The organism is Clostridium sp. ZBS15 (genome assembly GCF_023845705.1).
Lineage (GTDB): Bacteria > Bacillota > Clostridia > Clostridiales > Clostridiaceae > Clostridium > Clostridium aquiflavi.
In genome coordinates this window covers 49,851-165,193 of sequence record NZ_JAMQHY010000003.1, presented here as the reverse complement: position 1 = coordinate 165,193, position 115,343 = coordinate 49,851, and the positions used below count along the sequence as shown (strand labels likewise).

Genomic DNA, 115,343 nt, shown 5'->3' with positions numbered 1-115,343 from the left:
TATAGGAAAGTCATTGCTTATAGTAGATTTTATTATTACGTTTGCAGCAGCTTTAGTATTTGGAATAGATATAGGTCTATATTCAATGCTTAGTGTAATAATATTAGGAATTCTTGTAGATAACTTTATAGAAGGATTCAATATATGTAAACAAGTAATAATTATTAGTCAAAAAAATGATGAAATTAGCAAATATATAATGGATGTATTAGGTAGAGGCTGTACTTTTTTAAAAGGAATAGGCGGTTTTACTGGAGATAATTCAACAGTTTTGTATGCTGTATTAAGTAGAAATCAGTTTATAAAATTAAAAAGATTTATACAGGAGACAGATTCAAAGGCATTTATAGCAGTTGGAGAAGTGCATGAAGTCTTGGGAGAAGGCTTTAAAGATATACAAATGGATTAAATATAATAGAATTTTTATATTTAAGAAATTTGTATAACATTAAAAACTCTTCTATGATATAATTATTTTGTAAGTTTTACAGAGAAATTGTATAATTTCATCCAAAGGAGAGTTAATATGATTGAGTTTAAAAATATATCGAAAATTTATGATAATAATGTAAAAGCGTTAAGTGATGTAAATATAGAAATAAATTCAGGCGAATTCGTTTTCTTGGTAGGACCAAGTGGATCAGGAAAGTCAACATTTATTAAAATGATATTAAAAGAAGTAGAACCAACTAATGGAAAAATAACAATAGGAAATAAGGATTTATCAGCTATAACTAGAAAGCAAATACCTTATTATAGAAGAAAAATAGGTATGGTGTTTCAAGATTTTAGACTTATACCTAATTTAAATGTATATGAAAATGTTGCATTTGCTATGAGAGTAGTAGAAGCATCACCAAGAGAAATAAGAAGAAGAGTACCTATGGTATTATCATTAGTAGGTTTATCTCATAAATATAAAATGTTTCCTAATGAATTATCTGGTGGAGAGCAACAAAGAGTTTCACTTGCAAGAGCATTAGTAAATAATCCATCTGTTTTAATAGCTGATGAACCAACAGGTAACTTAGATCCAGAAACAGCTAGAGAAATAATGGAATTATTAGATGATATAAATAAATCAGGAACAACTGTCTTAATGGCAACACATGCAAAGGATATCGTTGATTATATGAAAAAGAGAGTTATAGCAATTGATAGAGGAGAAATAGTAAGAGACGAAAAGAGAGGTAAGTACGAAGATGAGAATTAATACAATTACATATTTTATAAAAGATGCATTTACTAGTTTAAAAAGAAATAGAACTATAAGTTTTGCCTCAATACTTACAGTACTTATAACTTTCTTTGTTTTAGGAATATTTATATTATTAGCAGGTAATGTAAACCAAGCTATTAGTAGCGTTAAAGATAAAGTTGATCTTGAAATATTTCTTAAAGATGATATAAAACTTATTGATCAAAGAGAAATAGAATTAAAATTAAGAGAAGTAGATGGCGTAAAAGATGTTATATATCAATCAAAAGAAGAAGCATATAAGAAAGTTCAAAAAACAACAAGTGAAAATGAAGGATTATTACAAGGATATACTTTAGAACATAATCCATTTCCAGCATCATTTACCGTAAAATTAGAATCACCAGAAGATGCAGAAAATATAAGCCAAGCTTTAGATGGATTTACAGGAATTGAAAAAATAGATAATCAAAAAAAGGTTGTTGACGGAATTGTAAAATTGGTAAAAGGTATAAATGTAGTTGGTGGAGCATTATTTATAGTTCTAGTTGGAGTATCTATTTTCTTAATAATGAATACAACTAAATTAACAGTTTATTCAAGAAGAAGAGAAGTTGGAATAATGAAATTTGTAGGAGCCACTGATTGGTTTATAAGATGGCCTTTTATAATAGAAGGTATGGTAATTGGAGTTTTAGGTTCTACATTATCATGTATAGTGTTATTCTTTGCTTATAAGGGAGTGTTTAGTTGGATAGCATCAATGATGATGTTTGTCGCTCTTGTTCCTCCTATATATGTTTTAAAAGTAATGTTATTGGAATTTGTAATTGGTGGAATTTTAGTTGGTGGAATAGCTAGTGCATCAGCTTTAAGAAAATTCTTAATAGTATAATTTCTTATAAATAAGAATAAAATTAACTTATAAATAAAAATAATGGACCAAATATTCTTTAAATATTTTTAATTATTAGAATAAATAGAGTATTAATACTTTGTTTATTCTAATAATATAAATAAGTAAAATAATTAAAGAGTAATGGTTTATTATTTTTTTTAAATGTTTTATATTATATCTATAAGCCAAAATAACTATATAAACAATTAAATAGGTATTGATTTAATATATTGTGGTTGTACATTATTGGATAACGATTTCTAAGTTTTAGATAGTAGTTAAAATTAAAATTTAACAACCTTTAAGAATAAAAAAACAAAATACATATAAATATTAGAAATATTTTTATAACACAGAATACGAAAGGAAGTCTAGAACTGTGAGTGATTTAAGAAGAGACGAAGAAAAGTCTAGAATAAGTAAGACGTGGCGAATAATCATAAGTACTGCTATGTTACTAGTGATTGGAACTGGATGCATATTTGTAGGAAATTATTTAGCAACTAAAGGTATATTATTAACTACAGCTTCACAAAAGGTTTCAAGTGAATTAAAACAAATGAAAGATGTAGATAAATATTCAGCGCTATTTCAAGTAAGGGAAGCTTTAATATCAAAATTTGATGGTGAGATAGATGATAATACATTGCTAGAGGGTGCTATTAAAGGTATGACAGCATCGTTAGAAGATCCATATACAGTATTTATGAATAAAGAAGAGTTTAGTAAGTTTATGGAACAAACTACTGGCAGTTTTATGGGAATAGGAGTTCAAGTTGGAGTAAAGAATGATCAAATAACAATAATATCTCCTATTGAAGGCTCACCAGCAGCTTCAGCAGGATTACAATCTGGTGATGTAATACAAAAAGTAAATGATGTTGAATTAGATGGAACAGATCTTGATAAAGCAATATCTATGATTAGTGGAAAAGAAAAAGCAGAAGTAAAATTAACTATTGCTAGAGGTCAAAATAGTCCATTTGATGTAAATGTAACAAGGGATGTTATAAAAGTTGAATCAATAAAAGGAGAAATGATTGATTCATCTATTGGTTATATACAATTAACATCTTTCATGGATGAAAATATTACTGACGATTTTAAAAACAAGATAAATGAATTAAAGAATTCTGGGATGAAAGGTTTAATATTAGACTTAAGAGGAAATCCAGGTGGATTGCTTTCACAAGCTGTTGGAGTAGCATCTCAATTTATACCAGAGGGAAAAATAATAACATATACTATTGATAAATATAATAATAAAGCTGAATCACCATCTATTGGAGGAATAGCAGAAGGATTTCCATTAGTATTACTTGTTGATGGAGGAAGTGCTAGTGCTTCAGAGGTTGTTACAGGAGCGTTAAGAGATTATAAAGTAGCAACAATTGTTGGAACAACTACATTTGGAAAAGGGATAGTTCAACAACCTATTAGATTTTCAAATGATATAGGTGGACTTAAAGTAACAGTTTCAAAATATTATACCCCTAATGGAGAAAATATTCATAAAAAAGGCATAGCGCCTGATTATGATGTGGAGATACCTAAAGATTTATTTAAAGAAAAATATTCTAGAGATATAGATCCACAATTTAATAAAGCTTTACAGCTTATAACTGAGAAGCTTAATTAGGGGGATTAATATGGAATTAACATTTTATACATTAAGAGGGGTCGCTGGTGCAATAGTAAATCCAGGATTAATGATTGTACTAATCTTTTTAGGGATAATATTATATTTTAAAAATAGAAATTTGGTTATGATGCAAAGATTAATTCTAGGGGACAATATAAACACTCCTCTAGAACTAACTTTATCACAAATTGTATTAGGAATAATAGCAGGTGCAATAGGCAGTGTTATACTTAGCATATTAGGAATAAGATTTTGGGAAAACTCAGGTATAATATATTTATTTATGATTTCAATAATTTTAATGTTTGTAAAACCAAGATTTATATGTTTTTCTTATTCTGGAGCTATATTAGGAATTATAAGTATAGCAATTAGTCTATTATCAAATGTATTTCCGTCATTAAAGAGTACTACAATTTTCAATATTGATATAATATATCTTATGACATTTATAGGTGTATTACATATTGTTGAAGGTTTTTTAGTAATGATAGATGGAGATAGAGGTTCTATTCCTATTTTTAGTAACAAAAATGGAAAGATAATAGGTGGATTTTCTCTTAATAGATATTGGGTTTTATCTATAGCAATATTAATATTAGCGTTGTCTAATAATGATACAAGCAATTACATAACAACAACTATATCAACACCTAAAGGATGGCCATTTATAAGTGGAAATTTAACAAATAAATTATTAGAATTAAGCACAATATCAATAATGCCATTTTATGCTGTAATAGGTTATTCATCAATTACATTTACAAAAAGTAAAAAAGAAAAAGCTGTTCACTCAGGACTTTCTATATTATTTTATGGAATATGTTTAACTTTAATAGCTCAAATTGCAAGATTTGGACTTGGTTTTGAAATAGTAGCAATAATATTTGCTCCACTTGCACATGAAGTGATGTTAAAAATCCAAAGAGATAACGAAAATAAACAAGAGCCTAAATTCATTAGCGATGAAGAAGGACTAGTTGTATTGGAAGTTGTTCCTAGAGGTATAGCATATAATTTAGGAATAAAGCCAGGAAATAAGTTAATCTCAGTGAATAATAGTGTTGTAAATTCTGAAGCAGATGTACTTATTATTTTAAAAGAAAATTTTTACAATGTTACTTTTAAAATTAAAGACTTAAGTGGAATAATAAAAGAAATACCAGTTAAAACTAGTAAAGGTAAGAGACTTGGTATGCTTTTAGTTCCAAGAACAATAAAAGAACAAGATAAAATATGTATAAAAGAAAATAAGTTTTCTAAAATATTAAAAAATGTAAAAGAAAAACACTAGTAGTTTTATTTTATAAGTTGAAAAACAGTTGATATTTTAGTGTAATTTCAATGCTAGATCGCAATTATATTAAAATATCAACATTAATGTAAAACAGCAACTATATAATATAAAGCCAGTAATTCTTATTGAATTTACTGGCTTTTTTCTTTAATAATTGGCTGTATTTAAAACATAGCCTAATAATTTATAAAATCTTTGAAAATTGAAAAAACTAATAATTTAGAATACTTTAATTTAGAATTAAAAATCAAGTATTAGAAGTAGAGAATTAACTTTGTTGATGAATTATTGAATGAGTTTATGTTGACTTAGGTTATAATGAAAAGTAAAATATAATAAAATGCATACGAATGTTTGTTCGCAAAAAAGAGGTGTTAATTATGGGAGAATTTAAAATACATTCAAAATTTAAACCTATGGGGGATCAGCCACAAGCTATTGATACTATATTAAAGTCAATAAAACAAGGTAATGAGTTTCAAACTTTATTAGGAGTAACTGGATCTGGTAAGACATTTACTATGGCCAATATAATAGAAAATTTACAAAGACCAACTCTAATTTTGGCTCATAATAAGACTCTTGCAGCTCAATTATGTTCTGAATTTAAAGAGTTTTTTCCAGAAAACATAGTTGAGTACTTTGTATCTTATTATGACTACTATCAACCAGAAGCATATGTACCACAAACTGATACTTTCATTGAAAAAGATGCATCTATAAATGATGAGATAGATAAGCTTAGGCATTCAGCTACATCAGCACTTTTTGAAAGAAGAGATGTAATTATAGTGGCATCAGTTTCTTGTATATATGGACTTGGTAATCCTGATGAATATAAAAAATTAACTATAAGTTTAAGAAAAGGAATGCAAAAAGAGAGAGATGAGATAATAAAAAAACTCATAGAGATTCAATATGAAAGAAATGATATAGATTTTTCAAGAGGAACATTTAGGGTAAGAGGAGACTTATTGGATATCATTCCATCATCAACTTCTAGTAAAGGTATAAGAATAGAATTTTTTGGTGATGAAATTGATAGGATAAGAGAATTTGATGTGTTAACGGGAACAATAATAGGGGAAAGAAATCATGTTTCGATTTTCCCAGCATCTCACTTTGCAACTTCAAAAGAAACTGTAGAGAGATCATTAGGTGAAATAGAGAATGAATTAGAAAATAGACTTAGAGAATTGAATTCACAAGAAAAGTTATTAGAAGCTCAAAGATTAAGACAAAGAACAAACTTTGATATAGAAATGATAAGAGAAATGGGTTATTGTAGCGGAATAGAAAATTATTCTAGAATTTTAGATGGAAGAGCACCAGGTACACCGCCAAAGACATTAATAGATTATTTTCCAGAAGATTTTTTATTATTTATAGATGAAAGTCATGTTACATTACCTCAGGTAAGAGCAATGTATGCTGGAGATAGGTCAAGAAAAAATACGTTAGTTGATTATGGATTTAGATTACCATGTGCTTATGATAATAGACCACTAAAGTTTGAAGAATTTGAAAAAAAGATAAATCAAGTCATGTTTGTTAGTGCAACACCAGCACAATATGAATTAGATCATTCACAGTCTATAGCGGAGCAAGTTATAAGACCAACTGGATTGTTAGATCCTGAAATTGTTATAAAACCAGTAAAAGGTCAAATTGATGATTTATATACAGAAATTCAGGAAACAATATCAAGAGGATATAGAATATTAATTACAACATTAACTAAAAGAATGGCAGAAGATTTAACTAAATATATGATTGAACTAGGTGTAAAAGCCACTTATATGCATTCTGATATTGACACTATCGAAAGAATGAAAATTATTAGAGACTTAAGACTTGGTGAATACGATGTTTTAGTTGGAATAAATCTTTTAAGAGAAGGATTAGATATACCAGAAGTTGCACTAGTTGCAATTTTAGATGCCGATAAAGAAGGATTTTTAAGATCTGAAACTTCTTTAATTCAAACAATAGGAAGAGCCGCTAGAAACTCAGAAAGTAAAGTAATAATGTATGCAGACAATATTACAAAATCAATGAAAAAGGCCATTAGTGAAACTGAAAGAAGAAGAAAAATACAAACACAGTATAATGAAGAGCACGGAATAATACCACAAACAATTAATAAAGAGGTTAGAGATGTAATAGAGGCTACTAAAGTAGCAGAAGAATCAACAGAATATGGCGTTGAAGAAACAAAATCTTTAACTAAGAAAGAAATAAAGAAACTTATAAAAGAATATACAGACGAAATGAAGCTTGCAGCTAAAAATCTTCAATTTGAAAGAGCAGCACAGTTAAGAGATAAGATAGAAGAATTAAAAAGAAAAGAGGGATAAGATGAATGATAAGATAATAATTAAAGGTGCAAAAGTTAATAATTTAAAAAATGTGAGTTTAGAGATACCAAGAGATAAATTAATAGTATTTACAGGATTATCAGGCTCTGGGAAATCCTCTTTAGCTTTTGATACATTATATGCAGAAGGGCAAAGAAGGTATGTTGAATCACTATCTTCTTATGCTAGGCAATTTTTAGGACAGATGGATAAGCCAGATGTTGAATATATAGAAGGATTATCTCCAGCTATATCAATAGATCAAAAAACTACAAGTAAAAATCCAAGATCTACTGTTGGAACTATAACAGAAATATATGACTATTTAAGATTACTATATGCAAGAGTAGGCATTCCGCATTGTCCTAAGTGTGGTAAGGAAATTTCTAAACAATCTGTGGATCAAATAGTGGATAAAATAATATCTTATGGGGATAAAACTAAAATTCAAATTTTAGCTCCAATAGTTCGTGGAAGAAAAGGAACTCATGAAAAGATATTAGAAAATATTAAAAAGAATGGTTTTATAAGAGCTAGAATTGATGGAGAAATGTATGATTTAACTGAAGAAGAGGTTAAACTAGATAAAAATAAAAAACATAATATTGAAGCTATTATAGATAGAATAGTAATAAAGGAAGATATTGAAAAAAGAATTACTGATTCTATAGAAATGGCATTAAAGCTTGCTGATGGTTTAGTTATAGCTAATGTAGTTGGTAAAGAGGATATATTATTTAGTGAAAATTTTGCTTGTCCAGATTGTAGTATTAGTATAGATGAATTAGCACCAAGACTATTTTCTTTTAACTCACCTTTTGGAAAATGTGATTGTTGTGATGGTTTAGGAACTTTATTTGAATTTGATGAAGATTTAGTTATACCTAATAAAGAGTTAAGTATTATGGATGGCGCAGTAGCAAGTTGGGGTGCAGGTAGACTAAAAGAAGAATCGTGGACATTTGCTATATTAAAGGCATTAGAAAGAGAATATGATTTACGACTTAATGTACCAATAAAAGATTTAAGTAAAGAAGAATTGAATTTATTATTGTATGGTACAGATGGAAAGAGAATCAAAGTTGATTATGTAAAAGAAGGTGTAAAGGCTACTTATAATTATTCTTATGATGGAGAGATAAATTCTTTAAAAAGAAGATATAGAGAGACTAACTCAGATTACATAAAGAATGAAATAGAACAATACATGAGTGATAGTTATTGTCCTAAATGTAAGGGAGCAAGGTTGAAGAAAGAAGCCTTATCTGTTAAGGTAGGTGAAAAAAATATATATGAATTTACTACAATGCCAATAAATGAAGAGTTGGAATTTTTAAATAGTTTAGAATTTTCACCTAAAAATAAGATAATAAGTGAACAAGTCGTAAAAGAAATTAGAAATAGACTTCAGTTTTTACTTGATGTAGGATTAGATTATTTAAATTTATCAAGAAAAGCTGGTACTTTATCAGGCGGAGAATCTCAAAGAATAAGATTAGCAACACAAATTGGATCATCACTTATGGGCGTTTTATATATATTAGATGAACCAAGTATCGGTTTGCATCAAAGAGACAATGATAGACTTATAAGTACCTTGAAAAATTTAAGAGATGTAGGAAATACAGTTATTGTAGTTGAACATGATGAAGATACAATAATGGAAGCTGATTGTATTGTTGATATTGGACCAAGAGCAGGAGAACATGGTGGAGAAGTCGTTGCAGTAGGAACTGTAGATGAAATTAAATCATGTAAAGAATCAATAACAGGTCAATATTTAAGAGGTGAAAAGTATGTTGAAATTCCTAAGGAAAGAAGAAAAGGAAATGGAAAAGAAATAAAGGTAATAGGTGCAAAGGAAAATAATTTAAAGAATATAACTGCATCAATTCCTTTAGAAACTTTAACAATAGTAACTGGAGTTTCAGGGTCAGGAAAAAGTACATTTGTTAATGAAATCTTATATAAAGGATTAAACAGATTAATAAATAAAAGCAAAAATCCAATAGGAAACCACAAAGAGATATTAGGTTATGAAAATATAGATAAAATCATAGATATAGATCAAAGCCCAATAGGGAGAACTCCAAGATCAAATCCTGCAACTTATACAGGAACTTTTGATGTAATAAGAGAATTATTTTCTCAAACTAATGAAGCTAAAATGAGAGGTTATAAGCAAGGAAGATTTAGTTTTAATGTTAAAGGTGGAAGATGTGAAGCTTGTTCTGGTGATGGAATAATAAAAATTGAAATGCAATTTTTATCAGATGTTTATGTACCTTGTGAAGTATGTAAAGGAAAAAGATATAATAGAGAAACTTTAGAGGTAAAATACAAAGGTAAAAATATAGATGACGTTTTAAATATGACTGTAGAAGAAGCATTAGAGTTCTTTGAAAATATACCGAGAATAAAGAATAAATTAAAAACATTAAATGATGTTGGATTAGGATATATTAGATTAGGTCAACCGTCTACTCAATTATCAGGTGGAGAAGCTCAAAGAATTAAACTTGCATCAGAACTTTCAAAAAGAAGCACAGGAAAAACATTATATATTCTAGATGAACCAACAACTGGTTTACATATAGATGATGTTAATAGACTTATAGAAATATTACAAAGATTAGTTGATGCGGGTAATACAGTTGTTGTTATTGAACATAATATAGATATGATAAAATGTGCTGATTATCTAATAGATTTAGGTCCAGAGGGCGGAGATAAAGGAGGAACTATTGTAAAAACAGGAACTCCAGAGCAAATAAGTAAATGTGATAAATCATATACTGGTAAGTATTTAAAGAAATTATTGTAATTTGGTTTTAAGTTATTAATTTTTTATTAAGATATCATCTATGAGCGTTTATAATATAGACATTTGTATACGATAAATTTTACAATATAAATATGATATTAAATATAATGTGAAAATAAATTGATAATTATAGAAAACATAGGAATATTATAAAATAGTACGTTTTACTGATAAAAACAAAATGATATGTTTATAATGTCATAATTACTCTTTTTGTTGTATAATCATTATTATGATGTAGTAAATATGTATTGAGGTGAAGTTATGGATTTTTCAAAAATATCCGCAGGAATATTTGCAGCAATTTTCATTGTGGTTTTATATTTTATAATTTATTATGCATTAAAAATAATGTATAAAGATATAAAAGGTGGAGGAAGAAGAAGAAGACCGACTAATTCTAGAGGTAATTTTGGTTTAGAGGTATTAAAACCGGGCGAGTCTACTGATTTAAAAGAAGGTTCGGTAATTCCAATAAGAAACGATTTAACTGTTGGAAGAAAAGAAGAAAATTCTATTTCCCTTTCGGATCAGCACGTTTCAGGTAATCATGCGAGAGTATTTGTAAGAAATACTGGATTGTTTATTGAAGATTTAAATAGTACAAATGGGACTTATGTTAATGGAAATAAAATAAAAGGTAAACAAAAGTTATCTAACAAAGATGAAATAAGAATAGGTACTTCTACATTTAAAGTTCTAAGCTAGAGATTTAGCGGATGAGGTGAGATAGTGAGACGAAAAGGTGATACTAAGTTAATGATATTAACTTATATATTGTGCATGGCTCTTTTTGTGAATTTAGCAATTTTAAAAGATCCTATAGATAAGGGTGCCATATATATGGGTGCAATAATATGTGTGTTAATAACAGTAGCTAAGATTTTAATGAATAAGTTTTATCCTAATGGAGATAAATTTTTATTTATATTTTCATGTATATTGTCAGTTATAGGTATAGCTGTATTATATAGATTAGATGTTACAGTAGCTATAAAACAATTAATATGGGTTATAGCAGGGATTGTAATATATATGTTTATAGTACTTTCAATACCTGATATACGGGAGTTTGTAAAATATAAAAATGTATTCTTAATTATAACATTAATGTTAATGCCATTAGCATTAATGTTTGGTTCGAAAATATATGGAGCTACTAACTGGGTATTTATTGGAGGAATGGGCTTTCAACCGTCGGAATTTGGAAAGGTAGCATTTGTACTGTATCTTGCTGCAGCACTTCAAAACTATGAAGATAAAAATAATATAAAAGAGGATTTTAAACAACTTTGGGAACCGGCTTTGGTAGTTATGTTTTCATTAGGGTGTATGGTTCTTCAAAAAGATTTAGGATCAGCTTTAATATTCTTTGGAATAGCAATTACAATGCTTTATGTTGGAACAGGAAAAAAGAAATATGTAATAATAAGTTTAATTCTATTTTTAGTAGGTGCTTTTATTGCTTATAAGTTATTTGGTCATGTGAGACAAAGAGTAGAAATTTGGAGAGATCCTTGGAGTGATACAACTGGTCAAGGATATCAGATAGTTGAAGGAATGTATGCTATAGCATCAGGAGGATTATTTGGCAGTGGTCTTGGTCAAGGATATCCAGGATTTGTTCCAGTTAATACTTCGGATTTTATATTTGCAGTAATTTGTGAAGAACTTGGAATAATAATAGGTCTTGGAGTTATGATTATATATTTCTTAATGTTCTATAGAGGAATGAGAAGTGCTGTTTTTATAAAAGATAGATTTTCTCAATTAACTGCAGTTGGTTTTAGTGCCATGATAGCTTGTCAAGTATTAGTTATCATAGGTGGGGTTTTTGCGGTAATACCATTAACAGGTATAACCTTACCCCTTGTTAGTTATGGTGGTTCCTCAGTTATAACCATGTTTTTTGCGCTTTCAATACTGCAAAAAATATCAGAGGAGGACTAACTATGAAGGATATTTCAGATAGTGTAAAAAAAGTGATGATAGTTTTTCTATTTTGTTTCGTAGCTCTTATTTCTTATATAGCATATTTTCAAGTTTTTAATGCTCCGAAAATAGCAGAGCAACAAGGAAATAAAAGATTAAGTGCAAGAAGAAATGAAGTACTTAGAGGAACTATATATGATAGAAATGACAATGCTTTAACTAAAAGTGAAAAGAATAATGCTCTTACTCAGAAAAGAGAATATATATATGGTGATTTATATACTCATGCTTTAGGATACGTAGATCCAATATATAGAGCTACAGGCCTAGAAGCAGCATATGATAAAGAATTATCAGAGTATAGCTCTATTGGTAATACATTTTTAAACTTAACTAAAGATTTTTCAATGGATAATTTAAAGGATGCTTTTAAGCAGAGAAAAAAAGAAGAAAATAAAATAGGTAATAGTATAATAACTACTTTAAATACCAATATTCAGAAGGTAGCTTATGATGCTCTTGGAAAGAATAAAGGTGCAGTAGTTGCATTAGACCCTAAAACAGGGGAAGTTCTTGCAATGGTATCAAAGCCAACATATGATCCAAATAATTTAGAGGCAGCAATGAAAGCAGCTAATGAAGGAAGTGCGGATGATAGTCCACTTATAAATAGAGCGACTGGGGGATTATATCCACCAGGCTCAACATTTAAAACAGTTACTCTTACAAGTGCTTTAGAAAATATAGCAGGAATAACTAATAGACAATTCCAAGATGATGGTAAGCTTGTATTCAATGATAGTCATTCATTAAGCAATGCAGGTGGAGCAGCTTATGGAAGCTTGGATTTAAAAAATGCATTTAGAGTGTCAAGTAACGTTGTCTTTGGTGGTTTAGCAATGGAATTAGGCAATGATAAATTGAAATCTACAGCAGAAAAATTTGGATTTAATAATTCTATAGAAGCTGATGGATTTACAATACAAAAAAGTCAATTTCCAACACTAAAAAGTTATGAAGTTGGAAGTATAGCACAAACAGGAATAGGTCAAAGTAGTATATTATCTACGCCTATGCAAATGGCTTTAGTATCTAGCACAATAGCTAATGATGGAGCTATGATGAAACCTAAATTAGTTAATAAAGTTATTGATAAGGATGGAAATACAGTAAAAACAGTAAATCCTGAAAAATTAAAACAAGTTATGGATGCAAATGAAGCTGCTATAATAACAGATTATATGAAAAATTTAGTTGATTCTAAATTAAATAGTAGTTGGAGTATATTTAGAGGTACAGAAACTTGTGGTAAAACAGGAACAGCAGATTATCAATTACCAAATGGCCAAGATGCTAAACCACATTCATGGTTCATAGGTTTTGCACCAGAGAATAATCCTAAAGTTGCAATAGCTGTTATTGTTGAAAATGGTGGATATGGATCAGGAGTCGCAGCCCAAGTTGCAGGTGAAGTTATACAATCTGCATTATCAAATCAAAAATAAAAGAATAAGTTCTGTTTTAAATTTATGTTTATATATGAATAAGTATAGTCCAATTTTATCTATTACATAATTAACACATATTTAAAACAAAGCTAAAATTAAATATATTTAACTAACGCTATGTCTAGATGGTGTGTATAATGTAACACTATCTAGACATAGCGTTAACTAAATGTTGATATTGTAATATCGATAGTATATTATAATATCAACATTATTAGAATACAGAAAAATATAATTTGCGGAGGTGATGATAATATTTGACTTTAAAAATCAACTTAAAATTTTACCAGATAAGCCTGGGGTATATTTAATGAAGAATTCTCTTGGTGAAGTTATTTATGTTGGAAAAGCAAAAATACTTAAAAATAGAGTAAGACAATACTTTCAAAATTCAAAAAATCATTCTGAAAAAGTAAAAGCTATGGTAAAGAATATTGCAGAATTTGAATATATAATCACTGACTCAGAAATGGAAGCATTAATATTAGAATGTAATCTAATAAAAAAATATAGTCCAAGATATAACATACTTTTAAAGGATGATAAGTTTTACCCGTTTATAAAAGTTACTATAAACGAAGAATTTCCTAAAATTTTTATTACTAGAAAATATGCAAAAGATGGTAATAAATATTTTGGACCATACACTAATATAGCTTCTGTTTATGAAACTATGAACTTAATAAAAAAAATATTTCCAATAAGAACATGTAAGAAAGCTATAACAGAAGGTGGTAATCCAACTAGACCATGTTTAAATTATCATATAAAAAAATGCAATGCACCTTGTGCAGGATACATATCTAAAGAAGAATATAGAAATATGATAAGTGAAGTAATGGAACTTTTAAGTGGAAAGAATAAAGATTTAGTAAATAAACTTCAAAAAGATATGGAGAATGCTTCACAAAACTTGGAATTTGAAAAGGCAGCTTCATTGAGGGATAAAATAATAGCTATAGATAATATAGTAGAAAAACAAAAGATCTTTAAATCTCAAGAAGGAGACGAAGATTTTATTAATTTGTATAAAGATGAAAAAGATTGTTGTGTTCAAGTATTCTTTCTTAGAGGTGGAAAAGTTACTGGCAGAGAACATTTTATATTGGAAAATAGTACATATCAAGAGGAAAGTAGTATTCTATCTCAGTTTATGATTTCTTTTTATGGGGGAACGCCTAAAGTACCTAAACATATTTATATCCCTAAAGAACAAGATACTGAAATTTTAGAAGAATTTTTAAAAATAAAAAGAGGTTCTAAAGTTAATGTTAAAGTGCCTAAAAAGGGAAGTAAAAAAGAAATGTTAGAATTAGTAAAAAATAATGCAAAGCTTACTTTAGAACAATTTAAAGAAAAGTTATTAATGGACAAGGAAATAAATAGAGGGTGTTTAGAAGAACTGAAGGAACTTTTGAATTTAGATGATATACCAAATAGAATAGAGTCTTTTGATATATCTAATATACAAGGAGTAGATTCAGTTGGTTCTATGATAGTCTTTGAAAATGGAAAAGCCAAGAATAGTGATTATAGAAGGTTTAGTATAAAATATGTTAAAAATGGTAATGAATATGATAGCATGAGAGAAATTTTAGAAAGAAGATTTACTCATGGATTAAAAGAAGTAAAAGAAATACAAGAGAGAAATCTTAAGTTTTCAAATGGAAAGTTCTCTAATTTTCCAGATCTAATTATGATGGATGGTGGAAAAGGTCAAGTTAATGTAGCTAAAGAGGTATTAAATAAGTTGGATATAAAGATACCTGTATGCGGATTAGTTAAAGATGATCACCATTCAACTAGAGGGATTATTTATAATAACGAAGAGATTATTATAAATAGAAGCTCAAATCTTATGCAATTTATAAGAAGAGTACAAGATGAAGTTCATAGATTCGCAATAACATATCATAGAAGTTTGAGAGATAAGAGAACACTACATTCAATATTAGAAGATATACCTAATATTGGTGCAAAAAGAAGAAGAGCGTTACTTATGAAATTTGGAAGTGTTGAGAATATAAAAAATGCTAAATTAGAAGAATTATTATCTACAGAATCAATAGATAATAAGGCTGCAGATAGTATTATATCTTATTTTAAAAAACATGAACATAATTCATAATTTATGCTATAATAATACGGAAATAATAATATTTACTTAAAAAATCAATATAAGTATTTGAGGAGTTTTATCATGAATCAAAATAAAAACTATAGAGTTTTATTTAGCAATTTATACAAAGATACACAAATGCAAGAAAATGCAAAAATGAGTGAGCATATAAATTTTAGAGTTGGGGGACCAGTAGATATACTTTTAACTCCAAATACTAAAGAACAAATAGTAGAAACAATAAAGATATGTAAAGAAAATAAGATACCTTTTTATGTTCTAGGAAATGGATCTAATGTTTTAGTTAAAGATTCTGGAATAAGAGGAGTTGTTATAAAGTTATCTGAATTTAATAATATAGTTAGAGATGGAAATATAATAAAAGCAGAAAGTGGTGCGTTATTAAAAGATGTATCAGCTGAAGCTTTGAAAGCATCATTAACTGGATTTGAATTTGCATGTGGAATCCCAGGTAGTGTAGGTGGAGCTGTGTTTATGAATGCAGGTGCTTACGATGGAGAGGTTTCTTTTGTAATTAAAGAAGCAGAAGTTATGGATGAAGAGGGAAATATAATAACTCTGTCAAAAGAGGAATTAAAATTAGGCTATAGAACATCAATAATAATGAAAAAAAATTATATAATAATAAGTGCGACTTTCTGTTTTGAATCTGGAGAGAAAGATAAAATCGAAGGAAGAGTTTCGGAATTAACTAATAAGAGAGAAGAAAAGCAACCTTTAGAATTCCCATCTGCAGGTAGTACATTCAAAAGACCAGAAGGTCATTTTGCTGGTAAGTTAATTCAAGATGCAGGATTAAAAGGTTTTACTTTAGGTGGAGCTGCTGTATCAGGCAAACATTGTGGTTTTATAATAAACAAAGGGAATGCTACAGCTAAGGATATTCTAGATTTAATAGAATATGTTCAAAAAGAAGTAAAGAAGCAATTTGATGTAGATTTATATCCAGAAGTTAGAATAATAGGTGAAGATTAATCATATAATATTTAAAAAAATAAAGAACTCAAAAGCGTTAATGCTTTTGAGTTCTTTATTTTTAAAAAAGGCTATGTTTTAGCAGCATGTTGATATATGCCACTTTACCTATTGCATATATCAACATGCATTTAAAACAGAGCCTAAAAAACTCTATATTGGAATTTTTAAAGTATTATTTAGTAGAAAATGTAGAATTTTTAAAGATTGAAAGGCTGATGAAATTTAAGGTTATGGATATATTTTTCAATTGACAATGAACAATTGACAATTTAGGATGAAATCACAATATGATTTCTAAATATATATTTTTTAAGAAAGCCGGTGGCTTTCAACCACAATTGTCCACTGTCAATTGTAAATTGTTCATTGAAGGGTGGTGTAGCCACTTTTGTTCATGTATAGGAAATTATAGAATTTTTGAAGCTTGAAAGGCTGATGAAATCTAAGGTTATGAATATATGTTTGAATTGACAATGAACAATTGACAATTTAGGATGAAATCACAATGTGATTTCTAAATATATATTTTTTAAGAAAGCCAGCGGCTTTCAACCACAATTGTCCATTGTCAATTGTAAATTGTTCATTGAAGGGTGGCGTAGCCACTTTTGTTCTTATAATATTGATAAAACATTTAATTAAAAACAGTCATAGAACTTTTTTTATTACAATGTATACTCTATAATATGTTATAATTTTAAGATGATAGTTATTAAATAAGTTATCGTTTATAGATAAGGAGGTCTTATTAGATGAGATTTGTGATAGTTACAGGATTATCAGGTGCAGGTAAAACACAAGCAACTAGAAGTTTAGAAGACTTAGGATATTTTTGTGTTGATAATTTGCCACCTAAATTAATAAATAAATTTGCAGAGTTATGTTCTCAAAGCGATGGGAAAATTGATAAAGTTGCATTAGTAATTGATATAAGAGGAGGAGTCTTCTTTGATGATTTATTTGAAACTTTAAATTACTTAAAGGAAAATGAATTTAAATATGAAATATTATTTTTAGATGCCTCAGATGAAGTTCTTATAAAGAGGTTTAAAGAATCAAGAAGAAGTCATCCATTATCACCAGATGGTAGAGTTTTAAATGGAATAATTCAAGAAAGAAGCAAATTAAGAGAAATTAAAGACAGAGCAGATATAATAATTGATACATCAAAATATGCTATAAGAGATTTAAGAGAAAAGATGAATGAACATTATGGGGATAATATTGAATCAGAAAAGCAATTATCAATTACTGTATTAAGCTTTGGATTCAAATATGGTATACCAGTGGATTCAGATTTAGTATTTGATGTAAGGTTTATACCAAATCCATTTTATATACCTGAACTTAAACAATATTCAGGTAATGATAAATCAGTAAAAGATTATGTACTAAAGCAAGAAGAAACTATTACTTTTGTAGAAAAGTTACAGGATATGCTTGAATATTTAGTACCTAATTATATAAAAGAGGGAAAAAGACAACTTATAATTTCTATAGGATGCACAGGGGGAAGACATCGTTCTGTAGCAATTGCTAATGAGATTCATGAAAGATTAAATAAAGGAAATTACAAAGCAAAGATAGAGCATAGAGATGTTGGTGAAGATCTTCATAGAGGAGAAAAGAAACTATGAGGATAAAGGAATTAATTAAACCGGGAATCAAAGTTAAGAGGTGGCTCTTCTTTGGTATATTTGGGATATTATTAATTGCATTCGGATTTACAGAATTAGTAACTCATAGAGTATATGATTTATATTATAAAATATTTTATGTATTTTTAAATATTACAGGAATTTTTGTTTTGTATATTTCGGTAACTGAAAGTATGAAATCAATAATAGCATTAGTAAATAGAGGATATATAAAAGTATCTTTTGACAGTAAAAAGATAGAAAGTTTTATAGAGGAAAAGAGATTATTAATAAAGGGACCTAAGATAGTAGTTATAGGAGGCGGAACAGGCCTCTCTACTATGCTTAGGGGACTTAAGTACTATACATCTAATATAACTGCAATAGTAACAGTTGCTGATGATGGTGGTGGATCTGGAGACTTAAGAGAAGACTTAGGAATGCTTCCACCAGGAGATATAAGAAACTGTATATTAGCTTTAGCAGATACAGAGCCTATAATGGAGAATTTACTTCAATATAGATTTAAAGAAGGAAAACTGAAGAACCAAAGTTTTGGTAATTTATTTTTAGCAGCAATGGATGGCATTTCTGATAATTTTGAAGAAGCGGTACAAAAAATGAGTTCTGTATTAGCAGTTACAGGAAAAGTTGTTCCAGTAACTTTAGATAATATGGAACTTGAAGCAACCCTTAAAAATGGAAAAGTGATTAGGGGAGAATCTCAAATACCGGAAGAAGCTATAAAACAAAATTCAAAAATAAGAAATTTTAGAATTATACCTGAAAATGCAAAGCCATTAAAAGAAGCTATAGAAGCTATAAGAGAAGCTGATGCCATCGTTATGGGACCAGGAAGCCTTTATACAAGTATAATACCTAATTTATTAGTAAAAGATATAGCAAAAGAAGTAAGAAAAAGCGAGGCATTAAAGTTTTATATATCTAATATAATGACACAGCCAGGTGAAACTACAAAGTTTAAAGTATCAGATCACTTAAAGGTATTACAAAAATATGGTGGTAAAGATATAGTGAATTATGTTATTGCTAATGTTGGTGAAGTGGAAAATGAATTAAAAGAAAAGTATAAATTAGAAGATGCTGAATTAGTTAAACTAGATAGTGAAGCTGTAGATAACTTAGGAATAAAAATAATTGGTGACAATTTAGTTAAAATAAGTAAGGGATTTATAAAGCATGATGCTGATAAATTAGCTCAAGTTTTAGTTGATACTATTATGGAAAAGAAATTGCTATATGATAAGAAAAAGATAATAGAATATATGTATTTATCTCAGCGTATTAAAGAAAGAGTAAAAGAAGAGAAAACTAAATCAATTCTAAAAAAATTATAGATAAGGGGAAATAGGATGTCATTTTCATCTAAAGTTAAAGGCGAAATATGTAGATATGTGGATATGTGTAAAGAAGATGCATTAGCAGAAATATCTGCAATAATGAAAGTGAGTGGAACCATAGCTTTTAGTGGAAGTGGTTTAAGCTTCAAAATGACCACAGAAAATCCAGCAAGTGCAAGACTAATATTTACTATATTAAAAGAACATTTTAATATACACTCAAAGCTTATGGTTAAAAAAAGTAATTCTCTAAAAAAGAATAATATTTATATGGTTGTTATTTCAGAAGATATGGGTGTTAGAGAGCTATTATACGAGACTGGAATACTGCAAGATATTGATGGCATAATGAACTTAAATTACCGAATTAATAAGAGTATGATTGAAACAGAAGAGAACAGAAGAGCCTATATAAGAGGTGCTTTTATTGGTGGTGGAAGTATAAGTAATCCAGAAAGAACATATCATTTAGAATTTGTTACTCATAGTGAAGAATATGCTATAGATTTAAAGGATATTATAAATACTTTTGGATTGAATTCTAAAGTTATCCAAAGAAAAAGTAGTCATATAATTTATATTAAAGAAGGAGAACAAATTGTAGACTTACTTAATATAATTGGTGCTCATGCATCTCTATTAGAACTTGAAAATATACGTATAATGAAGGAAATGAGAAATAATGTAAATAGACTCGTTAATTGTGAAACTGCTAATTTATCTAAAACAGTTAACGCTGCAGTTAGACAAGTTGAAAGTATTAGATTAATTCAAAATAAAATAGGATTACAAAGATTACCACAAAATCTTAGAGAAGTAGCAGAATTAAGATTAAATTATCCGGATGAGTCATTAAAAGAATTAGGACAAATGCTTGATCCGCAAGTTGGAAAGTCTGGAATAAATCATAGACTAAGAAAAATTGAGAAAATAGCAGAAGAATTAAGAACGGGAAACTAAGGCACATTCAAAAAAATAATTAGACTATAAAAAGGGAGGATAAATTTATGTTTACACACGTAGTATTTTTTAAATTAAAGGACCCAACTAGGGAAAATATAAAGTTTGTTGAGGAAGCTTTATTAAGTATGAACGGAAATATTGAAGAACTTAAGGAATTAGAAGTTGGTGTTGATGTTATAAGAAGTGAAAGAAGCTTTGATATTGGAATTATAACCAGATTCGACTCTAAGGAAGACTGTTTAGCTTATGATATTAATGAATATCATGTGGAAAAAGTTAAAAAGGTTGTTGGACCTTATGTGGAATGTAGTAAGTCATTAGATTTTTAGAATGAATTTAATAAAAGCTACGTTAGATGCTTTGTATCTAACGTAGCTTTCTCCATCTTAGTATTGTAGTTTTTTTCATTTATAATTAATTTTACGGTAGGAATTTCGTTAGGAAATCTATCAATCTTGTTATAATTGATATATGAAATTAGTAGTATGGCTATAATACTAATAGGAATTAATTTACGCATATTTAACACCTCTTAAATTAATTATACAATACACTTATTTTACGCATATTGTATTATAAAAGAATTTTACTAAAGTTAGTGTTTTGGTTTAAGAATTAATATTGTTAGTCTATAATTATATATAGGTGGTGATTACTTTTTGGAAAAAGTTGAATTTTTAAATAAGCTTAGAGAATTTAATAGTATTGTATGTATAGCTCAATTTGGTAGTTACGGAACTGAATATTGGATAAGGGATAGAAGTGATATTGACTTAGCTGTGATTGTAAAATCAAACATTAGTTTTCTTGATACATTAGATATTGAAGAGGAACTTGTAGAATTAGCAATGGAATACTATAATTATGATAAAATTCATCTTACATTTATATTATTTAAGGAATTCGAAAGCAAGTATGCAAGGATTGCAGTAGATAGTAATAATAAATATATAGTTGATGAAGAAGCATGGTATGATTTTCAACACTATGTTTTAAAATTTGTTAGAAATAATGAACGATTGGAGAAGATTTTAAAGATAGATGAACAGTATAGTTATTTTGGAGGTGTGATAGATGAGTCCTTACTATAAGTATAAAAAAGAAAAGTTTTTAGAAAAATATAAGGCTGCTTATAATAATTTAAGTGATTTAAAGGAATCTATTAATCAATATAAAAACACTAATAGTAAAATAATTAGAAGAGCTATGTTTGCATTTTTTCAAGATTTTTGTGAATATATTATTGATATGTGCGAAAGTTATATAATCATTAATGATGGAAGAGTGAATAGTACGACAACTTCATTAAAATTAATAGAACAAGCTTTTAATGAGGGCTTTTTTGATAAAAATCTAAAGAACTGTTTATCTATGGCAGTGAAGTTAAGAAATAGATACACTCATGATTATTATCAGAGAGAGTCTAGTGAAAAGCAAATTGAAGATTTTTGCTTTCAAAAATTAGCTTACTTAGAAATATTTTTAGAGGAAAGTAAAGAGCATGTGATATTAAAATATAAGGATAATAGTAAAAATAATTAGATATATTTAATTTTTATGGAAAGGAGGTACATTACTGAGATGATGTCAACTAAAAATGAGAAAGAAATAAGGGTAGCTGATAAGGAAAGAAAAGACTTTGTTCATCTTCATCTTCACACTGGATATAGTTTATTAGATGGATCGGGAAAAATAAAAGAGATTATGGCAAAAACAAAAGAACTTGGAATGGATAGTATAGCTATAACTGATCATGGAGTTTTATATGGACTTGTAGATTTTTATAAAGCAGCCCTTGAATATGGGATTAAACCAATACTTGGATGTGAAGTATATGTTGCAGGAAAATCTATGAAAATAAAGCAACCTGATAAAGATAATTCAACATATCATTTAGTTTTGTTAGTAAAAAATGAGATTGGCTATAGAAATTTAATGAAAATAGTATCTACAGCATCAATAGAAGGGTTCTATTATAAGCCTAGAGTGGATCATGAGTATTTAAAGGCACATAGTGAAGGGCTAATAGCTCTTAGCGCTTGTTTAGGCGGAGAAGTGCAATCTTATGAGTTAAAAGGTAACTATGAAAAGGCTAAAGAAACAGCACTTTTATATAAAGAAATATTTAAAGAGGATTTCTATTTAGAAATTCAAAATCATGGCATGGATGAACAAAGAAAAGTAAATGAAGAAAATATAAAGTTATCTAAAGAATTAGGAATACCATTAGTAGCAACTAATGATGTTCATTACATAAAAAAAGATGGTTATAAATCACATGACATATTAATGTGTATTCAAACAGGAAAAACTGTGGATGATGTTAATAGAAGAAGATATCCTTCAGATCAGTTCTATTTAAAATCTCCTGAAGAAATGTGGGAAATGTTTTCTTACATACCTGAAGCATTAGAGAATACTGTGAAAATTTCTAAGCAGTGTAATTATGAATATAAATTCCATGAATCTAAGTTACCTAAATTTCCATTACCAGAAGGTGAAGAACCATATAACTATTTGAAGAATACTTGTTATATGGGATTAATAGAGAGGTATGAGGAATTTAAAGAGTTTAGGGGGAAGGATCTAGATTATGCTAAATTAGATGACTTAAAATCTAAAAATGATTCTGCAAAAGATCTTATAGATAGGCTTGAATATGAGCTTCAGATAATAAAACAAATGGGATATATTGATTATTTCCTAATTGTTTGGGATTTTATTAAATTTGCCAATGATAATGGAATACCAACAGGACCTGGCCGTGGTAGCGCCGCAGGCTCAATAATTGCATATACATTAGGAATAACCAAGATAGATCCAATAAAGTATAGTCTAATATTTGAAAGATTCTTAAATCCTGAAAGAGTATCTATGCCCGATATTGATAGCGATTTTTGCTATGAGAGAAGACAGGAAGTAATAGATTATGTAGTAGAAAAGTATGGAGAAGATAATGTATCTCAAATTATAACCTTTGGAACAATGGCAGCTAGAGCATGTATTAGGGATGTAGGTAGAGCTATGAATTATAGCTATAGTGAAGTTGATAAGATATGTAAAATGATACCTACAATGCTTGGTATAACTATAGAAAAGGCACTTGATTTTAATCCTGAACTTAAAGAGATATATGATAAAGACGAAAGAGTTAAGTCATTAATAGATATGTCAAAGGACTTAGAAGGACTTCCAAGACATTCATCAACTCATGCAGCTGGTGTAGTTATTGCATCAACGCCATTAGTTCAATACGTACCTTTACAAAAAAATGATGAAATGATAGTAACTCAATTTGGAATGACTACGTTAGAAGAACTAGGATTATTGAAAATGGATTTCTTAGGTCTTAGAACGTTAACTGTAATGAATGAGGCACTTAAAATTATAAAAGAAAATAGAAATATAGATATAGATTTAGATAAAATCGATTTTGACGATAAAGAAGTTTATAAGATGATAGGGGAAGGGAAGACTGCTGGAGTATTCCAATTAGAATCTCCTGGAATGGTATCCTTTATGAAAGAATTAAAGCCTGATTCTTTAGAAGATATAATTGCCGGAATTTCATTATATAGACCAGGTCCAATGGCTGAAATACCAAGATATATAGAATGTAAGAGAAATCCTGAGAAAGTTAAATATGATGCACCAGAACTAGAAGAAATACTAGATGTAACGTATGGAGTAATGGTATATCAAGAGCAAGTTATGGAGATAGTTAGAAAGCTAGCAGGATATTCTATGGGACGAAGTGATATGGTTAGAAGAGCCATGTCAAAGAAGAAGCATAAAGTCATGGAAGAAGAAAGAAAGAATTTCATTCATGGAATTATAGAAAATGATGAAGTGGTAGTTCCAGGATGTATTAGAAATGGAATTAGTGAAGAAGCAGCAAATAAGATCTTTGATAATATGATGGATTTTGCTTCGTATGCATTTAATAAATCCCATGCAGCAGCATATGCAGTAGTTGGATATCAAACTGCATATTTAATGAAATATTATCCTGTAGAAATGATAGCAGCCATGTTAAATTCATTTATGGGAAGTAGTGAAAAAGTAGTATATTATATTTCGAAAGCTGAAGAATTGGGTATACAAGTACTTCCACCAGATATAAATGAAAGTTTTGCTAAATTTACTGTTAAAGGAGAAACTATCAGATTCGGTTTGGCAGCTATAAAAAATGTTGGTATGAATTTAATAAATAGTGTTGTGAAAACAAGAGAGAATAAAGGTAAATTTGATTCATTATTTGATTTCATTAGTAAGATAGATTTATCTGCTATAAACAAAAGAACTATTGAAAGTTTAATAAAATCAGGAACATTTGATAGCTTTAAGATATATAGATCAAAATTATTGGCTGTATATGAAAAAATGGTTGATAGTATTTCAAGTGATAGAAAAAGAAATATAGATGGACAAATAAGTTTGTTTGCATCAGATGATATTTATGTACCAGAAATAGAATATCCAAATATAAATGAATTTGATAAACGTTCATTATTAACAATGGAAAAAGAGATGACGGGATTATATATATCAGGTCATCCATTAGATGATTATGTACAAAGTTTAAAATTTCAAACTTCAAATGAAATAGGAAAAATATTTTCACATCATGAGTTATTAGATGATACTTTAGAAATTCCAATGCTAGATGATGTTATTATTAATAATGAATCTGGAATTAATGATAATGATAGAGTAATTCTTGGTGGAATATTAACACAAGTGAATAAAAAAGTTACAAGAAATAACACAATTATGGCATTTTTACAATTAGAAGATTTAACTGGAACCATAGAAGTTATAGTTTTTCCAAAAGTATTAGATAGAGTTAGAGAACTATGCAATGAGGACGATCTAGTAATAATTAAAGGTAGAATAAGTCTAAAAACAGATGAGTTGCCTAAATTAATATGTGAAAGTATAGAACCTTTGGAAAAAATAAATGCTTCTAAAATATATTTAAGAGTACAAAATACTATTAAAGCAAAAGAATTAAGTTTAAATTTAAAGGACTTAATAAAAAATTATAAAGGTGATACACCTATTTATATTTTTGCAGCAGAGCAAAGACAGAAGTTTAGAGTTCCAAGAGATAGATGGATAGATATGAATGAAGAATCTTTAGATTTACTAAGAAAATTTGTTGGAGATGAAAATGTAAAAGTGATAGAATTATAGTTATTAAGGGTATAATATCTAATAGTGTAAAATAAAAAATAATCATAATAGTATATGATTTTAATTTTACTTGGTTATAATATAAGTTGAGTGTTATTTAAAAATATATAAAATTAGTATATAATCTAATATGTTAACACTATTTTATTTAATAATTATCATGATAAATAAAGAATTATATATAATATTGTCTAAAAAATCACTAAATATGTTATGGATTTTTTAGATAAAAATATATTAATATCAAAACTTATCTAAATATGATTGATAAATATTACATTTTTATGTACAATTGTTAGTGGTTAATAAGATATGCATAAACTATGCGCAGGTAGGACTTTGGGTGTCCTAGTTGTTTTTTAAGGAGGAATATATTATGAAGAAAATAGCTATTTTAACAAGTGGTGGAGATGCCCCAGGAATGAATGCCGCTATAAGAGCAGTAGTAAGAACAGCCATTGATAAAGGACTTGAAGTTATGGGAGTTCAAAGAGGCTACAGTGGATTACTTAATGGTGAGCTATTTGCAATGAATAGAACATCAGTATCTGATATTATTCAAAGAGGTGGAACAATCCTAAGAACTGCTAGATGCCCAGAGTTCAAAGATGAAGAGGTAAGAAAAAGAGCAGTTAAAATACTAAATGCTTATGGTGTAGATGCTTTAGTTGTTATTGGTGGAGATGGATCTTTCATGGGAGCCAAGTTACTATCAAAACTAGGAATCAAAACTATAGGATTACCAGGAACAATAGATAATGATTTAGCTTATACTGATTTCACAATAGGATTTGATACAGCATTAAATACTATTGTTGATGCAATAAATAAAATAAGAGATACATCAACTTCTCATGAAAGAGTTTCAATAATTGAAGTTATGGGAAGAGATTGTGGAGATTTAGCTCTTCATGCTGGTATATCAAGTGGAGCAGAAGCTATAATAGTTCCAGAAATGGGTGACTTCGATAGAGATGCTCTTTGCAGAACTATATTAGAAGGTAAAAACCATGGAAAAACTCATAGTATAGTTATTCTTGCAGAAGGAATTGGTGGAGCAGAAGAACTATCAAAATATGTTCAAGAATTAACAGGAATAGAAGCAAGAGCTACAATTTTAGGTCATATTCAAAGAGGTGGAGCACCATCAGCTTCCGATAGAGTTTTAGCTTCAAGATTAGGAGCTAGAGCAGTAGATGTTCTTCTACAAGGAGAAACTTCAAGAGTAATAGGAATTAGAGATAATCAAATTATAGACCAAGATATAGATGAAGCATTAGCTATGGAAAGCAAATTCGATATAGATCTATATAATGTAGCAGAAGTATTATCACGCTAATAAATTTTTATTTATATAAATTTTTATAAACTAATTAGAATAAAGAGGAGTGTACTTACATGAGAAAGACTAAAATGATTTGTACTATTGGACCAGCAAGTGAAGACAGAGAAATATTAGAACAAGTAATGTTAGCAGGAATGAATGCTTCAAGACATAACTTTTCACATGGTGATCACGAAGAACATAGAGGAAGAATAGAAAAAGTTAAAGAATTATCAAAGAAACTTGATAAAGAAATAGCTATCATTCTTGATACAAAAGGACCAGAAATAAGAACTGGAAAATTCGAACCAAACAAAGTTGAATTAGTTAAGGGTACAGAATTTACAGTATATGCAGGAGACATGTCAGTAGTTGGAGACACTACAAAATGTGCAGTTACTTATGAAGGATTAGCTAATGATGTTAAGCCAGGAAACACAATCTTAATAGATGACGGTTTAGTAGGATTAACTGTTAAATCAGTAAAAGGAAACGCAGTTATCTGTGAAGTTCAAAATACTGGATTAGTTGGAACTCATAAAGGTGTAAATGTACCAGGAGTTTCAATTCAATTACCAGCTCTTACAGAAAAAGATAAATCAGATTTAATATTTGGTTGTGAAATGGGAGTTACTATGATAGCAGCTTCATTCGTAAGAAAAGCAGCTGACGTAGTAGCTATAAGAAAAGTTCTTGATGAAAATGGTGGAAAGAACATCTTAATCTGCCCTAAAATCGAAAACCAAGAAGGTGTTGATAACATCGATTCAATCTTAGAAATCTCTGATGCTGTAATGGTAGCTAGAGGAGATCTTGGTGTTGAAATTCCAATAGAACAAGTACCAGCAGTTCAAAAAATGATCATCCAAAAATGTAATGCAGCTGGAAAGCCAGTTGTTACTGCAACTCAAATGTTAGATTCTATGATCAGAAATCCAAGACCAACAAGAGCTGAAGTTTCAGACGTAGCTAATGCTATCTTAGATGGTACTGATGCTATAATGTTATCAGGAGAAAGTGCTAACGGAACTTACCCAGTAGAAGCTGTTAGAACTATGGCTAAAATTGCTGAAGAAACTGAAAAACAATTAGCTCATAAAGTTGCTTACTCTAACAACAAATCTTCTATGTCAGAAGTAATTTCAAGAGCAGCATGTAATGCAGCTAATGAATTAGAAGCAACTGCTATAATTTCTTCAACTCAAACAGGAGCTACTGCTAAGAGAATATCTAAATCTAGACCAGATTGTACAATCATAGCTGTTACTCCAGATGAAGTAGTAGCAAAACAATTAGCATTCTCATGGGGAGTTTATCCAATAGTTGCTGATAAAATGTCTTCAACTGACGAAATGATGGTAAAATCAGTTGAAATAGCAAAAGAACATAACTATGTTAAAAATGGTGATACAGTAGTTTTAGCTGCTGGAGTTCCAGTTGATAAAACAGGAACAACTAACCTATTAAAAGTTAGCGTAGTAGGCGAATAATAAATTTATAATAAAAAAGCTTTCGATTTTATTCGAGAGCTTTTTTATTCTTTTTATTAATTATTTTACAAATAATTTTAGTTAAATAATTAAATGTAAAAATTATTTACAAATAATTTACAAAATAATTATATTATGTTATGATAGAATGTATATTATTTATTGTATTAGACAATAATTATAATAAGGAATTAATTGGCAACTGATTCTCTATTTGCACCCTTAGGGGTGCCTTTTTTTATTCTTTAGGAATTTATATTATTAAAGAATTTGTGGATAACTTTTAGAATACCGTATTTTAAAGGTATGATGAGTACCCCTAAAGAATAAAAAATAATCATATGCCGCACCATTATTCCTGCACTGCGTTTGGAAAGGGTGCATGGCTAAAAAAATCGACGGCTCTAAAGTCGCCTTAGCGATTTTGTTCTGATTTTTTAGTGTGTTGATATGTGAATAAGCAAAGTGGACTGAGTAAAGAATAAGTTTTATTATAATGGAGCAAAATAAGTCATAAGGAAAATATAAGAAAGAGTGATAATTATGACTATGTTAAATTGTGCAGCCATGAGTTGCGTACATAATGAAGCAGGAATGTGTCAAGCAGGATATATATTAATTGAAGGAAATGATTCAACAACGACTTTAGAAACAAAATGTTCCAGTTATAAGCCAAATAAATTCATTAACCAAGTAAAGGCACTTGCTAATACTAATTATGTTGGAGAAGTAATGCAATTATTTTCTTCTATGGATGAAGTAAAGATGAATCCTCAAATTAATTGTCAGGCAGTAAATTGTTTTTTTAATTCTTCAGGAAAATGTGAATCAAGAAATGTAGCTATTTCTGTTGATAAAAATGATCAGTTTAAGGCTATGTGTGAAACTTTTGTAAAATAATATTTTTTTATAAAGTTTTTTCTAGCATATATATGATTATATATAAATCTACTAATTCATATTAGCCTTAGAGATTTTTCTACTAATGAATATTTGTTTACTATGGATGAATAATTAAATATATAATTAGTAAGGAAATATAAAACTCAAAGGTTTGTTAATTAAGCTATTATATAAAACTTATAATGTGATATAATTTATAGAAGTTATAATTAAATAAAGGTGGATTTTAAGTTGATAGAAAAAAATAAAGAATACATTTTAGATATATTATCACAAGGATATGAAGGCGAAGGAGTAGCTAAAATAGAGGGGTATCCTGTATTTATTCAAGGAGCCTTACAAGGTGAAAAAGTTAAAACAAAAATTATAAAAGTTAAGAAAAATTATGCATATGGTAAGATAGAAAAAATACTTAATTCATCAGAAGATAGAGAAGAACCTAAATGTTCAAATTATAAAAGATGTGGTGGATGTTCAATTCAACATATGACTTATAAAAAACAATTAGATTTTAAATGGGAAAGAGTAAAAGACTGTATAGAGAAGATTGGTGGATTATCTAAAGATTTAGTTAAGTATCCTATTGGAATGGAAGCTGATCCGTATAGATATAGAAATAAAGTTCAACTTCCAATTGGAAAAGTAAATGGTGAAGTTGTAATTGGATTTTATGCTCCAAGAAGTCATAACATAATAGATTTAGATTATTGTTTAATTCAAGATAAAGTTGCAGATGAAGTGGCAAAGATTACTAAAGAATGGATTAAAAGAAATAACATTGAACCTTCAACAATTGATGGTGAATTTAATCCTAACGGAATTTTAAAACATTTAATGATAAGAAGAGGATTTAAAACAGATGAAGTAATGGTTGTTCTTGTTGCTACTACTTCAAACATTCCTAAATTAGATGAATTTAAAAATATAATATTAGAAAATATAAAAGGAATAAAAAGTATAATATTAAGTATAAACTCTAAAAATACAAATGTTATTTTAGGTGAAGAATGTATAACATTATATGGCGAAGATACTATTAAAGATTACATAGGAGAATTTAAATTTAATATATCTCCATTATCATTTTTTCAGGTTAACCCAATTCAAACTGAGATATTGTATAATAAAGCATTAGAATATGCAAGGTTAACAGGTAATGAAACTGTTTTTGATGCATATTGTGGAACTGGAACAATAACTTTATTTTTATCTAAAAAAGCAAAAAAAGTGTACGGTGTTGAGATAATAGAACCTGCAATTATTAACGCTAAAGAAAATGCTAAACTTAATAATGTGGATAATGCAGAATTTTTTGTGGGTAAATCTGAGGAAGTAATTCCAAATCTTATAAATGAAGGAATAAAAGCTGATGTAATAGTTGTAGATCCACCAAGAAAGGGTTGTGACATTAAATTATTAGAGGCAATTGGAGAAGTTAAACCAGAAAGAGTGGTTTATGTTTCATGTGATCCAAGTACATTATCTAGAGATTTAAAAATCTTAGATGAAAAAGGATACAAGGTTGTTGAAGTTCAGCCGGTAGATATGTTCCCACAAACTAGTCATGTGGAGTGCTGTGTGTTGTTACAACGAGCAGATACGTAGAAATCCTTTGTTTTAGGAACTTTTTCAAATATATTATTTTCACTGGTGATGGGGATAAAATCAGAAATAAGGTCATTAAGAACTATATCAATGTTTCTGTGGTAGTTGAGATATAGAGTGTAGGGATACAATAAAATAAGGATGAAGAATCAAAGGGGTACCGTTAAAATGATACCTATTCTTCTCTTGTTTAGATGTTCAGAAATGAGCGTCTTTTTTCTTGCTATTTTTATACCTCGGTTTGTATATTTCCGTCGAAAGAAATATAATAAAATTATAGAGGTGTTATGCGTGGATTATATAACGACAAAAGAAGCAGCGAAAAATTGGGGAATCACAGCCAGAATGCTAGTGTACCATTGTTCTGCTGGACGTATTAATGGAGATAAAAAAATAGGAAATACATGGCTTGTTCCCATTGACACTGAAAAACCGGCTGACGGACGATACAAGAGCAGTAAAGTAAAGGATGGTGAAAATAAATGAAACGGATATTTTTAGTTGAGGATGATAAGGCAATTGCCAGAAACCTTGTGCTTCTGCTCCAATCGGAGGGATTTACAGTCACTCACGACACTACGAGGAGTGAAGCTATTACAACGCTTGCTGGGAATAAATTTGACTTGGCGTTGATTGATATTTCTTTACCTGATGGAAATGGCTTTACGGTTTGTACGGAAATCAAAGAAAAGCAAGATATCCCAGTCATCTTTTTGACAGCTTCCGGCGATGAATCAAGTGTTGTTACTGGGCTGAACATTGGAGCAGACGACTATATCACTAAGCCTTTTCGTCCGCGTGAACTGATTGCACGAATAAGAACAGCTTTGCGAAAAAGCGGACGTTCTCCATCGGCTTTTGAAATCTGCGGGCTTCATGTTGATATGGCAAGTGGAGTTGTGAAAAAGGATGGCAGTGAAGTTTTTCTTTCAGCCTTAGAATATCGTTTGTTGTTGATATTTATTAGTAACCCTAAAAGTATTATCACGAGGGTCAGGCTGCTTGACGAATTGTGGGACGCAGCGGGCGAGTTTGTCAATGACAATACATTGACAGTATACATCAAACGCTTGCGGGAGAAGATAGAGAATGATCCAGCAAGCCCGCAAATCATTATAACAGTTCGTGGGACAGGATATAGATTGGGGGACGGGTATGCTTCGGAATAGGGAGTTTAGGCAGCTTGCCATTTTGTTCTTCTTAATAGTTGTTGCCACTGTAACGCTGGGATTTGCAATTAATAGGTTGGCTGGAATCCTTGCCATTGCTTCTTCAGTTACCTTTGGAACAGTATTTTTTGCTTTTACCAAAGCTAGATATAAAAGTATTGCGCAGATTTCAGATCAAATTGATCTTGTGCTTCATAACGCTGATCATCTGTATATTGGTGAATCAGACGAGGGTGAACTTTCAATTCTGCAAAGCGAGATAACAAAAATGATGTTGCGTATTCGGGAACAAAATGACGCATTGAAAAAAGAAAAAGAACATCTTGCCGATTCGCTGGCTGACATAGCCCACCAACTCCGCACCCCTCTTACATCCGTAAGCCTTATTCTGTCATTGTTAGAGAATAACTCTGACGAAAATGAACGAAAAGCATTGATACGGGAAACAAAGGAATTGTTTGTACAGATGGATTGGCTGCTTACTTCATTGTTGAAATTATCCCGCCTGGATGCTGGCATTGTGGTGTTCCAAAGTGAGCAGATAGATGTAAATAACTTGATATGCGCTGCACTTCGTCCGTTTCTAATCCGAATGGAGTTGCACGATATTGTTGTGCAAATAGATGTGCCGAAAAAGATAATTATTCAGGGTGATTCTGCTTGGTTTTCGGAAGCAATTCAAAACATTCTAAAAAATTGCATGGAAAGCGCAGGAGAGAATGGGAAGATTGAGATTGTCTGCACGGACAATTCATTGTTTACCGAGATTGCCATCCACGACAGCGGTGCGGGTTTTGAAAAAGAAGATTTACCATTCCTGTTTGACAGATTTTATCGAGGGAAAGTACCAAATGCTACAGGATATGGGATTGGATTGGCTCTTTGTAAGATGATTATAACACAGCAGGGGGGGACGATTACCACAAAAAATCACCCGCATGGTGGTGCGATATTTTCCATTCGTTTTCCAAAGTGACGAATCTCTCACCTGAAAGTCACACAGATGTAAGTTGAAGGTTATATTATATAGATAAACCATAAGAAAGGAGACTCACATAATGGAATTTTTAAAAGTTGAAAATCTATGTAAGGTCTACGGCAATGGCGAAAACCAAGTTACTGCCCTTGATCATGTTTCGCTTACAATCGAAAAGGGTGAATTTACCGCAATTATCGGTTCCTCTGGTTCTGGTAAATCAACTTTGCTGCACGCCATAGCTGGTGTGGATGTACCGACAAGCGGAAAGATATACTTAGAGGGTCAGGATGTATATGCCCAGAGTAATGAAAAGCTTGCTATTTTTCGTAGACGTCAGGTAGGACTGATTTATCAGTTTCACAACCTTATTCCTACTCTGAATGTGGTGGAAAACATCACATTACCTATACTGATGGACAAGCGGAAGGTCAACAAGGAGAGACTGAATGACCTGTTGGAGCTGCTTGGATTAAAAGAACGAAAAATACATTTGCCGAATCAGCTTTCGGGTGGCCAGCAGCAACGTGTTGCAATCGGTCGCGCATTGATGAATGCACCAGCGGTCATGCTTGCAGACGAACCAACTGGTAGTTTAGATAGCCGTAATGGACATGAGATTATTCAGCTACTGAAAGAAAGTCATAACAAATATCACCAGACTCTTATAATAGTTACACATGATGAAAACATAGCCTTGCAAGCAGACCGCATTATCTGTATTGCAGACGGAAAAGTAGTTCGGGATGAGAGGGTGAGAACATGAATATTTTAAATAAAGTTGCCTTGCAAGGAATGAAAAAAAGCCGCACCAGAACAATTGTAACGGTTATCGGAGTTATTCTGTCCGCCGCCATGATTACGGCAGTCGCTACCTTTGGCGTTTCCCTGCTGAACTATTTGGCAAACGGAGCGGCCAAGAAATACGGCGGTTGGCACGTCGAGTTTTTGAACGTTGATTCCTCTTTCGCACAGGAACGAACTCTCGACAATCGAGTTGCAAACACTGTAACATTTGAAAATATCGGCTACGCAAAACTTGACGGAGGGAAAAACCCCAACAAGCCATATCTTTCTATAGCCGGATTTAGCAAGGAGGCTTTTGGTACCTTGCCCATAACCCTGGTTTCAGGTAGATTGCCGAAAAACAGTGGGGAGATTCTTGTTTCGATGAGCGTTGAAGCAAACGGTGGTGTTAAATTCGCGGAGGGTGACAAGCTTTCACTTGCTGTCGGAAGCCGCATGAATGGCAACAAGAGTCTTGGTCAACACGACCCGTACACTTCTGGGGGCGAAACTCTTGTGCCACAAGACGAGAGAACTTACACGGTTGTTGGTATCTGCCAAAGACCCAGCTTTGAGGAACATTCCGCGCCGGGATATACATTGATAACGAAAGCAGATGCACAAGACAAAGCGGACAGCTTAAACCTATTTGTCACGCTTAAAAATCCGCGACAAGTACATGCTTACGCAAGCAGCATAGCCGGAAGCCATAGCTATGTCTTTAACGATAATGTGTTGCGCTTCATGGGTCTTTCGGACGATAATGTGTTCAACGTGTTTCTGTACTCGGTTGGTGGCATTTTGGTTGCCGTTATTATGATAGGCTCGATTTTTCTGATTTATAATTCGTTCAACATATCACTGAACGAACGCACACACCAGTTCGGGATTCTTTCATCTGTGGGAGCCACAGCAAAGCAACTGCGAAATTCAGTGCTGTTTGAGGGCCTTTGTATAGGTGCGGTCGGCATACCGATTGGCGTTATCGTTGGCATAGGCAGCATCGAACTTGTGATTTCCGTTGTCGCCAGGAATTTCGGGAACGTTATGTATAGCAACGTACCTTTAACCTTGACAGTGTCTATCCCCGTAATTGTCGTTGCGGCAGCGGTCAGCATGGTTACGATTTTGATTTCGGCCTATATCCCGGCAAGAAAGGCTGCAAACACGCCAGTGATGGAGTGTATCCGCCAGACTAACGAGGTCAAGGTTGAATCCAAAGCCGTAAAAATGTCAAAACTGGCACAGCGCATTTACGGTTTGGAGGGAACTCTTGCACTAAAGAATTTTAAAAGAAACAAGAAACGCTATCGCAGCATTGTGCTATCCCTTGTTTTAAGCGTTGTGCTGTTTATATCGACCAGTGCTTTTGTAACGCATTTTAAGCAGGTGTCGGAGCGGGCAGTAGTGGTTACTAACTTTGACATCGTTTTGGCCACGCAGGACATGGACGATAGCAAAATGTTGCAGCTTTACGACAAACTAAAAACCGCCGACGGTGTTTACGAAGGCTCGTATCAAGCGCTTATGAAGTATTCATGCGCTGCCAAAGCAAGCGATCTTTCAGACTATTACTGGGAAGACGCAGGTTTACATTCACCGGATGAAACGGTTAATCTGCCAATGGAAATCCAGTTTCTTGATGACAGCGCCTATCTTAATATTATCAAAGGCTTGGGCTTGCCCGCAGAGGAATATACCGGGCAAAATGCGAAAATGATCGCCGTTGCCAAAATGACAAACCACATGAAAGATAATCGGGAGGAAGAGGTTGAGAATATTAGTGATCTGTTCAAGAGTTCTTCCATGAATTTTACCATCGCTCCCGAAACAAATGGCAATCCGAAGATGGAACAGGGGCGAAACGTAAGCATTAAGTTTGTCAATACCGTGCCGCCTGATGGACCCCCGATCCCAGAAAACTCCGGGTCGAAGAATCCGTTCTTTTTTAGGGTGATGGTCCCCTATTCGCTCAAAGAGAAGTTTGAAACCTCCGATACCAATGTGGCTATTAAGGGCTTGACATTTCGGTCAAAGAATCCCACACAGTCGGCGGCTAAAATGGAAGCGATGATTAAGGGTGCGGAAATTAAATCCAAGTATACCCTGTACAATTTTCATAAAATGCTTGATGAGAGCCGCAATTACGTATTCATTGCCAACGTGTTCGCTTATACTTTTATCATCATGATTTCGCTAATTGCAGTTGCCAATGTGTTCAATACAATTTCCACGAATATCAAACTACGTAGACGGGAGCTTGCCATGCTTCGCTCTGTGGGGATGTCTGACCGCGATTTCCAAAAGATGATGAATTTCGAGTGTGCCTTTTATGGCATGAGGGCGTTGCTCTTCGGGCTTCCCATAGCGGCAATCTCTTCTTGGCTGATTTACAAATGGATGGTCGGCGGGACGGACAATATCGATTTTGTGTTCCCGTGGGGCAGTATGGCAATCAGCGTGTTCAGTGTGTTCTTTATCGTGTTCATTACAATGCTGTATGCCATTAGCAAGATAAAAAAAGAAAATATTATTGACGCGCTTCGGGATGATATGACTTGATTTAAAACAGCCATTTCCATTTTTCAAAATTAGAAATTTGGAGGTGGCATTAAAGTCTTCCTTTTTAAGGATATGATGGTATGAAAAAAGAACATTAGTTAATATAAATTGCACTTTAAAGACATAAATGCTATACTAAAGAAACTACTTTTATAAAGTATAGAGGTGTGTGATGATTAAAAAACAAGTTAATAATATGGAAGTAAAAAAGAATAATAGAAATCGTATCTTCCGATATCTTTGTAAATGTGATAAGACTTCAAATTCTGAAATTGCTTATGAACTTAAGATGAGTTTGCCTACAGTAGCACAGAATACTAAAGAGTTAATGGAGCGTGGCTTGATTGAAGAAATAGGAGAGTTTCAGTCTACTGGAGGAAGAAGAGCAAAAGCATTTTCTGTTATTTCTGATTCTAGATTAGCAGTTGGGCTAGATATTACAAAAAATCATTTTGGGTTGTTGTTGACAAATCTTAAAGGGGAAATTTTGAAATATGATCGTTTCGATTATCAATATAGCAATGAAGAATTCTATTATTGTGAGATAGACAAAAAGATAGAAGAGTTTTTAGGAAAGAATCTTAGAGATAGGGAAACAATTCTTGGAATTGGAATTTCTTTTCCTGGGATTGTAAACTTAGAGAAAGAGATTATTTCATATTCCCATATGTTAGGGTTACAAGCATTATCATTCACAGAAGTAAGCCAATTCTTTTCTTATCCATGCTGTTTTCTTAATGATGCTAACGCAGGAGCATATGCGGAAGGGATTAATAAGGAATTTCAAAAAAGATTTTTTTATTTATCATTAAGCAACACAGTAGGAGGAGCTATTTTTAATTGTGATGAACCAATCCAAGGGGAAAATTTCCGATGTGGAGAGGTTGGACATATGACAGTTATTCCAGATGGAGTACCATGCTATTGTGGAAAATTAGGTTGTTTAGATGTATATTGCTCAGCAAAAAATCTATCTGATGTTACAGATGGTAAATTGTCACTTTTCTTTACAGCATTGGAACGAGAAGAAAAAGAAATTCTTAATATATGGGATAAGTATACCACCTATCTATCAGTAGCTATTAATAATATTCATATGGTTTTAGATTGTGATATTATTCTTGGAGGATACGTAGGAAGTTATTTAGAAAATCATATTAATGACATAAGACAGAAAGTGTTACAAAGAAATACATTTTCGGAAGATGGTATGTTTGTGAAAACGTGTAATTATAAGGTTGGTGCAGCAGCTTTTGGGGCTGCGTTGAAAGTAATAGAAGCATTTATTAAACAAGTATAATGTTAAAATGTGCTCAAAGAGAGGTCTCGTAACAGAGAACTCTTTTTTTTATATAGAATTTCTTTTCACTAAGAATAAGTTATATTGCAAAGTTGAGTTTTTATTTTTTAGAATAAATTTTAATAGTTTATTAATTGTCTGTATGTAAGGTGACATAATATAAAAAATCTGTGATTCTATATATTGACAAATATGTGTGCATATAATAAAATATAAACACATAATAAAAGTATTTTAAAAAGTATTTTTAAAAGTAAAAAAAGGGGGAAATGTTATGGAAGGAAAAATGAAAGTTGCAGTTATGACTGGAATTGGTCAGATGAAATTTGAGGAACGTGAAATTCCTAAAGCAAAAGATAATGAGGTTCTAGTAAAACTTGAATATGTAGGTATTTGTGGAAGTGACTTGCATTATTATGAAACTGGTGCTATTGGTGATTATGTGGTTAAACCACCATTTGTTCTTGGACATGAGCCAGGTGGAACTGTGATAGAGATTGGAAAGAATGTAAAGGATTTAAAGGTTGGAGATAGGGTAGCGTTGGAACCAGGAAAAACATGTGGACATTGTGAATTCTGTAAAACAGGACGATATAATCTTTGTCCAGACGTGGAATTCTTTGCTACTCCACCAATAGATGGTGTTTTTCAAGAATATGTTGCTCATGATGCTAGTCTTTGTTTTAAGTTACCTGATAATGTAAGTACAATGGAAGGTGCATTGATAGAACCTTTGGCAGTAGGATTCCATGCCGCTATGCAAGGAAATGCTAAAGCAGGACAGATAGCGGTAGTTATGGGAGCTGGATGTATAGGTTTAGTTACAATGATGGCATTAAAGGCAATGGGAGTTTCAAAGGTATATGTTGTGGATATCATGGAAAAACGTCTTCAGAAAGCATTAGAATTAGGAGCAGATGCTATTATTAATGGAAGTGAAAAGGATACTGTTGAAGAAATCATGAAACTTACTAATGGAAAAGGTTGTGATTTGGCAATTGAAACAGCAGGAACACAAACTACAACAATACAGACTATACACATGACTAAGAAAGATGCGACTATTGTACTTGTAGGTTATAGTAAGACAGGAGAAATGACATTGCCAATGAGTCTGGCATTAGATAAGGAACTGACATTTAAAACTGTATTCCGTTATCGTCATATTTATCCAATGGCAATTGACGCAGTTGCAGCCGGAAAGGTAAATTTAAAAGGAATTGTGACAAATATATTCACATTGGATGAAGCAAAAAAAGCAATGGATTATAGTGTAAATAACAAAGCTGATATTGTAAAGGCAGTTATTCGTATTTCTGAAGCAGAGTAGGAATAATATTTTATTTTTTAAGAACACCTTTGGAATGACTTTGTGAGAATTTCAGAGGTGCTTCTTGAAAAGGATTACCATAAACTAAAAGTAAATTAATTTGTGATAATAATAGAATTATAATATAAATTAAAGAAATATAAAGTTTATATTAATTGGTAAATATGATTGTTACATTAAGATTTGGAGTGAAATTTTACAGAGAAAGACGGAAATCGGTTAAGAATAATTTAGTGAAATTATATTCTAAATCCCTGGTTTCTTATTTTTGGAGGTATTATATGTTATATATTGGAGTTGATCTTGGTACATCAGCTGTGAAATTATTATTAATGGATGAAACAGGGAAAATACATAATGTTGTTTCTAAGAAATATCCGTTGTATTTCCCACATACAGGTTGGTCAGAGCAGAATCCAGAGGATTGGTATGTACAGACTTTGGCAGGAATTAAAGAGTTAATTTTGAATTGTAAAAAGGAAGAAATTGCTGGTATCAGCTTTGGAGGGCAAATGCATGGTTTAGTTGTTTTAGATGTGCATGATAAGGTGATTCGTCCAGCAATTTTATGGAATGACGGAAGAAGTCAAACCGAGACAGAATATTTGAATAAAGTTATAGGAAAGGAGAAACTTTCTGAATATACGGCAAATATTGCATTTGCAGGATTTACTGCTCCAAAAATTCTTTGGATGAAGAAACATGAGCCAGAAAATTTTGAACGAATATCAAAAATTATGCTTCCAAAAGATTATCTAGCATATAGCCTAAGTGGTGTTCATTGTACAGATTATTCAGATGCTTCTGGAATGTTATTGCTTGATGTGAAGAATAAATGTTGGTCAAAAGAAATGATGAAAATATGTGGTGTGACAGAAAATCAGTTGCCTAAGTTATATGAGAGCTATGAGGTTGTGGGACAATTAAAGCATAATATTGCAGAAAAGTTTGGGCTTTCATCAAATGTAAAAATTATTGCAGGAGCTGGAGATAATGCAGCAGCTGCTGTTGGAACTGGAACAGTAGGTGATGGCATGTGTAATGTTTCATTAGGAACTTCAGGAACAATTTTTATTTCTAGTAAAACTTTTAGTGTGGATAATAATAATGCACTACATTCATTTGTTAATGCTGATGGGTATTATCATTTAATGGGATGTATGTTGAGTGCTGCTTCTTGTAATAAATGGTGGATGGATGAAATTCTTAATACTAAGGAATATGAAGAAGAACAGAAAAGAATTTTAAAACTTGGTGAAAATAAGGTATTTTATTTACCGTATCTGATGGGAGAGCGTTCACCGCATAATGATTCAAATGCAAGGGCAACTTTTGTTGGAATGACAATGGATACTAATAGAGAGGAAATGACACAAGCAGTATTAGAAGGTGTTGCATTTGGGTTACGAGATTCGTTAGAAGTGGCAAGAAGTCTTGGGATTAAAATTGAAAGTACAAAAATTTGTGGTGGTGGAGCAAAAAGTCCACTATGGAAAAAGATAATTGCAAATGTGCTTAATTTGACAGTTAATGTGGTCAAAAGCGAGGAAGGTCCCGGTTATGGTGGCGCTATTCTTGCAGCAGTGGGATGTGGTGAATTTTCTTCAGTAGAAGAGGCAACAGGTAAACTGGTAAAGATAGTTGATACTGTAAGACCTGAACCAACATTAGTAAAAAAATATGATGAACGTTATCAGAAATTCCGTCAGATTTATCCTGCAATGAAAGAACTGTTTCAGTCATTGGCAGAATAGCATATAAGAGCTAATAAATGAAAGGAGAAAATTTATGAATAAGCTTGAACTTCAGAAAACTGCTGTTGAAGTCCGCAAGGGAATTGTATCTTCAGTACACAGTGCAAAAGCTGGACATCCAGGTGGATCTCTTTCAGCAGCAGATATTTTTACTTATTTATATTTTGAAGAAATGAATATTGATCCACAAAAACCAAAATATGAAAATAGAGATCGTTTTGTATTATCGAAAGGTCATACAGCACCAGCACTCTATGCGACTTTAGCACTGAGAGGATATTTTCCAGTAGAAGATCTTTTGACTTTGCGTCATATTGGTTCTTATTTACAAGGACATCCAGATATGAAACACATACCAGGAGTGGATATGTCTTCTGGTTCATTAGGACAAGGACTTTCAGCTACAGTTGGAATGGCATTAGCGGGCAAGATGAAAAAGAAAGATTACCGTGTTTATTGTTTGTGTGGAGATGGTGAAATTCAAGAAGGACAGATTTGGGAAGCAGCAATGTTTGCAGGATATCGAAAACTGGATAATTTATGTGTTATTGTAGATAATAATGGGCTTCAAATTGATGGTAAAGTAGAGGAGATTTGTTCTCCATACCCAATCGATCAAAAGTTTGAAGCATTTAATTTTCATGTAATTAATATTAACGGTAATGATTTTAATGAAATTAAAAAGGCATTTGATGAAGCAAAAGAAACTAAAGGAAAACCAACTGCAATTATTGCTCATACTGTAAAAGGCTGTGGAATATCTTTTATGGAAAATAATGTAGGATGGCATGGAAAAGCACCAAATGATGAAGAATATAAAATGGCAATGAAAGAACTAAAAAAGGTGGGTGAAGCATTGTGGCAGAAGTAAGGAAAATAGCAACAAGAGAAAGTTATGCAAATTCTCTTGTTGAACTTGGAAAAGAACATGATGACTTAGTTGTTTTAGATGCAGATTTGGCAGCAGCGACAAAGACTTGTGTTTTTAAGAAGGCTTTTCCACAAAGACATATTGACTGTGGAATTGCAGAGGCAAATATGGCAGGAATTGCAGCTGGAATGTCTACTTGTGGATATGTTCCTTTTATTAGTACATTTGCAATGTTTGCAGCTGGACGTTCTTATGAACAGGTGCGTAACTCTATTTGTTATCCACATCTAAATGTTAAAATTGGAGCAACACATGCAGGTATTTCTGTTGGAGAAGATGGAGCAACCCACCAGTGTAATGAAGATCTAGCATTGATGCGTGTGATTCCTAATATGACAGTTATCAGTCCTTCCGATGATATAGAAGCAAGAGCGGCAGTAAAAGCAGCATACGAACTTGATGGACCTGTTTATTTAAGATTTGGACGGCTTGCTACACCTATAATTAATGATCGTGTAGATTATCAATTTGAAATTGGGAAAGGTATTATTTTAAGAGATGGAAAAGATCTTACAATAATTGCTACAGGACTTTGTGTAGTCGAGGCATTAGAAGCAGCTAACAAATTGGAAGCAGATGGAATTGATGCAAGAGTTATTAATATTCATACAATTAAACCAATTGATGTAGATTTAATTGTAAAAGCAGCAGAAGAAACAGAAAAGATTGTTACTGTAGAGGAACATTCAGTAATTGGTGGACTTGGTGGGGCAGTTGCAGAAGTGTTAGTTGAAAAATGCCAGATAAAAATGCTTAGGATTGGTATAAATGATGTATTTGGTGAATCAGGTCCGGCAGACTTATTGATTAAAAAATATGGATTAGATGCACAAGGGATATATGAAAAAATAAAAAAGTTTGTAGATTAATAAAGAGAATTAGTTTTTAAATTTTTTTATAAAATCAAAACTAGTAAATTATCCGATAGGTATGGAATTTAACCTGTATAGATATAGAAATAAAGTTCAACTTCCTATAGGTAAAGATCTGACTTACGGACAGTTATTATTAATATTATTCAATAAATTCCACAATATTTCATATTTTGAATTATTGTGGAATTTAATTTTGAAATAGATTGATTTTTATTGAATTTAAGTATAAATAAGTAGATTTAGGATTCTATTTTTACTATAGTTAATTTTTCAATGCTTTTATCATATTATCCTTTTAATTGGTTATTAACTGTCCGTAGGTCAGCACTGAGGGTACGATTTTAAAAAGAACTTCAAAATAATTTCGTTTGAATTTTATTCATTTTCTAGATTTATGTCATTGACCAATAATACTGGTAGCCAAAACTAAGTGCCTAAATCCTTATTTTGGGTGAAAATAATATAATAATAAAACATTAAAATGATATAAAAATAAATATATACATAAATACAAAAAAGGATAGTAAAACTAATTTACTATCCTTTTTGTATATTGATAAAATTTTAAATAGACTAGATAATTATATTAAAAATTATATTATGTTATTTATGAAATATCACCAAGTTCTTTTTAAGAAGAATTTGATGATATTTTTTTATTGCAATATAATTAACATATATTAACAAATATATTGGGCATTAAAGGGTAAAGGAGAGGTAGATATGGAGAAGATTAGTAAATCAGTGGTTAAAAGAGACCATAGTTCAAAAATTTCAGGAAAAGCTATCTACGTAGGAGATTATGAAGAAGATGATATTTTAATAGGTAAAATGCTAAGGTCAACAAAGGCAAAAGCAAAAATTATTGATGTTAAGGTTCCTAAATTATTAGATGGATATTGTTATGTTGATAAAACAGATGTACCTGGGGATAACAAGGTTAACATAGTTAAAGATGATACACCTGTTTATGCAACAGATACAGTAGAATATATTGGAGAGCCTATAGGGATGGTTTGTGGGCCTAATGAAGAAATTGTAAATAAAATATTATCTGAAATTGAAGTTATATATGAAGAATTAGAACCTGTTATTAATATAAGAGACTTTGATACAGTATTTTTTGATTATAGATTTGGAAAAGGAGATGTTGAGAAAGCATTTTCAGAGGCAGATAAAATATATGAAGAAGAGTTCGAAACAGGTTATCAAGATCAAACTTATTTAGAAACTCAAGGACTCATGGCTGAAATTCTAGAAGATGAAAAGGTTTACGTACATGGATCTATGCAATGTCCATATTATGTTAAAGGTGCAGTTATGAGAGCTATGAATCTTGGCCCAGATAAAGTTAGAATAGCGCAAGATGCTACAGGTGGTGGATTTGGAGGAAAAGAAGCATTCCCATCTATATTATCATGTCAAGTTGCTGTAGCTGCAAAAAAAGCTGGAAAAAAAGTTCGCTGTATCTTTGATAGAAGAGAAGACTTGGAGTTTACATCAAAGCGACATCCTTCATTAAATACTTATAAAGTAGCTGTGAAAAATGGAAGGGTTACAGCTATGGATATAGATGTAAAATTCAACGGAGGAGCTTATACAACTTTATCAGCTGTTGTTCTTCAAAGGGGACTTATATGCGCAAATGGCATTTATGATATTCCAAATCTTAAAGTACATGGAAGAGCTGTAAAAACTAATACAACTCCTAGTGGAGCATATAGGGGATTTGGAGCACCACAAACTTTTTTCTCTGCTGAAGTGATGATGAATCATATTGCAAAGGATTTAGGAAAAGATTCTTTAGAATTTAAGGAAATGCATTTAGTAAAACAAGGAGATAGTACTTCAACTTCTGGTAAATATCATTTTCCAGTACCAATTCCAAATATGATTGAACGCATCGATAAAGCTTGTGACTTTAGAAGAAAACATAAAGAATATTCTAATGATCAAAATGGAAGATATAGAAAAGGAATAGGAATATCTATGTATTTTCATGGAGCTGGTTTTACAGGTTCAGGTGAAAGAGACATTATTAAGGCCGTTGCTAAATTGCATAAATACTCTGATGGAAGAGTTCAAATACTTGCTTCAAATACAGATATAGGACAAGGACTTCGTACAACTTTTCCTAAGATAGTGGCAAAGGAGCTAAATTTACCTTTAGAAAATGTATTTTATGAATATCCAGATACGGATGTAGTACCAGATTCAGGTCCTACAGTTGCTTCACGTAGTTTAATGACTGTTGGGGAACTTTTACGTCGTGCAGCTATAAAACTTCGTGATCAATGGATAGAAGGAGAAGATCAAATTATAGAAGAGCATTATAAAGAACCAGATTTTATGATTCCATTTTATATTGATAAATTCCAAGGTGATGCTTATCCAACTTATTCTTGGGCAGTTAATGCAATAGAAGTTGAAGTTGATACTTACACAGGTCTTGCAAAGATACTAGGAGCATATGGATGCTTTGATATAGGAACGCCTATGGATTACAACATTGCTGTTGGTCAAATGGAGGGTGGATTCTTACAAGGTATAGGATATGCTTCAACAGAATATATGGTGGCAGATGCTAAGGGGCGTATCAGAAACAACTCTTTCTCAGATTATATTATACCAACAGCAGTTGATGTACCTAATCTTAAAGTAGATATGTATGTAGATGAAAAATATCCTTATGGACCTTATGGAGCTAAGGGTGCAGGAGAGTTACCTTTAGTTGGAGCACCAGGGGCTTATGCTGAAGCTATTGAACAGGCACTTGGACATGGAGCAAAAGTTAATCATGCACCATTTACAGCAGAAGATACAATAAAAGTTTTAAGCGAGGAGAGAGAGTAAGATGAGTAATAATATAACATTCAAATTAAATGGTAACGAGGTAGTATATGATGGAAGTGCTACTGATAGATTATTAGATGTGCTTAGAGATTATTATCATTTAAAGGGAGTAAAATGTGGTTGCAAAGAAGGTGAATGTGGAGCATGTTCTATTCTTATGGATGGTGAATTAATTAATTCTTGTATGGTAGCAATGGGAAGATGTGAAGGAAGTGAAATTGTTACTATAGAAGGTTTTAGAGAAACAGAACGTTTTAAAGTAATAGATAAAGCTTATGCCGATGTGTCAGCAGTGCAATGTGGATATTGTATTCCAGGAATGGTCCTAGCCACAGAAGCTATATTATCTAAGACTCCAAATCCTACATTAGAACAAATTAGAGAAGGGATTTCCGGAAATTTATGTCGTTGCACAGGATATAATGCTATTGTAAAGGCAATTAAAATTTCAGCAGAGGAGGGAAAGGGATTATGGTAAATGGTTTTATGCCTAAATATTTAAAAGAAGCTTTAGATATTCGTTCAAATTATGATGTTGTTCCATACGGTGGGGGAACAGATTTAATGATTGAAGGACAAAAAGATATTAATTATTTGTTTTTAAATAAAGTTCCTGAAATGAAATGTATTGTTGAAGATGAAGAGTATATCAGAATAGGAGGATCATGTACTTTTACTGAAGTGTTAGAATCTGATATTGTTCCAGAAATTATGAAACAAGCTGTTTCAAAAATTGCTGCTCCTGCTATAAGAAACTCTGGAACTATGGCAGGTAATATAGGAAATGGTTCAGCAAAAGCAGATTCTGTATTGATTGAATATGTTACAGATGCAAAAATAGTATTAGCATCTGCTTCAAATACTAGAATAGTTAAAATTGATGATTTCTATAAAGGAAGAAAAGAGCTAGATTTAGGGAAAGATGAATTGATTGTAGAAATTTTATTGCCTAAATTTGGTCTGGAGAATTATTACTATAAAAAAATAGGGGCTAGAAATGCATTAGCTATATCTCGTGTTTCATTTGCTGGGATAATAAAAATTGATGATGACAGAATAAAAGATATTGCAATTGCTTTTGGAGCAGTGTCAGGTACAGTATTAAGATTTAAAGAATTAGAGAAAATGATGATAGGTAAAACATTAGTGGAGGCAAGTAAAATAAAAGAAGATTTCATTGATGCATATAAACAAAAAATTATACCTACAAAGGGTAGAGTTTCAGCAGAATATAGAAAAAGGGTATGTATTAATTTAATAAAGGATTTCTTAAATGAGAAAGGTATATAAGAGTTGAGTTAGAACAATAGAAAATTATAATATTAGCATTTATTAATTATAAGATAAGAATAATATTTAATATATTTTTAGGATATATTTTATAAGAGAGCGAGAAAGTATATATTTACTTTAATCGCTCTCTTTTATTATGATATACTTGGATTTTTAATTTAGTAATAAAAATATGTAAAGAAACTTAAAGTTAATTTTAAGAGAGTTTAGAATTAAATACATAAAAATTTAAGTGAAACTTTTTTTAGTAAAATATCAATGGTATTATATTAATATATTTAAATAAAAATTATTTAGCTAAATTATATAATAATTATTTTAAGAGATACGAAAATTTACAAAGGAAGCGAAATTATAAACGTATGAGATTAGATAAATTTTTGGCAGAATCAGCTGTTGGTAGAAGAAAAACTGTTAGAACTTATATTAAAGATGGAATGGTAAAGGTGAATGGTGAAATTATAACTGAACCTTCAACAGATATTAATGAAAAATCTGATGATGTAGAATACCTTGGAAAAAAAGTTATTCATACTGGTAAGGTATATTATATGTTTAATAAACCATCAGGATGTATTACTGCAACAAAAGATAATATTCATAGAACAGTATTTGATTATTTTAACAATCAAAATATGAGTGGAGTATTCCATGTTGGGAGATTGGATAAAGATACTGAAGGATTATTGTTGCTTACTAATGATGGTGAGTTTGAACATAAAGTAATGTATCCAGAAAAACATGTTGAAAAAACTTATTTCTTTTGGGCATTAGGTTCTTTAGATGATGAAGATAAAAAGCAATTACAGGAGGGTCTTTTTATTGGAAATAATGAAGCATTAACAAAGCCTGCAAAAATAGATGTACATAAATCAGGATCATATATAGAATTTAAAGAAGAAATTCCTATTAATAATTTAGAGAATAAAGATCATCAGCCTGTTGTTTCAGGATATCTTACTATTTCAGAGGGGCAAAAACATCAGGTTAAACGAATGTTAAAGGCAGTAGGGTGTTATGTAATATATTTGAAAAGAATATCTATTGGTGGATTAAAGTTAGATGAATCTTTAAAAACGGGTGATTATAGAGAATTAACAAAGAAAGAAATTGAAAATATATTGACAAATTAAAATAATAGGGATATATTATTTATTATAAAGCAGAGTAATCCTATAAGAATAATATGCTTTATAATAAATATTATATTGTTATATGTTAAGAAAAGAAATAGTATCATGAGGAAAACTTTCAGAGAATGGTCTTCTAGGCTGAAAAAGACTTTAGTTATAACTTATGAGAATGCATCTTTGAGCACTGTCCCGAAAAAATACGTTTTTAGTAGGAGGCAGCGTGTACGCACGTTATAGCGTTGAGGTATGTTTGTACCAAAATAAGATATTATATTTTTGTATATAATAATTAGAGTGGAACCGCGGAATAAAAATTCTGCCTCTAAATGAGGTAGGGTTTTTTTTGTTTATATAAAAATATAAAACTGTATAATACGTATTTAATATATAAGTTTATTAAGTAATTCTAGAATTAAAATGAAATTTTTTAAAGTAGTATTAATATTTATCTAAATCTCAGAGAATTTACACAAACAATATAGTATAAGAATTTAAAAATATTTAAGAATGAAGAGTTATAAAATAGGGGGAGATTAATTATGAAGTCATTAAATTACTTTGATTCTATAGCAGATAGCTGGAATGTAATAAGAAGTGAATATTTTGAGGAAAAATTAAAATATAAAGTTTTATCTAAAGCATCAATAGAAAATAAGATTGCAGCAGACTTAGGATGTGGTACTGGTTTTATATCTTTAGCTTTATCAGAAAAAGCAAATTTAATATTTTCTCTAGATCAATCTAATAACATGTTGAAGGAATTAAAAAAAGAAGTTTTTAAAAGAGATATAACAAATATATATCCAATTAAGTCTAATATGGAAAATATTGTATTGTTTGATGAGTCAGTAGATGTTGTATTTATAAATATGGCATTACATCATGTAGCTAATATAGAAAAAGCTATATCAGAAATTTATAGAGTATTAAAAAAAGGTGGAAGTATAGTAATTTCTGATGTTACAGAACATGATGGAGAATGGGCAAAAGAGGAAATGTACGATGAATGGTTAGGATTTTCAAATGATGAAATAACTAATTGGTTAAATAAATATAATTTTAAAAATGTAGAAATAGAGAATACGGATTTATATTGCAAAGGGTATTCAAGTAAAGGCGAATATACAGAAACAAAAATATTTATAGCAAGTGCTAAAAAATTATAAGAGGGGAGAAAAATATTATGAATTTTGAATCAGTTTTAATACACGGAGGAATTGACGGAGATAAGTTTACAGGAGCAGTAAATGTTCCTATATATCAAACATCTACGTATAAACAAGAAGGATTAGGAATTAATAAAGGATATGAATATTCAAGAACTGGTAATCCTACAAGAGAAGCTCTTGAGAAACTTATAGCTGATCTAGAAGAAGGTGTTGGTGGATTTGCATTTTCTTCAGGTATGGCAGCCATAACAGCAATATTTTCTCTTTTTAAGTCAGGAGATAATATAATAATTTCAGATAATTTATATGGTGGAAGTTTTAGAGTATTAGATAAAATTTTTAAGAATTTTAATATAGGATATAAGATAGTAAATACAACAGATTTAAAGCAAATTAAAGAAGCTATTGATGAGACTGTAAAAGCAATATATATAGAAACACCAACAAATCCATTAATGGATATAACAGATATTGAAGAAGTAGCTAAAATAGCTAAAGATAATAATCTATTTACAATAGTGGATAATACTTTTATGACACCATACTTGCAAAAGCCACTAACATTAGGAGCAGATATAGTTATTCATAGTGGTACTAAGTATCTAGGAGGACATAGTGATTTAATTGCTGGATTAATAGTAGTAAATAATGAGGAATTAAAAGAAAAAATTCATTTTATACAAAATTCTACAGGGGGTATACTATCACCATTTGATTCATTCTTACTTATAAGAGGTATAAAAACTCTTGCAGTTAGAATGGATAGACACAATTCAAATGCTAAATTTATAGCAGAATTCTTGAAAAATAGACCAGAAATTAATAAAGTTTATTATCCAGGATTTGAAGAACATCCGGGATATAATATTCAATCAAAACAAGCAAAAGGATATGGTGGAATGATATCTTTTGTATTAAATGATGGATATGATTATAAAAAATTCTTTGAAAAATTAGCATTTATAACTTTTGGAGAAAGTTTAGGAGGAGTGGAATCTTTAGCATGCCACCCAGCAAGTATGACTCATGGAGCAATACCATATGAAATAAGACAAAAGGTAGGTATTGTTGATAATTTGATAAGACTTTCAGTTGGGATAGAAAGTGCACAAGATATTATTGAGGATTTAGAAAAAGCATTAGAATAGGAAAAGCAAAAGAATATATTAAATTAATATTAAAAGAGGGGATTAGTAGTGAGATATATAGATGACATTAGAAGTCATATAGGAAATACACCTATTATGAAACTAAATAATATGGGAATAAAAGCTGGCGTAAATGTATTTGCTAAATTAGAATTTTTAAATCCTGGTGGAAGTGTTAAAGATAGAATAGGTATATACATGATAGAAGATGCTGAGAATAAGGGATTACTTAGAGCGGGCTATACAATAATAGAAGCTACAGCAGGTAACACAGGGCTTGGTATAGCATTAGCAGCCATAAATAAAGGGTATAGAGTAATATTTGTTGTACCAGAAAAATTTTCTGTAGAAAAGCAGACGTTAATGAAGGCCCTTGGGGCAGAAATAGTAAATACTCCTAGAGAAGACGGAATGTTAGGAGCTGTTGAAAAGGCTAATGAACTTTTAAAAACAATAAAGAATTCTATAACTTTAAAACAATTTGAGAATAAATCTAATCCATTAGCTCATTATGAAACTACAGGCCCTGAAATATATAGGGATTTAGATGGAAAAATAGATTACTTCCTTTGTGGTGCAGGTAGTGGGGGAACGTATACTGGTATATTAAATTATTTTAAAGAAAAGAATTCTAATGTAAAAGGAGTTTTAGTAGATCCAGAGGGGTCAACTATGGGAGGCGGAGAAGAAGCTTGTTATGACATAGAAGGGATAGGAAATAACTTTATTCCTAAAACTATGGACATGACTTATGTTGATGATGTTATAAAGGTTAATGATGAAGAAGCATTTCATATTGTAAAACAACTTGCTTTAAAAGAAGGATTAATTGTTGGGACATCTTCTGGAGCAGCAGTAGCAGCAGCTCTTAAACTAGCAAGTAAAATAGATAGTGGTAATATCGTAACGTTATTACCAGATAGAGGGGAAAGATATTTTAGCAAAAATATATATTAATATATTTGGATATTTTAAATAATATATTGCTTATTAGGTGGATTAAGGGAAAAATCTCTTAGTCCTCTTTTAGTTTTTAATATATAATAAATTAAACATTATTATATATTATTCGACAATATAAATAATTAATATAGATATACTTAAAACAAAAATTAAGTTGAATAAATGTGTTAGAGAATTAGTATTTATTATATTTAATTCAATAACGTTTATTTAAATAAACATTTATAAAAGGGGGCTAATTAAAGGTGAAAAGTTTAAAAGGGAAAATTATAAGCATTATTTTAATTTTAGTTATAGCTTCATCATTATCTACAGTTACTATTGGATTAATAAATGGATTTAATGTAACTAAAAAAACTGTTCAAGCACAATTTGAAGATAAATTAACTTCAGCGGAAAATATGCTTGAAATATATCTTAATGAACAGTTTGGAGCATTGAGTATTGATGGTGATGGTAAGATGGTGGATAGTTTTGGAAATCCTATTGAGGAGAGATCTGAGTACATAGATAAGTTATCTAAAGGTATGGATGTTGTTGCAACTGTTTTTGTTAAAAATGGTAGTGATTATACAAGAATACTTACTACAATTAATGAGGAGAAAGGTGAAAGAGTTATTGGCACCAAATTAGATAATAAAGGAAAGGCATATGAAGAAGTAGCAAATGGAAATGTATATTTTGGTGAAGCAAATATTCTTGGAAAACAATACATAACAAAGTATACACCTATGTATGATAAGGATAAAAAAATTATTGGAATTTACTTTGTTGGTAAATCTATTGAATCTGTTGAGTCAATAATTAATGAAGGTATGATGTCTACAATTAAATCTGTAGTTTTACTAGTTATTCTTGTTTTAGTAATAGCTTCAGCAATAAGTTATTTTGTAGGAATGTCAATTGTAAAGCCTATAACAGTAATTACAAAACTTATAAATAAACAAGCAAATTTGGATTTTACTGTTGATAAGAAATCAGAATTAATAAATTATATAACAAGAAAAGATGAAATAGGCAGTATGGCAAATTCTATTAAGATAATGGATGATAATGTGCGTAATTTTATTATAAAAACTTCTGATGTGGCACAGCAAGTAGCAGCTTCATCTGAAGAGTTAACAGCTACATCACATCAAACTGCTACTACTTCAGAAGAAGTTGCAAAGACAATTGAACAAATAGCAAGTGGAGCAAGCGCGCAGGCAAAAGATACTGAAGAAACTGCTGAAAGTATAGAGGAAATGGGAAGAATAATTGAAGAAGATTCAAATTATATTAAAGAATTAAATAAGGCTACAACTAATATAGATATTCAGAAAGAAGAAGGATTTCATATATTAAAAGAGCTAGTAAATAAGACAAATCAAAGTAATGAAGCGACAAAATCAGTATATGAAATTATAGTAGGAAATAATGAAAGTGCAGAAAAAATTGAAGAAGCTAGTATTATGATTCAAAATATAGCTGATCAAACTAATCTTTTAGCACTTAATGCAGCAATAGAAGCAGCAAGAGCAGGAGAAGCAGGTCGAGGATTTGCTGTTGTCGCAGATGAAATCAGGAAACTTGCAGAACAATCAAATAGTTTTACAAATGATATTAAAGTAGTAATTGATGAGTTAAAGTTAAAATCTCAAGATGCAGTTCAAACTATGGAGGATGTAAAAGGTATCGTAGATTCTCAAGCAAGAAGTGTAAAGGATACAGAAAATAAGTTTGATCTTATAGCAATGGCAATAGATTCAGTAAAAGATATTATTAAAAAATTAAATCACTCAGCTGAATTAATGATTAATAACAAAAATAAGATTATAGGAATTACACAAAATTTATCTGCTATTTCAGAAGAAAATGCAGCAGGAACAGAGGAAGTAGCTGCATCAATGGAAGAACAAGCAGCAACAATTCAGGAGATTGCAAATTCAGGTGAAAGTTTAGCTATTATTGCAGAAGAGTTAAGTGAGTTAATTGAAAAATTTAAGGTACAATAAAAAATAATATAAAACCACACTCCATATTAAATAATTTAAAATGAATTTTAAAGACAGTAGATAATTTTGCATTGTACAAAAATTAACTACTGTCCCAAAAGTTTTTAAATTTTTAATATTTTATTATATTATAATTTAAATTTATCAACTAAATTAATTAATTCACATGCTAAGTTAGCTTGTATTTCAGCAGTCTCTGCAACTACATCCATATTATTAACAGTTTCTGTTATATTTTCTAATATAGTTTCTGAACTGCTAGAAGCTTGTGTTGAATTGCTAGACATATTATCAATAGCACTTGCTATTTCACTTGTGGATGAATTTAGATTTCTAGATATAGTATACGTTTCATTAGCTGCATTACTTACCAAATTTAAATTATTATAATAATATTCAGATACTTTTAAGAATTCATCTAATTTTGGAGTAATGTCTTTGTTAAAGAATTCAAGTATATCATTACTATCAGCACATAAACTTTTAAATACTAGTTGAACTTTATTTACAATATCTTCAATAGATTTTACAGCTTCCATAGATTGTTCAGATAATGCTTTTACTTGAGATGCTACAATTGCAAAACCTTTACCAGCTTCTCCAGCATGAGCTGATTCAATTGCTGCATTTAAAGCTAATAAATTAGTTTGATTAGCAATACTTGATATAGTTTCAACCATAACATATATTTCTTCTGTAACCTTACCAGCTTTAATAGCATCTTTAATATTAATTTCTTTTTCATGATATAAATTATTTATATATTTTAAAACTTCATTTGTATGATTTTTTAATTCTAGAGCCTTATCTCTAAAATTAATAAGAGTTTCAGTTTCTTTTTTTGAACTAGTAGATAGAGTATTAGTATTTTTTGCTATGTTTGAAATAGTTAAATTGACATCAAGTGCTACAGTTGTGCTATCCGACATTTTATTTACTATTCCTTCAGTGGATTCATTTATCTCACTTAATTTACAAGAAACTTCTTCTGTAGATGCAGAAAGTTCTTCTGCAGAAGATGATAAATCACTAGATTTCTGAATAATACTATTTATTAAATTTCTTATATTTTCTTGAGCTTTATTTAAAGATATACCAGCTCTACCGAGTTCATTTTTTGATTTAACTTCTATATTATTTGAGAAATCATAATTTGATAAACGTTCAGCTAAGGCTACTATTTTATTTAGAGCTCTTGTAATTGGACGAATAATAAATAATGATAATATTACAGTTATAATTAACAATATGAATAATGCAAATAATAATATATTTCTATTCTGATTAAAATTATTTTTCAATTCTTCTGTTTTCATATTAATTGCTTGGTCTATATCGTCTATGTAGTTTCCTGTTGTTATAATCCACCCATATGGTTCAAATAATTTTGAATAAGATCTTTTGGGATGAGTACCTTCTTCATTTGGTTTTGTGAAGTAAAAATCGGTATAGCCACCATTTCTAGCAACTTTTATTATTTCTTGAACTATCATATGTCCATTTGCATCTTTAAGACTAGTTCTATTACTTCCTTCTTGTTCTGGAATCATTGGATGTGCAATTAATGTTGAATCTATTCCATCAATCCAAAAGTAACCATCACCGTTATACCTTAAAGACTTTATCATATCTTTTGACAAACTTTTTGCTTGTTCTTCAGTTATTTCACCATTTATTTGTTTTTCATAAATCCCATTTAATAAAGAAATTACGTTTTCAACTTGTAGTTTTATGTTTTGATCATAGTTTTCCATTAAATTAAGTTCATATTGATTAATTGATGCATTTACTACATTTTTCATCTGATTAGATGAGATAAGTAATATAACAGCAGAAACCAATAAAACTAAAACTATATTAATACATATAATTTGATCTCTTAATCTTTTCATAAATTGTTCCCCTTCCATATAATAAAAATATTTTAAAAAATGTAACGGTAAATATTTACAACAATTATTATAGCATATCAATTGAAAATACTATATAAATTAATACATTTTTGTAATATTTTATTATAATATACATGTAATTATTGAGAATTTGGTGATTTTTAGATTTATTAAATATAAATTAATATTAAAAATTAGTTTATATAATAAAAAATAATCATATTAAAACTTTATATTATTATATGGAAATTAAAAACAAATTTACAATTATGTACTTAAAAAGATTGAAAATTCAAAATTGTAGGAATATAATAAAAAATAATAGAATATAAAATTAAATGTGTAAAAAATAACTTGAATTTATATTAACATTATAAAAACATAAAATGATTTACAATATAGACTAGATAAAAAGAGTAATTTACTGAATTAGTAGAACTAAAATACATTATATTAAAAAAGATTAAATATATTTTAATATTTTATTATATTTATTTTAGGGATCAATTAACTATTTTACTTTATGCATTAACAGTTATTGTAGCATATTAAATTATAGTCTTGTAAATATTAAAAAATTGTAGACATATATTTAATGATTCTAATATATTGTTAAATTAAAAAGTATGTATTGAAAATAGTTAACAATTAAAAAATGAGGGGGGACGTATAGGGGTGAAGTGTTAAATTGGGATAATGAAACAATATTAAAAGAAATTTTACAAAAGATAATAACTATTTATGTACTAAAAATTTAAATGAATTTTATTAAGAAAACATTACTGAAAAAAGCTATATTAAATTTAGTGCGACATTAAATCTAAATGCTGAAGTTAAGGTACTAATTTATTACTGATAGTAGATATATTTATTATTTTAATATATTTAATAAATTAAGAATTAACTGCTAAGTTTTATATTTAATTTTGAGTAAAGTTACTTATCTTCTTTGTAAACAATTACAAAATTAAAATGTAAATAGTTATTAATTCTATACAGTCAATTTAACTCGAGAAGAGATTAAGAGATTAGTTAAAATATTGTATAGGGGTGTAAAAATGAAAAAATCTTTAACAAAAATATTAGGAATTTCTTTATTAGCAGTTGCTATGATAGTAACTACTTTTCCAACCAATGTAAAAGCACTTGATTCAATTAACGAACCAACAATAGAGGAAGCGGCAGAAAGTGCAGATTCACAAACACAAAATAGTGTGATAGCAATACAAGAGTCATTAAATGAAGATGGAATTAATTTAGAAACATTAAAAGGAGATCACAATAATTATCCTATTGTATTAGTTCATGGATGCATGGGCTGGGGAAGAGATGAAAAATTAGGTTTTAAATACTGGGGTGGAACTGTAGATCTTCAAGAAAAAATGCGAGATGCAGGATATGAAGTTTATACTGCAGCAGTAGGACCTATTTCAAGTAACTGGGATAGAGCTTGTGAACTTTACGCTTATATAATGGGTGGTAGAGTAGATTATGGTGCATCTCATGCAGCAAAATATGGACATGATAGATATGGTAAGACATATCCAGGTATATACAAAAAAATAAGTAATGAAAATAAAATTCATATTGTTGGACACAGTCAAGGTGGACAAACAGTTCGTGCATTTACACAATTGTTAAATGAAGGTAGTGAAGAAGAAAGAAACTATGGTCAAAACGATATGTCACCACTATTTAATGGTGGTAATGATTGGATTCATAGCGTAACAACAATATCTACTCCAAATGATGGAACAACATTATCAGATTCAATACCATTTGTTGATTATATAACTCCGCTATGTGGTGTAGCTGGAGTATTAACAGGATCAAATAGTATTTTAAGTGATTATTTTGACTTTAAATTAGATCAATGGGGATTAGCAAAACAAGATCATGAAACTCAAGCACATTATATAGGACGTGTTTTAAGTAGTAGAATTTGGGAGAGGACTACAGATATATGTTCTTATGATTTAAGCACATATGGTGGAGAAGAATTGAATAAATGGGTAAAAGCACAACCAAATGTTTATTATTTCTCATGGACAACTAGTGCAACAAAACCATCAAAACTTACTGGACATCATATCCCTGAGCTAGGTGTTATGAATAAGAATTTCTATGTTAATTCACTTATGATGGGTAAATTTACTCGTAATGATAATTCAGGCAGACCCGTTATTGATAAGAGCTGGTGGCAAAATGATGGTTATGTAAACTGTATTAGCCAAAATGGTCCTAAATTAGGTTCAAATGATATTATAAGAGAATATGATGGTACACCTGTAAAAGGTCAATGGAATGCTATGCCTACACTTATAAATGTAGATCATGAAGATATAATAGGACGTTATGGTAATGTAACTCAATGGTATATTGATCGTTGTAAACAATTAAGCTCATTACCAGAATAATAGTTTAATATTTATTAAATAGACTTTTGCAAGCTAATCAATGACTTATATTTTTGATTAGCTTGTTTACTAAGATTAAAATTATATTTAAAAATAAAAAGATTATAGATAAAAAAATGATAAAAAATAGTTATATACAGGATCAAAAAAGTAAATAAATGTATAATAAAATCACATTATAATAAAATTTTGAAAAAAAACCAAAAAATATTGAAAATTCAAAAAACTAGGAATATAATTAAGTAAATTTCATAAAAAAGGATTTTTAGAAATAATACATAAAATTTTTAATTAGTTAAGTAATATCTATAAATAAAATCTTATTATTTTAAAATGATTAAATATATATTTTTATTTAATATATCTATTCTTAAAGATAAATTAACTATTTTACTTAACACAATTTAAATATGTAGTTAATAAATATATGAATAATATGTATACAAGCCTTTAAGTAAACGTTTAAATTAAGAGTAATGTTATTTTCATATATTTATATAATTAATTGTCACTTTTAACATATAAATAGTTAATAGTTTATAAAAAAGGGGGGGGACTTTAAAAAATTAATTAAACTATCAAATCAATAAACACTAGAAAAATTCTCTATAAATTAAAAATTCTAAATAACCTATAAAATTTAACACTGAGAAATTAATTAAAAAATAAAAATTCAACTTATTTATAGCAGTAGATATATTTTAAATTTTAATATATTTAATAAATAAGAATTATTAATATATTTTACATTTAATATAAAAGTAATGTAGACAAGTCTTATTACAAAGGTATTTTAATATCTAACTTTTAAATGTAAATATTTATTAATTCTATGCAGTTATTTAACAAGAGAAGAGATTAAGAGATTATTATGTTAAAAATATTGTATAGGGGTGTAGAAATGAAAAAGTCTTTAACTAAATTATTAGGAATTTCTTTATTAGCAGTAGCAATGACTGTAACCACTTTTCCTGCAGGGGTTAATGCTACTGAAATTACAGAAGGCTCATCAATTTTAACAGAATCAACACAGGCAATTGAAGCTGAAGAACCAATAGAAGCACTAGATACATCAAATTTAGACTCGACTTCACAAAGTAACGATTATCCAATAGTTCTAGTACATGGATTTATGGGATGGGGAAGAAATGAAGTAGCTGGATTTAAATACTGGGGAGGCGCTATAGACCTTCAAGAGAAAATGAGAGATAAAGGATATGAAGTTTATACAGCAACTGTAGCACCAGCTTCAAGTAACTGGGATAGAGCTTGTGAGCTTTATGCTTATATAGTTGGTGGAAGAGTAGACTATGGTGCAGCTCATTCTGAAAAGTATGGACATGCAAGGTATGGTAGAACATATCCAGGATTATATAATAAAATAAGTGATAAAAATAAAATTCATTTAGTTGGACATAGTATGGGTGGACAAACAGTGCGTACAATTACGCAACTTTTAAGTGAAGGTAGTGACGAAGAAAGAAACTATGATCAAAACAATCTTTCACCGTTATTTAAAGGAGGAAATGATTGGATTCGTAGTGTAACAACAATAGCAACACCAAATGATGGCACAACAGCAGCAGATGCTAATCCTGTAGTAGATGTTGTAAGCCCACTATTTGGAGTTTTAGGATCAGCAACAGGTCATAATTCTCTAGTTCAAAATGTATTTGATTTTAAATTAGATCAATGGGGATTAACAAAGAGGGACAATGAATCACAACTTCATTACCTTGGACGTGTATTAAGTAGCGATATTTGGAGTGGAACTAAAGATATTGGTACTTATGATTTAACAACATATGGAGCAGAAGAACTTAATAAATGGGTAAAAGCACAACCTAATGTTTATTATTTCTCATGGACAGTTTGTGGTACAAAGGAATCAATACTTACAGGTCACTCTATTCCGCAACCAGGAGTAATGAATTTAATGTTCTATAAGAATACTTTAGCAATGGGTAAATATACTCGTCATGAAAATGGTAAACCAATAATTAATAAAGATTGGTGGCCAAATGATGGTTATGTAAACTGCATAAGTGAAAATGGTCCTAAATTAGGATCTAATGATGTAATAATTGATTATAATGGAAATCCTGAAATAGGAAAATGGAATGCAATGCCTACACTTATAAATTTAGATCATGAAGATATAATAGGACGTTTTGCTAATGTTCAAGGATGGTATTTAAATCTTTGTAATCAATTAAGTTCATTACCAGAAAACAATTAAAAATTAAAGAATTTAGAGGGAAGTTAAATTCTCTCTAATTCTTGAAATAATGTCTTTGCTTTTAAATTACCTAAATTTAATTTTAATGAGGTGAAGTGTAATGAAGAGATCTTTAGTAAAAATTTTAGGAATTACTGCTTTAGCAATTTCAGTTGCTTTTACAAGTTTTTCAGCACCTGTTATGGCTGTTGAATCAACAAATTCAATTATTATAGAAGAGAGTAAATCATCTAATGATTTTATTTTGAATGAAATTGAAAATAGCACAAAAAATGAACCAACTATAGAAAATAATAAAGAGAATTTAAATGATGAAAGTTTAAATCATGAATCAAATAATAAAAAAGAAGAAGATCAGCTAAATGAAGTTAAAGAAATTTTAAAAGAATCAAAAACGGAGAATGAAGCTGAAGGTTTAGAAATACCAGATACAATAGAATTACCTAATAGTGAAGATTTCGATAGTAAATCAAAAGTTGAAGCTCAAGGTGAAATTATAGAACAAGAACCATTACAATATCCTGATATTAAAAGTGAAGTTATTGAGGAAGGAAACAAATATCCGATAGTATTAGTTCATGGATTTATGGGATTTGGAAGGGATGAATTATTAGGATATAAATACTGGGGTGGTATTGTTGATATTCAAGAAAGTTTGAGGAATCAAGGATACGAAACTTACACAGCAACAGTAGGTCCTGTTTCAAGTAACTGGGATAGAGCTTGTGAGTTATACGCATACATAGTTGGTGGAACAGTTGATTATGGTGCAGCACATGCTAAAAAATATGGACATGAAAGATATGGCAGAACTTTTGAAGGTATATATAAAGATGTAAGTGATGCTAATAAAATTCATCTTATAGGTCATAGTATGGGTGGACAAACAGTACGTACACTTACTCAACTTTTAAGTGAAGGTAGTGAAGAAGAAAGAAATTATGATCAAGAAAATATATGTGCTTTATTTATGGGTGGAAAACATTGGGTTAGAAGTGTTACCACAATATCAACACCTAATGATGGAACAACATTATCAGATGTAATGCCAGCAAAAAAATTGATAAATGTTTCATTGGGAATATTAGGAACAATAAATGGGAAAGATAATTTATCTAATTGTTTATATGATTTTAAATTAGACCAATTTGGACTAAAAAAACAACCTGGAGAATCATATATAAATTATAATAAAAGGGTTTTAGATAGTAATATATGGTCTGGAACAAAAGATATAGGACCATATGATTTATCAACTTATGGAGCTGAAGAACTAAATAAATGGGTAAAAGCTCAACCTGATGTATATTATTTTTCATGGGTAACAAAAGCTACAAAAAAATTATTAATAACAGGTTATGCTGTACCACAAATAGGTCCTATGAATCCATTATTTTATCCAAGTGCAACTAAAATGGGAAACTATACACGTAATTATAAAGGTCCTATTATAGATGACGAATGGTTTGATAATGATGGCATTGTAAATTCAATAAGTCAAGAAGGTCCTAGATTAGGTTCTAATGATGTGATTAAAAAATTCAACGGACAACCTAAAGTTGGTCAATGGAATGTTATGCCAACACTTATAAATACGGATCATATGGATATAGTTGGAACATTTGGTGATGTAGAAGATTGGTACATTGATTATGCAGAACAGTTAAGTAATTTACCTAGATAAAAAAATAAAATATAATTTACTAAAGAATAAAATACCTTGAACTGAAAATGGTTTGAGGTATTTTTGTTTATAAAAATGGTTAATTTTAGTTGTATTAAAAATAAAATATATATTAATATTAATAAAGAAGGAGGCGTTAATATGGTTATAGGAATTGGTCAAATTGATGTAATATGGGAAAATGAATTAATAAACATGAATAAAGTTGAAACTTTAGTTAAAGAAGCATCAAGAAAAAATGTAGAATTAATACTTTTTCCAGAAATGACTTTAACAGGAGTAACATTAAATATAAATAAGTTAACTTTATCACAAGATAAAATAATCGAATGGTGTCGTGAATTAGCTATAAAAAATAATATAAATATAGGTCTTGGATATGGTAAGAAAATTGATTCCAAGGCATTGAATAATTATCTTATAATATCTAATTTTGGAGAGGTTATATCTGATTATACTAAAATACACTTGTTTACATATGGTGGAGAGCCAAAAGCATATCATAATGGTATGAACATTCAAAATTATAAAATAGGACAATTTTCTTTAGCATCATTTATTTGTTATGACTTAAGGTTTCCTGAAATTTTTCAAGTAGCTGCAAGAAATACCCAGGCAATAACTGTCGCAGCTAATTGGCCAAAGTCAAAAATTGAAGAATGGATAAGCTTTTTAAAAGTTAGAGCGCTAGAAACTCAAAGTTATATTATAGGTATCAATAGATTAGGAGAAGGTGACGGAATAAAATATAATGGCCAATCTGCTATTGTTAGTCCATGGGGAGAGATATTAAATGATTTAAGCGATAAAGAAGAACTTATAATACAAGAAATTAAATTAGAGCAAGTATTTAAATCAAGAGCGAAATTTAATGTTAAAGATGACAGAAGAGAGGATCTATATAAAAAATATTATAGCTGACAATAAAGTCAGCTATAATTAAAAATTAGGTATGTGAATCAAAAATTAGTTTTTAAAAATTTATTAAAAGAAAATACAAAATTAAATTGACTTTCTAAATATAATTATATATTAGATAATACTTCTTCAATATGTCCTTTTACTTTAACTTTTCTAAATTCTTTAATAAGTATTCCGTTTTCATCGATTATAAAAGTGCTTCGTTCAATGCCAAGAACTTTTTTACCAAACATATTTTTTTCTTTTATAACATCATATAACTTGCAAACTGTTTTTTCTTCATCACTTAATAAGATAAATGGTAAATTAAATTTGCTTATAAATTTATTATGTGAATTTAAATTATCCTTACTTATTCCGATAACTACAGTATTTTTATTTTCAATAATATTATAATTATCTCTGAAATCACAAGCCTCAGCTGTACATCCAGGTGTATTATCTTTTGGATAAAAATACAAAATTACTTTTTTACCTTTATAATCATTTAAACTATGGATTTTTTCATCACACCCTTGAAGAGTAAAATTAGGAGCTAATTCACCTATGTTAATCATAATATTCACCTCCGAATATATTTAATATTATATAATAATAATTATTATTTATCAAGATATATAATATAATAATTATTACAAGGTAGTTTATACAGTAGTATATATTTACATAACTAAAATGGATGCTATAATTTAAGGTATATTACAGGGGGAATAACAATGATTAATGATAAGCTGTTAGAGAAAATAGATAATTTGGAAGAAGAACTTATAAACTTGTATCATATTTTACATCAAAATCCAGAACTATCAAATGAAGAGTTTGAAACTACAAATATGATAAAAAAATTACTACAAGAAGTAGATATAGATATTTTACATACTGATTTAAAGACAGGCCTTATAGCTGAAGTGAAAGGTAATCCTAATGGACCAATAGTTGCAATAAGATGCGATATAGATGCTCTACCTATAAAAGAAGAAAGTGTTTTGTCTTATAAATCTAAAAACAATGGTAAAATGCATGCGTGTGGTCATGATTTTCATATGGCAGCAATTTTAGGTGCAGCTTATTTAATAAAGAAAAGCCAAAGAGATTTAATAGGAACAGTTAAATTTATATTTGAGCCTAGTGAAGAAAGTTCAAAAGGAGCTAAAAAAATAATTGATACAGGAGCTTTAGATGATGTTGAAGCTATTTTCGGTTTGCATAATGTTCCTAATTTAGATGTTGGGATAATCGGAATAAAATCTGGAGCAATGACAGCAGCTGTGGATAGATTTGAAATAAAGATATCAGGTATTGGGAGTCATGCAGCAAAACCGGAAAAAAGCATTGATCCAATTATAATATCATCAAATATTATAAATGCTCTACAAACTATTATAAGTAGAAATGTAAGTCCAATTAATGATGCACTTTTAAGTATAACTCATATAGAAAGTGGGAATTCATGGAATATAATACCTGACTATGCTTATATGGAAGGAACAGTTAGAACATTAGATAAAGAAACAAGAGAGTTGATTCCAAAAAGAATGAGTAGTCTTATTAATGGAATAGCAGAGTCATTTGGAGGAAAAGCTGAATTCATATGGCATGAGGGACATCCAGCTACAAATAATGAAAAAGAATGGGTAAATATTGCATCTCAAATAGGAAAAAGAATGGGATATAAGGTAAGTGAAAATTCAATGGGATTAGAAGGAGAAGATTTTGCTTATTATCAAGAAACTATTCCAGGTGCATTCATAATTTTTGGAACAGGCAAATCATTTGCACATCATCACCCTAAATTTGCAGTAGATGAAAATGCAATAATAAATTGTGCTAAATACTTTGCTAATTTATCAGAAGAAGCTTTATCAATATTGGTTAAGAAAAGACATAAGTTATAAGAATAATACCTTAATAAATTTAAAATACTAAGTTTATTAAGGTATTTTTTTTTGTATAAGAAATTATAAAATATTAACATTCACTTAAAACATAGCTAAATTTAAAAATCTGGTAAAAAATATAATATTCTTGACAAATTTATAAACAAGTCTATAATTAGATATAAATACAGACCCCCTACACGGGGGTGGGAGGATAAAGCATGAGTGAAGAAAGAAAAAAAGCATTACAATCTTTAAAAACAGCAAAAGGACAAATTGAAGGGATAATAAAAATGATAGAAGATAATAGGTATTGTATAGATGTAGCAAATCAAATATTAGCTGCACAATCATTACTTAAAAAAGCTGATTTAATGATATTACAAGGGCATTTACGTCATTGTGTTAAAGAAGCATGTCTTAATAATAATCCTGATGAAAAGATAGAAGAAATGAATAAAGTATTAGAAAAAATACTTTCTAAGTAGGATTTAAAATATAATTTACAACATATTTTAAATGTGTTGATGTTATAGTATAAAAGCTCGTGGACTGAGAAATTTACTTTAAGAAATCTAAAAATAAAGATTAGTCTAATTAATGCGTGTTCCCAATGAAACATTGTGACAAGCAATTAATTCAACAAATCTTCATTAAGAATTCTAAAAAGCAAATTTCAATGCCACTGCGCCTATATACAATAACATCAATATTGCTAATAAATATATTTATAAAAAGAAAGGAATAATGTATGCAAAAAAAATCATTTAAGATTAATGGAATGACATGCTCAGCTTGTGCAAATAGAGTTGAAAGAGTTGTTGGAAAATTAGATGGAGTAGAAAAATCTAACGTTAATTTTGCAACTGAAACTCTTAGTGTTGAGTTTGATGAAAATAAACTACAAGATAAAGACATAGAAGAAAAAGTCGTAAAAGCTGGATATGGTGTTAAGAAAAATATAAAAACTTATAACTTAAAAGTAGAGGGAATGACTTGTTCAGCATGTGCAAATAGAGTTGAAAGAGTAACTAAAAAGCTAGAAGGTGTTCAGGAATCAAATGTTAATTTTGCTACTGAAAAGCTAACTATAGTGGTTGACGAAGATTTAGCAGGATATTCTGACATAAAAGCTGCTGTAGAAAAAGCAGGTTATAAAATTGAAAAAGAATATAAGGCTAAAGAAGATAATAAAGAGAGCAATCCAGCTAAAGAATTACTAAATAGATTTATAATTTCTGTGATACTAACAGTTCCATTACTAATAATTAGTATGGGGCATATGGTGGGAATGTATCTTCCAAGTATAATTGATCCAATTATCAATCCATTAAATTTTGCTTTAATACAAGTTGTATTGACACTTCCAGTTATGTTAGTTGGATATAAATTTTACAAAGTAGGAATAAAGAATCTTTTTAAATTAAGTCCTAATATGGATTCATTAATATCAATAGGAACCTTAGCAGCATTTTTATATGGAATATTTGCAATAGTTAAGATAAAGCAAGGTAATAGTGAATATGCAATGCATTTATATTTTGAATCAGCAGCTGTAATATTAACATTAATAACACTTGGTAAATGTTTAGAAGCTGTATCAAAAGGAAAGACATCTCAAGCAATAAAAGCATTAATGGGTTTAGCTCCTAAAAATGCTACTGTTATAAGAAATGGCATAGAAACTATTATTCCAGTTGAAGAAGTTGTTGCTGGAGACATTGTTTTAGTAAAACCAGGAGAAAAATTACCTGTAGATGGTGAAGTAATAGAAGGCATTACATCAATTGACGAATCTATGCTTACTGGTGAAAGTATTCCTGTAGAAAAAGAAACTGGAAGTACTGTTATTGGCGCAAGTATAAATAAAACTGGATTTATTAAATATAAGGCTACTAAAGTTGGAAAAGATACTGCATTAGCTCAAATTGTTAAATTAGTTGAAGAAGCTCAAGGATCAAAAGCACCTATAGCAAAATTAGCAGATGTTATTTCAGCATATTTTGTACCTATAGTTATAGGTTTAGCTATAATTTCAGCAATTGCATGGCTTTCAGCAGGAGAGTCAATGATATTTGCATTAACTATATTTATATCTGTATTAGTAATAGCATGTCCTTGTGCATTAGGTCTTGCAACACCAACAGCAATTATGGTTGGAACAGGAAAAGGTGCAGAAAATGGAGTTTTAATAAAAGGTGGAGAAGCTTTAGAGACAACATATAAACTAAACACAATAGTATTTGATAAAACAGGAACTATAACTGAAGGAAAACCTAAAGTTACAGATATTTTAGTTAATAATATAACTGAGAATGAAATATTAAACTTAGCAGCAAGTGCTGAAAAGGGATCAGAGCATCCTCTTGGAGAAGCAATTGTAAAAGAAGCTGAAGATAGAAAATTAAAATTAAAAGAAATTAATAAATTTAATGCAATCCCAGGTCATGGTATAGATGTATTAATTGACGAAAAAAATATTTTCCTGGGAAATAAGAAGCTAATGCAAGAAAAAAATGTAGATATATCGTCATTAGATGAACAATCAGAAAGATTGTCTAATGAGGGAAAAACACCTATGTATATATCAATAAATTCTGAATTAAAAGGCATAATAGCTGTTGCTGATACTGTAAAAGAAAATAGTAAAGAAGCTATAGAGAGTTTACATTCAATGGGGATAAAAGTTGCCATGATTACAGGTGATAATAAGAATACTGCAAACGTAATAGCTAAACAAGTTGGAATAGATATAGTTTTAGCAGAAGTATTGCCAGAAGATAAAGCAAATGAAGTAGCAAAATTGCAAAAAGATGGAGATAAAGTTGGAATGGTTGGAGATGGAATAAATGATGCTCCAGCTCTTGCTAAAGCTGATATTGGTATAGCAATTGGTTCAGGAACTGATGTAGCAATTGAATCAGCAGATATAGTTCTTATGAAAAGTGATTTAATGGATGTTACTACAGCGATAAAACTAAGTAAAGCAACCATTAGAAATATAAAAGAAAACCTAGCATGGGCATTTGGATACAATATATTAGGAATACCAGTAGCAATGGGAATACTACATATATTTGGTGGCCCATTACTAAATCCTATGATAGCTGCAGGTGCTATGAGTTTTAGTTCAGTATCAGTATTATTAAATGCACTAAGACTAAGGAACTTTAAAGCTTAATGTTAGACTAGCCATTATACTAAAATATAAATGATTATTTTAGGCTATGTTTTAAGTGAATGTTGATATTTTAGTATAAGGGCGAGCTGGCGTTGGAATTTGCTTTTTAGAACTCTTAATGAAGATTTGTACAATTAATTGCTTGTCAGCAATCTTTGATTGGGAGCATGCATTAATTGGACTAAGCTTTATTTTAGTGTTCTTAAAGTAAATTCCTCTGTCCATGAGCTTTATACTACAATATTCAACACTGTTTTAAAACATAGCCTTATTTTAAAGTGTAAATAGAAAATAATATTTTAAGGAGGAATAGATTTATGAAAAAGACAATTATAATTGAAGGAATGAGCTGTAATCATTGTGTAGGTCATGTAAAAGAGGCATTAGAAAACTTAGCTAATGTAACATCAGTAGAAGTAAATTTACAAGAAAAGTGTGCTACAGTAGAAACAAGTGAAAATGCTGATGTTTTAAAAGAAGCAATAGAAGAAGAAGGTTATGATGTTATAGAAATAAGATAAAGAAGATTTTTTAGACGTGAAAACAAAGTAGTTTTTTAATTAGGTTATGTTTTAAATCAATATTAATATATGCAATAGGAAAAGTGGAATTCTAAGTTCAATTACTTAGTCCACTTTTCATATGCATATATTAATTTGATAATAAGCATAGCTGTTTTATTATTCGTAATATTATTCTTAAAATTTTAAGTTGAATTTTAAGAATAATAAGTTTATACTTTAATTATATTACTATAAAAAGGAGTGATATTAATGCATATTAAACCTGTATCTGATTTAAGAAATTATAATGAAGTATTAAAGGATTGTGGTAACGGTGAACCAGTTTTTTTAACTAAAAATGGACATGGACGTTATGTATTATTAGATATTAATGAGTATGAAAAACAAAAAGAAACAATTAAACTATTTTCTAAATTAAAAGAGGCAGAAGATGCTATACAGACAGGTGAAGAATGGTTATCTATAGATGAAGTAAAAAAGAACTTGGGGGTATAAACTTGGAATACACATTAAGAATTAACCCTAAAGCACAAGAGGATTTACAAAATATAAAAATGTATATAGAAATAGATAATCCAAGTATTGCAAAAAAAATTATATTGCAAATATTAGATAAGATTGATAATTTAAAGAAGTTTCCGTATATGGGTAAAATGCTAATGTATAAAATAGAAGTTAGTACTAAATATAGATATATTATTGTAGATAATTATTTGGTATTTTATTTAATAGAAGGTAATATAATATCGATTAATAGAGTATTACATGGAACTAGAGATTATAAGACATTATTTATTAATTCTGTATTTATTAATTCTGTTAATTAGATAAGAAAAAGAGTATATTTTAATTAGGTTATGTTTTACTAACATGTTGATATATGCAATAGGAAAAGTGGACTAATTTCAATTACTTAGTCCACTTTTCGTATGCATATATTAACATATTTTAAAGTATAATGGTTAATTAAAAATAGATAGTTATGAATTAATCTTTCACAACTGATCTAATTAAGTTATAGTCATTATCATTTGCTTCAACGAATCCATTAACTGGTGTAGTTATACCTTGGAAATTGTTGAAGTGTACAAAGGCATTTTTAATAGATTCTGCTCTGTCTAAATCCATATCTGGACTAACAGCAATAGCATCTTTTTGAATATTATCAGTCATAGAAACTATAATTAAATCATCTAAATTAATACCATTTTCTTTTGCTTTATCAAGAGCCTCATTATAAGTTGCACCAGCATCAAATGATCCATTTAAAACTCCATTTATTACATTATCATGGCTTCCAGCAAAAGAAACATTAGAGAATAATCTATCAGGATCCATTTTATTTGTTTTTAAAATATGTCTAGCATATAAGTATCCTGATGCACTATTTTTATCTACATAAGCAAAGCTCTTGCTTTTCAAATCTGCTAATGTTTTAATTCCAGAATTTTTGTTAGCTATTATATATCCATTATAATAAGTTTTGCCATTAACTCTAGGGGTTACCAGTGGTGTGACATTTGCTTTGTTTTTAGCTATAACATAAGCAAATGGTGAAAACCAACCCATATCAATAGTACCTTTTTTGATTTGATCGCTAAGAGCATCATAATCTTTAACAATTATCATTCTTGGAGTTAAGTTGATTCCTTTAAGTAATCTTTCTAGGATAGGAAGATACATCTTCTTTATATCAGCAGGAGATGTGAAAGGATTAATACCAACTATAACTTCATTTTCTCCTTTAAGGTGACTCATTTGATATTGTAAATTTTCAGATACACTACTTAGTGCAGCACAATAATCAAGTAATTGATCAGTTTTATTTTCATGTCTTTCAATCATATCTATTGAGTCAAGAGTTTCTCTATTTGTATCCTCTATAGTATGAGTTAAATGTGTAAGAGCTTGTTCAATATCAAATGCAATTTGAGTATTTGATTTTGATACATCTGTTAAATTTAAAATAGAAGTCTTAATATGTCCCATAGCTACATAGCTGTCAGATAAAATTTCAATAGTTTCATTAGAAATAGAATCAAGTTCAGTTATTGTTTTTTTAGAATTCTCAGTAGCTGAATTAGTATCAGTTATATTATCAAGAAGATCTTTAACTATACCATCTATTTCTCTTGCAAATTTATCTGTTTCATCAGCAAGTTTTCGTATTTCATTAGCTACAACAGCAAAGCCTCTTCCTGCTTCACCAGCACGAGCAGCTTCAATTGATGCATTTAAAGCAAGTAAATTTGTTTGACTAGAAATATCATGTATGTATTCAACAAATTTAATTATGCTTTTTGAAGAATCATGTAATTTTGAATTTATTTGTAAAGAATCATCAGAAATTATTTTCATTTCTGATAATAGTGAAATTATATTACTAATAGAAGTTTTACTTTTTTCAAGTACTGTAAGGGTATCATTTGTTTCGGTTTCTACAGTTGATATACTTTCATCAATTTTTTCACAACTAGAAACAACTTCATGTATACCAGATTCAACAGTTTCAATACATGCTAAGTTAGTAGTAGAAAAGTCAGAGATAACTTTATTTTTTTCAACTAAATGAGAAAATGCTTCTTTACTTTGTTTTGAAATCCATAAAAGATGTTCAACATCAAATCCCATTGTTTCAATCATAGAGTGTACATTTTTAAATACTGTATCCTTATCATTTGATAAATCGTTATCATCACTATTATCATTGGATTTAGATTTATCACAGTAATATAAATAAGAAATTATTATAAGCAGAGTAATTAGTGATAAAGATAATTCTACAATAGAGTTATCTGTACCAAAAGCGATAAAGATGTTACATAATATACCTAATATTATTGGAAATAAGTACTTATTTAATTTCATAAGTTTTTCCCCCTTGTTTTATGTAATAATAAGGTCAAAATATAAATACAAGTAAATTATCCCACAAAGGTAATTTAAATTCAATATTAACAATGAATTACTTGAGTACAAAAGTATAAATAGTGTTTTAAAAGATATACATTATATTACCTAATATAATAATAGGGAAATTTTTAGTATTGTGTTGATATGTGCATAAGCAAATTGGACGGAGTAATTGAACTTTATCTATTGCATATATCAACATATATTTAAAATACAACCAATAATAAAAATAAAATTTATGGATTAGAAAAACAAAGAAAAAGCGAGATAAAACTAGAAAAATATGTGAAGAATTAATCTTTAGATTAATAAATTAACTTGCAAAAATATACGAACGTATGTACGATATAGATATAGAATTTAAAAAAATAAACTTAAACTATATTGTTCATATATAGTTTATTAATAAAATAAATACAATAAGTTTAGCTTGGGCTACACTACATATATTTGAAAGGTGGTCAATTCTCATGGAAATTATAAAATCTAAAATAACATTAAAAGAAGTAATAGGAATGGATTTAGCAATAAAAAAAATAATAAATAAGATTGAAAAAAAAGATTATAATAATGATTTATGGTGGAAAGAAAGCTCTCTATATGAAAGTGCTAGTATGATTAGTAATGCAGAAAAAAGAGGCGAAGAGCGTGGAAAAAAAGAAAAATCATTAGAAATTGCAAGTAAATTATTATTGATGGGATTAAATTTAGAAGAAATTGCAGAGGTTATAGGGTTACCAGTTAATGAATTATTATATGAAGTAAAATAATAGTTTAAATATGAGTTGAATATTTTATTTCAGACAAGAAGGTAAAATTAATTTATAATTTTTAGGCTATGTTTTAGCAGAGTGTTGATATATGCATAAGCAAAGTGGGCGGAGTAATTGAACTTAAGAACACTAAAATGAGTATAGTCCCATTTTAGCTTGTTCCCAATATAAAATTAGGACAAGCAGTAAATGTAACAATACTCATTAAGGGTTCTAAAAGTCCATTTACAATGCCACTTCACCTATTGCATATATCAACACTGTTTTAAAACATAGCCAATTTTTAAAATAGAGTTATTGAATTTAGTAATATGAATTCAATGGCTCTTTTTCTGTGTAAGTTACTTTTAAAATCCTCTGCCTATAAGCTTTATGAGCAATATCAATTTTTTTATATAGTACATTTATTTTGAGACATAGCAACTATTATAGAAAAAATTTTAGTAACTATTGACTATAGTGTTCATACTGTATATAATACAACATATACAGTACATACTTTAAGGAGGAAAAACTGATTGAAGATATTATTATCTAATAAATCTGATTTACCTATTTATGAGCAGATAAAAACACAGATTAAGGAACAGATAATGTCTGGTAAAATTGCAGAAAATGAATTTTTACCATCAATAAGACAATTAGCTAAGGATTTAGGTATAAGTGTTATTACAACAACTAGGGCATATTCAGATTTAGAAGAAGAAGGATTTATAGCAACTATTAGGGGAAAGGGAAGTTTTGTACTTCCTAAGGATAATGAAATGGTAAAAGAGCAATATTTAAAAAGAATTGAAGACGCTTTTACTACTGCAATTGAAAATGCAAAATTAGCAAAGGTTTCAAAAAGTGAACTTATTATCATTTTAGAAAATTTGATTGAGGAGGATAAGTAATGAATGCACTTGAAATAAGCAATTTAAATAAAAAATTTAAAGATTTTAGCTTAGAAAATATAAATTTAAGCTTACCTAAGGGATATATATTAGGGTATGTAGGGCAAAATGGGGCAGGAAAGACTACAACTATAAAACTTATTATGCAGCAGTTAAAAGCAGATAGTGGAGAAATAAGTGTATTTGGAAAGAAGTACAAAGGAAATGAAGTTGAATTTAAAGATATGATTGGATTTGTGGGGGATGAATGTTACTTCCCACAAGGTTTTAAGTTAAAAGACGTGATTAATACATTAAAAGATTTTTATCCATCATTTAATGAAGATAAATTTAATTATTATATAGATTTATGGGAATTGCCAAAGGATAAAAAGATTAAAGATTTTTCAAAAGGTATGAAAATAAAACTAACATTTGCAAGCATATTTGCTAGAAAGACTAAGTTACTTATATTAGATGAACCAACAAGTGGTCTTGATCCTGTAATTAGAAATGATATTTTAGAGTTACTACAGGAATATATAGAAGATGGTGAAAAGAGCGTATTATTTTCTACACATATTACAAGTGATTTAGAAAAGATAGCTGATTATATATTTTTTATAAATAAAGGAAAGATGATATTTAATGATACTAAAGACAACATCTTAGAAAAACATTTTGTGGTCAAAGGTGGAAAAGAGGACTTAACTACTAATATCAAGGACAAATTGATAGGATATAAAAAATCAAATGTTGGATTTCAAGGGGTAATATATGCTGAGGATAAAAAATATTTAGATGATGAATTACTAATTGAAAAACCATCTATTGAGGAAATAATTGTATTTTATATAAATAGTGGAAAGGAGGATAAATAATGAATGCTATAAATTATTTAAAGTTTGATTTTAGAATAATAAAAGGAAACTTGAAGTATTATTCATTGTTTTTTATAGCCTTTGCCATATCAATGCTTTATTCAGAGAATAATATTAATGCAATGAGTTACTTATTCTTTGTTTTAATTATTGTTGCAATATTACCATTTAGTTCAGAAGGCAATAAAAAAAGTACAGAAATGTATTATATGTTTCCGTCTAAAACATCAAGTATGGTAATGGGAAGATTTTTATATTTAATAATATTAAATATTATTGTATGGGTGATAGAAATTTCTACAATGATACATTTTTATAATATTGGTTCAATCGAGATGTCTGAAATTATTTTAATATGTTTTGCAGGGATAATTGCTACAATCGTATGCATGATTCAGTATTCTGTTTATTATAAATTTGGAATGGAAAAGGGAAGAGCTATTCTAATGCTAGTATATATGGTTCCAGCATTTTTTATATTTGCATTACCATCTATATTAAGTGAAAGAACTATTCCTAATAATATATTAAATCTTATGATAGCTAATAAAACAATTATAGGAATTACATCTATTATTACAATAATAGTTGTCGGAGCAATATCATACTTAATATCATGCTATATTTGTGAAAATAAAGATGTATAGAAACAATTATAAAATTAAGGTTAATTTAAGGAAATGTTGATATGCGTATCAGGAAAATTGAGTTATAATAGGATAATAAAGACAGTAAAATTATTAAATAATGTTAATACTTCTTAATTTGAAATAAAACTTATTAAGGCAAATAATATATTTATTTAAAAGAAAAAAATTATCTGATTTTTAATATGTTTTAGATTAAGCTTAAGATATTATAAATTGAATTAATTTAAAAACAAGTATAAATAGGGGGTAAAAAAATGAAACTTAAAAAAACATTATCAATTGTTATGGCAGCAACATTATCTATTTTTACTATTGCAGGATGTAGCGAGCAAGGAAAGAATTATTCAAAAGAATTAAATAATTTAACAAAATGGGAGGCAACATCTTCAGAATTTACAGGAGAAATGTCTATAGAAGCTAATGGAGAAAATGAAAACTTCACATTTTCTGGTACAAGCTATATGAAAGGACAAACTCAAGGTCATATGAACTTTAAGTTTAATAGTAAGTCAGGAAAAATAAATATACCAGAATTAGATATGTATTTAGATAACGGAATATCATATATTAGCAAGAATTATTATACACAAAATTTCACACTAAATGGAATAGAAGCGCCAAAGAGTATTAGTAATATATCTGCTGACTATATTGGAATAGATTCAGGATTAGATATGAATTCATTAATAGAATTAACTAAGTCACCTGACTATTTATCAAATTTATCTACTCAATTATTCGGAAAAAATAATGATGTAGAGATACCAATGAAACAAAATGGTAGAGAATATTCTGTAAATATGGATAGTGATCAAATAGTTGACTTAGTATCAAAAGGAATATCAGGTTTATCAGAAAACTTAGATAATAGTAATTCTACATTTAAATTAGGACTAAATGAAGAAATGATAAAAACATTAAAAGAGGGTGTAAAAGATCCTTCATTTAAAACAATGTTAGAACAAGCAAAACCTATGCTTAATGGATCAAATATTTCTACTAAAGAAAAGTTTACTGATGATAGCTATACTGCAGAATTTAATATGAACGTGCAAATAGCTGGTATGGCAAAAATAAATATTAAAGTTAACTCTACTAGTAAGAAGGCAGAAGTAAAAGATGTTTCAATGCCAGTTAATAGAGTAACTTTCACACAAGAACAATTTATGAATATGATGATTCCAGAAGATACTCAAGCTAAATAAGAAATAATTTTTAAAAATATAAATTTGAATAAGATAAACCAATTTAAGTTGAGAGAACATCAATTTAAATTGGTTTATTTTTTTATTATAAAGTTAATTTTATATTTATTATGAAATGGTTTTATAATAATAAAAATTAAAAAATAATTCCAATTTTAATAAAAGGGGTTAAATGAAAAACTAACTTCCGTTTTAGCGTAAGCAATTGTAACTGCAAGGGTAAAGTCAGTTTTTAGAATTAAATTTAGTGGTAAAAAGACCTAAAATAAGCTATAATTTTCATAATATAATCTTTTTTTAGGGTTTATAAGCAGGCTTAATAAGCCTACGGAAATCGGTCTGCAAAACTAAGTTCCGTTTGCTTCAACTTTGCATTATTAAGTTCCGCTGATACTTGCCCTAAATTTTTGATATATTATTTATTAAATAGTGCAGGTTTTAGATGTACCTCATCTGCATGGATATGTTTTAATGATAACTTGTCTAATATTGAGACATCTAACAACATTTGGGCTAGTTTAAATGGTGTATTTCCGTTTAAGCTAGCTCTTGCTGTACTATTAATATGGTTCATCATTAAGGTAATATCTTCTTGAGTCCTATTATTCAAAGATTTTCCTTTAGGTATTATATACCTTATGTATTCATGATTTTTTTCTACGTGTGGCTTCTGATAAGAAGCCATAGGATTACAGTAGAATATTTTAGTTCTTTGATTTCCTTCAGTATCTAATTCTAGATCTTCCGGATTTTTAAATTCCGAGCCGTTATCTGTTAGAACAACAGGAAAGCTACGTTTAAATACTTCATGGTCTAACACCTCATATAGCTTATCTATGGCATCTTTAACATCAATCTGGCTACAGCTATCTATAATAAAAGCAAGCATTAAAGAACAGTTTCTAAACATAAAAGTGAGAAGCACTTTGCCACTTCGTGTGCCGTGTACTGTATCCATTTCTACAACTGGTGTATTGGGGTTGTTTTCAAGAAATTTAACAAAATCCTCGAAAGTTCGTCCAATCCTGTGCGCTGAATCTTTTACTACAGGAGATGTAGATTTTTTTCTTGGCTTATACTTTACTTTTCTAGGTAGATCAATATTCCTAGCTGTAAAAGCATTTTTGTCAAAATAATGATATAATGTTCTTTCACAACAATTTATCTCATGCTTATGATGAGTAAAAATATGAGATATTGACTGTCCTTTCAAAATAAGTGGTGAAATTATTTCATCTAGCTTTTTTAGTTCATCTGAAGTTAGATTAAGTCCTTCTCGAGTTGTGACTAATACTTCCTTATACTTTGTATCTGCAACTTTAGCTTTATAGTAGCTCTTTTCATCGGTGCACGTAGTGACTGTGCTGCAACTGTTGCAGACATATGGGTAACGGTTAAGTTTAGTGCACTTCTTGATTGAATAATCATTACAAGATCTATAACAGTTTATGAACCTACATTTCTTACACTGCTTGCCGCAACGACTATTGCACAAGTTTGTCTTAGTACAATTTTTTCGATTTTGACATGGCTGTAAATCATTTTCTTTTTTCTTGCTTACTCTAAGAAATCTATTTCTTTTAATTTCCTTAGAGATAGTAGTTGGATCTTTACTAACTCTTTTCGCAATTTCTTTTAATGTGAAATTATTATCTAAGCCATATTCAATTATAATGCGATCTTCTATTCTAAGGTGTTTCCCTTTGCATAATTCATTGTTTGACATAATTAATCCTCCTAAATATGCTCAGGACAAATATCAATTTTATTATATCAAACACTTTGCAAAAGTAAGTTCAGCTTAGTTAAAAAAACGGAAATTACTATTTCAATTTACGTTTTAATAAAAGGTTGGTATAATTATATTAACAAATAGAAGTAAAAAATATAATAAAAGTAAAAAATAATAAATTATAGAATAAAAGTTGGAAACTGTGAATAGTTCTCTTAATTTGGGCACCTTGAGGATTATGAGTTAATGGTGCACCCGGCCAACAAATTAGTTAAATTAATTAATTTAACTAATTTGTTGGTTTTTTCTATATATAAATATATTTAATTAAAAACATTGGAATTGGAGTGGGAGGAATATGAATGTTAAATTATGGATTAGTAATTATATTAGGATTAGTTATAGGTAGTTTTTTAAATGTATGTATTTATAGAATTCCACTTGAGCAATCAATTTCTTATCCACCATCTCATTGTGCAAGTTGCAATCATAAATTAAAACCAATAGATTTAGTTCCAATATTTAGTTACTTATTTTTAAAAGGTAAATGTAGATATTGTAAAGAAAAAATTTCAATAATATATCCATTAGTGGAAATACTTAATTCCATATTGTATATTATTATATTTTTAAATTATGGATTAAGTTTAGAATTTTTTAAATATAGTATATTAAGTTCATTATTAATAGTAATAGGAATAATAGATTATAAAACTCAAGATATATATACATCAACTATAATATTTGGAACAATATCTAGTGTGATTTTTATGATAATAGATTATTTAGTTAATAAAAATGCAATTTCAACTTATATTTTAGGAGGAATAATTGGATTCTTAGCATTAGGAATTATAGTTATAATAACTAAAGGTATGGGCATTGGAGATGCTGAAATTACATTAGTTTGTGGTTTGTTTTTAGGAATAAGGGGAGTAATTGTGACTTTGTTTTTAGGAATAATAATAGGGGGAATAGTTGCAGTTATTATTTTAGCTTTAAAACTAAAAGATGCAAAAGATTCAATGGCATTTGGTCCGTTTTTATCCATAGGCGCAATTATGTATATGTTATGGGGAGACATGATAATAAATATTTATTTTAGAATAGTAGCAATAATATAGGCTATGTTCTAAGTGAATGTTGATATTTTAGTATAAGGGCGAACTGGCATTGGAATTTGCTTTTTAGAACTCTTAATGAAGATTTGTACAATTAATTGCTTGTCAGCAATTTTTAATTGGGAGCATGCATTAATTGGACTAAGCTTTATTTTAGAGTTCTTAAAGTAAATTCCTCTGTCCATGAGCTTTATACTACAATATCAACACTGTTTTAAAACATAGCCATAATATAAAATATTTTTAAATATAGGAGAGATTGTAATATAAGAAATAGAAGAGAGTGGGTGAATGTTTCATGGCAATTGAAAAAAAAAGATTAGGTAATATTCTTATAAATGCAGGAAAAATAAATAGTTATCAGTTGCAAGAAGCATTAAAATCACAAAAAATTCTTGGGAAAAAACTAGGAGAGATACTAGTAGATAGTAATGTTATTACAGAAGAAGAAATAATAGAGTCTGTTGAACAACAAACAGGAATAAAAAAGGTAGACTTAAATACAATAAGCTTTGATAAAAAAGCAATATCAATAATACCTAAAAACTTATGTAACAAATATTCACTAATACCTTTCGGATTTGATAATAATAAAATAAAAGTAGCTATGGTAGATCCACTTAATATTTTTGCAATAGATGATGTTGCAATCTCAACGGGTTTTGAAATAGAAACATTCATATCTAAAAAGAATGACATAAAAAAATTCATAGAAGTATATTATAGTAGTCAGCAAATTAGTATGGCTGCTAAACAGCTAGCTCAAGAAAGTTCAGAGTTAAAAAAGAAAAATATTATAAATATTGAAGAAATAGATGATGTAAAGAATGCACCTGTTGTAAAAATGGTTGAATATCTGTTCAAAAATTCAATAGAGATGAATGCATCAGATATACATATAGAACCATTTGAAAATGAGATAAGAATAAGGTATAGAATAGATGGACAATTACAAACAGTAAATGTTTTAAATATAGATAGTTTAGGTCCATTGATAACAAGAATAAAAATTCTTGCTGGGCTTAATATAGCAGAAAAAAGAATACCTCAAGATGGAAGAATAATGGCGAATATAGGAGAAAATGATGTAGATCTTAGGGTATCAATATTGCCAGTAGTACATGGAGAAAAAGTAGTTATAAGAATATTAAATACATCTAATTATAATGTAAGCAAGGATAAATTAGGTATAAATGAAAAAAATTTAAACAAAATAGATAAAATAATATCAAATCCATATGGCATAGTATTAGTTACTGGTCCAACAGGTAGTGGAAAATCAACAACATTATATAGTATTTTAAGTGAATTAAATTCTACTAATGTAAATATAGTTACAGTAGAGGATCCTGTTGAATATACTTTACCAGGAATTAATCAAGTTAATGTAAATACAAGAGCAGGACTTACATTTGCAAGTGGACTTAGAAGTATATTAAGGCAAGATCCAGATATAGTTATGATTGGTGAAATACGAGATAATGAAACAGCAGAAATAGCTATAAAAGCAGCTATAACAGGACATTTAGTATTAAGCACACTCCATACAAATGATGCACCATCATCAATAGTAAGACTTATAGATATGGGAATAAAACCATATTTAGTTTCTACTTCACTTGTTGGAATATTAGCTCAAAGGCTAGTGAGAAAGATTTGTGATAAATGTAAAGTATCTTATGAAGCTAGTAAATATGAAAAGGAAATATTAGGAGTAAAATCAGGAGAAAAATTAACTTTATATAAGGGTGAAGGTTGTGGATATTGTAATAATACAGGATATTCAGGAAGAACTGGTGTATATGAAATTATGGAAATGACAAGAAAGCATAGAGAGGCTATAAATGATGGAGCTAATTCTGATATTTTAAGAGATATATCACTGAAGAATGGTATGACAACTTTAGGAATGGAGTGTATAGACTTAGTTGTTAAAGGAATAACTACAATAACAGAACTTGCTACAGTAACGCTTATAAAAGAACAGTAATATTAATTATATTTTAAATTATTAAAAATATAATTAATATATATAAATTATTATACAAAGGATTATATTTTACTAGGGGGGAGAAGCTATGGCTAACTTTAAATATAGAGCAATGAATACAGATGGAGAAAAAATTGAAGGAACTCATGAAGCTGATTCTAAGGGAGAAGTCATAGAATTTATTTCATCTAATGGGTATTACCCCTTAATGGTAGAAGAAATAATTGAAAGTAAAAAAATTGAATTTAAATTTAATAACAAGATCAAATTTAAAGATCTTTCAATATTTTGTAGACAATTTTATACAATGTTAGATGCAGGCGTACCAATACTTACTTGCTTAGATATATTGACTAGTCAAACTACAAATAAAAAACTAAAAGAAACATTAAAAGAAGTTGAAGAGGATGTAGAAAAAGGAGGAATACTATCTGACGCCATGAGAAAACATAATGAAGTTTTTCCAAATCTTTTAGTAAGTTTAGTTGCGGCAGGTGAAGAAAGTGGTAACTTAGATAGCATAATGCTTAGAATGGCCAATCATTATGAAAAAGAAAATAAAGTAAATAATAAGGTTAAAAATGCAATGATATATCCAATAATATTGGGATTTGTAGCAATTTCAGCAGTCATATTTATATTAACTTATATTATGCCTACATTTACGACTATGTTTACTGAAAATGGAATAAGTTTACCATGGAGTACTAGATTTTTACTTTGGTTAAGTGGTTCATTAAAGGAAAATTGGTTTATGATCTTGCTTGCAATAATAGGAATTATTATTGCAATAAAATATATTTTTAAAACAGAACGTGGCGTAATTGCAGCAAGCAAGTTAAAGCTCAAATTACCAGTCATTAGAAGACTTAATGAAATGATTATAGTGTCCAGATTTACAAGAACTTTATCAACATTACTTTCAAGTGGATTACCATTAGTACAAGCTTTAGATATAGTTATGAGTGTTATTGATAATAAAATAGCTCAAAATGCAATAATAAAAGTTAAAGAACAAGTAGTAAGAGGAGAAACATTAAACTCCTCATTAAGAGAAACGGGTGTTTTTCCACAAATGTTGTATTCAATGATTAAAATCGGTGAAGAAACAGGATCTCTCGATGAGATTTTAAATAAGACTGCTGATTTTTATGATGAAGAATTGGAAACAACAATACAAGGAACAGTTGCACTAATGGAACCAGCATTAATAGTCATAATGGGTCTTATAATAGGATTTATAATAGTTTCAATAATGATTCCGATGTTTGATAGTTATAATCAAATTTAATAATTTGGTTAGTTTTAATATTATAGTATATAGCTCATTGGACTGAGAAATTTACTTTAAGAATACTAGAACAAAGATTAGTCTAATTAATGCGTGCTCCAAATGAAATATTTGGATAAGCAATTAATTCAACAAATCTTTATTAAGAATTCTAAAAAGCAAATTTCAATGCCAACTCGCCATTATACTAAAATATTAATAATAATTTAAAACAAGATCAATAATTTATAAGGGGGATTTTCATGAACAAATTATCAATCAAATCAATGTCAAATCAAATCTCAAAGAAAAAGAAGAAAGGATTTACATTAGTAGAACTTATCATCGTTATTGCAATCATTGGAATATTGGCAGCAATTGCTATTCCTAAATTTGGACAAGTAACTAAGGATGCAAATTTAAAAGCTGATATTGCAACTGCAAAGAATCTTCATGGTGTAGCAGCAATGTTAGTAGCTAAAGGAGATAAAAGTTTAAAAGATTTAAGCGATGCAGATGTAACAAAAGCAGTATGGGATAATATCGATGGTAAGGAAACAAAAACAAAATTAACTAATGGAGACTTTGTCATAAAAATTGATCCCAAAAGTGGGGATATAACAGTAACTGATGGAAAAGATGAAATATATCCTGATTCTAAGGGTGATTATGCAAAAATAGAAGATGCTAGTTCATCTGGAGACCAAACTGGTAAAGAGGATGGCAAATAATTAAATAACTATATCTAAGTGTAAAGTCTAATTTTAGGCTTTACACTTTCTAATATGTAGATAAGTAAAGCTAAAATTTATAAGAAGAATTTATTTTGAATTTAAAAATAACATAGTGGGTTATTATATTTTAATTAAAATACACATTTTTCATTTTAAGGGGGACATTAATAATGTTTAAGGATTCAGATTTAAGATTCAAATTAAAGAAAAGAAAAAAAGGTTTTACATTAGTGGAACTTATTATTGTTATTGCAATTGTTGGAATATTAGCAGGTATTGCTATTCCTAAGTTTGGACAAGTCACAAAGAATGCAAATATAACAGCTGATATTGCTAGTGCTAAAACTTTACATGGAGTGGCAGCTACGCTAATAGCAGATGGTACTATTGCAATTAAACCAAGCACTGGAGTATATCCAGACAATGTAACGGAAGCGGTGCAATCTAGACTTGATGGTGGAAAATATCCTAAAGTTAAAGCATTAGATGGATATGAATTTGCAGTTGGAATTTATAAAATGGATGATATAAGAGTATTTGTAACTACTAATAAGGCTGAAGGTAAGGTAATACAGGTATATCCAAATGGTAAAGGAATATATGATATTGAAAATAAAGGAGTAGATAAATAAAAATATTATATTCAAAGAAGTTAAATTGTAAAGATTATTTTAAATTTACAATTTAATGTATACATAATATTTAAAGTTTAAGATTAACAAATTAAAACAATTTAAGAATTTCAATAATCATTGTTTTTGGAATTAAAATTATAAACTTTTCAGATTAAATATATGACATAAAAGATAAGTATTTAATAAGGGAGGGAATTTTTAATAAAGTGGGTAAATTAAATTTTGATTTTAGTAAATTAAAAGACTTTATGAATTTAGACATAAAAGATTTAAAAACTAAATTATTTAAAGAGAATAAAGAACATAAATCTATTAAAATTAGAAAAGAAAAAAAGAGAAAAGTTGTAGCTTTTGATATCGGAAGTACAAATATAAAGATAGCAGAGGGCACATATTATAAAGGTGTATTATCGGTTGAAAAATTAATAGACACTGTTACACCAGCTGAAGCAATTATTGATGGTAGTATTGAAAAAAAACAAGCACTTGTTTCAACTTTGCAAAAGGTATTAAGTGATAATGGAATAAATGCAAAGGAAGGAATATGTACAAATAATTCATCTTTAATTATAAATAGAGAAATTCTTATTCCAGATGTAAAAGAAGAGGAATTAGATACTGTTGTAAGGTATGAAATACAGCAATATTTACCTATAAACTTAGACGATTATATATTACAAATCACTATGATAGGTGAAGAATTTTCTGATGATGGTAAAAAATTAGAAGTTAGAGCAATTGCTTATCCAGAAAAGATGGCTAGAGGATATTATGATCTTTTAATGGCTTTAAATTTAAAGCCACTTGCTTTAGATGTTAACTATAATGCTTTAAATAAATTACTTAATTATATAGAGGTTATAAATGAACATAAATTAAATATTGAAGAGGCTGTTGTATTTATAGATATGGGAGCAACTAGTTTGGATGTAAATATATATAATAATGGAATATTAAAATTCACAAGAATAATAAAGGCGGGCGGAAAATATATCGATGAAATTTTATATGAAAATGTGAATATTCCAATAGAAGAATTAGAAAATTTTAAAGTAAATAACATAGATTTAAAAGAAGATGAACTAGATTTTCAAAATCATATAATTATAGATACTTTAGATGAATGGATAGATAAAGTAGAAAAAATAATACAATTTTATAAGACTAAAAATTTTGGTGATGATGTTAATAAAATATTTATATATGGAAGAACATCCAGGATTAAAAATTTAGAAGAGTATATAACATCTAGAATTGGAATAGAAACAATAAAAATAAGAAATATTCCCCAAATAATTAATGATTCTAATATTGATATTGGTGAAAATATAGATAACTTTATTAATGTTATTGGTTCACTTATAAGGTTATAGGGGGTAGGTTTAATATGCGAGATATAAACTTTTTTAGTTCTTATAAAGGAAAGAATCAAGAAAAAAGAAGTGCTATGATATATATTTATGGAGCTATGGGGATTATTGGAGGATTAATAATCATAACTTTAATTTTTAATAGTGCTAGGATATTAATATTAAATAAAAATATAGAGAATTATAATGAAAAACTAAATAATTCAGAAATACAGCAAAAATTTTCTGAAGCTCAAAAAGTGAATGATAAAATAAGCACTTTGACTAAATATGATACAACATTAAATGATGTATTATCTAGGGTAAATAATAGGAATAATGTTTCAGATTTAGTATTAACTGATATCAATTCAACCATACCATCTCAAATTTCATTTAAAACTTTACAAATTAATAATGATGTCTTAACAATTCAAGGAGTATCATCAAGTAGGGATGCAGTAGGGGAATTTCAACATAATTTAAAACAATTATCAATTATGAAAGAAGTATTTGTTAATTCTATAGATGTTGATAGTTCAATAGAAGGTAAATATTCCTTTGATATTAAATGTGTATTAGGCATATTAAATGTGCCTTAAAGGAGGGTAATTTAATATGAAAATAAGTAAAAGGGAAAAAGTAATGTTAAGTGTACTTGCGATTGTTCTTATTGGATTTTTTTATTATAAATTTATATACTTAAATCAAACTTCAAAGATAGCAGATAAGATTAAAAATAAAAATGAATTAGAACAAAAATATAATAATATTATAAATACTATAAATTCATTAGATAACAAGAAAAGTGAAATAAAGATTTTAAATACTAAAGTGTCATATAAAGCAGATTCGTTTTATCCAACTATAAGTCAAGAACATTTAATATTAGAATTAGACAAGTTGTTAAAAGATAGTGGTCTTGAAGGTGGTTTTATATTTAACAAGATAGAGGTGGCAGAAGTGCCTGAAACAGAGAAAACTCAGGAGAATTTAAAGGAAAGTACAATTACTCAAATGACTGAAAAATATAATGATAAGATTAATAGTATTATTGAAAAAAATAATTCTTCATCTGAGAGTGATAATTCAAAAATTGAATCAAATTCAGATGAGTCTTTATTAAATGATTCAAAAGATACACAATATAAAAGTAAGTCATCAAGGGATAATGAAAATAGTTTAGGTGAAAATGATAGTAACTACAAGGAAGAGGTAGAGCAAATAAAGTTTGAATTGAATTTTTCAGGATCATATGCATCACTAGATACTTTTTTGAATTCTATTAGAAATTATGAAAGAAAAATAATTGTAAATTCTATAATTATATCTGAAAAAACTATAGATGAAGTAACAGGAACAATGAGTTTAGAGATATATGCTATGCCTAAAATAAATGATGACTTGGAAAAATATTTGAACTGGACTGTAAATAATATTTATGGTAAATCGTCGCCTTTTAGCTTAGATGGTTCAGTTGGAAATGTAATAACAGATCAAGATAAACTTGATAGTGATTTTTTAATTTCAGTAAAGTCAATAACTTCAGAATTACCAAGTATTATAATGGGAAAAAGCAATGATAAATCAAAGGCTACTTATATATATGCAAATAATAATGATGTAGAAGAAGCGGAGATTATAATAACAGAAATGGATGATAAATACTACTATAAATATAAGACATCAAATGGAAGCTATCCTATTGATTACAATGGATTAGGAGAAGAATTTATATTGAATTCAGATAATATAAATATAAAAGTTTTAAGTGAAAACAGAGTTAATTCAAATGATAAATCAGGATTAAAAATAAATATTACAAATAAAACTGATAAATTAGTTAATGTGGAAATAGACAGTGATGATTCAAAAAATGCAAGAGTAACAGTAGATGGTGATAGTAAAAATATAAGTGTTAATAATAAGTAGGGATGATTTATGAAAAATTTGTATAAAAATGACAGAGAGTTTACTTTAAAAATAAATCACAAAAACAGAGGTTTCACACTGGTAGAAGTAATATTAGCATTTGCAATTTTTGCAATAATAATGGGTGGAACATATGGAATCGTTATGACATCTATGAGAAATAATAAAGCAGGTGAAGTTAAACAGAAAGCTGCTTTATATGGACAGCAGATATTTGAAGATATTAAGAGCGGAGAAATGAAAAAAAATGATGATATAAATTATGAACTTTCAGGAATAAACTTTAAAGAGATTTCTTCCAATGAGAACAAAAAAGAATTTCAAGGGGATAAAGAATTTGGCAATGGATATAGTGCAAAGATAGCTTTAAAAAAGGTAAATAGCATTTCCTTAGATAAAGATAGCAGTAACTTAGAAGAAAATAATTATTATTTAAATAAGGAAAGTGAAAATAATAATAAAGTATATGAATTTAAATACAATATTGAAACTTATGAAAATGGTTCATCAGTAAAAATAGAAAACAGTAAAGGTAACAATATTACAATTACTAATGTTGATGAAAAATTAAATATTATTATAGAAACAGAGACCGTTTCAAATAAAAAGAATGTATTAATAAAATCAAATAATTCATCTGGGGAGTTAGAAGACAGCAAAGCAATAAATAGTGGTAGTAAAGATAATCAGATAAAGATAATTTTTAATTTTTATAATTTAAAATTTGAAAATGTAGACGGAAAAACTCAATATAAGGATGTAGAGATAGAAGTATATAATAAGGATAATATTCCATTAAATATAGAATTGCAAAAATCAAAAGAATTAAAAGTAGGTTTAATTACTAAAGAAGGGAAAGTAAGAGAGTTTACTAATAGATCAGAGAACGAAGATTTTGGGTTAGGTGAATTATATGATATAGAAGTTAAAATAGAATATAACAAAGGAAATACTGAATTTGTAGGTAATGCTATGTACAATATTTATATAAAGTAGGCGGTGATTAAATGAAGAAAAAACAAAAAGGATCTAGTTTAATTACTGTAGTTATTATTTTTACTATTTTAATTACGGTAGGAACAGCATTGTTATCTATGACTGTTGGAGACTACAAAATGAGAATTAAAGAAAGTAGAAAAATTAAAAATTTATATTCATCAGATTCAGGTTTAGATGTGGCATATGATGTTATTGTTAAAACATTTGATGGTGCAGTTAAATTTGGAGATTTTAAAGCAAGACAGCTTAAAGCTGGACAATGTAAGGGTGGTCCTAATTTAGAAAAATATAATGAGGCTAAAAAAGAATTTGAAGCTGCTAAGAAAAAAGCTTATAGTACTGATGCAAAAAGAAGAAAAGCTATAAGAGCAGCAGAAAAAAAGTTTAATGAAAAAGTAAAAATGTTATCGGATTTAGAATTTAAGAGATGTTTTAGAGTGTTTATATCTAAAGAAAAGAGTCCAGACATTGATTCAGAAGGAGATATACCTAACAACATACTAGCATACTCAATTTGTAATCAAAGATATAGTGATATTGATTTATCAGATAAAAACCTAGATGAAGATATAAAGTCAAGTGATTTTAAAGATTCATCACCAATAAAATTTACAAATGAAGAAAGTAAACCAGAACTTTTTGTATGCAGTAAGGATAGTGTAGATAAGCTAAAAGAAATAGTAAATGAAGATGGAAAAGACAAAGATTTGACTTCAATAAAGGATGATATTGATGGAATTTCTTATGATTCAAACAATGATGCATTTAAGATTCAGGTAATTTCAAAATTTATAGATAAAAGCAAAAATAATAATGATATTACTAAAAATAATCTTAGAATAGTTCAAGAAACCTATACAATAAATGTCCCTAATAATGAAGATGTAAGTTTTAGGGAAAGTACTGGAGTTGTTGGTACACTTGATGATGTTAAAAATATATCATCAATAATAGTGGGAAAAAACATGAAATCTGATGGTTACAATCATCAAGGAATATATGATAATGAATTTTTTAAATTAAATATAAATGGAAATATATTTGTTCAAGGAAATAAAAAGGAAGATGGAAATCGTGTTTACTCTAAATATATAGGTGGGATAAACATAAATACTAGTGAAGTTATATTTAATGGTGAAGTAAATACAGCAAGTACATTTAATATTGAAGATAATGCGAAATCTACAGTAAATGGAAACTTATATGCACTGAATATTTTTGCAGGTAAAACTACTGATGGAAAATATGCCAATGAATTTGGGGGAAGTTCTAGTTTAAATATAAATGGGCAAGCTGTATTAGATAATGACTTAACACTCAAAGGTGTAGATACAAGTATAAAAATAAAAGAATTTTATGGATTAAATGATAAGAATATTGAGTCATCTAAAAACAATACTTTAGATAAACTAGAAAGAACATCTAGTAGCATTATAGTTAACGGTAATAAAAAATCAGGAGTAAAAATAACAGATTCAGCATATATTATGGGGGTTGCACATATAGCTGATGGTGATATTTCATATACCACTGGAGAATCAACAGGGGTAAAGGGAAATTATATAGCTTATGTAGACGAGAAAATAGCAAGATCAAATGATCCCTATGATGTAGGAAATTATATATCAGGAAATCTTCAAGATAAGAGTGAAAAGTTTACTAATTATTGGGATGACGGTAGAAAAGAAATAATTGATACTGGTGGGATAGAGCTTCCAGAAAAAACTTATGCCATAGGGGCTATTGTATATAAAGATGCAAATGGAAATACAGTTATTAAAGATAAAACTTATGAAATTAATGTTGAAGATTCTATAAGATCAAAAAAAGAGGAGTTCGGTAAGAAAGTTTATAATTTAAGTAGAGAAACATCTAAGGATATTGCAATGGAGTTATATAACAATATGGGAAATAACAAAAATCCTATTGAATCAATTATAAATTTAGAAAATATACCAAATAGTTATGATTTAAATGATTCAATAAATAAAAGTAAAAAAGCCATATTTAATAGTGATTCTGACACAACTATAGTTATAAAAGGAAAAGGATCAACCACTAGTAATGATTGGGAAAATAACAAATTAATTATATTAGATGCTGGAAATGTAAATTTAGATGCTGTTATAGTTACAGCTGGTGATGTAATTATTGATGGAAATGTTAAATTTAAAGGAAATATAATTACAGAAGGAAATTTAAAAGTCCAAGGCTTTGGAGATAAGACTATAACTTATGATAACGATACTATAGAGGAAATATATAAATATAATAAAGATGTATTTAATTCTGTATTTGTTGATGATACAAAGGACTTAAAAGATAGTACTGATGATGAAACAAGATTTATAAATGTTGACTATGATTTAAATAAATTCTTAAGTAGCAGGTTATGGAAGATAATAAGATAGTAGGGAGGTGGATTTAATGTTTAGGATAAAGAAAAAAGGTTTTACCTTAACAGAACTAATAATAGTTATGGCGTTAACACTTGTTATATTAGGAATGATATTTCAAATGTTTAATACTAATAATAGAATTATATCTGATGTAGACATTAGATCCACTTTACAAAATGAAGGACAAGCAATACAAGAGAAATTAAGTGAAATTGGAATGCAAGCAAATAGCATGGATTATAAAGAAGAAAACAATGATGTAAAATCTATAAATTTTGTAGTATTGAATGAAGATGAAAGTAAGAGTGAATTTGAAATAAAGAAAGAGGGTACAGAGCTTACTATAGTTGAATGTGAAGAAGAAAAAAACAAAATAAGCACAAAAAAGTTATCAAATAATTTAAATAAAATAAATATAAAATCTAGAAATGATAAATCTGCACAAATAGAGATTATATTATCTAAAAAAATGGGTTATAGTGACATAAAATATCCAGTGAATGTAAAATTTGCATTTAGAAATAAATATTAAAGACAAAGTTATTTAAACCTAATAGTATATGAAAGTTTTAGAGTTTCATATAAAAATAAAGAGGGTGAATTTAATGAGAAAAATCAAAAGTTATATGTCTAAATTAATAAATACAAAGAGAAGGAAAGATACTTTCATTGGGGTTGTAAGTATCTTTTTAATTGTGGCTATGATAAGTGGGCAACTTATAGTTGTCAATGCAATAGATAGAGGAATTTCTGATAAGCCATCATTTGATGTGGAAATAACATCAGTAACTCCAGAAAATCCAGTTATTGGAGAAGACATAAAGGTTGATGGAAAGATAATTCCAAGTGATTTTAAATGTAATATTCCTAAAAAAGAAATTGTATTAGTACTAGATACTTCAGGAAGTATGAAAGATTCTAAAATAAAAAAAATGAAGAATGCAGCAATAGAGTTTGTAAATAAAATAAAGAAAATACCTAATTTAGATATTGATATAGTTACTTATTCAACTAGCGGTTATACTTATTTAAATAATGGAAATACAGAAAAAGATTTATTAAAAATTATAAATTCTATTAAAGCTGATGGCGGAACTAATACTGGAGAAGGTTTAAGAAAAGCTACTTATATTTTAGATTTAGAAAAAAATAAGAATGCAGATAAATCTATTGTATTTATGTCAGATGGAATGCCAACCTATTATTCTATACTAGCAAAATACTATTGGTGGGATTTTCTTAAGCTATTTCCGTATAAATCATATTATGATGAAATAAATAATGAAATGATTTATACAGATGATCATATTTGGGAAATTAATAAAAGAAATCCTAGAGTTGAAGGTAGTGGTAAAGAAGAATCAAATAATGTAGATAAATCAACTAATTATGCGACTACTATAGGTAATATAATCAAAACAAAGAAATATAATATATATTCAATTGGATATGCACTAGGAGATGAGAATAGTACAGGAAATATGTTAATGAAGAAGATACATGAATCTATGGGCGGAATTGTAGGAGAAGATGGAACATTTTTTATGTCAGATGAAAATGCTATAAATGAAGTGTTTAACAATATAGGTGACAAGATAATTGCTGGGTATACTATTAAAGATGTTAAGTTAAATCTAAATTTAAATGATAATTTCAGTTTAAATATAGGTGGAAATGCAGTCAATATAAATAATATAAAATATATAGTTGATGAGAGAAGAAGCGATAATAAGGAAGTAGTTTATCATGCAGAACCAGTGCCATTCTCGTTTATAATTAAAGGAAAAGCGCCTGGAACCTATGAAGATATATTTAAAGACTCATTTATAAATATTCCTTGGAATAATGAGGATATAAAACTTAATGTGTCTAGAATAAATATAAATATATCAGAAAATAACTTACCTAATATAAATGCAGAAGTTAAATCTAATAAGAATGAATGCACATTGAACGAAAATATTAATTTTAATTGTATAGTAGCACCAGAACCATTTAAGTTTAATAGTAATAGTGAAATTAGTAGTCCTAAAGATGTGGTTATTTTATTAGATGTATCAACTGCAATGAAAGATAAGATTGGAGAAAATACAAGTGCATCTAATAATAAACCACAAAAGGGAGTGGATGGAATAGTAGAACAATCAATATTTAATAAATTATTAAGCAATAATTTATTACAAGGTGTAAAAACCAGATATGATATAGTTACTTATTGTCATAAAGTATGTGATACATCTATTGATGATATTGATATCAGCTGTAATAGTGAAAGTGATTATGCTGATAAATTCAAAACTAATGTACTTAATAACATTTATTTATATGATTCTAATAAAAGAAATATAAGCCAAGCATTAAAACTTGCAGGGCAAATTCTTGATGATGGAATCAGAGAACCATTTACTAATAAAATTGATGAAGGACGTGGAGCTGCCACTAAAAATATAATTATAATTGGTGGAGGTAGTATTAATTTAAATGAGGATGGATTACAGGATGAAATAAATAGTATAAGAGAAAAAAGATATAATAATATAATTACTGCTAATTTAGGTAACATTGATTCTGGAAGTAGTGAACCTAATAACAATTTAAAAGATTTACACTATAACTTAATTGGAAAAAAAGACAATGGTGATAATATATTAGAAAAAAAGGAAAATAAGTATTTTATAAATGTAAACTATAGAAACATTGATACTTCTAATCCAGAAAATATATTTTCGGATAGCAATAATTTAAATTCTAATAATTTTATACAAAATAATATTCTCCAAGATATAGCAAGAATATTAATGGGAGAAAAACAGAAAGAATATAATCTTGATATAACACTTAAATTTAATATAGGCTCAAATTTTAAAGTGGTATCAGGTATTAATTCATGTGAGGAGGAAGGGTATGATTATCATAGTCCCATAATAAATGTAAAATATATATTTAATGAAACTACTAAACAATATGAATCAACACCATTACCATATGATTTTATAATACAGCCAAGAGTAACAGGAGAATTAGGTTTTGGAGGTAATAACCATATAATATATAATAATTTAATTGGCAATGAAATTAGAAAGCCTATTAAAATACCTAAAACAATAGTAATAACTGGTTTGAAGCACGGAGTATATACTGGTATAGTTGGCGGTGCTCCAAGGATAAATAGTGGAATACCAGAGTGCAATAAAAATTCTAGCATTAATTTTGGAGCTTATTTTAAATATAATGGAGAATCAAAAGCTACACTAAATATTAGTGAAGAAAATGAAGTGGGAATTGATGAACCAATTAATATTTATAAGATAAAAAGTAATAATGAGTTACAATTATTAAATACTATTGAAGCATCATTAAGTAAATCATATAGCATAAATTTAAGTGAATTAGGTTTAACCAGTGGTGATAATGTTTTAATAGTGTACAATGAAAAAATTATAGTATCAGGGGAAACGCAATTACCTAAGACATTTGTTAATACTATAAAATTAGATAATAGTAATCCATTAAATGCATCAGTTAATATTACAGATTTAGAAATACCAGAATTATTCTGATGTTGGTGACAGTCACTTTTTCATGTTGGTGACTGTCACCCATGTTCTGTGGTGACAGTCACCAGCATGGACTAAAATGAATAAAATTACTTTAGATGTTCATAATTATAGAAAAAAGCTTAAGGAGAATATTTATGAGCAGGAAAAATAGAGAATGGTATCAAAATTCTATTATGCATGTAACTTCTAGAGGAAATCGTAGAAATTATATTTTTGCAGAAGATAGAGATTATAGAGTTTATATAAATTTAATTAAGGAATGTATAGAATATTTTGAAGGTGAATTTGAAGTATTGGGATATACTTTGATGACGAATCATATTCATTTACATATTCAAACTAAAGAAATTCACATAGGATTTTTTATGAAAAGGCTTAATAATGCCTATGCAAAGTATTTTAATAAGAAATATAACTATGTTGGACACCTTTTTCAAGAACGATATTGGTCACAAGTAATTAGTAATGATATTCAGATGTTAGAAACAAGTAAATATATTCATCTTAATCCAGTGAGGGCAAATATGGTAAAAAAACCTGAAGAATATAAATGGAGCAGTTATTGTGTTTACATAGGAAAGAAAAAAGAAAAGGTAGTAAATTGTAATATGGTATTATCTTTTTTTAAAACTGAGAATTGTCGTGAATTATACAAAAATTATGTAGAGGGGTGACTGTCACCCATGTTCTGTGGTGACAGTCACCAAAGCACTAATGGTGACTGTCACCATATAGTACCATTAATTTATCAAATGCAGGTAATGAGTTTTTGATTTTCTCATAAGATATGCAGTATGATAATCTTACATAACCTGGACATCCGAAGCTTGAACCAGGAACTAGTAATAAATTAAATTGCTTAGCATCCTCACAGAATTTTTTATCATCTTCAATTGGAGTTTTAGGGAATAAGTAGAATGCGCCTTGAGGTTTTAAGCATTCAAATCCTAAACTAGTTAAATGATTATATAAAAGATCTCTATTTCTCTTATAAATATTTACATCAACTTCAGCATCTAAAGATCTTGCAATAACTCTTTGGAATAATGAAGGTGCATTAACAAATCCAAGAATTCTATTTGCTATGTTTAATGAAGATTTTATGTCAGAGAAAGCATCTATATCATTATTTATAACAACATATCCAATACGTTCTCCTGGTAATGATAAAGATTTACTGTATGAATATCCAATAAATGAATTTTTATAATATTTCAATATACAAGGAACTTTAGCATTATCATAAACTATTTCTCTATATGGTTCATCTGAAATTAAGTAAATGTTAGTACCAAATTCTTTTTGTTTTTCTTCAAGTATAGAAGATAATTTCTTTAAAGCTTCATCTGAATATATAACACCAGTTGGATTATTAGGTGTATTTATTATTACAACCTTAGTTTTAGTTGTGATTTTTTCTTTTAGTGCATCCATATTAGGTTCAAATGTAGACGTATCTGGTTCAACAACAACTAATTTTCCATCATAGTTATTAGTGTAATGTCTATATTCACCAAAATATGGAGCAAAAGTAATAACTTCATCTCCAGGATTTAAAAGTGTTTTTAACATAATGTTTAAGCCACCAGCAGCTCCACAAGTCATAACAATATTTTCATTAGAAAGATCTAATTTATATTTATTATTTAAAAATTTACTTATTTCATTTCTAACATCTTCATAACCTGAATTGTTCATATATCCATGAACAAGGTTTGGAGATTCTTCACTTAATATTTGATTTATTATATTTTTTATATTTTCAGGAGGTTCAACATTTGGATTTCCAATACTATAGTCAAAGACATTTTCTTCGCCATAAATACTTGAAAGTCGTTTTCCCTCTTCAAACATAGCTCTTATAGCAGAATTATTTGCTACTAAGTTTTTCATTTTATCTGAAATCATTTTTTTCACTCCTTAAATAAATTACTCATAAAGATATTTTAACATAAATTTTGAAATAGTGTTTATTATTACTAAAAATGAGTGGGAAATTATATCTAAAATAATATAAAAATGTAATTAAATGGTTAATTATGAAATATATTAGATGATTATATAATTTAGGTAAATAAAATGTTATAATTAATTTATTTACAAAATTAATATATTTCTCAGGAGGTTTATTGTCAAATGATAAAAGATGTTAGTATAAAAATAAAAATTCTTATGCTGTATATACTTACCTTTGCAGTAGGAATAACTGTAGGAGTTATATTTTCTATTGATTTTAAAATGGAATTTATATTTTTAATTTTATCAATAATAATTATTGCATTTATTTTTATGATTTCAATTAATAGTATTATAAAACCATTAAATAAAATTAAGTCTTTAGCTCAAAGAATGGGAGAAGGAGATTTATCAACAGATATAGTTTTAGAAAGACATGATGAATTTGGACAAATAGTATTAGCTTTAAATAAAGCACAAGGAAATATTAGAAAAACAATTAAAGATACTATAAATAAGTCTTCAAATACTTCTGCTTTAAGTCAACAAATATCTGCATCTATTCAAGAATTAACATCGAATATGGAAAAGATGGATATGTCAACTACTAAAATAGTAAGTGGTATAGAAGATAATAGTAGTACTATTGAAGAATTATCTGCATCTATACAAGAAATTAATGCAAGCATGGAAGAATTAGCAGAAAAGGCACAGACATCAAATGAAAATTCAGAAAGAATAAAACAAAAAGCTGATGAAATAGAAGTTCATAGCAAGACTATAATTGAAGATGCAAAAAATGTATGCCTTGAAAAGGAAGAACGTATTTTAGAAGCAATTGAAGATGCTAAAGTTGTAGAAGAAATAAAAGTTATGGCTGATGCAATAAATGTAATAGCTAAACAAACTAATCTTTTAGCTTTAAATGCAGCAATTGAATCTGCTAGAGCTGGAGAAGCTGGAAAAGGATTTGCTGTAGTTGCAGAAGAAGTTAGAAAATTAGCAGAAGAATCTTCTAAAACAGTTATTACTATTCAAAGCACAATTGATAAAGTTGAAGATGCATTTAGCAATCTTTCAATTCATACTCAAGATATTTTACATTTTATAAAAAATGATATAAAAGATATACTTGTGAAATATGGAGCAGTAGGAAAGTCTTATGAAAAGGATGGATATTTTGTAAATGAGATGTCAACTCAATTATCATCAATGTCTCAAGAAATAGGGGCATCAATGGAGCAAATTAGTGCAGCTATTGAAAGTACAGCAAAGAATTCAGAAGTGACAACAGAGCACTCTCATAATATAAAAAATGGATTACATGAGACATCACAAGCTATGGATCAGGTTGCATCAGTAGTACAACAGGAAGCAGAACTTTCACAAGATTTAAGTGAATTAGTAAAAGAATTTAAATTATAATTAATTTTATACAATGCAAGTATAAATAAGTATGGATAAGTATTTTAATCATTATTATATTAGAATACTTATCCATATTTTTATTTTAGGATCTGTTTTAAATATGTGTTGATATATGTATAAGCAAAGTGGACGGAGTAAAATGCCACTTTACCTAGTGCATATATTAACATTTTCCTAAAACAGAGCCTTATTTTAAAATATTTATCTGTATTTATTAACCAATATTTGGAAAAACGCTTAAAATGATTTATAATATATTATGTAACCTATGAGAAAGAGGGTGGATATGTTATGACAAGTATAACCGAAAAAAATAAATATAAAAGTAAATATAGACTTAAGTATAGAAATAAATCACAAATAAAATACAAAATAAGTCCTAAGGAAATAGAGCTAAACATAAACAAAGAGAGTTTTAAAAATAAGCTTGTATTCTTATTAATAGGAATAGTTGTATTGTCACTTGTAACAGGATATTTAGGGAAATGTAGATATATACGATTTTTAAATGATAATCCTTATTATGAAGGAAATAAAATTAGAATAAGTACTTTGCAAAGAAAATTACCTAGTCTAAAGAAAGAATTAGGTATAAGAGAAGTAGATTATAAATGGTCAGGAGATTTAGAGTATAATAATAAACCAATATTGCTTGTATTTCATCATGCAGCATCTAGTAATTTAACACCATACAAAATACATGAAATGCATGTAGGAAAAAATTGGTCTGGAATAGGATATCACTTTTATATAAGAAAAGATGGGACTATATATAGGGGGAGACCAGAAGAAGCAATAGGAGCACATATAAAAGGGCAAAATAACAATACTCTTGGAATATGTATAGAAGGAAATTTAGAAGAAGAAGAACCAACGGAACAAGAGATTGAAGCATTAGAGAAGTTATCAACATATCTAATAATAAAATACAATATTTCTGGTGTTCAAGGACATGGAGATACGTATGATACTTTATGCCCAGGAGAAAATTTTCCTATGGAAAATGTAAAAGAAGCAATAACAAGTGAAATAAATGAGTTGTCTAATAGTTAAAATTTATAATATTAAAATGTTACCTGTAATCAAGGGATAGTTTTATATATTTGGCTATGTTTTAAAACAGTATTGATATTGTAGTATAAAGCTCATGGACAGAAGTTAAAAATGAAACTCGACTCATTTAGATTCGCTGAGTAAGTTCATGTTTCCAAATGTAAAATTTGGACATTCACTTAAAAACATAGCCATATATTTTTATCCTAAAAATGTCTTGTATAACTTTTATTTAACTAGTAAAACTATAATATGTAGAACTAAAATCAGCAAAATTAATTTAAAATATAACAAAAACTTTAAATTTTTTTAATGAACGTAAGTCGAAAATATCTGTGTATAACTTTGTGGATTAAATATTTTAATGTACATAGGTGAAACGCTTATAAACCTAACCAAAACAGGGGTGTACACATTTTGTGGATTGAATAATTGCCTGTTGATAAATATGGGGATAAATAAAAGTAGACAAAATATAGGTACCTCAATATATAGCATGTACCAAATAAAATGTAACTATATATAGAAATGTGTAAAAATTAATACGATACCATATTATTAAAAGTTAGATGTAAGGATAAAAAATATGCATAATAAATATTTATTAACAATATTCACAAAACTGTGGATAAAATATGTGGATAATGTGCATAAGTTATTATAAATGCTGTGAATATTATATAAAACGTGTATAAAATTCAGAGATATAAACAAAAAATTATTAAATTTATTTAATTATTTAATTTAAGTAGTAAAAATATCTTTAAGAAATTACATGATAAAGAGTATAATATATTTAATAAAAAAGTTAATATAGGATTAGCTTAAAGTGGATTACTTTAATTTATATAAATTAATATATAGTATTTTTAAACTGTAATCTTATTTATAACTTTTGTAATTCTTAATAGAGGGGGAATAAAAATGGCATCAAAAGAGCCAAAGTTAGTTCCAGAGATAAAGGGGACATTAAGAAATCATGTAGTTGAAGTTCCTTCTGTAATTAGAGATTGTGGTGGAATTAAAATTTTTGGTAAAAGGATAAAATCATTATTATTTAGTACAGATGTTGCTGTAATTAGAAATACTAATGCAGATGCAATTATCGCTGTATATCCATTCACACCTCAGCCACTAATAACACAAGCACTTGTAATGGCAGCTGATGTACCGGTTTTTTGTGGAGTTGGTGGTGGTATAACTCAAGGAAAAAGGGTTATAAATTTAGCTATGGATGCAGAGTTTAAAGGTGCAATGGGCGTTGTAGTAAATGCACCTACTTCAAATGAAATAATAAGAAAAATAAGAGCTACTATTGATATACCTGTTGTAGTAACAGTTGTATCAGAAGATGAAAATATTACTGAAAGAATAGAGGCAGGCGCAACGATATTAAATGTCTCTGGAGGTAAAAATACAGCTCAAATAGTGAGAAACATAAGAAGCAGATATCCTGAATTTCCTATTATTGCAACTGGTGGACCAACAATTGCATCAATAAAGGAAACAATAGAAGCAGGGGCAAATGCTATAACTTATACTCCACCATCATCTGCAAGTATAATGGGAGATTTGATGGACAAATATAGGAACGAATAAAAAAACTATGATTTGTAGTTAATGAGTTTAACAAATTATTTGATAATTATTACAAAATTTTTAATAAATTAATAAAGTTAAAAAATATAGGTTGAAAAGTATTGAAATAGATTAAATTTGTGATATGATATCTTTAACAAAAATAATAAAATTTAATATAATGAAATATAGAATAAGGTACATTTGAAAAATATACGACACACATTTGGTCTATTATTTTCTTTCATGTGCCTAAAACCTAGGGTAGAGGTGCTTTAATGATGAGTATTTATAAGGAGTCGGCAGATGATGATTTATAAAGAAAGGTGTTATAGCCGAAGAAATAATTTTTATGCAAATAATTATTTCTGGGTATGTATAAAATATGTACATAACTGTCACTAACTGTGGAGAGCTACAAGGTGAAATAGTTGCGATATAATTAGTAAAGTTAAATCAAAATTTATATTTTTAGATTTAGTTTGTATTAGTTATAATAATTATAGTATTAAAAAATACTATTTAATGATTTTAGCAATAAGCAATAAGCAACAAAAATCCTAATTAAGTAGACTCTACCTGTCGCAGATTAATATCTGTGACTTTTGTTTTTAGACAAATTTTTGGAGGGTAGAAAAATGAAATTATTTGGAAGTATGAAAATTGATAACAATGAATTAATAATTGGGGGAATTAAATCTACTGAGTTAGTAAAGGAATATGGTACACCATTATATGTTATGGATGAGGGTTTAATAAGACAAAACTGTAATGAGTATTATAAATATTTTAAGTGTGATAATTCGTCAAATAGAGTTGCATATGCAGGTAAAGCATTTTTAACTCTTGAAATGTGTAAAATAATAAATGAAGAAAATTTATCACTAGATGTTGTATCTGGAGGAGAACTTTTTACAGCTCATAAAGCAGGTTTTCCTTTAGAAAAAGTAATATTTCATGGAAATAATAAAACATTAGACGAAATTGAACTAGGGGTTAAACTAGGAGTTGGAAGATTTGTTGTTGATAACTATTATGAAATGGAAGCTTTAAATAGAATTGCAGCAAGTTATAATAAAGTTCAAAAAATATTTTTGAGAATAACACCTGGAATAGAAGCGCATACTCATGAGTATATAAAAACAGGTCAAGTGGATTCTAAATTTGGATTTGCACCTGTTGCTAATATGATAGAAGATGCTATAGAAAAATCAATAGGGCTTACTAATATTGAACTATCAGGACTACATTGTCATATAGGATCTCAAATATTTGAGATTAAACCATATGAGGATGCAGTAGAAATTATGCTAGGTTTAATAAAAAAAATTCAACAAAATACAGGTTATTTAATAAAAGAACTAGATTTAGGTGGTGGATTTGGTATATACTATAATACAGGAGATAAACCAAAAACAACTGAGGAGTATTGTAAAGCAATATTGAACAAGGTTGATGAGGTTTGTTCTAGAACAGGTCAATCAAAGCCATCGTTAATAATAGAACCAGGTAGAAGCATCGTTGGAAATTCAGGTATAACTTTATACACTGTAGGAGCAATAAAAAATATTCCTGGAGTGAGAAAGTATATATCAGTAGATGGTGGTATGTCAGATAATATAAGACCGGCTTTATATCACGCTGAATATGAATGTATGTTAGCAAATAAAGTTGAGAAAGACCTAAAAGAGAAGGTAACTATTTGTGGTAAATGTTGTGAATCAGGAGATATATTATTAAATAATATTAATATTTCAGCACCACAGTCAAATGATATTTTAGCAGTTATGACAACAGGTGCATATGGATATTCAATGTCTAATAATTATAATAAGATTCCAAGACCACCAGTAATAATGGTAAAAGATAATAAAGAAAGACTTATATGTAGAAGAGAAACCTATGAAGATCTTATACAAAATGAAGTTATTTAATAATTATCTTTTAATAAATTAGCTTTTTATTAATATTCTTTCCCAAGATAATATATATATCTTAGTGTGTATCAAATTGATTTATTAATTTTGATACACATTTTTTATTTTACAAGGAATTTTTCTGCTATCAACATGCTGTTAGCCTTATTTTAAAGTAATAAATTTGTTATAAATCCTTAATGCTTCAATATAATACTTTATGTTATACTATTAAGATAAAATAATTCTAACATTACATAGTGTATTTATAAAAATAATGTAGTTAGTTTATATTTCAAAAAGTATAGTAGTATATATGGAATTTCAGAAAGGTGGAATTTATATGGAAGATAGTAGTAAAAATAGTTTTTTTAAAGAATGGGGTTTAACAATTATAAGTGCCGTAGTAATAGGATTATTAGTATGGAAATTTTTAATTTATACTGTATGGATTACAAGTGGATCAATGATACCAACCTTAGAAGTTAAGGATAGACTTGTTGCAACAAGAGTTCATAATCCTGAAAATCTAAAGAGAGGCGATATTGTTATATTTGATTCTGATGAGCTTAAAGAGATTCTTATAAAAAGACTTATAGGGCTTCCAGGAGATCATATAGAAATAAAAAATGGAATAGTAAGCGTAAATGGAGAACAATTAGCAGAAGATTATGTTAAGAATAATGAAGACTATGATAGAATATTTGATGTTCCAGAAGGAGAATATTTCTTTTTAGGAGATAATAGAGCAAATTCAGATGATTCTAGATACTGGAAAAATCCGTATATAAAAAGCGAAAAAATACAAGGAAAAGCTAAAGTAAAAATATATCCTATAAGTGACTTCAAAGTGTATAAATAGTTGATAAATTGCTAATTAATTATAAAGGGACTTTAATTATTGGGGTTCTTAAAGGAGAATGGGTTTATGGAAAAAAGTAATAAGATAAAAAAAGAAAATTTTTTTACTGAATGGATAGTGCCTATATTTGCAGCAGTGGTGATAGCATTTTTGGTGAATAAATTTTTAGTTTATAATGTATATATTCCAAGTGAATCAATGGTTCCAACATTAAATATAGGAGATAAATTATTTGTAACTAAAATTTACAATTTAGATAAGATAGAACATGAAAATATAGTTGTATTTTATTCAGATGAACTTCAACAGACACTAATAAAAAGAGTTATAGGACTTCCAGGAGATCATATAGAGATAAAGGATGGAATCGTAAGTGTGAATGGAGAAAAACTAGTTGAAAATTACGTGAAAAATAATGAGGACTATGATGGTACATTTGATGTTCCTGAAGGAAAATACTTCTTTTTAGGAGATAATAGAGCAAGATCAAATGATGCTAGAAGATGGATTAATCCGTACATAGATGGAGAGGATATAAAAGGAAAGGCACAGGTTAAGATTTGGCCTTTTAAAGACTTTGGTCGCTTGAATTAATAGTACTTATTTTATAATAATATGATATACTAGTTGTTAAGATGTTTTATTTAGATTAAGGCTAAATTTCGAGTTATATTTTATATAAAAAATAACTTAAAATATAGTGAAAATAAAGAGAGGGTATTTATAATATGGGGAATAAATATATAGTTGATAGAATTGAAGAAAACCATGTCATACTTGAATCGTTCAATGGAGATATGCTAGAAACTACGATTTCCAAGACTAAAGGTGACATAAAAGATGGAGATATTTTGATTAAAAACGGAGATATATTTATTATAGATGTTGAAGAAACATTAAAAAGAAAAGAAGCAATAAACAATATGATGAAAAATATGTGGAAATAAGGTTTTTTAGATATTTTCGCAAATTATAAGGAAAGGATGATACTATGCAAGGTAACAATAAAAAGAAGAAAAATGGATATATTACAATGGTAATATATTTTTTACTAGTTTTTATGTTTATAAGTACTGCAAACTATATTAGAGAAGCAGCAACTACAAAACAAATATCATATGATGAATTTTATGAAATGATAGATCAAAATAAAATATCACAGGTAGTTATAACAGGAGAAAATTTAATAATTACACCAGCAGATAGTAGTGAATTTAAAGGAAAGACTTTATATACAGCTAATATTAAGGATGAAAATTTAATAAATAAATTAAGAAATTCAAATCCTAAAATAAAATTTACAGGTAAAAATCCAAAACAAAGTCCTATTATGGATTTTGCAATTAGTTGGATTTTACCAATGTTATTATTTTTCGTTATGTGGAAATTCTTATTCTCTAGAATGGGAGGCGGCGGCATGGGCGGCGGCGGCGGAATTATGGGAATTGGAAAAAGTAATGCTAAAGTCTATGTAGAAAATGAAATTGGAGTAACATTTGATGATGTTGCAGGTCAAGAAGAAGCTAAAGAGTCATTAAAAGAAGTAATAGACTTCTTAAATTGTCCTAAAAGATATACAGAAATAGGTGCTAAATTACCTAAAGGAGCTTTACTTGTAGGACCTCCAGGAACAGGTAAAACACTTATTGCCAAGGCCGTAGCTGGAGAAGCTAAAGTACCATTTTTCTCACTTTCAGGTTCAAGTTTTGTTGAAATGTTTGTTGGAGTTGGAGCTTCAAGAGTTAGAGAATTATTTAAAGAAGCAGTAACTAAAGCACCATGTATAATATTTATAGATGAAATAGATGCAATTGGTAAGAGCAGAGATAATCAAATGCAAAGCAATGATGAAAGAGAACAAACATTAAATCAATTACTTTCTGAAATGGATGGATTTGATTCGTCAAAGGGAATAGTTATACTTGCAGCTACAAATAGACCAGAAATATTAGATAAAGCTCTTTTAAGACCAGGTAGATTTGATAGAAGAGTAATAGTTGATAGACCTGACTTTAAAGGTAGAGAAGCTATTCTTAGAGTTCATGCTAAGAATGTTAACTTAGGAGATGATGTTGACCTTGATGAGATAGCAAAGGGAACTCCAGGTGCTGTAGGAGCAGATCTTGCAAATATTGTTAATGAAGCAGCTTTAAGAGCTGTAAAAAATAGAAGAAAACTTGTACTTCAAGAAGATTTAAGAGATGCAGTAGAAGTTATAATTGCAGGTAAAGAAAAGAAAGATAGAATATTATCTAAAAAAGAAAAGGAATTAGTAGCATTCCATGAAGTAGGTCATGCACTTGTGGCAGCATTACTAGAAGGTTCTGATCCTGTTCATAAAATAACAATAGTTCCTAGAACAATGGGAGCATTAGGTTATACGATGCAACTTCCAGAAGAAGAAAAATATCTTATATCTAAAGAAGATTTAATGAACCAAATTACAGTTATGTTAGGTGGTAGATCTGCTGAAGAAGAAGTATTTAATGTTGTCTCAACAGGTGCTTCAAATGACATTGAAAGAGCAACTCAATCAGCTAGAAGTATGGTTTCAGTATATGGTATGAGTGATAGATTTGATATGATGGCACTTGAATCAGTACAGAATAGATATTTAGATGGAAGAGCAGTTAGACATTGCAGTGAACAAACATCAACAATGTTAGATGAAGAAACATTAAAGATAATAAGAGAAGCTCATGAAAAAGCTAGAAAAATACTTAGGGATAATAGAGATTTATTAGATAAAATTTCAAATATATTATTAGATAAAGAGACTCTTTTTGGTGAAGAATTCATGGAAATGGTTTATGAGAAATATCCTGAAATGAAAGAAAAGAAAGAAAAACAATTAAAAGAAAAAGAGTTAAAAGATAAAGAACAAAAGGAAAAGCAAAAAAAGAAACAAGAAGAGTTTGAGAGAATAAGAAAAGAAAATGAAGAAAAAGAAAAATCAGAGTTTTTTAAAAAAGTTGGAATAAATGTAAACAAAAAAATTGATGATTCAACTAAAGTTGAAGATACTTTAACTAAGGAAATATCTGAGGACACAAAGTAATCAGAAGATGAAAAATAATATCTTTAAACATAATTAAAATAAAAACTCTAGTGTTTAATAGTAAGGTTTAGATTGATTTAGCTTAAAAAATAAGTTGAATTATCTGAACCTTATGTTTTCAAATCAAGAAAATTTACTTTAGGAAGCAAGGGGGACAATTAATTTGAATCAAAATTTAGAATTTTTAATGGAACAAAATAAGTTAGAAGAAGTTGAAAAAATTTTAAGCGGTGAAATACTTAATTATCTGCAAAAAAGAAAAGATATAACTAATCAAATTCTGCAATCAAGAAAAAAATTTATTGAAGAATATAAAGATGATGAAGATCAAGTTATAGATTACTTTGACCATGAAAATTACGTAAAAGAAGAAGCTTATAAGACAATAGATAAAAGATTAAAAGAATTTACTAGTTTAAAGGAAGTACCTTATTTCGGTAAAGTAACTTTTATGGAAGATGGAAATTTACCAGAAGAACTTTATATAGGTAGATATGGTTTAACTGTAGAAAAAACTTATGAATCTGTAGTTGTGGACTGGAGAGCTCCTATTGCATCATTATTTTATAAAGGTATATTAGGAAAGTCTAGTTATATGTGTCCAACAGGAAAAATTGATACAGATATACTTTCTAGAAGACAAATAATAATAAAAAAAGGTGAACTTAAAGGTATATTTGATTCAGAAGTAGATGTTAAAGATGAAATACTTCAAATGGTTCTTACTGAAAATTCATCTGATAAACTCAAAGATATAGTAATGTCGATACAATCTGAGCAAGATGAAATAATAAGAAGTGATAAGAATAAGGTTGTAGTTGTAAACGGAGTTGCAGGTTCAGGAAAAACAACTATTGCATTACATAGAATATCTTATCTTCTTTATAATTATAGAAAACAATTTGGAAATAAGGTTCTTATTTTTGGACCAAATGATATATTTATGGATTACATAGCTCAAGTTCTTCCTTCATTAGGTGAAGAGGGAATAAAACAAATGATATTTGAAAACTTTGCTATAAAAGAATTAGGAATAGATAATTTATATATAAAAAGTTTTAGTAGATATATAGAAGAAGCTATGAGTGGAAATAAAACAGCTCTTGCAGAATACCAATATAAAAGTTCTAAAAAATTCTTAGATTTATTAAATCATGAAATAAAAAAATTAAGCCAAAATTACTTTGATATTAAACCAATAATTTTTAATGGCGAAGAAATAGTAGGAATTAAAGAGATTAAAGAGCTATTTGATATACATTATAAATACATGCCACTATTTAGAAGAAGTGAAAAAATAAAAAGGGTACTTATATCTAAAATAAAAGATAAAAGAGATGCAGAAGTATATAAATTAAATCAGGAAATGAAAGAAAAATTAGCTTCTTTATCAAGTGATGATTTAGAAATAGAAAAGAATAACTTAGAATATTTAAAGAGAATGAAAATTAGAGAAATTGTAAGAAATGTAATTAATTCAAGAAAAGAATTGGATTCTTGGATAAGTCATGAAGATATAATAAATATTTATAAAAATATAACAGATACTGAGCAACTTGGATACATGGACTTAAGTGGAATATTATATTTAATGATTAAATTAGATGGAAAAAGAATCAAAGAAGAAATTAAACATATCGTAATAGATGAAGCTCAAGATTATAGTGTTATACAATTTGAAGTGATAAAAGGGCTTACAGGATGCAAAAGTTATACAATAGTTGGAGATTCTAATCAAAGATTAATAAATAATAATGAAGAACCAGCTATGTTAAATTTACAACCTTTATTTAATGAGGAAAAGATGCATGTACAAGTACAAGAGTATGCATTAAATAAGAGTTATAGATCTACTCAAGAAATAATGGAATATGCAACTAAGTTTTTGGATGATAATAGAATAATTCCATTAGTTAGACATGGGGAAAAAGTAATAGAAGAAGAGGTATCTTCAGATGATGAATTTGTAGAAACTATTCTTTCAATAATTGAAGATTATGAAGAAGATGGTCTTGAAAATATAGCTATTATATTTAATGGAAATAAGGATCTTGCTAAGTTTTCTCATATTATTAAAGAAAAGATTAGTATTCAAAGCTTTGATAGAGAAGATATACTTTATAAAGGTGGAAAAGTGTTAATTCCAGCATATTTAGCAAAAGGATTAGAATTTGATGGCGTTATAGTAATAGAAAATCATGAAATTGATCCATTAGTAAAATATATTATGTGTACAAGAGCACTTCATAGACTTTCATTTATTAAGAAAAAATAAAACATTAAACAAATTATAGCAGCTACTTTAATTTTAGTAGCTGCTATTAAGCATGTTTGGCCAAGTTGGTGACAGTCACCATTTATGCAAGGTGGATAAGTGGGTGACTGTCACCATTTATGCAGAAAATAAGAATAAAAATACATAATAAATAATTTAAAGATAGAGGTATAAACTAAAATGTTGATTTATACCTCTTTATTTTTACGTATTATCAAATAAAAACAAGATTTAATAGTATATTAAAAATAATTATTTAATTAATATAAATAAAAATTAAATAATTATACATTTGCTATTGCATAAATATAAATGTATGGTGTATAATTATACCACGAAGTAAATAAAAGCAAATAAATTTTTAAGTAAGTAATTAGGGGGCGTTAGTAATGAATAAAGGTTTATTAAAAAAATTAGGATTAGTTGTGGCAATTGGGGCAATGGCAATAAGTATAATTGGATGTTCAGGAAACAAAAATACAGAAGGAAGTAAAGGTTCAAAAGAATCAGCATCAGTGCTTGAATCAATAAAACAAAAAGGTAAGCTTGTTGTTGGAACAAGTGCAGATTATCCACCATATGAATTTCATAAAGAAGTAGATGGGAAAGATCAAATTGTAGGATTTGATATTAGTATGGCAAAATCATTAGCTGAAGATTTAGGCGTAGAATTACAAATAAATGATATGGATTTTGATGGATTACTTATAGCTCTTCAAGCAGGGAAGGTGGATATGGTATTTGCAGGTATGACACCAACTGATGAAAGAAAGGAAAATGCTGATTTTTCAGATATATATTATACAGCAAAACATGGATTTATAGTTAGAAAAGGTGAAGAAGGAAATATAAAATCACTTGATGATTTAAAGGATAAGAAGATTGGTGTACAAAAAGGATCAATCCAAGAACGTCTAGCTAATGATAAAATTCCAGATGCTGAAAAGAAAGCATTAGGAAAAGTTACTGATTTAGTATTAGATTTAAAAAATAATAAAGTAGATGCAATATTAGTAGAATTACCAGTAGCAGAGTTTAATTGTGAAAAGAATTCAGATATAGCTTTAACAGATGTTATATTAGAAGATTCAGAAGGTGGATCAGCAATAGCAATGAATAAGGGTTCAGATGATTTAAAGAGTGAAATAAATAAAACAATACAAAAATTAAAAGACGAAGGTAAAATAGATCAATTTGTAATAGAAGCAAATGATATGGTGGAATAAATTGATTACCCCTGGGGTCCAATAAATNNATTTATTGGACCCCAGGGGTGGAAATAGAGAGGAGGAGAAATTTTGAATTTTACATTTTTAGAAAAATACTATGGATACTTTTTAAGTGGAGCAGAAATTACAATAGTATTAGCATTCTTTGCAGTACTTTTTGGAACGATTATGGGGCTTGGTTTAACTCTTTTAAGACGTTCAAAATTTAAGATATTAAGAATGATAGGTACAGTTTATGTAGAATTTGTTAGAGGAACTCCTCTTCTAGTTCAAATATACATAATCTATATTGGATTACCTAAATTATTAGGTATAGATTTATCTGATATAACGACAGGAGCAATAGCATTAGCGCTTAATTCTTCAGCATATGTTTCTGAAATAATTAGAGCTGGTATTGAAGCCGTTGATAAGGGGCAAATGGAGGCAGCGAGAAGTTTAGGTATGAATCAAAAAACAGCTATGTTTAATATAATAATACCTCAAGCATTTAAGAATATATTACCTGCTTTAGGAAATGAATTTATATCAGTAATTAAGGAATCTTCAATGGTTTCTGTAATTGGTGTAGCTGAACTTATGTATAATGCAAATACTGTAAAAGGAAATACTGCATTAGGATTAGAACCTGTCATAGTGGCAGCAGTTGTATATTTTATAATTACATTTACGCTAACAAGAGCATTAGGATATGTAGAAAGGAGAATGAAGGTAAGTGATATACGTTAAAGATTTACACAAAAGTTTTGGAAAACATGAAGTTCTTAAAGGAATAGATTGTCATATAAAAAAAGGTGAAGTTGTTGTTGTAATTGGACCTTCAGGCTCTGGAAAAAGTACATTTTTAAGATGTCTTAATTTATTAGAAGATCCAAGCTCTGGAGTAGTTGAGTTTGAAGGAAAAGATATAACATCAAAAGCTGTGGATATAAATAAGATGAGAGAAAAAATGGGTATGGTTTTTCAACAATTTAATTTATTCCCACATAAGACAGTATTAAATAATATAACATTATCTCCTATGAAGGTAAAAAAATTATCAAAGCAAAAAGCAGAAAGTAAAGCAGTAGATTTATTAGATAAAGTAGGGCTTAAAGATAAAGCAAATGAATATCCAGCATCATTATCTGGTGGACAAAAACAAAGAATAGCAATAGCAAGAGCATTAGCTATGGAACCAGATGTCATGCTATTTGATGAACCAACATCAGCATTAGATCCAGAAATGGTAGGAGAAGTTTTAAGTGTTATGAAAAATCTTGCTTCAGAAGGTATGACTATGGTAGTTGTAACTCATGAAATGGGATTTGCAAGAGAAGTTGGAGATAGAATACTTTTTATGGATGAAGGAAATATAATAGAAGAGGGTACTCCAGAAGAAGTGTTTAAGAATGCTAAAAGTCCAAGAACAATAGACTTTTTATCTAAAGTGCTTTAAGTTTTTCAAATGGGACAATAAATAAGCTAATAAATAATAAGTAGAAAAATACTTGTTGTTTATTGGCTTTTTTTATTTTAGTAAGATTAATACTATTTTGTATATTATGTAACTTTATGTATAATTTTATGCAAATAAAATATAATTAAATGTAAAATCATATACAAATATAATAAAATATGTTAATATTATACACGTAGGAAATACTATTTAAATGCATAAAAACAAAATTTATTCATAAGTTTACAAAATTGTGTCTTAAAATATAAGGATATAATTCTACATAGGGGGAAGAATGAATGGATAACAAAAAAATTATAGACATGAAAAATAAAATTTTGCTTGTACTATTTTTAAGTTCAGTATTATTAAGAGGTATTTTTGATTATTATTTAAAAGCACCTATAATGGCAGTTGTAGGAATAATAGGTTCAGGTATAGTATTAAGCATTATACAATTTATTTTAATAAAGAAAAAATGTATTAATATATCAATGTATTTCATGGTATTTTCAATATCTACAATTGGTGTAATATTAATGAGCACGTCACCAACAATATCTAATTTTATGATATTTTATTCAGCAATTTTTTTAATTATATTATATCAAGAGACAATTCCAATAGTTCTTCAATGTATATCTAGTGCTGTTTGTATGAGCTATTTTTTTATGAAAAATAAAGAAACAATGTTTTCAAACATAGGATATGATCAATTAATATTTTTACTTTTATATATTGGAAGTGGATTAGTTATATGCACATTATTATGTATAATGACAAAACGTACTTACATTATATTGGAAGAGAAAATTAAAGAAAGTAATGAATCAAAATCTAAGACAGAGCTTTTATTAGGTAAGCTTAGTGAAACAATAGAATCTTTAAATGAAGCAAGTTCTATCATTAGTGAGGGTATTAATACAACTGCAGGAGTATCAGAACAAATATCAGTGGCCTCAAATGAAGTTGCAAATAAAGCAACAAGAGAAGTTGAAACTATGAATAATATCCAATCATTTATGCAACTTGGAGAGCAAGGGTTAGGAGAAGTAACAAATGCAGTGGAAATTATGTCGGAATTATCATCTTCTACAAAAGATGTTGTTTTAGAGGGAGCTAGTAAAGTTGAAGATTTATCAAGTGAAATGATTAAAGTAAAAGATAATATTATAAGCACTGTAACATTAATTAATAATTTAAATGAAGAAAATTCAAAGATAGTAAAAATTATAGATACTGTAAGTGAAATAGCAGGACAAACAAATCTTTTAGCACTTAATGCATCGATAGAAGCAGCAAGAGCTGGAGAGCATGGCAAAGGATTTGCAGTTGTTGCAGATGAAGTAAAAAAACTAGCAGAAAACTCTAAAGAATCAACAAACCAAATAATATCTATATTAAATAGTATATCTGAAAGAACTAATGCTGTATCAGATGAAATAGTAAAAGAAAAGAAATCAATAGAAGTGTGCAATGAACATACAAATACAGTAAAAGATTTATTTAAAAATATAAATAGTAATACAGGAAATGTATTAAATCATTCAGATAATGTAAATCAACAAATTAAAGGATTAGTTACTGTATTTTCAAAAACGGTAACAGAAGTGGATAATATAAGTGAAAATGTTGAAACTACAGCATCAGCTATGGAAGAAATATCAGCTAATATTAATGAACTTAACAATAATATAGATGGGATATCTAATGCATATAAGAATATAGATGAATTAAGTACTAAACTTAGTGAAATTCAGAGTTAAAGTTAGTATTGATTTTAGAGTGTAAATTAAATACCATATGTTAAAACGATTCAATCACTAACATATGGTATTTTTATTTTATATATATTAATAAAATCCTCCTTTGAAATATATTTTGTAATTTATTTCCTTGAAAAATTATACATATTAATAATGAAATTATAAACATATTAAAATAACAAAATTTTTGAACATAAATTTTTATTATAAAATAAAATCCAAAGTATAATTTATATGTGGAAAATTAAAAAAAGATGGAAAATTATAAGAAAATATGTTATTATTTCTTTAAAAGTAAATTATTAATATGGTATATGTAGTGAAAGTTAGTGAAAAGATTTAATTTGATTAAATAAAAATAAAAAATGGAACATAATAAAAGTTTATTTTTTTGTCAACTTAAAAGTAATTAACAACAAAAAATTTATCTTTAATTTAATAGGGGGAAATTATGAAACTAGAAAAAATAAATCTATTATGTAAATACACTATGAGAGTAGAAGATGATAAATTTATAATCAAGGGAGAAGGATTATTTTCTAAAAGTGATGCAGAAGAGTATCTGGAACTTTTTAAAAAGACTATTAAATCAATGGACATAAGTAATTTAATATTAGTTATAGATAATAGGGAATTTAGAATGAGTTTTCCTGATACTAAATTATTTTATGAAAAAGTATGTAATGCATATATAAGTTGTGATTTTAAAGATAAATATATAGTTATGCCAGAAAATGATATAGCTAATATTCAAATAAAGAAAAATGCTAATAAAGTATTTGATTACATGAAAGTTATTTCAGATATAAATTTTATAAAATAAAACTTAAAAATACTATAAGTCATATTTTTACTAGAAATTTATTTTACAATTTAAAAACCGATAAAATTAACTGAAATTATGAGAAAAATGTAAATATATAATATTTTATGGGATATTATATATTTATATGTTATAATTGGAATAAATATGTTCTTGATAAAATGAGTGATCTTTATATTAATTCAAATTTTAAAAAGAAGTATATGCTTATGCCAGCAAGTACAATAGCTGGAATGCAAATTAAAAATGTATTTAAGTTTTAAATATAACAAGCAGATTATACAATCTATTGTAAAGGTTTAACTTAGGATTTAAACATAATATATAAGAATACATAAGTGATAATAGAAGTAACAAAAATGTTACTTCTATTATTTTATACAAATGTTTTTAATAAAACATAGCTTAAAAATAATATGTTGTATTTGTACGAAAATATGTTTTAATATAATAATAATGTAATATTTATACAAAGTATGAAATATTATGGTAAAATAATAATGATTATACTATATTTATATTATTTTTATAAATAATGTTTTTAGGTAAATATTAAATTTCAGAAAGGAACATATTATGAGCACAAGAGAATTACTAAACAATCTATTCAAAGAATTAGAAGATGTAATATATTATGAAGATGTAGGAATTCACAAAATAGTTGATGATTCTTATATAAAACCATATTACAAACAATTAACAGACATTTCATTTGAAGATTGGAGCAAATATCATGCTTCAAAAATGCTTAAAATAGTTGATGATATGTATTTATCTGAAATGATGAATACAAAAAAGCCGCTATTTGTAGACAAGCTTTCTGTAGATACAAGTAAACCAAGTTGTTTAAGAGATTTTGGGATAGTATCAACTTGTCTTATACCATTTTTCTTAAATGATGAAATAGTCTTCTTTATTACTATGCCAATATTCAAAGAAGAACATAAATATTCAGAAGAAGAAAAATCAGAAGCAATAAATATTGTAAAAAAATATAATAAGATTTTATGTATTGAGGAGATGTTTAAACGTGAAATTATCTAAAGCTATAGCAAAATATATTGAAAGTTGTGGTGTAGAATACGTATTTGGTATACCATCAGGAAATGTAGCAAGTATTTATGATGCACTTAATGATACTAAGGTTGAATTTGTAGTAACTAAAAATGAAGCAGGATCAACTTATTCAGCAGGAAAGTATTCAGATTTAAGTAAAAAACTTAGTTGTTCAATTTTATGTGGAGGGGTAGGCATTACTAATGCAATAAATGGAATAGCAGATGCATACATAAATAATATTCCTATGCTTGTTATTAGTGGATATGCGGCAAGTGATAGCATAGGCAAAGGTTGTGTTCAAGAATTAGATACAGCACCTATAACTGAAAGCATAACAAAATACAGTAAAACAGTTATTAAAAAAGAAGATGTATTATCTGAATTAGATAAGGCAGTAAAATTAGCAATGCAAGATCCTAAAGGTCCAGTTCATTTATCAATATCAATGGACTTACCTACAACAGAAATAAGTGAAGACGATATAAAAACTTATGTAGCTGAAAAAATAGATTATAATTATGATCAAGAATCACTAAATACAGCAATCAATATGTTAAATGATGCTAAAAAAGGTATCATATTAGTTGGTAGAGGTGCTAAAGGAAATAGTAAAATTATAAAGAAATTATCATCAAAATTAGGATGGTATGTAGCTACTACTCCTCAAGGTAAGAGCTCAATAGATAGTGAGTTTGAATTTAACATAGGAAACTATGGATTTAATAGTACTGATTTTGCTCAAAATTATGCAGATACAGAAGAGTTAGATTGTGTATTAGTATTAGGATCAAGTCTTGGAGAAAGTGCAACAAGAAACTTTAATGATGCATTATTTAATGATGGAAATAAAGTTATTCAAATAGATAATAAGAAAAAGAGTTTAAATAAAGATCATATTGATAGATTTAAAGTATATTATAAATTATCAGAAGCATTATCAATAATAAATGAAAAAATTGAAGATAAAAATGTGACTTTAAATAAAGTAGAAAAATTAAATAATGATTATGTAAAAGATCATACAGGAATATCTGTTAGAAGATTAGCAGACATGCTTCCTAACATATTAAATCCAAGCACTACTTATATGTGTGATATTGGTGAATTCATGAACTATATGTATAAATATCTGTTTATTCCAAAAGAATCAGATTTTATTGCTAGTTTAAATTATGGAGCTATGGGAAACTGTGTTGCAGGTTCAATAGGTGCAGCATTAAGTGGAAATACAGAAAAATATGCTGTAGTTGTTGGAGATGGATCAGTATTTATGAATGGTAGTGAAATTTTAACAGCAAAACAATATTCATTACCTATAGTATACTTTGTAATAAATAATGCAAAATTAAATTACGTTGACCAGGGAATGGCATTCCTATTTGGAAGATCTATTAATGGAGTAGTTCAAGATAGAGTTTCAATAAAGGCAATAGGGGAAGCAGCTGGAATTAAATCATATGAAATAACAGATTTAAGTCAGCTTAATGAAATAAAGGATGAGTTATATTCATGCAGTGAACCTATAATAGTTGAAATAATAACTGATGGTTCAGAAAAAGTTGCAGCAGCAGATAGATTTAAAACATTAAAGAATAAAAAGTAAGAACATGTTTTAGAAAAATATGATATTTTAGTATAAAGCTCGTGGACTGAGAAATTT

91 protein-coding genes, 2 riboswitches and 1 other annotated feature (1 of these 94 only partly in view) are annotated in these 115,343 nt (G+C 28.5%); of the genes, 86 read left to right on the top strand and 5 right to left on the bottom strand.

Annotation, left to right across the window (positions count from 1 at the left end; translation table 11 throughout):
* From NG904_RS02040 to NG904_RS01840, 41 genes are all read left to right on the top strand, one after another.
* A protein-coding gene (locus tag NG904_RS02040; protein ID WP_252211625.1) for a YitT family protein crosses the window boundary here: on the top strand, positions 1-409 show its 3' end. The gene continues 443 nt to the left of window position 1, outside the view; only the last 409 of its 852 coding nucleotides appear in the window; the start codon falls outside the window, past its left edge; the stop codon is at positions 407-409.
* Positions 410-526: 117 nt separating this feature from the next.
* A complete protein-coding gene (ftsE, locus tag NG904_RS02035; RefSeq protein ID WP_252211626.1) occupies positions 527-1,213 on the top strand; it encodes a cell division ATP-binding protein FtsE in 687 nt (228 codons plus the stop codon).
* Positions 1,203-2,093 carry a permease-like cell division protein FtsX gene (gene ftsX / locus NG904_RS02030; RefSeq protein WP_252211627.1) on the top strand — a complete coding sequence of 297 codons (891 nt, stop codon included), beginning with the start codon at positions 1,203-1,205 and terminating at the stop codon, positions 2,091-2,093. Before ftsE ends, ftsX begins: the two co-directional genes overlap by 11 nt.
* A 382-nt stretch (positions 2,094-2,475) precedes the next feature.
* Positions 2,476-3,735: a S41 family peptidase gene (locus NG904_RS02025; protein WP_252229460.1), complete on the top strand. Its 1,260-nt coding sequence runs from the start codon at positions 2,476-2,478 to the stop codon at positions 3,733-3,735.
* Between the two features lie 10 nt (positions 3,736-3,745).
* Entirely contained in the window at positions 3,746-5,032 is a 1,287-nt protein-coding gene (locus tag NG904_RS02020) for a PDZ domain-containing protein (RefSeq protein ID WP_252229458.1), read from the top strand.
* Between the two features lie 383 nt (positions 5,033-5,415).
* On the top strand, positions 5,416-7,392 hold the full coding sequence (uvrB, locus tag NG904_RS02015; protein WP_252223984.1) for an excinuclease ABC subunit UvrB: 1,977 nt from the start codon (positions 5,416-5,418) through the stop codon (positions 7,390-7,392).
* A gap of 1 nt (position 7,393) precedes the next feature.
* The gene (uvrA, locus tag NG904_RS02010) at positions 7,394-10,216 is read left to right on the top strand and encodes an excinuclease ABC subunit UvrA (RefSeq protein WP_252211631.1); all 2,823 of its coding nucleotides are present in this window, start codon (positions 7,394-7,396) and stop codon (positions 10,214-10,216) included.
* Positions 10,217-10,480: 264 nt separating this feature from the next.
* Entirely contained in the window at positions 10,481-10,924 is a 444-nt protein-coding gene (locus NG904_RS02005; RefSeq protein ID WP_252211632.1) for an FHA domain-containing protein, read from the top strand.
* Between the two features lie 51 nt (positions 10,925-10,975).
* The gene (locus tag NG904_RS02000) at positions 10,976-12,166 is read left to right on the top strand and encodes an FtsW/RodA/SpoVE family cell cycle protein (RefSeq protein ID WP_252212086.1); all 1,191 of its coding nucleotides are present in this window, start codon (positions 10,976-10,978) and stop codon (positions 12,164-12,166) included.
* Positions 12,167-12,168: 2 nt separating this feature from the next.
* Positions 12,169-13,653, top strand: coding sequence for a peptidoglycan D,D-transpeptidase FtsI family protein (locus NG904_RS01995; RefSeq protein WP_252211633.1), 1,485 nt, complete (start codon positions 12,169-12,171; stop codon positions 13,651-13,653).
* 256 nt (positions 13,654-13,909) lie between these two features.
* Positions 13,910-15,784 carry an excinuclease ABC subunit UvrC gene (uvrC, locus tag NG904_RS01990; protein WP_252212088.1) on the top strand — a complete coding sequence of 625 codons (1,875 nt, stop codon included), beginning with the start codon at positions 13,910-13,912 and terminating at the stop codon, positions 15,782-15,784.
* 72 nt (positions 15,785-15,856) lie between these two features.
* On the top strand, positions 15,857-16,771 hold the full coding sequence (gene murB, locus NG904_RS01985) for a UDP-N-acetylmuramate dehydrogenase (RefSeq protein ID WP_252229456.1): 915 nt from the start codon (positions 15,857-15,859) through the stop codon (positions 16,769-16,771).
* A 755-nt stretch (positions 16,772-17,526) separates the two neighbouring features.
* Entirely contained in the window at positions 17,527-18,411 is an 885-nt protein-coding gene (rapZ, locus tag NG904_RS01980; RefSeq protein WP_252229454.1) for an RNase adapter RapZ, read from the top strand.
* Positions 18,408-19,769: a gluconeogenesis morphogenetic factor MgfK gene (gene mgfK / locus NG904_RS01975; RefSeq protein WP_252211636.1), complete on the top strand. Its 1,362-nt coding sequence runs from the start codon at positions 18,408-18,410 to the stop codon at positions 19,767-19,769. The genes rapZ and mgfK overlap by 4 nt, the downstream gene beginning before the upstream one ends.
* A gap of 15 nt (positions 19,770-19,784) precedes the next feature.
* The gene (whiA, locus tag NG904_RS01970) at positions 19,785-20,732 is read left to right on the top strand and encodes a DNA-binding protein WhiA (protein ID WP_252229452.1); all 948 of its coding nucleotides are present in this window, start codon (positions 19,785-19,787) and stop codon (positions 20,730-20,732) included.
* A gap of 47 nt (positions 20,733-20,779) precedes the next feature.
* The gene (locus NG904_RS01965; RefSeq protein WP_252229450.1) at positions 20,780-21,064 is read left to right on the top strand and encodes a Dabb family protein; all 285 of its coding nucleotides are present in this window, start codon (positions 20,780-20,782) and stop codon (positions 21,062-21,064) included.
* 330 nt (positions 21,065-21,394) lie between these two features.
* Complete coding sequence (locus tag NG904_RS01960) at positions 21,395-21,826, top strand: nucleotidyltransferase domain-containing protein (RefSeq protein ID WP_252223991.1); 432 nt, start codon at positions 21,395-21,397, stop codon at positions 21,824-21,826.
* Positions 21,810-22,277 carry a HepT-like ribonuclease domain-containing protein gene (locus NG904_RS01955; RefSeq protein ID WP_252223993.1) on the top strand — a complete coding sequence of 156 codons (468 nt, stop codon included), beginning with the start codon at positions 21,810-21,812 and terminating at the stop codon, positions 22,275-22,277. The genes NG904_RS01960 and NG904_RS01955 overlap by 17 nt, the downstream gene beginning before the upstream one ends.
* Before the next feature lie 39 nt (positions 22,278-22,316).
* Entirely contained in the window at positions 22,317-25,931 is a 3,615-nt protein-coding gene (locus tag NG904_RS01950; RefSeq protein ID WP_252229448.1) for a DNA polymerase III subunit alpha, read from the top strand.
* A gap of 376 nt (positions 25,932-26,307) precedes the next feature.
* Positions 26,308-27,270, top strand: coding sequence for a 6-phosphofructokinase (gene pfkA, locus NG904_RS01945; protein WP_252211641.1), 963 nt, complete (start codon positions 26,308-26,310; stop codon positions 27,268-27,270).
* Positions 27,271-27,329: 59 nt separating this feature from the next.
* Positions 27,330-28,745: a pyruvate kinase gene (gene pyk, locus NG904_RS01940; protein ID WP_252211642.1), complete on the top strand. Its 1,416-nt coding sequence runs from the start codon at positions 27,330-27,332 to the stop codon at positions 28,743-28,745.
* 543 nt (positions 28,746-29,288) lie between these two features.
* Positions 29,289-29,645, top strand: coding sequence for a DUF1540 domain-containing protein (locus tag NG904_RS01935; protein WP_252229446.1), 357 nt, complete (start codon positions 29,289-29,291; stop codon positions 29,643-29,645).
* Positions 29,646-29,879: 234 nt separating this feature from the next.
* Positions 29,880-31,253 (top strand): 23S rRNA (uracil(1939)-C(5))-methyltransferase RlmD, encoded by a 1,374-nt coding sequence (rlmD, locus tag NG904_RS01930; protein ID WP_252229444.1) that lies wholly within the window; start codon positions 29,880-29,882, stop codon positions 31,251-31,253.
* Between the two features lie 291 nt (positions 31,254-31,544).
* Positions 31,545-31,739 carry a helix-turn-helix domain-containing protein gene (locus tag NG904_RS01925; RefSeq protein ID WP_252229442.1) on the top strand — a complete coding sequence of 65 codons (195 nt, stop codon included), beginning with the start codon at positions 31,545-31,547 and terminating at the stop codon, positions 31,737-31,739.
* Complete coding sequence (locus NG904_RS01920; RefSeq protein ID WP_252229440.1) at positions 31,736-32,422, top strand: response regulator transcription factor; 687 nt, start codon at positions 31,736-31,738, stop codon at positions 32,420-32,422. The genes NG904_RS01925 and NG904_RS01920 overlap by 4 nt, the downstream gene beginning before the upstream one ends.
* Positions 32,409-33,398, top strand: a complete 990-nt coding sequence (locus NG904_RS01915) for a sensor histidine kinase (protein ID WP_252229438.1) — start codon at positions 32,409-32,411, stop codon at positions 33,396-33,398. The genes NG904_RS01920 and NG904_RS01915 overlap by 14 nt, the downstream gene beginning before the upstream one ends.
* 82 nt (positions 33,399-33,480) lie before the next feature.
* Entirely contained in the window at positions 33,481-34,164 is a 684-nt protein-coding gene (locus NG904_RS01910) for an ABC transporter ATP-binding protein (protein WP_252211647.1), read from the top strand.
* Complete coding sequence (locus NG904_RS01905) at positions 34,161-36,746, top strand: ABC transporter permease (RefSeq protein ID WP_252229435.1); 2,586 nt, start codon at positions 34,161-34,163, stop codon at positions 36,744-36,746. The genes NG904_RS01910 and NG904_RS01905 overlap by 4 nt, the downstream gene beginning before the upstream one ends.
* A 172-nt stretch (positions 36,747-36,918) precedes the next feature.
* Positions 36,919-38,046 (top strand): ROK family transcriptional regulator, encoded by a 1,128-nt coding sequence (locus NG904_RS01900; RefSeq protein ID WP_252211649.1) that lies wholly within the window; start codon positions 36,919-36,921, stop codon positions 38,044-38,046.
* Between the two features lie 274 nt (positions 38,047-38,320).
* Complete coding sequence (locus NG904_RS01895) at positions 38,321-39,376, top strand: NAD(P)-dependent alcohol dehydrogenase (RefSeq protein ID WP_252211650.1); 1,056 nt, start codon at positions 38,321-38,323, stop codon at positions 39,374-39,376.
* 281 nt (positions 39,377-39,657) lie between these two features.
* Positions 39,658-41,130: a xylulokinase gene (gene xylB, locus NG904_RS01890; protein ID WP_252224001.1), complete on the top strand. Its 1,473-nt coding sequence runs from the start codon at positions 39,658-39,660 to the stop codon at positions 41,128-41,130.
* Positions 41,131-41,164: 34 nt separating this feature from the next.
* Positions 41,165-42,001, top strand: coding sequence for a transketolase (locus NG904_RS01885; RefSeq protein WP_252229433.1), 837 nt, complete (start codon positions 41,165-41,167; stop codon positions 41,999-42,001).
* Entirely contained in the window at positions 41,989-42,930 is a 942-nt protein-coding gene (locus NG904_RS01880) for a transketolase family protein (protein WP_252229431.1), read from the top strand. Before NG904_RS01885 ends, NG904_RS01880 begins: the two co-directional genes overlap by 13 nt.
* 729 nt (positions 42,931-43,659) lie before the next feature.
* A complete protein-coding gene (locus tag NG904_RS01875) occupies positions 43,660-45,789 on the top strand; it encodes a xanthine dehydrogenase family protein molybdopterin-binding subunit (RefSeq protein ID WP_252229429.1) in 2,130 nt (709 codons plus the stop codon).
* A gap of 1 nt (position 45,790) precedes the next feature.
* Positions 45,791-46,267 (top strand): (2Fe-2S)-binding protein, encoded by a 477-nt coding sequence (locus tag NG904_RS01870; RefSeq protein ID WP_003372645.1) that lies wholly within the window; start codon positions 45,791-45,793, stop codon positions 46,265-46,267.
* A complete protein-coding gene (locus NG904_RS01865; protein ID WP_252229427.1) occupies positions 46,261-47,079 on the top strand; it encodes an FAD binding domain-containing protein in 819 nt (272 codons plus the stop codon). Before NG904_RS01870 ends, NG904_RS01865 begins: the two co-directional genes overlap by 7 nt.
* 365 nt (positions 47,080-47,444) lie before the next feature.
* On the top strand, positions 47,445-48,215 hold the full coding sequence (locus tag NG904_RS01860) for a pseudouridine synthase (RefSeq protein WP_252229425.1): 771 nt from the start codon (positions 47,445-47,447) through the stop codon (positions 48,213-48,215).
* Between the two features lie 78 nt (positions 48,216-48,293).
* Positions 48,294-48,542: a binding site (T-box leader), on the top strand.
* Between the two features lie 212 nt (positions 48,543-48,754).
* A complete protein-coding gene (locus tag NG904_RS01855) occupies positions 48,755-49,381 on the top strand; it encodes a class I SAM-dependent methyltransferase (RefSeq protein ID WP_252229423.1) in 627 nt (208 codons plus the stop codon).
* A gap of 17 nt (positions 49,382-49,398) precedes the next feature.
* A complete protein-coding gene (locus tag NG904_RS01850) occupies positions 49,399-50,532 on the top strand; it encodes a trans-sulfuration enzyme family protein (protein WP_252229421.1) in 1,134 nt (377 codons plus the stop codon).
* A gap of 48 nt (positions 50,533-50,580) precedes the next feature.
* Positions 50,581-51,489: a PLP-dependent cysteine synthase family protein gene (locus NG904_RS01845; protein WP_252229419.1), complete on the top strand. Its 909-nt coding sequence runs from the start codon at positions 50,581-50,583 to the stop codon at positions 51,487-51,489.
* Positions 51,490-51,740: 251 nt separating this feature from the next.
* The gene (locus NG904_RS01840; RefSeq protein ID WP_252229417.1) at positions 51,741-53,489 is read left to right on the top strand and encodes a methyl-accepting chemotaxis protein; all 1,749 of its coding nucleotides are present in this window, start codon (positions 51,741-51,743) and stop codon (positions 53,487-53,489) included.
* A gap of 128 nt (positions 53,490-53,617) precedes the next feature.
* On the opposite strand, the gene NG904_RS01835 is transcribed toward NG904_RS01840, so the two are convergent.
* Positions 53,618-55,381 carry a methyl-accepting chemotaxis protein gene (locus NG904_RS01835; RefSeq protein ID WP_252211661.1) on the bottom strand — a complete coding sequence of 588 codons (1,764 nt, stop codon included), beginning with the start codon at positions 55,379-55,381 and terminating at the stop codon, positions 53,618-53,620.
* A 1,058-nt stretch (positions 55,382-56,439) separates the two neighbouring features.
* Here NG904_RS01835 and NG904_RS01830 point away from each other — a divergent pair.
* From NG904_RS01830 to NG904_RS01815, 4 genes are all read left to right on the top strand, one after another.
* Positions 56,440-57,798 (top strand): esterase/lipase family protein, encoded by a 1,359-nt coding sequence (locus NG904_RS01830; RefSeq protein ID WP_252229415.1) that lies wholly within the window; start codon positions 56,440-56,442, stop codon positions 57,796-57,798.
* 901 nt (positions 57,799-58,699) lie between these two features.
* Positions 58,700-60,037 (top strand): esterase/lipase family protein, encoded by a 1,338-nt coding sequence (locus tag NG904_RS01825; RefSeq protein WP_252211663.1) that lies wholly within the window; start codon positions 58,700-58,702, stop codon positions 60,035-60,037.
* A 100-nt stretch (positions 60,038-60,137) separates the two neighbouring features.
* On the top strand, positions 60,138-61,721 hold the full coding sequence (locus tag NG904_RS01820; RefSeq protein ID WP_252211664.1) for an esterase/lipase family protein: 1,584 nt from the start codon (positions 60,138-60,140) through the stop codon (positions 61,719-61,721).
* A gap of 141 nt (positions 61,722-61,862) precedes the next feature.
* Positions 61,863-62,642 carry a nitrilase-related carbon-nitrogen hydrolase gene (locus tag NG904_RS01815; protein WP_252229412.1) on the top strand — a complete coding sequence of 260 codons (780 nt, stop codon included), beginning with the start codon at positions 61,863-61,865 and terminating at the stop codon, positions 62,640-62,642.
* A gap of 104 nt (positions 62,643-62,746) precedes the next feature.
* Here NG904_RS01815 and bcp read toward each other — a convergent pair whose 3' ends face one another.
* The gene (gene bcp, locus NG904_RS01810) at positions 62,747-63,199 is read right to left on the bottom strand and encodes a thioredoxin-dependent thiol peroxidase (RefSeq protein ID WP_252229410.1); all 453 of its coding nucleotides are present in this window, start codon (positions 63,197-63,199) and stop codon (positions 62,747-62,749) included.
* A gap of 159 nt (positions 63,200-63,358) precedes the next feature.
* Between bcp and NG904_RS01805 the strand changes: the two genes are divergently transcribed.
* The 6 genes from NG904_RS01805 to NG904_RS01780 all read left to right on the top strand — a co-directional run bounded on the left by NG904_RS01805 (position 63,359) and on the right by NG904_RS01780 (position 69,051).
* A complete protein-coding gene (locus NG904_RS01805) occupies positions 63,359-64,537 on the top strand; it encodes an amidohydrolase (RefSeq protein WP_252224027.1) in 1,179 nt (392 codons plus the stop codon).
* Positions 64,538-64,740: 203 nt separating this feature from the next.
* Positions 64,741-65,007, top strand: a complete 267-nt coding sequence (locus NG904_RS01800; protein ID WP_252211668.1) for a metal-sensing transcriptional repressor — start codon at positions 64,741-64,743, stop codon at positions 65,005-65,007.
* A gap of 263 nt (positions 65,008-65,270) precedes the next feature.
* Positions 65,271-67,700 carry a heavy metal translocating P-type ATPase gene (locus NG904_RS01795; RefSeq protein ID WP_252229408.1) on the top strand — a complete coding sequence of 810 codons (2,430 nt, stop codon included), beginning with the start codon at positions 65,271-65,273 and terminating at the stop codon, positions 67,698-67,700.
* A gap of 317 nt (positions 67,701-68,017) precedes the next feature.
* Positions 68,018-68,221: a heavy-metal-associated domain-containing protein gene (locus NG904_RS01790; RefSeq protein ID WP_252229406.1), complete on the top strand. Its 204-nt coding sequence runs from the start codon at positions 68,018-68,020 to the stop codon at positions 68,219-68,221.
* Positions 68,222-68,473: 252 nt separating this feature from the next.
* Entirely contained in the window at positions 68,474-68,719 is a 246-nt protein-coding gene (locus tag NG904_RS01785) for a type II toxin-antitoxin system Phd/YefM family antitoxin (RefSeq protein ID WP_252229404.1), read from the top strand.
* 2 nt (positions 68,720-68,721) lie between these two features.
* Complete coding sequence (locus NG904_RS01780; protein ID WP_252229402.1) at positions 68,722-69,051, top strand: type II toxin-antitoxin system RelE/ParE family toxin; 330 nt, start codon at positions 68,722-68,724, stop codon at positions 69,049-69,051.
* A 160-nt stretch (positions 69,052-69,211) separates the two neighbouring features.
* Here NG904_RS01780 and phnD read toward each other — a convergent pair whose 3' ends face one another.
* Positions 69,212-71,092 (bottom strand): phosphate/phosphite/phosphonate ABC transporter substrate-binding protein, encoded by a 1,881-nt coding sequence (phnD, locus tag NG904_RS01775; RefSeq protein WP_252224032.1) that lies wholly within the window; start codon positions 71,090-71,092, stop codon positions 69,212-69,214.
* 515 nt (positions 71,093-71,607) lie between these two features.
* Here phnD and NG904_RS01770 point away from each other — a divergent pair.
* The 5 genes from NG904_RS01770 to NG904_RS01750 all read left to right on the top strand — a co-directional run bounded on the left by NG904_RS01770 (position 71,608) and on the right by NG904_RS01750 (position 75,521).
* On the top strand, positions 71,608-71,907 hold the full coding sequence (locus NG904_RS01770; RefSeq protein WP_252211672.1) for a hypothetical protein: 300 nt from the start codon (positions 71,608-71,610) through the stop codon (positions 71,905-71,907).
* Positions 71,908-72,428: 521 nt separating this feature from the next.
* Positions 72,429-72,806, top strand: coding sequence for a GntR family transcriptional regulator (locus NG904_RS01765; RefSeq protein WP_252229400.1), 378 nt, complete (start codon positions 72,429-72,431; stop codon positions 72,804-72,806).
* On the top strand, positions 72,806-73,666 hold the full coding sequence (locus tag NG904_RS01760; RefSeq protein WP_252229398.1) for an ABC transporter ATP-binding protein: 861 nt from the start codon (positions 72,806-72,808) through the stop codon (positions 73,664-73,666). The genes NG904_RS01765 and NG904_RS01760 overlap by 1 nt, the downstream gene beginning before the upstream one ends.
* Complete coding sequence (locus NG904_RS01755) at positions 73,666-74,313, top strand: ABC-2 transporter permease (RefSeq protein WP_252229396.1); 648 nt, start codon at positions 73,666-73,668, stop codon at positions 74,311-74,313. Before NG904_RS01760 ends, NG904_RS01755 begins: the two co-directional genes overlap by 1 nt.
* Before the next feature lie 257 nt (positions 74,314-74,570).
* Positions 74,571-75,521, top strand: coding sequence for a hypothetical protein (locus NG904_RS01750; RefSeq protein ID WP_252211676.1), 951 nt, complete (start codon positions 74,571-74,573; stop codon positions 75,519-75,521).
* Between the two features lie 415 nt (positions 75,522-75,936).
* Here NG904_RS01750 and NG904_RS01745 read toward each other — a convergent pair whose 3' ends face one another.
* Entirely contained in the window at positions 75,937-77,247 is a 1,311-nt protein-coding gene (locus NG904_RS01745) for an IS30 family transposase (protein WP_252229394.1), read from the bottom strand.
* Between the two features lie 192 nt (positions 77,248-77,439).
* Positions 77,440-77,523, top strand: a riboswitch (cyclic di-GMP riboswitch).
* 92 nt (positions 77,524-77,615) lie between these two features.
* Here NG904_RS01745 and NG904_RS01740 point away from each other — a divergent pair.
* The 13 genes from NG904_RS01740 (at position 77,616) to NG904_RS01680 (ending at position 93,916) form a co-directional block, all read left to right on the top strand.
* Positions 77,616-78,377 carry a prepilin peptidase gene (locus tag NG904_RS01740; RefSeq protein ID WP_252229392.1) on the top strand — a complete coding sequence of 254 codons (762 nt, stop codon included), beginning with the start codon at positions 77,616-77,618 and terminating at the stop codon, positions 78,375-78,377.
* Positions 78,378-78,672: 295 nt separating this feature from the next.
* Positions 78,673-80,364, top strand: a complete 1,692-nt coding sequence (locus NG904_RS01735) for a GspE/PulE family protein (RefSeq protein WP_252229390.1) — start codon at positions 78,673-78,675, stop codon at positions 80,362-80,364.
* A gap of 88 nt (positions 80,365-80,452) precedes the next feature.
* Positions 80,453-81,655, top strand: a complete 1,203-nt coding sequence (locus NG904_RS01730) for a type II secretion system F family protein (protein WP_252229388.1) — start codon at positions 80,453-80,455, stop codon at positions 81,653-81,655.
* Between the two features lie 242 nt (positions 81,656-81,897).
* On the top strand, positions 81,898-82,365 hold the full coding sequence (locus NG904_RS01725; protein WP_286674263.1) for a prepilin-type N-terminal cleavage/methylation domain-containing protein: 468 nt from the start codon (positions 81,898-81,900) through the stop codon (positions 82,363-82,365).
* 173 nt (positions 82,366-82,538) lie between these two features.
* Positions 82,539-83,000, top strand: coding sequence for a type II secretion system protein (locus NG904_RS17225; protein ID WP_286674262.1), 462 nt, complete (start codon positions 82,539-82,541; stop codon positions 82,998-83,000).
* Between the two features lie 209 nt (positions 83,001-83,209).
* The gene (gene pilM, locus NG904_RS01715) at positions 83,210-84,376 is read left to right on the top strand and encodes a pilus assembly protein PilM (RefSeq protein WP_252229386.1); all 1,167 of its coding nucleotides are present in this window, start codon (positions 83,210-83,212) and stop codon (positions 84,374-84,376) included.
* A 14-nt stretch (positions 84,377-84,390) separates the two neighbouring features.
* Positions 84,391-84,954 (top strand): PilN domain-containing protein, encoded by a 564-nt coding sequence (locus NG904_RS01710; protein WP_252229384.1) that lies wholly within the window; start codon positions 84,391-84,393, stop codon positions 84,952-84,954.
* Between the two features lie 16 nt (positions 84,955-84,970).
* On the top strand, positions 84,971-86,284 hold the full coding sequence (locus NG904_RS01705; RefSeq protein WP_252229382.1) for a pilus assembly protein PilO: 1,314 nt from the start codon (positions 84,971-84,973) through the stop codon (positions 86,282-86,284).
* A 9-nt stretch (positions 86,285-86,293) separates the two neighbouring features.
* Positions 86,294-87,280, top strand: coding sequence for a type IV pilus modification PilV family protein (locus NG904_RS01700; protein ID WP_252229380.1), 987 nt, complete (start codon positions 86,294-86,296; stop codon positions 87,278-87,280).
* Positions 87,281-87,291: 11 nt separating this feature from the next.
* Positions 87,292-89,694 carry a hypothetical protein gene (locus NG904_RS01695; RefSeq protein WP_252229378.1) on the top strand — a complete coding sequence of 801 codons (2,403 nt, stop codon included), beginning with the start codon at positions 87,292-87,294 and terminating at the stop codon, positions 89,692-89,694.
* Positions 89,695-89,710: 16 nt separating this feature from the next.
* Entirely contained in the window at positions 89,711-90,214 is a 504-nt protein-coding gene (locus NG904_RS01690; RefSeq protein ID WP_252229376.1) for a PilW family protein, read from the top strand.
* A gap of 73 nt (positions 90,215-90,287) precedes the next feature.
* On the top strand, positions 90,288-93,242 hold the full coding sequence (locus tag NG904_RS01685) for a vWA domain-containing protein (RefSeq protein ID WP_252229374.1): 2,955 nt from the start codon (positions 90,288-90,290) through the stop codon (positions 93,240-93,242).
* Between the two features lie 134 nt (positions 93,243-93,376).
* Entirely contained in the window at positions 93,377-93,916 is a 540-nt protein-coding gene (locus tag NG904_RS01680) for a transposase (RefSeq protein ID WP_252211688.1), read from the top strand.
* A 37-nt stretch (positions 93,917-93,953) separates the two neighbouring features.
* On the opposite strand, the gene NG904_RS01675 is transcribed toward NG904_RS01680, so the two are convergent.
* On the bottom strand, positions 93,954-95,150 hold the full coding sequence (locus tag NG904_RS01675) for a pyridoxal phosphate-dependent aminotransferase (RefSeq protein ID WP_252229371.1): 1,197 nt from the start codon (positions 95,148-95,150) through the stop codon (positions 93,954-93,956).
* Positions 95,151-95,378: 228 nt separating this feature from the next.
* Here NG904_RS01675 and NG904_RS01670 point away from each other — a divergent pair, with 228 nt between their 5' ends.
* The 17 genes from NG904_RS01670 (at position 95,379) to NG904_RS01590 (ending at position 115,286) form a co-directional block, all read left to right on the top strand.
* A complete protein-coding gene (locus NG904_RS01670) occupies positions 95,379-96,623 on the top strand; it encodes a methyl-accepting chemotaxis protein (RefSeq protein WP_252211690.1) in 1,245 nt (414 codons plus the stop codon).
* A gap of 294 nt (positions 96,624-96,917) precedes the next feature.
* Positions 96,918-97,679 carry a peptidoglycan recognition protein family protein gene (locus tag NG904_RS01665; RefSeq protein WP_252229369.1) on the top strand — a complete coding sequence of 254 codons (762 nt, stop codon included), beginning with the start codon at positions 96,918-96,920 and terminating at the stop codon, positions 97,677-97,679.
* 924 nt (positions 97,680-98,603) lie between these two features.
* The gene (locus tag NG904_RS01660; RefSeq protein ID WP_252211692.1) at positions 98,604-99,278 is read left to right on the top strand and encodes a hydrolase; all 675 of its coding nucleotides are present in this window, start codon (positions 98,604-98,606) and stop codon (positions 99,276-99,278) included.
* Between the two features lie 236 nt (positions 99,279-99,514).
* A riboswitch (Lysine riboswitch) is annotated at positions 99,515-99,683 on the top strand.
* A 212-nt stretch (positions 99,684-99,895) separates the two neighbouring features.
* Entirely contained in the window at positions 99,896-101,191 is a 1,296-nt protein-coding gene (gene lysA / locus NG904_RS01655) for a diaminopimelate decarboxylase (RefSeq protein ID WP_252229367.1), read from the top strand.
* Between the two features lie 325 nt (positions 101,192-101,516).
* Complete coding sequence (gene lepB, locus NG904_RS01650) at positions 101,517-102,035, top strand: signal peptidase I (protein WP_252211694.1); 519 nt, start codon at positions 101,517-101,519, stop codon at positions 102,033-102,035.
* Between the two features lie 66 nt (positions 102,036-102,101).
* Positions 102,102-102,629, top strand: a complete 528-nt coding sequence (lepB, locus tag NG904_RS01645) for a signal peptidase I (protein WP_252211695.1) — start codon at positions 102,102-102,104, stop codon at positions 102,627-102,629.
* Positions 102,630-102,763: 134 nt separating this feature from the next.
* The gene (locus NG904_RS01640; protein ID WP_252211696.1) at positions 102,764-102,982 is read left to right on the top strand and encodes a DUF3006 domain-containing protein; all 219 of its coding nucleotides are present in this window, start codon (positions 102,764-102,766) and stop codon (positions 102,980-102,982) included.
* A 44-nt stretch (positions 102,983-103,026) separates the two neighbouring features.
* Entirely contained in the window at positions 103,027-105,093 is a 2,067-nt protein-coding gene (gene ftsH / locus NG904_RS01635; RefSeq protein WP_252229365.1) for an ATP-dependent zinc metalloprotease FtsH, read from the top strand.
* A 163-nt stretch (positions 105,094-105,256) separates the two neighbouring features.
* Positions 105,257-107,368 (top strand): HelD family protein, encoded by a 2,112-nt coding sequence (locus NG904_RS01630; protein WP_252229363.1) that lies wholly within the window; start codon positions 105,257-105,259, stop codon positions 107,366-107,368.
* 389 nt (positions 107,369-107,757) lie between these two features.
* Positions 107,758-108,594: an ABC transporter substrate-binding protein gene (locus NG904_RS01625; protein WP_252229361.1), complete on the top strand. Its 837-nt coding sequence runs from the start codon at positions 107,758-107,760 to the stop codon at positions 108,592-108,594.
* Between the two features lie 72 nt (positions 108,595-108,666).
* Positions 108,667-109,326 carry an amino acid ABC transporter permease gene (locus NG904_RS01620; protein ID WP_252211700.1) on the top strand — a complete coding sequence of 220 codons (660 nt, stop codon included), beginning with the start codon at positions 108,667-108,669 and terminating at the stop codon, positions 109,324-109,326.
* Positions 109,313-110,035: an amino acid ABC transporter ATP-binding protein gene (locus NG904_RS01615; protein ID WP_252211701.1), complete on the top strand. Its 723-nt coding sequence runs from the start codon at positions 109,313-109,315 to the stop codon at positions 110,033-110,035. Before NG904_RS01620 ends, NG904_RS01615 begins: the two co-directional genes overlap by 14 nt.
* 299 nt (positions 110,036-110,334) lie before the next feature.
* Positions 110,335-111,801, top strand: coding sequence for a methyl-accepting chemotaxis protein (locus NG904_RS01610; RefSeq protein WP_252229359.1), 1,467 nt, complete (start codon positions 110,335-110,337; stop codon positions 111,799-111,801).
* 451 nt (positions 111,802-112,252) lie between these two features.
* Positions 112,253-112,624 carry a hypothetical protein gene (locus tag NG904_RS01605; RefSeq protein WP_252211703.1) on the top strand — a complete coding sequence of 124 codons (372 nt, stop codon included), beginning with the start codon at positions 112,253-112,255 and terminating at the stop codon, positions 112,622-112,624.
* A gap of 107 nt (positions 112,625-112,731) precedes the next feature.
* The gene (locus NG904_RS01600) at positions 112,732-112,887 is read left to right on the top strand and encodes a hypothetical protein (RefSeq protein WP_252229357.1); all 156 of its coding nucleotides are present in this window, start codon (positions 112,732-112,734) and stop codon (positions 112,885-112,887) included.
* 313 nt (positions 112,888-113,200) lie between these two features.
* Positions 113,201-113,668 (top strand): hypothetical protein, encoded by a 468-nt coding sequence (locus tag NG904_RS01595; protein WP_252211705.1) that lies wholly within the window; start codon positions 113,201-113,203, stop codon positions 113,666-113,668.
* Positions 113,655-115,286 (top strand): thiamine pyrophosphate-binding protein, encoded by a 1,632-nt coding sequence (locus NG904_RS01590; protein WP_252229355.1) that lies wholly within the window; start codon positions 113,655-113,657, stop codon positions 115,284-115,286. Before NG904_RS01595 ends, NG904_RS01590 begins: the two co-directional genes overlap by 14 nt.
* Positions 115,287-115,343: the final 57 nt, after the last annotated feature.

What these genes read in the sequence shown, in the direction of transcription:
- ftsE (WP_252211626.1), top strand. Translation starts at nt 527, where the DNA reads ATGATTGAGTTTAAAAATATATCGAAAATTTATGATAATAATGTAAAA.
- ftsX (WP_252211627.1), top strand. Translation starts at nt 1,203, where the DNA reads ATGAGAATTAATACAATTACATATTTTATAAAAGATGCATTTACTAGT.
- NG904_RS02020 (WP_252229458.1), top strand. Translation starts at nt 3,746, where the DNA reads ATGGAATTAACATTTTATACATTAAGAGGGGTCGCTGGTGCAATAGTA.
- uvrB (WP_252223984.1), top strand. Translation starts at nt 5,416, where the DNA reads ATGGGAGAATTTAAAATACATTCAAAATTTAAACCTATGGGGGATCAG.
- uvrA (WP_252211631.1), top strand. Translation starts at nt 7,394, where the DNA reads ATGAATGATAAGATAATAATTAAAGGTGCAAAAGTTAATAATTTAAAA.
- NG904_RS02005 (WP_252211632.1), top strand. Translation starts at nt 10,481, where the DNA reads ATGGATTTTTCAAAAATATCCGCAGGAATATTTGCAGCAATTTTCATT.
- NG904_RS02000 (WP_252212086.1), top strand. Translation starts at nt 10,976, where the DNA reads ATGATATTAACTTATATATTGTGCATGGCTCTTTTTGTGAATTTAGCA.
- NG904_RS01995 (WP_252211633.1), top strand. Translation starts at nt 12,169, where the DNA reads ATGAAGGATATTTCAGATAGTGTAAAAAAAGTGATGATAGTTTTTCTA.
- murB (WP_252229456.1), top strand. Translation starts at nt 15,857, where the DNA reads ATGAATCAAAATAAAAACTATAGAGTTTTATTTAGCAATTTATACAAA.
- rapZ (WP_252229454.1), top strand. Translation starts at nt 17,527, where the DNA reads ATGAGATTTGTGATAGTTACAGGATTATCAGGTGCAGGTAAAACACAA.
- mgfK (WP_252211636.1), top strand. Translation starts at nt 18,408, where the DNA reads ATGAGGATAAAGGAATTAATTAAACCGGGAATCAAAGTTAAGAGGTGG.
- whiA (WP_252229452.1), top strand. Translation starts at nt 19,785, where the DNA reads ATGTCATTTTCATCTAAAGTTAAAGGCGAAATATGTAGATATGTGGAT.
- NG904_RS01965 (WP_252229450.1), top strand. Translation starts at nt 20,780, where the DNA reads ATGTTTACACACGTAGTATTTTTTAAATTAAAGGACCCAACTAGGGAA.
- NG904_RS01955 (WP_252223993.1), top strand. Translation starts at nt 21,810, where the DNA reads ATGAGTCCTTACTATAAGTATAAAAAAGAAAAGTTTTTAGAAAAATAT.
- NG904_RS01950 (WP_252229448.1), top strand. Translation starts at nt 22,317, where the DNA reads ATGATGTCAACTAAAAATGAGAAAGAAATAAGGGTAGCTGATAAGGAA.
- pfkA (WP_252211641.1), top strand. Translation starts at nt 26,308, where the DNA reads ATGAAGAAAATAGCTATTTTAACAAGTGGTGGAGATGCCCCAGGAATG.
- pyk (WP_252211642.1), top strand. Translation starts at nt 27,330, where the DNA reads ATGAGAAAGACTAAAATGATTTGTACTATTGGACCAGCAAGTGAAGAC.
- NG904_RS01935 (WP_252229446.1), top strand. Translation starts at nt 29,289, where the DNA reads ATGACTATGTTAAATTGTGCAGCCATGAGTTGCGTACATAATGAAGCA.
- NG904_RS01920 (WP_252229440.1), top strand. Translation starts at nt 31,736, where the DNA reads ATGAAACGGATATTTTTAGTTGAGGATGATAAGGCAATTGCCAGAAAC.
- NG904_RS01915 (WP_252229438.1), top strand. Translation starts at nt 32,409, where the DNA reads ATGCTTCGGAATAGGGAGTTTAGGCAGCTTGCCATTTTGTTCTTCTTA.
- NG904_RS01910 (WP_252211647.1), top strand. Translation starts at nt 33,481, where the DNA reads ATGGAATTTTTAAAAGTTGAAAATCTATGTAAGGTCTACGGCAATGGC.
- NG904_RS01905 (WP_252229435.1), top strand. Translation starts at nt 34,161, where the DNA reads ATGAATATTTTAAATAAAGTTGCCTTGCAAGGAATGAAAAAAAGCCGC.
- NG904_RS01900 (WP_252211649.1), top strand. Translation starts at nt 36,919, where the DNA reads ATGATTAAAAAACAAGTTAATAATATGGAAGTAAAAAAGAATAATAGA.
- NG904_RS01895 (WP_252211650.1), top strand. Translation starts at nt 38,321, where the DNA reads ATGGAAGGAAAAATGAAAGTTGCAGTTATGACTGGAATTGGTCAGATG.
- xylB (WP_252224001.1), top strand. Translation starts at nt 39,658, where the DNA reads ATGTTATATATTGGAGTTGATCTTGGTACATCAGCTGTGAAATTATTA.
- NG904_RS01885 (WP_252229433.1), top strand. Translation starts at nt 41,165, where the DNA reads ATGAATAAGCTTGAACTTCAGAAAACTGCTGTTGAAGTCCGCAAGGGA.
- NG904_RS01875 (WP_252229429.1), top strand. Translation starts at nt 43,660, where the DNA reads ATGGAGAAGATTAGTAAATCAGTGGTTAAAAGAGACCATAGTTCAAAA.
- NG904_RS01870 (WP_003372645.1), top strand. Translation starts at nt 45,791, where the DNA reads ATGAGTAATAATATAACATTCAAATTAAATGGTAACGAGGTAGTATAT.
- NG904_RS01865 (WP_252229427.1), top strand. Translation starts at nt 46,261, where the DNA reads ATGGTAAATGGTTTTATGCCTAAATATTTAAAAGAAGCTTTAGATATT.
- NG904_RS01860 (WP_252229425.1), top strand. Translation starts at nt 47,445, where the DNA reads ATGAGATTAGATAAATTTTTGGCAGAATCAGCTGTTGGTAGAAGAAAA.
- NG904_RS01855 (WP_252229423.1), top strand. Translation starts at nt 48,755, where the DNA reads ATGAAGTCATTAAATTACTTTGATTCTATAGCAGATAGCTGGAATGTA.
- NG904_RS01850 (WP_252229421.1), top strand. Translation starts at nt 49,399, where the DNA reads ATGAATTTTGAATCAGTTTTAATACACGGAGGAATTGACGGAGATAAG.
- NG904_RS01835 (WP_252211661.1), bottom strand. Translation starts at nt 55,381, where the DNA reads ATGAAAAGATTAAGAGATCAAATTATATGTATTAATATAGTTTTAGTT.
- NG904_RS01830 (WP_252229415.1), top strand. Translation starts at nt 56,440, where the DNA reads ATGAAAAAATCTTTAACAAAAATATTAGGAATTTCTTTATTAGCAGTT.
- NG904_RS01825 (WP_252211663.1), top strand. Translation starts at nt 58,700, where the DNA reads ATGAAAAAGTCTTTAACTAAATTATTAGGAATTTCTTTATTAGCAGTA.
- NG904_RS01820 (WP_252211664.1), top strand. Translation starts at nt 60,138, where the DNA reads ATGAAGAGATCTTTAGTAAAAATTTTAGGAATTACTGCTTTAGCAATT.
- NG904_RS01815 (WP_252229412.1), top strand. Translation starts at nt 61,863, where the DNA reads ATGGTTATAGGAATTGGTCAAATTGATGTAATATGGGAAAATGAATTA.
- bcp (WP_252229410.1), bottom strand. Translation starts at nt 63,199, where the DNA reads ATGATTAACATAGGTGAATTAGCTCCTAATTTTACTCTTCAAGGGTGT.
- NG904_RS01805 (WP_252224027.1), top strand. Translation starts at nt 63,359, where the DNA reads ATGATTAATGATAAGCTGTTAGAGAAAATAGATAATTTGGAAGAAGAA.
- NG904_RS01800 (WP_252211668.1), top strand. Translation starts at nt 64,741, where the DNA reads ATGAGTGAAGAAAGAAAAAAAGCATTACAATCTTTAAAAACAGCAAAA.
- NG904_RS01795 (WP_252229408.1), top strand. Translation starts at nt 65,271, where the DNA reads ATGCAAAAAAAATCATTTAAGATTAATGGAATGACATGCTCAGCTTGT.
- NG904_RS01790 (WP_252229406.1), top strand. Translation starts at nt 68,018, where the DNA reads ATGAAAAAGACAATTATAATTGAAGGAATGAGCTGTAATCATTGTGTA.
- NG904_RS01785 (WP_252229404.1), top strand. Translation starts at nt 68,474, where the DNA reads ATGCATATTAAACCTGTATCTGATTTAAGAAATTATAATGAAGTATTA.
- phnD (WP_252224032.1), bottom strand. Translation starts at nt 71,092, where the DNA reads ATGAAATTAAATAAGTACTTATTTCCAATAATATTAGGTATATTATGT.
- NG904_RS01770 (WP_252211672.1), top strand. Translation starts at nt 71,608, where the DNA reads ATGGAAATTATAAAATCTAAAATAACATTAAAAGAAGTAATAGGAATG.
- NG904_RS01760 (WP_252229398.1), top strand. Translation starts at nt 72,806, where the DNA reads ATGAATGCACTTGAAATAAGCAATTTAAATAAAAAATTTAAAGATTTT.
- NG904_RS01755 (WP_252229396.1), top strand. Translation starts at nt 73,666, where the DNA reads ATGAATGCTATAAATTATTTAAAGTTTGATTTTAGAATAATAAAAGGA.
- NG904_RS01750 (WP_252211676.1), top strand. Translation starts at nt 74,571, where the DNA reads ATGAAACTTAAAAAAACATTATCAATTGTTATGGCAGCAACATTATCT.
- NG904_RS01745 (WP_252229394.1), bottom strand. Translation starts at nt 77,247, where the DNA reads ATGTCAAACAATGAATTATGCAAAGGGAAACACCTTAGAATAGAAGAT.
- NG904_RS01740 (WP_252229392.1), top strand. Translation starts at nt 77,616, where the DNA reads ATGTTAAATTATGGATTAGTAATTATATTAGGATTAGTTATAGGTAGT.
- NG904_RS01735 (WP_252229390.1), top strand. Translation starts at nt 78,673, where the DNA reads ATGGCAATTGAAAAAAAAAGATTAGGTAATATTCTTATAAATGCAGGA.
- NG904_RS01730 (WP_252229388.1), top strand. Translation starts at nt 80,453, where the DNA reads ATGGCTAACTTTAAATATAGAGCAATGAATACAGATGGAGAAAAAATT.
- NG904_RS01725 (WP_286674263.1), top strand. Translation starts at nt 81,898, where the DNA reads ATGAACAAATTATCAATCAAATCAATGTCAAATCAAATCTCAAAGAAA.
- NG904_RS17225 (WP_286674262.1), top strand. Translation starts at nt 82,539, where the DNA reads ATGTTTAAGGATTCAGATTTAAGATTCAAATTAAAGAAAAGAAAAAAA.
- NG904_RS01710 (WP_252229384.1), top strand. Translation starts at nt 84,391, where the DNA reads ATGCGAGATATAAACTTTTTTAGTTCTTATAAAGGAAAGAATCAAGAA.
- NG904_RS01705 (WP_252229382.1), top strand. Translation starts at nt 84,971, where the DNA reads ATGAAAATAAGTAAAAGGGAAAAAGTAATGTTAAGTGTACTTGCGATT.
- NG904_RS01700 (WP_252229380.1), top strand. Translation starts at nt 86,294, where the DNA reads ATGAAAAATTTGTATAAAAATGACAGAGAGTTTACTTTAAAAATAAAT.
- NG904_RS01695 (WP_252229378.1), top strand. Translation starts at nt 87,292, where the DNA reads ATGAAGAAAAAACAAAAAGGATCTAGTTTAATTACTGTAGTTATTATT.
- NG904_RS01690 (WP_252229376.1), top strand. Translation starts at nt 89,711, where the DNA reads ATGTTTAGGATAAAGAAAAAAGGTTTTACCTTAACAGAACTAATAATA.
- NG904_RS01685 (WP_252229374.1), top strand. Translation starts at nt 90,288, where the DNA reads ATGAGAAAAATCAAAAGTTATATGTCTAAATTAATAAATACAAAGAGA.
- NG904_RS01680 (WP_252211688.1), top strand. Translation starts at nt 93,377, where the DNA reads ATGAGCAGGAAAAATAGAGAATGGTATCAAAATTCTATTATGCATGTA.
- NG904_RS01675 (WP_252229371.1), bottom strand. Translation starts at nt 95,150, where the DNA reads ATGATTTCAGATAAAATGAAAAACTTAGTAGCAAATAATTCTGCTATA.
- NG904_RS01670 (WP_252211690.1), top strand. Translation starts at nt 95,379, where the DNA reads ATGATAAAAGATGTTAGTATAAAAATAAAAATTCTTATGCTGTATATA.
- NG904_RS01665 (WP_252229369.1), top strand. Translation starts at nt 96,918, where the DNA reads ATGACAAGTATAACCGAAAAAAATAAATATAAAAGTAAATATAGACTT.
- NG904_RS01660 (WP_252211692.1), top strand. Translation starts at nt 98,604, where the DNA reads ATGGCATCAAAAGAGCCAAAGTTAGTTCCAGAGATAAAGGGGACATTA.
- lysA (WP_252229367.1), top strand. Translation starts at nt 99,896, where the DNA reads ATGAAATTATTTGGAAGTATGAAAATTGATAACAATGAATTAATAATT.
- lepB (WP_252211694.1), top strand. Translation starts at nt 101,517, where the DNA reads ATGGAAGATAGTAGTAAAAATAGTTTTTTTAAAGAATGGGGTTTAACA.
- lepB (WP_252211695.1), top strand. Translation starts at nt 102,102, where the DNA reads ATGGAAAAAAGTAATAAGATAAAAAAAGAAAATTTTTTTACTGAATGG.
- NG904_RS01640 (WP_252211696.1), top strand. Translation starts at nt 102,764, where the DNA reads ATGGGGAATAAATATATAGTTGATAGAATTGAAGAAAACCATGTCATA.
- ftsH (WP_252229365.1), top strand. Translation starts at nt 103,027, where the DNA reads ATGCAAGGTAACAATAAAAAGAAGAAAAATGGATATATTACAATGGTA.
- NG904_RS01625 (WP_252229361.1), top strand. Translation starts at nt 107,758, where the DNA reads ATGAATAAAGGTTTATTAAAAAAATTAGGATTAGTTGTGGCAATTGGG.
- NG904_RS01610 (WP_252229359.1), top strand. Translation starts at nt 110,335, where the DNA reads ATGGATAACAAAAAAATTATAGACATGAAAAATAAAATTTTGCTTGTA.
- NG904_RS01605 (WP_252211703.1), top strand. Translation starts at nt 112,253, where the DNA reads ATGAAACTAGAAAAAATAAATCTATTATGTAAATACACTATGAGAGTA.
- NG904_RS01600 (WP_252229357.1), top strand. Translation starts at nt 112,732, where the DNA reads ATGGGATATTATATATTTATATGTTATAATTGGAATAAATATGTTCTT.
- NG904_RS01595 (WP_252211705.1), top strand. Translation starts at nt 113,201, where the DNA reads ATGAGCACAAGAGAATTACTAAACAATCTATTCAAAGAATTAGAAGAT.